Genomic DNA, 111,169 nt, shown 5'->3' on the forward strand with positions numbered 1-111,169 from the left:
CGGGGCTGCCGAGGGCGTGTCGGGTCACCGGCTGCTCTGCGGACTGTAGGGCTGCAGGAGTTGGTCCACGGGTGCGTGATCGTCGGTGAGGAGCTGGGCAGCGCCGATCCAGGAGGCGAGCTCCTCACCGGTGGTGATCTTCCAGCCGGTTCCCCGGGCGTCGAGCGCTCTTTGGATCGCCCGGACGTCGACGGGCTGGTCGGAGGCGAGCACCACCATATTGCCGCCCTCGGAGTCGGCGGTCGGGCCCAGGCCGACATCGGCGGGTTCGCCGAGGAGAGCGACGTGCTCGAAGGTCTCGCCGAGGGTGGCTACTTCGGCGCGTGCGAAGTCCATGCCACCGTGATCGATGAGATTGGCGACGTACAGGCCTTCCTCGTCGAGCACCCGCTGTACATCCGTCATCGCTTCCACGGTGGTGAGGTGCCACGGCACGCTGACGCCCCCGAAGGCGTCGCCGACGACGAGGTCACGACTGTCGGTGTCCAGTCGCCGCAGGCCCAGCCTGCCGTCCTCGACGCGTACGTCGATACCGGTCTGTGATCGCAGACCGAGTCGGTCCTCGTTGATGCGCACGACCCCGCCGTCGATCTCGGAGACGAGGCTCCGCGTTCCGGGTCGCGTAGCCGCGAGGTATCGCGGAAGGGTGAGTCCGCCGCCGCCGAGGTGGTGGGCGACAAGTGGTTCACCTTGCGGAAAGGCGGCGTCGACCACCGACGCGATGGCACGCACATACTCGAACTTCAGACGGGTCGGGTCGTCGATGTCGACGTACGAGTGCCGCAGACCGTCGAGAACGAGCGTGCGGCCGTGGCCACCGTCGGAGTCCGCGACGACGCGTGCGCAGTGGTACTTGGTCTCCACGTCGCAGCCCCCGGGCGCGACCGTGACAGCGAGACCACCGGCTGCGACCACGAGTGTCAGGGCAGGAGTGCCGCTCCACCCGCGCGTTCGCCACTCGACCCACGCCGAGCCGGCCACCAGCAGTGCTCCGAGGCCGAGCAGTATGCCGCTGACCGGCAACCGCGACACGAGGACGAAGCCGGTGAGCACGGTGCCCACGATGGCGCCGACGGTGCCGATGCCCGACAGCCGGCCGACCACCGTACCGGTCTCCGCCAGGCTGGTGAGACGCAACTTCGTCACGAACGGCGTCACCGCGGAGAGCAGCGCGCCCGGCACCAGGATGGTCAGCGACGCGATCACCAACAGCACCGGGGCTGCCCACTCCGCAGTGGTACGCAACACGGACGGGGTGAGCGCGACCACCGCTCCGGACACTCCCAGCGAAGGACCGATGAGCCGGCGTGGATCGACCTGGTCCGCTATGTGCCCGCCCAACCAGGAGCCGAAGGCGATCGCTGTGAGCGCGATACCGATCACCATGGTGCTGGTCTCGAGGGTCAGGCCGAGGTAGGGAGCGAGCAGCCGCAAGGCGACGATCTCGACCACCAAGACCGCTGCCGAGGACCCGAAGACCAGCATGGCGGCGGCACGGGGGCCCAGACCGACACGGCCGGGCGTGCTCTCAGCGACGGGCGACGAAGACGATCCGGTCACGGGCGTCATTCTCGCATGCGGCTCATCGACGGCACGGCACCGCGCGAATCCTCATACTTCCTGCGCGCAGCGCGACTTGCGAGGGATGCAACGGTCGGGCGGCGGGAGCTGATGTTGCACTGGCGGTAACGGGGCTTCCAGCAGCCGGTGATCGTGACGAGGTCCGGTGACGGGACGCCACCGGACCTGCAGAGCGTGACCTCAGCGTCGACGGGCCCAGCCGGCACCGACGCCGGCCACCTGCAGAGCCAGGCACATCAATCCCAGCAACATGACGTTCGTCGAAGAGAACACCTCGTTGGTGCTGATCTCAGCAATGTTGATCAAAAACGCCACGAAGAACAACACCGCCGCGACTATGCCGAGCATGGACGAGCTCCTCTCGAAGGGGATGAAGCCCGTATGCCCCGCAGACACCGGGACATCCGCGCGGGACCGGGTGCGGCTGCTTGATGCCACGGACCTGGACCCGCCCGCCAGTCTCTGTGCCCGTGTCATCACATCCGGGGAACCCGATACGTTCTTCGCCTCAGTCCCAGCACTCAACGCGGGCCTCGTTGCTGCCCCGTTGATCCCAACATCGCAGTCGTGAGGCCGGCGCCGAGCAAAAGGACAACACCCGACGGGAACAACCGGCTCCTGTTGTCCGTACCATCTCTCACCAAGGCATTTTGCGGCACACGCGATGTCCCCACCGGGGCGGCGCAACCTCGCCCCCAAGACAGGCATCACCCGCAGCATGCCTCCGACGCCGAGGAAAGGTCAGCGCCATGCCCGAGACAACAACTCCCGCCACCGAACTGGCATCGCAGTACATCGCCCAGGTGACCGGCGACCTCGATGCGAATATCAAGGAACAGGAACGGATCGCTGCGGACATCGCCTCCCTGCAGGAGCAGCTTGCCGCTCTGCAGCACGACCACAGCGTGCTGGTGAACATGCAGCAGGCACTCGGCATCACGACGACGCCGACCGGGTCTGCGGCCGAGTCCAAGAGTGGCGTGGTGCCTTCCCCACGACGGAAGAAGACCGGCTCGGCGGCTGACGGGAAGCAGAAGGCACGCAAGTCCACAGCCGCGCCGGCAAAGAAGGCGGCAGCCAAGAAGCCCATGGCCAAGAAGACGGACAGCGCCAAGGCAGCCGAGCCCACCCTGGTGGAGCTCATTCGCCGCCACCTCGTCGAGCAGAAGGAACCGCGCTCCGCCGGCGAGATCTCCACAGCGCTCGGCCAAGCCCACCCCGACCGCGACATCGCGGCCAAGGTCGTGCGCGTGACGCTTGAGGGACTCGTGGCCAAGAGCCAGGCCGAGCGCTCCAAGCAGGGCAGGTCCGTCTTCTACAGCGCGCCGGCGTCCCAGCCGGAGGCTGCTCCCGAGTCGAAGACGCAGCCTGAGGACGCTGACCGCTGACGCCCGATGAGGCGGTTCAAGGATCAGGGAGCCGCAGTCCCGCCATGCTTCACAGGTGTCACCGGCACCTCCGGAGGTGGGTGAGCGGGCCCCGCGAGACCGGAAGTGTGGCCTTGGACGATCTGGTCCGCAGCGGACGCCCCTCCTGAGTACCCACACCACTGCATTGCACCCACAAGGTGCAGTGGCAAGTCGACGCGCACGAGGCCGTGTTGGCCGGCCGCCAGATCGCCGAAGGGCTGACCGAGTCCATCGATCCCGACGTCGTGGAGGCTGCCCGCAAGCTCCTCGACGCCTTCGATGCGGAGGCAGAACGGTGACTCGTCGAACCCGGCCCTGCGTGGGGACGGACCGGCAGCTCACACGGTCGGGCCGCCCCCATGCTGTGCTCGCTGCTCAGGCGTGGACCGTGTGGTGCAGGATCTCGTCGGCCAGCCGGCCGTCCAGCGCTGCGGGCAAGGTGTGACCCATGCCCTCGATCATGGTCAGGCGGGCGCCGGGGATGGCCGCGGCGGTGGCTTCGGCGTGCGGGGGCGGGAACATGGGGTCCTCGGTGCCGTGCAGGACGAGCGTCGGCGCGGTGACGGAGGTCAGCTCCGTCGTAGCACCCGTGCCCATGGCCCCGGCGTACGTGTGGTTGAGCACCGCCTGCAGATCCCGCGCCCGCTCGTGGACCCGCTCTTCCATGGCGCGGTACTCGTCCTCGTGGAACGGCAGCGCCGAGCCGTGCAGAATGCGCCACAGCGGCAGTCGAGCGGTGAGGTATTCCTCCAGGCCCGCCTCGCGCTCGGGGAAAGCCGAGGCGAGCGCGGCCAGCAGTTCGGCCTTGGGCGGGGGTAGTTCACCGACCAGCGGAGGCGCCCCCTCCAAGGCGCGCTGCACTGACGCCATCGTGTCCGTGCCGAGCGGTTGCGACGACAGGCTCGTCAGGGTCAGTACCCGATGGGGATGTGTGACGGCCAGCCGTTGGGCGATGACGCCGCCCAGGGACGCGCCCACCAGGTGTGCTCGTGCAGCCCCGAACGCGTCCAGCACAGCAAGGGCGTCGGAGGCCATGTCGCCGACCGTGTAGGGCTGTGCGGTGAAGTCGACGGTGGATGAGCGTCCGGTGTCGCGGTGGTCGTATCGGATGACCCTGCGGCCACCGTCGACCAGGCGCCGGACGAGGCCGTCGTTCCACTGGACGCCCTGTGCCTGCGCCCCCATCACCAGCAGCACCGTCGGGTGGTCCTGGTCACCGAAGTCCTCGGCCCACAGCTCGAGGCCGTTCACAGGCACCATTCGCTCGCGCCCCGTCAGATACGCGCTTCTGCATCCATTTCCCTGCATGGTCATTCAAGATAATGACGCGGTGCGGGACCCGCACCTCCTTTTCCAGCACATCGAGTTGGACTCCCCACCTCCTGACAGGCACCCTGATCCCCATGGCTGGAGTCAAGGGACAGGTGCAGAGGCGGGGCGTGGAGCGCCGTCGCGCCATGGTCGACGCAGCGATCGAGTTGTTCGCGCAGCAGGGCGTGCGCGGCACCGGAGTGGCCGCGATCGCCGAACGCGCCGGCGTCACCCCCTCCGCCCTCATCCACCACTTCGGCAGCAAGGACGGACTCGTACAAGCCGTCCTGGAGGAGGCCGACCGGCGCGCCCTGGAACGGCTGTCCATCACGCGAGGTGCCGAGCCGACCCTGGAGCAGGCGTTCGACTGGTTCATACGGGACGCCGAGCACACCGCCACCACCGAACGGGAACTGGCCGCCCTGCACACGACCCTCATCGCGGAGAACCTGCAAGGCGATTCGGTGCTGCACACCTGGTTCCGCGATCGTGGCCGGGCGCTGCGCACCCACCTGGCCTCCCTCTTCACCCGTGCCATGGCCGACGGTTCAGCCCGTGCCGGACTGGACCCGGCGATCCTGGCGGCGGAGACGGCAGCGTTCATCGAGGGAGCGCACCTGCTGTGGCTGTTGGACCCCGTGCGGGTCGACCTGACGGCGGTACACCGCAGCTACTTCGAGGGACTGGCCCTTCGACTCCGGCCATGACCACGACCGGCTGCCTGGTCCCGCTCGTACCGGTTCGGCCGGTACGAGCAGTGCGGCGGCCAGGTCGCCTCACGCGACGGCGGTTCCTTCCAGTTCGACCATCTGGCCGGGGATCGCCAGCCGTGTCACCCCGAGCATCGTGGCGGTCGGTGCCACCCCGGCGGCGGCCAGCCGTGACGCCAGCACGCCGTAGTGCGGGAACAGCAGATCGACGTCGGTGGTGTAGACGTTGAGCCGGACGAGGTTCGCGAGGGACATGCCGGCCTCGGCGAGCACAGCCTCCAGGTTGTCGAGGCTCAGGGCCAACTGTGCGGCCATGTCGCCCTCATGCTCGGGCTTGCCGTCGCCGTTCATCGCGGTCTGTCCGGAGCAGTACAGCGTCCGGGTGTGCCCGGAGACGATCTCACCCTGGTTGAATCCCATGTCCACCGACCACGTCACCGGGTTGACTGCCGTGCGTTCCACTGCCACATCAGCTCCATTCGAATCGTCAGGAGTTCGTACGTCCATCGGTGCGGTCGCCGCGCCGTAGACGTCGGTGCTCATGAGCCTTCCAAGAAAGCACGACACCCTTCGTCATGTATTCGGATACGGTTCCCGCATGCGTGCCGATCGGCTGGTCTCGCTGGTGCTGCTGCTGCGTCAGCGCGGTCGGCTGACCGCGGACACCCTGGCCCGCGAGCTGGAGGTGTCCACCCGTACCGTGCTGCGCGACATCGAGGCGCTGTCCGCGGCCGGCGTGCCGGTCTACGCCGAACGCGGCCGACACGGCGGGTTCGCTCTGCTGCCCGGCTTCCGAACCGAACTCACCGGACTGAACCACGACGAGGCGCTTGCCTTGCTGACCGCCGGATCGCGGCGCGGCGAGCAGGTATTCGGTCTCGGCTCGGCGCTCGCTTCGGCCATGCGCAAGGTGGTTGACGCGCTGCCCGAAGGCCATCGGGCCACGACGAGCGACGCGGCCGAGCGCTTTCTCGTCGAGCCGGAGACCGACCTGCTCTCACGCCGGCCGGTCACCGAGACCGTGCCCGACACGGCAATGATCGAGATCCGGCGCGCGGTGCTGGCCGGACACAGACTGCGCATCCTCTACGCGGCCACAGACCAGACACCGCAGTGGCGCACGGTGGACCCGATCGGCCTCGTCACCGTACGCGACCGCGGATACTTGCTGGCCACGAGATCCGGCGCGGACCGCACCTACCGGCTGTCGCGGGTGTCAGCCGCCGAGGAACTCCCCGAACCGGCACAGCGACCAGACCGGGTTGATCTGGACCGGGCCTGGCAGGAACGCTGCGCGCGGTTTCTGTCCGGCGGCCACATCGCCGTGCTGATACGGGTGAACCCCGAGCGGCGGGAGGACCTGCTCAGCTCCGCGTTAGCCGTCCGCGCCGCAGAGCCTGACGCAGACGGGTGGCTGCGGCTGGAGGTCACGTTCCAAGATCTACGACACGCCGAGTGGGCGCTGTGGCAGCTCAGCACGGACGCGGAAGCCTTGGCCCCCGGGTCATTGCGCCTCTTGCTGCGCGACCGCGCCGCCGCGATGGCCACCCGCTATGAAGACTCACCCCGACAGTCGGTCGACTCCCCCTGAGTCTGGCGGACGAGCGAAGGGCGGTACCGAAATCACTGGTGCTGAGGCGGACCCCGAAACGGCGTTCCGCGTCCTCTCAGTGCCCGGCAGCCGCCTTCACCAAGGCGATCGCCACACCGATCGCCGCGTCCACGAGGCCCGCCACCACCGCCGCCAGAGCGCCGCCTCCCATGCGCAGCCCGCCCAGACAGCCCCACAGGAAGAGGGTGACGACGCCCACCCCCGCCGCCGCCAGCAACGCGGCGTCCAAGGACAGGACGCCCAGCGCGGCCAGGGCGATCAGCACGGCCGGTCCGACGGCGCAGGACAGCAGTGGGCTGCTCACATACAGCATGCGACGCAGCTCGTGGCCGGTGGCGACGCGGCGGTGGACTGTGCGGTGCGCCTGCTGGTCGGCGACGAACGCAGCGAGCCACAGCCCGAGCGCGGTCGTCAGGACCGTGGCGATAGCGCCGAGGGAACCCACATCGCCGAGAGACAGACCGACCACCAGGGCGATCATCGTGATGGTGGCGTAGAGGCGCTCCTTCAGGCGGTCCGCCAGTACACCGGCCTCCGCGCCAGGCGGCAGGTCCGCTCGCCCGTGGTCCGCCACCTGATGCCCCTCACCTGTTCCTGGACGCCGGTCGTGCGTCCCTGCTCGGTCGTCGCGGCACACGCGATGTGCGGTACCCCGGTCACGGCTACCAGCATGCCCCGGGCCGTCTGCCCACAGCGGCAACCCAGGCGCAGGGTCGGAGCCGTTTCGGGCCACCGCCGTCTCGAAGACGTCGTCTCGCGGCCTCGGGAAAGGAATGGCGGATCGGGCGGCTCTAGTGGCGGTGTCCACGGGGCGTGTCGGACGCGTCGTCTGAGAGTTCGATGCGGGCGGTGACGCGTTTGCCGAATCGTTCCCGCCGTGCTTCGAAGCCCTGGGCGACGGCCATCACGACCTCCAGGCCGTGCTGGCCCACCCGATCGGCGTCGGCGGCCCTGGCCACCGGCAGCACCGGGTCGGAGTCCCACACCGTCACCTCGACCACATGACCATCGATCCGCAGGTCCATCAGCGCCGGGCCCGGCGCGTACTTACAGACGTTGGTCACCAGTTCACTCACCACGAGCTGCGTGAGATCCATGCCCCGCTGCGAGACCTCCAGCCCCTGTTCGGCCTTCCCCCGGGCCAGGAAGTCCGCGGCCAGGTGGCGAGCCAGAGCGATGTCCGTACCGTTCCCGTCCAAAGCCACACTGGCCCGCAAGGGACGCCCGGTCGTGGCCGCGTCCTTGCCGCGCAACGGCTCTGGTTCCCTCATCGCTGCCTTCGCTCCCCGTACACACCCCCCGCGTACCCGAACGAGCGCGGACGACGCTCCGCCAAGCCTGCCATTCGCTCCCCACCCGTCGGTGTTACCCCTACGATGCAGGCAACGCCCGGGACGCCTTTCCGGTCTGCCAGTATCACCGACATGGCCGAGGGAGATATGACGAACCCCGAACCAGCTGAGCAGCCGGGCCAGCTGTCGGTCGTCTCCACGACCATGGAAGGCATCCGCGTCCTGATGCTCACCGGAGAAATCGATCACCACACCGGTAACCAGTTCCAGCGGGCTCTGTACTTCTCCGATGCCCCACGGCCCCGCATCGTGGTGGACCTGGGCGGCGTCACATTCATGGACTCCACCGGCATCAACATCCTCATCAGCGCCCACCGCGCCCTGAGTGAAGCCGGTGGCTGGCTACGCCTGACCGCACCCGGCGAAACCGTGAAGCGCACGATGAACATCGTCGGCATCGACACCATCATCGACTGCCGCGAAACCCTCCACCAGGCTCTCAGCTCCTGAGGACCGCCACAGGCGGCGCTCGCGCGCAGACGGAGGTATGGCATCGTCATGAAGCGAAGACCAGCGCTGGTGGGCGCAGTTGTCACCCTGGCCGGGGCGGCCGTCGGCCTCTTCGTGTCGGCGGCGGCGGGCGCGGCGCGCGACGAAGCCTCCTCCTCATCCGGCTACCCCACCCCGACGACGAAGGGCGCGCGCTGGGTGAACACATGGACGGCCATGCCCCAGTCGACCGAGCTCGCCGACATGCCGCCCCCTCCGTTCACCCGGAACAATCGCGTCTTCGCGGACGCCACGCTGCGCCAGACGCTGCGCGTGTCGGTCGGCGGCCGGTTCACGCGGATACGCCTCTCCAACGCCTTCGGGGGCACGGACCTGCCCATCACCGCCGTCTCTGTGGCACTCCCGGCGGACGGCAGGGCGGGCGCCGATGCCATCGTGCCCGGCAGCACGCGCCGGGTGACGTTCGGCGGGCGGGCGGGGATCGACATCGCGAAGGGCGCCCAGGCGGTCAGCGACCCGCTGGAGTTCGAGGTCCGACCGGGGAGCAACCTGACCGTCACGCTCTATCTGGCCGACGGCCAGGCCTCCGGTTCCATCACCTCGCATCCCGGCTCGAGAACGACCTCCTACATGCTGGCCGGTGACCACCTCGACGACAGCGACCTGCCCGGCGCCACCGCGGTCGATCACTGGTACTTCCTCAGCGGCGTGGAGACATGGTCCAAGGGCACCACCGCCGCGGCCGTGATGCTGGGTGACTCGCTCACCGACGGACGCGGATCCACCACCAACATGAACGACCGGTGGCCCGACCGACTCCTGAACCGGCTCCAGTCCCGTCCCGCCACCTCCGACATCGCGATCCTCAACCAAGCGGCCGGCGGCAACCGGGTCCTCCACGACGGCCCGGGCCCCAACGCCCTGGCCCGTCTGGACCGTGACGTCCTCGCCCAGAGCGGCGTCAGATGGCTCCTCGTCTTCCAGGGGATCAACGACATCCCCGACGGAACCTCGGAGTCCTCCGCGCAGCAGGTCACGGCCGACCTCATCGCTGCCTACCAGCAGATCATCACGCGAGCGCACGCCCAGGGCATCCGCGTCTACGGAGCCACACTCACCCCTTTCGGGGGGAACAGCTACGACGATGCCGCCGGCTTCCACGAGTCATCCCGCCGAGCGGTCAACGAGTGGATCCGCACCAGCAGCCGATTCGACGCCGTCATCGACTTCGACCAGGTGGTCCGCGACCCGCACAACCCCCGACGGCTCTCTCCCGCCTACGACGTCGGCGACCATCTTCACCTCAACCCCGCCGGTTACCAGGCCCTTGCGGACGCCGTTCCCGTCAAGCTCTTCCAACAGGCCCCGGCCCCGCCCGGTTTCACTCTGCCCAGCAATAATTGACCGATCGTTTCAATGTCTTCCAGGCTTCGAGCGTGGCCAGAACCAAGGAATTCGACCCGGACGCCGCACTGCAGTCAGCCCTCGAGCTGTTCTGGCGGCGCGGCTACGAGGCGACCTCGATGGCGGACCTCGTCGAGCACCTGGGCATCGGGCGCGCCAGCATCTACGCCACCTTCGGCAACAAGCACGAGCTCTACCTGAAGGCCCTGGACCGGTACAACGAGACCCGCGACCCCGGTCTCCTGCACGAACTGTCCCAGCCGGGCCCCGCACTGCCCGCGGTACGCACGGTGGTGCGACGTTTCGCGACCGAGGCGGGCTCCAGCGAACGTGTGAAAGGGTGCTTCGTCACCAACACGGCGGCCGAGTTGGGCGCACACGACCCGGCGGCGACCCGCCGGGTGGAGGCGAGCTGGAGCCACCTCGAGACCCTGCTGCACTCGGCGCTGATCCGGGCCCGCGCGCAGGGCGAACTGCCCGCGGACCGCGATCCACTCACGCTCGCACGGATGCTGCTGGTATTGATGCAGGGCCTGCGGGTGGTCGGCAAGGCGTCGGACGACCCGGGCCGGGTGCGGGACGCGGCCGAGCAGGCGCTGAGACTGCTGGACTGAGCGCTTCCTCCTGCCTCACCCCTCCCTGGGCCGACGGGGGCGCCGCCGCCTGACGACGGTTCCCGGTCGTCCGCCACTCCGGCCGGGTCGTGCCCCGGTCTTGCTCTCGAGCCAGGAGGAAGGCAGCGCTGCGGGCACTCACAAGCCCTCCCGGGCGGCGCTCGAAAACCAGTGGAGAGCGCCGCCCTGCGCCAGTAGCGTGCTGCCGGACCGAGTCGTCTAGTCAAGGACATGCCGTTGTACACCCTGTGAGACCTCCCGAGCGCTGATCTGTCGCGCGTCGCGCATGTGCGCCGCGCTGCTTTTTGCTGCGGACTTCTCACTGAAACCGGTGTACTTCTGTGCTCACTGTCTGGGTGGTCATGCCCACCTGCCTGCCGCTGGTTCTCCGCCGTTGCCACGCGTGCGCGTCGGAGCGATTCCGGGCGGACGGAAAATTTCGCGTCAACGCGAACCACAAGCTCATCGACGCCTGGCTCCTCGTGCTCTGCACCGTCTGCGGGGAAACCGCAAAGCTCACAGTCCTGGAGCGGATGAATGTGCGCTCCGTACGACCCGAGCTGCTGGACCGGTTGCACGGCAACGACCCTGGCCTGGCAGCCGAGCTGCTCCAGGATCCGGTCGTGCGGCGCCGTAACCGCATCGCTCTCGACTGGGACGACGCCTGGCGCCTCGACACCGGCGGATCGGATCACCTGGACCGCGAGGTGATCGACGTTTCGGTCCGCTTCGCGGCGCGGATCCCTGTCCGGCCGGTGCGACTCATCGCTGAAGGTTGCGGTCTTTCACGGGCCGAGGTCGAGAAGCTGATCACGGAGGGGAAGCTCGTTTCGGCGTTCCGGCTGAGCGGCAAGCGCTCCGGCGACTTCTCCTTCACGCTCAAGCGCTGAGCCCTCCTCGCCTGTCCGCAGGACGCGGGCTTCGACAACGACGTGTCGCACCTGTACTGGTCGCGGGGCGGGGACCAGCTCTACAACCAGTACGCGGACCATGCACGGTCGTCCCGACACACGTGGACGGCTCCCTCCCCTACGCCGGGGAGGGAGCCGTTTCACGTGTGTCCGGAGGCGTTTGCCTTCAGCGGGTCATGCGTGACGGTGCGAGTGCCGGTTGCCGGTGACGAGGCGGTAGATGCCGAGCAGGAGGAGGGAGCCGACGATCGCGGCGATCCAGGTGGAGAGTTCGAAGAACCCGTCGACGGAGTCGACGCCGAAGATGACCTTGCCGAGCCAACCGCCGAGCAGACCACCGGCGATGCCGATGAGCATGGTGATGATGATGCCGCCGGGGTCCTTGCCCGGCATCAGGGCCTTGGCGATCGCGCCGGCGAGCAACCCGATGATGATCCAAGCAATGATGCCCATGGTGCGTCTCCGCTTCGTCGTATAAAGGATGTGTTAACTCATCGGGTGCGCCGATCCGGCCCGAACAAACATCTCCTTCGGTATCAGCTCTGCCGGTTCCGACAGCCCGGTGCCGCTTCGCACAGATTGCGGTGGGACGAACTTGCGGCGCCGGGTGCCCTGTTGATCGCCCGTCCGCCGGGCATGCCGTCAGTTCCCTCCAAGGGCAGGGGCGGCGGCCCTTTGAGGCGTCCGCCGGCAGGACCTCGGCCGTGGTGTCGGCCCGGTCGGCGGCGATGAACCGGATGCGTCCGGCGGAGACGTCGAGGACGGCGGTGACGGGGGCGCTGGTGTCGAACTTCCGCTTTGCACGTTTCCTCGGTTCGTTTCAGACAACGGAAAGCTACGTTGCATCACAGATTCAGCAACGCATTGCAGGCCGAAAATATCTCGTTGAGGCAGACCAGAACCTGCTGACGGTTGCAACAGGTGGAGCAAGATGCAACGGCCTCAATCTCGCACGTTGCAATGAGCGCCGATTGCCCGGTGGCCGGTGCGCCCCGAGCGGCCGCGCAGCCGCATCGAAAGCTGCTGTTCCGTACCCTGACGGCATGCGGATGCGCCCCACCCTGAGCTGGACCCCTGCCGAGGATCTGCCGCCGGGGACCACGGATCTGGAGCCGGTCATCGATGCACTGAGCGCCGGTGGTGCACTGGTGCTCAGCGGAGCGGGTATCTCGACGGAGTCGGGCATCCCCGACTACCGGGGCGAGGGCGGGAGCCTGAGCCGGCACACTCCGATGACCTACCAGGACTTCACGGCCAGCGCCCAGGCCCGGCGTCGTTACTGGGCGCGTAGCCACCTCGGCTGGCGCAGCTTCGGCCGGGCCCGCCCCAACGCCGGGCACCGGGCCGTGGCCGCCTTCGCGCGCAGCGGCCTGCTCTCTGGTGTCATCACCCAGAACGTGGACGGCCTGCACCAGGCCGCCGGCAGCGAGGACGTGGTGGAACTGCACGGGACCCTGACCCGGGTCGTCTGCCTTTCCTGCGGTGCCTTCAGCCCGCGCCGCGAACTCGCCCGGCGGCTGGAGGAGGCCAATCCGGGGTTCGAGCCCGTGGCCGCCGGAATCAACCCGGACGGTGATGCCGACCTCACGGACGAACAGGTCGGAGGCTTCCGCGTGGTGCCTTGCACGGCCTGCGGCGGCACCCTCAAACCGGACGTCGTGTTCTTCGGCGAGAACGTTCCGCCGCAGCGAGTCGAGCAGTGCCGAGAGCTGGTCCGTGCGGCGACTTCGCTGCTGGTCCTGGGCTCCTCCCTGACGGTGATGTCCGGGCTCCGCTTCGTGCGCCAGGCGTCCGAGGCCGGTAAGCCGGTGCTGATCATCAACCGGGACCCCACCCGAGGTGACCGGCACTCCCTCACCAGGGTTGCGCTCCCGCTGGGAACAGCCCTCACCACCGTGGCAGACCGGCTGGGCATTCCGGTCGACGACCAGGCGGCGGTGAGACCCGTCTCGCCCACGTGACCGTGGGCAGTGCCTTGTCCCGCGCCTCTACTCCTGCGTCCTGGCCTGTCTACGGCGGGCTGTGCGGTTGGCGATCAGCAGCCAGGCCCATATCAGGACCAGGACGGCCGCCGGCAGGACGCGGCTCACGTCATCGCCGTCCATGATTCGCCAGGCCGTCAGACCGATGCTCAGGCACAGCATCGGCCAGTACAGCCGTGGGCCCCACCGGTTGCCCGGCCGTGCCCACGGCGGCGGGGTGTGGATTCTGGAGCGCTGCGTCATGGTGCATCCCCCGGTCACTCGCTGCCCATCGCGTACCCGTGCTGGTGCGTGCGGTCGCGTCGAGGTCCTTTGCGTCACATGAGTGCCGCATGCCCTGACATGCTTTCAGGAAACGGGGTGGCCTCACCGTCACGGGTGTGACCGTCTATCTCGGCAGTGAGGACGAGAACGGCGTCCCCCTGACCGCGGCGCCCTACGAGCTGGTCCGGCTCGCACTTCCCCGCAGGACGTACGGCCTCGGTCACCTGAACCATGTCGGCGAGGTCCTGGCAGCCACGGCCGAGGACGCGGAGCGGATCCCGGGCTACCGCTTGGTCGAACAGCCCCCGCTCCTGCGCCACTTTCGCTCCAGGCTGGAGCCTGTTCCGTCCTGAGAAGCGGGTACGACGGGCCGGGCGGCGTGTGCCGTGTCACACCGTGAAGACCCGCCTAAGTTGTCTGCATCACAGCGGAAATGTCCATTTAGCGGCCATGCTCGAATCGGATACCGGTTCCCCAAAGGGGGCTCATCGGCATCCTCTTGGGCGCGTAGCTGCAAAGTGACCCATGGCACATCACTCGCGACATTCCCCTGTCTCCCTCGGAAGGTGCCCCATCATGGCCGCTTACCTCTGCCCCCCTGCCGTGATACACGGCAAGCACACCGTGAAGACCAGCCAGATCGTGGCGGAGGTGAGGGACCGGCATCCGCAGGCGGCGTGGGCGCCGCGGATCGACGGCATCGCGGCCGCCACGGGCATCGAGACCCGCGGCTGGATGCTGCCGCTGGAGGCCGCCGTCGCGCCCGGCAAGGGCAGCGGTCTGCAGGCCGTCGGCGCCGAGCCGGCCCAAGAGGCTCTGGCACGCGAGGGGTTCACCCGGCAGGACGTGGACCGCGTGATAGCCGCCCTCGAGACCGTACCCGCGCCGCAGACCGTCCAGGAGCGCACGGCGCCGGCCTGGGAGGCCGTGCAGTCCTACGGGGAGCACGCGGCGCGCGGGGCCCTGCAGACAGCCGGGCTGGACCCCGCGGACATCGACTGCCTGATCACCAGTCACTCCACCACCCCGGCGCTGCCGGGCCTGGACATGGCCCTGGCCAACAGGCTTCCGCTCCGCAACGACGTGATGCTGCTGCCGGCCACGCAGTGGGCCTGCATCGCGGGGACCCGCTCCCTGGCGCTGGCGGCGGATCTGGTGGCCGCGGACCCCGACCGGGTGGTCCTCGTCGTCATAGCGGAGGCGCTCAGCACGACCTACCAGCCCGCGGACGACACCCTCGAGTCCCTGATCGTCCGGTTGCTGTTCGCGGACACCGCTGTCGCCGCGGTGGTCACCGGGCGCCCCAGGCCGGAGTCGGTGCTGCGGCTGGACGCCGCCTGGCACCACACCCTGCCCGGCACCCAGGACCTGCACCGCCTGGAGACGCGGGCGGACGGCACTCACTTCGTGATGGACCGGCGCGGGCCGCGCGCCGTACAGGAGACGGTCACCGCGATGTGGGAGTGGCTGCGGCTCCGGTACCAGGACGACCCCGACTCCTGGCATCCCGACGTGCTGCTCGCGCACCCCGGGGGGACCCGGGTGCTGGAGTACATGGAGCAGACGATGCCCGACACGTGGCCGTCGGGGCTGCTGGACTACAGCCGGGACAGCTACACGAGCGGCAACCGCGGAGGCGCCGCCGTGTTCGACATCCTGCGGCGGGCGTATGACGCCGGGCAGCAGAAGCCCGGCCATCGCGCCGTTCTGTACGCGGCGGCCCCGGGTCTCACCGCCACCGCCCTGGAAGGCGTGTGGCTGTAGCGCGATGCCGCTGCCCGGGCCGGCGCAGAGGACGTCCGTGCCCTCACCGCGTACCCTCCGGGCGTAGCCGGGTCACCCGGCGACCTCCGCCCAGACCACCTTCCCGGTGTCGGTCCACCGCACCCCCCACCGGGTGGTGAGCCGGTGCACGATGCTCAGACCACGGCCGCCGTCGGCGAGCAGGTCCACCCGCCTCACTCGCGGCCTGCCGTTGCCGGTGTCGCCGACCTCGCACAGCAGGCCGTGACCGGACCTGATCAGCCGAACGGTGACGGGACCGGTGGCGAAGCGCACCGCGTTCGTGACCAGCTCGCTGACCAGCAGCATCACGCGATACCGGGTGTCGTCCCTGGTGTGCCACTGCCTCAGCTGAGCGGAGACCTGTGCGCGGGCACAGGCGGGGGCGTCGTTGCGGGCGGGCAGCCGCCAGGTCGCCGTGTCCTCCTTGCGGTAGCCGATCATCCGTGCGAGGAGCAGGGTGACGTCGTCACGCTGGTGCGCGGGAGCCAGCGCGGAGGCGACGTGCCGTGCGGCCCGCTGCAGGGCGTCCCAGGGGTGCACCGTGGACACGGCGTCCGCCAGCCTGCTGATGCCCTCGTCGATCGACAGGGCGGGATCCTCCACCAGGCCGTCGGTGTAGAGGGCGAGAAGGGAGCCCTGGGGCGCGGCGAACGTGTACACGTCGAAGGGCTCCCGCAGAGCGAACTCGGCGCCCAGGCCGGGGTGAGGGCGGACCGGGAGCGGGCCCGCGTGCCCGTCCGGGGTGGCGAGGACCGGGGGGAGGTGGCCGGCGCTGGACAGGGCCACGTCGTGCCTGACCGGGTCGTAGAGGGCGATGCAGCAGGTCGACCCGAGGGCGCTGTAGCCGGCCGCCAGCCCTGCCTCCGCGTCGTCCAGCAACGACACGGTCTCGTCCAGGTGCTCCAGCACCTCGTCGGGCGCGAGCCCCGCGGACAGCAGCGCGCGGGCCTCCATGCTCAGCTGGCCCATGGTCGCCGCGGCTCCCAGGCCATGCCCGACGACGTCACCGACCACCAGCGCGGTACGTCCGTCAGGCAGCGGAAAGCTGTTCACCCAGTCGCCGCCGACGCCCGCACTGTCGGGGGTGGCGGGCTGGTAGACGCTGGCGATCTCGATCGTGGCGCCGCCGGTCCGCGGCAGGAGCCGGCGCTGCAACGCCAGCACCTGCGTGTGCTCGCGCTGGTGCTGGCGAGCCAGGTCGACGTGGTGGGCGGTCCTGGCCACCAGTTCCTGGAGGTCGAACAGCTCGCTGTCGCGGAAGGGGCAGTCCGCCCGCCGCCAGACCTCCGCCACACCCAGTACGACGGGCGGCGCGCCGTCCAGGACCAGGGGTATGCACGCCACACCCGCCGACCGGTCACCGGGCACCAGGGCACGCACGACCCGTGGGCTGCCGAGAACGCGCTCGACCGCCTCCCGGTCGGGTATGACGATGGTCTGCGGGGCGTCGTCCCGCAGCACCGCCTGCGCCAGCAGACGACTCGCCTCGCCGGGCAGGTCGTTGCCCGGAGTCACATATCCCTCGGGCCATGCCCGGCCCGGCACCAGCGCCGCCCGCCGCAGTCTGATGCGCCCCTGCGCCTTCCCGGGGACCCCCTCGCCCGTCCACACGGCGAAGTCGAGATCGACGGCGGCAACGTCTCCCCACGCAAGCAAGGACTCCGCCAGCGACTGCGCGGTCTCGCCGATGTCCAGTGAGGTGCCGATCGCGGTTTCGGCGGCGTAGAGGTGCAGCCGCCTGGCCATGGCGATCACGGAGACGGTCAGCCCCTCCTCGGGCGCCGCGGCGGGCAGGACGCTCATCGAGACCACGAGCTCCGACCCGTCGCCACGCCGCAGACGCTGGATACGGGCGACGTGCGCCTCTCCCGTCTCCACGACCTGCCGCAACCGCCGTGTGACCGTCGGTACGTCCCCGGGAGGCAGGAGATCGACGAATGGTTTCCCGGCCGCTGCGTCCAGACCAGCGAACACGGGGGCGTCCAGATTGCAGCGGGTGATGGTCAGGTCCTTGTCGAGGTTGACCGCTCCGAGGATCTGCTCCTGGCGGCCGGCTGCCGGGTTCTCGGAGGCCTGTGTGCGGGTGCCTGCCGCTCCGCCGCGCGGGATGTAACGCCCCAGGGCGCGACTGACCAGGTCGAACGCCGAGGAGGACGAGGGCGAGGGTGTGGAGTCCATGCGGCTCTCTCAGCAGTCCCCGGCGCGGTGCCGGGGCAGTGTGCGGACCCGTGCGGCGGGGCCCCGAGATCCCTGACCGCACACCTCATTGAATAACACGGGGGGCTGGTTCGCCCACACCTGCGCACTGCGCGGGCAGCGGTGCCACTTGCCGGCAAGCGGGTGCCCGGGACCCCTCCCCAGCTATGGCACTCAGTGCCATAGTGGAGAGGTGGACCCCTCGATCTCCGCAGGTACGTCGCAAGCCTGGTCGGCACTGGGTGCCGATGCCTCCCTGCTCGACCGGATCGTGTACGGCGGGCCGTCCGGTGGTCTGCCGGCCCAGCTGCCCGTCATGGAGCTGGCGCGGGCCACCGTCGCGGTGTGCTCGCTCGCGGCCGCCGAGCTCACTTCCGTACGCACGGGGCGACCTGTGCCGCTGGTGAGAGTCGACGACGAGTCGGTCGCGACGGCCTTCCTCAGCGACCGGCTGGTGCGGGTCGACGGGCGAGCCTGGTCGACCTTCGCGCCGTTGTCGCGGTTCTGGCGGGCGGCCGATGGATGGGTCCGCACGCACGCCAACTATCCGCACCACCGGGCCCGGCTGCTCTCCGCTCTCGGGGTGCCGGGGGACGCCGGCGACGAGGCGGTGAAAGCGGTGGCCGGGGAGATCGCCGGGCGTACCGCGCTGGAGGTGGAGGACACCGTGTACGCGGCGGGCGGTCTGGCCGTCGCGGCACACGGCCCGCAGGAGTGGGCCGAGAGCGAGCAGGGAGTCCTGGTCGCGGGGCAGCCGTTGCTCACGACGGCGCGCGTCGGCGACGCCCCGGACCGGGTGCTCGGTGACGCCGCACTGCCGTGTACGGGGCTGCGCGTCCTGGATCTGACCCGGGTGCTCGCCGGGCCGGTCGCCACCCGAACGCTCGCGCTGCTCGGCGCGGACGTGCTGCGGATCGACGCTCCACAGCTGCCGGAGATCGAGGAGGCCCACCATGACACGGGGATGGGGAAGCGCTCGGCCACGGTGGACCTGGGCGACCGCACCGGGCGCCGCGTCTTCGAGGAGCTGCTCGACGAGGCGGACGTGGTGGTCACCGGTTACCGGCCGGGCGCGCTGGACCGCTTCGGGCTCGCGCCCGAGGCGCTCGCCGGGCGCCGACCGGGCCTTGTGATCGCCCAGCTGTCGGCGTGGGGCTCCTACGGGCCGTGGCACGGGCGGCGCGGCTTCGACAGCCTGGTCCAGGCGGCCACCGGCATCGCGCAGCTGGAGGGCTCGCCGGATTCGCCCGGCGCGTTGCCCGCCCAGGCTCTCGACCACGGCACGGGGTATCTGCTGGCGGCCGGGGTACTGCGCGCGCTCACCGAGCAGCACCGCACAGGTGGCACCCGTCTGGTCCGCCTGGCCCTCGCGCAGACTGCGCACTGGCTGATCCACGACCTGGCCCCCGCTCCGGGCGAGGAAGACGGCTTCGACGCGGAGCGTCGGCTGACCGAGACCGACAGCCCCATGGGCCGGCTGCGGCACGCGCTGCCACCGGTGTCGTACGAGGGAGGACCGGTGAACTGGGCACGCCCCTCGGGTCGGTGGGGCACGGACGCCCCGGTCTGGAGCGGCACCTGACGGCGGCGCGCCTGGCCTTGTACGGCGAGGAGCAGCGGATGGTGTTCGCAGCCAACACGTTGCGGGCCTTCGCGCGGATGCCGGCCTCGAGCACTCAGGAGTCCGAGTGGTGTGCTCGGCACGCTGCCGCTGGTGCCGTTGGGCACAGGGCGAGCGCTGCTCGACATCGCGGTGGCGGTGCTGCTCCTGGTGGTTGCGGGCATGATCGCACCGTTGCGGCCGGTCCCGGCGGAGCACGGCACCTGACGGCTCTCCCCTCGTGCTCGGCGGACGCCGCGTCGGCGATGAGGACAACGGCGACCGCGCCGGCCGCCTGGTCGCGGGGCCGCAGTTCGCGCTCCCGGAGCCGCGTCGGCAAGGATGGGCCCATGACCGAAATCCGCACACCGCGCCTTGTCCTGCGCCGATGGCTCGATGACGACCTCGTCCCCCTGTCGGAGATCCACGCCGACCCCGTGGTGATGCAGGGCATCGGCGACGGCAGGCCGCGCTCCCTGGAGCAGACCGCCGAGGACATCGAGGCGTGGGAGGAGGAGTGGGACGAGGAGGGGTTCGGGATGTTCGCGGTCGAGCTCCTGGGCTCCGGTGAGTTGGCGGGTGCCGTCGGCCTGTCGGTGGCCGACGCTCCGGCCGAGATCGCCGGCCGGGTGGCGATCGGCTGGCGGCTCGGGCGGGTGTTCTGGGGGCAGGGATACGCCTCCGAAGCGGCGCACGCCACGCTGGAGTTCGCCCTTCAGGACCGCGGCCTCGATCACGTGGCCGCCGTGTGCCGAGCAGGCGACAGGGCCTCCAGGAACGTGCTCGACAAACTCGGCATGGAGGCGGAAGGCACCGCACAACACCCGCTCCACGGCCACGACCTGGCGGTGTACGGCATCGACCTCACGCAGTACCAGGAGTAGCGCCGCCGGGGCGCCGCCCAGAGGGCTTCGAGCACCGCACGGCCGCGTCGAGGACGGGCCCGAGTTCCCGCGCCACGGTCGTCAGGGCCCGGACGTCCCGTTCGGCCCGGGCCAGAAGGATCGCCCCCTCCAGAGTGCTGATCATGAGCGTGGCGAGTGCGCCGGCCCGTTCCTCGGGCACGCCCATGCCGGTCAGGGCCTGGGCGACCGCACCGGTCCAGGTGGCGAAGGCGGCGGATGCGGCCTCCCGCGTGGAGGAGACCGACTCCGCGCAGTCCACCGTGGCGGCCGCCACCGGGCAGCCGCCCGCGAAGCCGGCAGCCTCGTACTCGTCCGTCCACTGACGCACCATCGCGGCGAACAGCCTGCTGGGCGTCGGCTCGGGCAGCGCGGCCAGGAAACGGGCGACCCGGTCTGCCGCGTATCCGCCCGCCCAGCCCACTGCCTCGTCGACCAGCTGCGTCTTGCCGCCGGGAAAGTAGTGCTGGAGCGAGCCGCGTGGCGCTTCGGCGTCGACGGCCACCTCGCGCATGCCGGTGGAGGCGACTCCCTCGCGCCGGATGAGCTGGGCCGCGCTGAAGACCATCCGCTCGCGCGGTCCCCGCTCGGCCTTCGCCATCGTCGACCTCCAGCACCCATGTCGCTCGACTGTCCCGTGCTCCACCCTATGACCGCCGTCATAACCGCGGCTACTATGACGGCTGTCATAGTCGAGGGGGACGGCGGCGGCTCGGCCTCCGCACGAGCCGGAGAAGGCGGTGCGTCATGTACGTCGGTTTCATCGGTCTGGGAGTCATGGGGCAGCCCATGGCGCTGAACCTCGCTCGTGCCGGGACACAACTCGTGGTCTGGAACCGCACCCCCGAGCGCTGCGCACCGCCGCACGCCGCCGGCGCCGAGGTGGCGGCGGGCCCGGCCGACGTCTTTCGTCGGGCGGCCACCGTGTTCCTCATGCTGTCCGACGAGACGGCCGTGGACGCGGTGCTGAGGCGCGGCACCCCGGACTTCGCCCGGCGGGTCGCCGGCCGTACCGTCGTCCACATGGGCACGACCTCGGCCGAGTACTCCAGCAGCCTCCAGGACGACATCCGTGCCGCGGGCGGGCGTTACGTCGAGGCCCCGGTCTCCGGAAGCCGCGTCCCCGCCGAGCGGGGGGAACTGGTGGGGATGCTGGCGGGCGACGACGACGCCATGGCGGCCGTACGGCCCCTGCTGGCCCCGGTGTGCCGGGAGACGTTCGTGTGCGGGGCCGTCCCGGGCGCGCTGCTGCTGAAGTTCTCGGTGAACCTGTTCCTGATCACCGTGGTCACGGGACTCGCCGAGGCGTTCCACTTCGCCGAGCGCCACGGGCTCGATCAGCGCCTTCTCCGGGACGTCCTGGACGCGGGTCCCATGGCCAGCGCCGTCTCCCGGGTCAAGGCGCCGAAACTGCTGGAGCGCGACTTCTCGGTCCAGGCAGCCGCCGCGGACGTGCTGAAGAACAACCGCCTGATCGCCGAGGCCGCCCGCGGGGCCGACCTGGCGTCCCCGCTCCTCGACGTGTGCCACGCCCTCTACGACGAGGCCGTTCAGCAGGGGCACGGCGGCGAGGACATGGTGGCCGTCCTGCACGCCCTGGAGGCCCGGACCGCCGGCGCACCCGTCTCCGCGGACCGCATCGCCGACATGTCCCGGTAGACGTGGTCGAACGGGGTCGGTGGGCGCCTCGTCGTCCCAGCAGGCGTGCCCGTTCCGTCTTCAGGGCAGCTACGGCCGGCATCTCTCGGTGGTTCCGTTTCCCAGCACCAATGAGCTCATGAAGGGCGCTGCTACCGAGGTGCCCGCACGGGTGAGCGATGAGTTCGGGCGGCGGACCGAGTCTGCCCTGGTATGACGCGCATCATCGCTGACATCTCCATCTCCCTCGACGGCTTCGTCACCGGGCCCGGCCCCGGCCCGGACAACGGTCTGGGCACGGGCGGCGAGGCCCTGCACACCTGGGCGTTCTCCGACGACCCCGACGACCGCCGGATCCTGCGCGAGGCGACGGCCCGCTCGGGCGCCGTCGTCCTCGGCCGCCGTCTCTTCGACCTGGTCGACGGGCCGAAAGGCTGGGACGACACGACCGGCTACGGCGCCGGCGAGGTCGGCAAGCCCGCGTTCGTCGTCGTGACGAGCGCGCCGCCGGATTCGGTGCGGCTCACCGACCTCGACTGGACGTTCGTCACCACCGGTCTGCCCGACGCCGTCGCCGCCGCGCGCGAGCGAGCCGAGGCGGCGTCGTCGGCCTGCGGCGAGGACCTCGACGTGGTCCTCATGGGCGGCGGCGCCACGATCGGCTCGGCGCTCGACGCAGGGCTGGTCGACGTGCTGTCGTTGCACCTCGCGCCGGTCGTGCTGGGCGCCGGGACCCCACTGTTCACCGGCGGAGCACCGCGCACGCTGGTGCGGCGGAGTGTGACCGCGACATCGACCGCGACGCACCTGACCTACGACGTCCTCGGGTGATCCGACGAGCACCGTCGACGCCATGCCGCGCCACTCATCCTGCTCGCGGGTTCTCGACGCGAGGCGATGTTCGCGGCCGGATGATCACGCTCGCATCCCGAACAAGAAGCGCGTCACACGCGTCCGGCGCACCAGCAGTTCGTACGCGGTCAGTGTCAGGACGAGGGAGATCGTCACCAGCACCACGTACTCGACCGGGATCGGCAGCGACCACCCCACCACGAAGTAGGCGACGGCGACGACGATCGGCTGGTGGAGGACGTACAACGGCAGTACGGCGGCGGCGACATAGCCGTAGGCACGCTGACGCTGCGATCGGGTCGGTGTCGTCACAGGTCGCTGAGGCAGCTGTCGGCGGGGACGGTCGAGGAGGCCGGGGATGGCGACCACCAGACACCAGCCGGCCGCCCCGAAGAGGGCACGCGAAACGACGGCCAGGGGGGTCGTCTGCGTGAAGGGGTCCTCGGCCGTGGTGAAGCCGGGGGCCGCTGCCATGAACAGCAGCACGCCGAGCCAGGCCGCCGCACGTGCCTCGCGACGCATGCCGGTGCGAAAGCGAGCGTCGGCGGCGAGGGCGAAGCCGGCGGCGAAGAAGAGCAGGTACGCCCAGCGGTGCCAGCCCGCATACCCCTCCTCCATGCCGACGAAGGCACAGATCGCGGCGAAGACGAGGCCCGGGAGGAGCAGGACGCCTCGCCGGTGCAGGGCCACAGCCGCCACGCGATGTACGGCACGTCGGACAGGCGCACCCGGCAGCCGGCGGCGGAGGAAGGCCAGCAGGAGAGAGAACGTCAGGAGGAGCACGACGAACCACAGGTGGCCGGTCTCGAAGTGCTCCCCCTGGATCAAGAAGGGGAACTCGTCGAGCTCCACGTGGACATCGAAGAAGTGAGGCAGGAAGTGCAGGTACGACTCGTCGTAGCCGGGGTCGGACGAGCGTTGCCGGATCCACTGCGGCAACGGGTTCAGGAGGAGCGTCCCGAGGAGCAAGGGGACTCCCAGCCGTAGCAGACGCTCTTCGACGAAGGCGCTCTCGCCGCGCCGCTCAAGCGAATGCCACGCCCCCAGGCCGGAGATCAGGAACAGGAGCGGCATCGCCCAGACCACTCCGAACCCGGCGATGACGGTGACGACTTCGGTGGTCTCGGAGTTCGTGACGTAGAAGTCGCCCTCCGTCGCGAACACCAGGGCCGAGTGGAAGAAGATCAGTCCGACGACCACCAGCACGCGTATCGCGTCCAGTTCGGGCCGCCGGTCCGACACTTCCGGCTGTGGTGGTTCCGTAGGCGCCGCCATGCCGCGTCCTCCCCCGACTCGCCCGCGTGGCACCCATGGTGGCGGGGTCGGCTGTCGAGGACCATACCCAGGCGCTCCCCCTCGCGCCTGGCGCCGCCGTTCCGGGAGATCAGGCGTGGGACAGGGCGAACGAGACCAGGAAGCCGCTGACCGTGACCAGGCCGATCGCCAAGTGAGCTTCCTGGAACGCCTCGGGGATCATCGTGTCGGCGATCATGGCCAGGATCGCGCCGGCGGCCACGGCCGTCACTCCCGCGATCACGGTGGGCGAGAAACTCCCGAGGACCGCGTATCCGAGGACCGCCGATACCGTGCTCGCGACCGCGATGGCGCCCCATACCGCGAAGACGTACCCCTTGCCGCGCCCGGACTTCTTCATCCCTGCCGAGCTGGACAGGCCCTCCGGGATGTTGCTGATGAACACCGCCGCTACCGTCACGAGGCTGACCGTCCCTCCGTCGAGCAGGCTCACGCCGATCACCGCCGACTCGGGTACTCCGTCCAGCAGCGCACCCAGCGCCAGAGCCAGGCCCGAACCGCTCTGCTCCGCCTCCGACGGCTGTGCCTGCCCGGTGTCATGGCCCGATCGCTTGCGATGGCGAGCGCCACGCCGAGCCAGCCACAGGTTGCCCGCCGTGTAGGCCACCGCTCCGGCCAGTGTCCCCACAGCCGCCGGGCCCAGCCCACCCTGCTCGTAGGCTTCGCCGACCAGCTCGAAGGAGACGGCCGACAGAAGCACACCGGCACCGAAGGCCATCACCAGCGCGATGACCTTCTGCGGCACGCGCACCCCATAGCCGAACGCCGCTCCCAGCAGGAGAGCACTTCCTGCCAGCAACCCCCAACCACCTGCTTGAATCACCTCGGACATGCCGCGCCGTGTACCCACGCGAGCGTGATCGGCACCTTCGACGTCCGGTGGCTCTGCACACGTACTCGACGTCTGATTGGCTGTCAGCCGTCTGTTCATGGGTGGTGAACGACATTAAGGTGAGCGACCTTCACGTTCTGGGGAGGTCTCGTGAACGGGCTCCGCGCGGTCATCGTCTGCCTTGTGATCGCGTGTGCCGCGGTGGTGTCGCCGGCCGCGGCCGTGACGCGGGGCTGGTCGGCGCTGCCGGTGCCGGCGGCGGCCCCGCCGGTGGCCGTGTCCGACCTCGCCGCCCGTGGGCCGGGCGAGGCGTGGGCGACCGGGTACGAGCACACTCCCGATGAACTGCGGCCGGTGTTGTACCGGTGGGACGGCACGGTGTGGAGCCGGGACACGACCTTCCCCGGCGCCGGTGAGCCGGGACGGCTCGGCAAGGTCCGGTTCGTCGGCGAGGAGATGTGGGTCTTCCGCAACAGCGCGGGGACAGGTGAGATCCTGCGCCGGTCGGCGGGAGGGTGGAGCACCGTCCCGCTGCCGCAGACCCTGTGGACGTACCAGGACTTCGCCGCGGTCCCGGGTGCCGCCTGGGTGGTGGGTGAGGACGACACCGGGCTGAAGGTGCTGCACCACGACGGTTCCGGCTGGACCACGCAGTCCACACCGGACGGTGTGCTGTACGTGATGGGGATCTCCGCGCGTACCGCCGACGACGCCTGGGCCTGGGCGGACACCAGTGCCGGGACCGCCGTCCTGCGCTGGAACGGCACGGCGTGGCGGGACGCGAAGGTGCCGCTGCCGCCGAACGGCAACGTGCACACGATCCTGCTCGAACCGTCCGGCCGGGTCACGATCGGCGGCAGCCGGTACACCGACGGCGTGACCCGCACCTACCTGATGACGTGGAACGGGGCGGCCTGGCGCACGACGTACCCGCCGCTGGGCGACACCTACACCGAGGCCATGGTGCGCGGCCCGGACGGCGCGCTGTGGCTGCCGGTGCGCAGCGACCGGGCGTTCCGGTCGAAGTACGCGCGGGTGGCCCTGGACGGCCTCCGCACCACCTTCTCCTACGGCCCGGAACGCACGAACGCGATCGACGTCAAGCCGCGTGCGCTGGCGAGGGCCGGGTCCTCACTGCTGTCCTTCGGGACCGTCGAGATCTACGGCTCGAAACCGAACCTGATGAGCGAGCGGCTGGGAGGCTGACCATGGCACGCCGACTTCTCGTCGCGGTCCTCGCCGTCGCCATGACCGTCATGGCGAACTTGAGCTCGGCCGTGGCGGACACGCGGTCCTGGCAGCACGTTCCGGTCCCGGCGCAGGTACGACCACAGGCCGGGCTGAACGAGACCGTGGCGTTCGGGCCGGACCGGGCCTGGGCGGTGGGCGCCGACGCCGTCGGCCGGGAGGCGCCGGGCTTCCCGCTGGTGCTGCGCTGGGACGGAACCGCGTGGCATCGCCAGAGTCTGCCCGGGATCGGCTGGCAGGGAGAGCTGCTGTCCGTCGCCGCGACCTCACCGACCGCGGTCTGGGCGGTCGGCCGCGACTCGGCGGGCGGCACCCGCCTGCTCCGCTTCGACGGCTCCTGGCACGAGAGCCGTGCGCCGCGTGGTGTCGTGCTGACCCAGGTCGTCGCCGGTGGCGGGGAGACCTGGCTGATCGGTTCGCGGGACGGCGTGCAGGTTCTCCTGCGCCGGGACGGGCACGGCTGGCGGGACGTACCGGTGCCGCCGGGCTCCGTGTACGGCCTGCACATCCGGGCGGCCGACGACGTCTGGGCCGCGGGCGGCACCGACGCGGGCGCGGCCGTGTCGCATTGGGACGGGCAGGCGTGGCAGCAGACGATCGTGCACGGGTTCCCGCGGGCGGCCGTGGGCAGTGTGCTCGCGGTCTCGCCGACGGAGGTGTGGGCGGGTGGCACCAGCGGGTTCATCGGCGGCCCGGCGGGCAAGCCGATCCCGCCCCTGCTCGTCCGTTTCGACGGGCAGACGTGGAGCCGGGTGACCATGCCCACCGCCTTCGGCTCGGTCACCTCGCTCGCGCCCGGCACGTCCGGCGGGTTGGCCTGGGTGTCGGTGGCCCGCTCGCAGAAGTGGGGTCCGCCGGGAAGTTCTCCGCCGCTTGTCCCGGGGCCGGATTTCCTTGCCTGGGACGGTCAGTCGTTCACCGAGTACAGCGAACCGGCGGTGGCCGGGGAGGGTGACTCCTCGGTGCTGCGGCTCGCGCCGGTGCCGGGCACGGAGACGGTGTGGTCGGTCGGCCGCGCGGGCGGCCCCGAGGGCACCTTCGCCCCGCGCATCCTGAAGTTCGGCTGAGGATGTGCGGGCGCGGAGCCTCAGCGCCGCCGAGCGGACGATCGACAGGCTGGACCGGTTCGGAACGAGTCCGCTTCTCAGTGGCGGACCCGACAGGCCCCCGGGCAGTCGGGCTCACCGCCCGGTATCCCGACCCGGTCGACGCATGTCGTGACCGCCCGTACCGCGTTGCGCTTCAAGCTCCGCTCGACGTACCGGATACGCAGCCCGAACGGCAGAAGGAGCAGCCCGATACCGATCAGTCCCGTCATTCCCCCACCGGTGAGGTCGGGCTGTGCGTGCTGAGACCCGGATTCACGAGGTCCGTGAGGTGAGGTACTCCTTGACGCCTGGTGCGGTGTGGGCGTCTTCCACGTTCACCGCGGCTCCCACCGCCTTGGCGTCCGGCTTGTGCACATAGGTCGAGGTGCTCGCCGGCTGTGCCTTGTCGGAGAAGTTCTGTGCGGTGCCGAGGCCGACGTCGACGCTGGACTGGGAGCGGTGGGCCTTGACCACGTCCTCGCGGGTGAGGCTGCCGCTCTCGCAGGCCTTCTTCAGGCCGGTGCCCATCAGCTGAGCGGCGTTGTAGCCGGAGAGCACGCCGGAGTCGACCAGGGAGTCCGGGTACTTGTTCTTGTAGGAGGCGACCATCTTGCGCACCCCGGCCAGGTCGGAGCTGACCGCGGGCGCGGCGCTGACCACGTTGAGCATGGCGGTGAGGGCGGGTGCGGCCGGTGTCTTCATCAGCTGTGGGGCGTAGCCGGGGGCGCTGCTGACGACGGGCACCTTCAGGCCGCGGGAGGCCGCGACCCCGACCAGCGAGGCGGTCTGGGCCGGTCCCGCGCTGATCAGGATCGCCTTGACGCCCTCCTTGCGCAGGGCCGAGACCTGTGCGGACAGGTCGGTGTCCGTCGCCTTGATCTTCTGACCGGCAATCTTGAGCCCCGCCTTCTTCGCGGCCCATTGCGAGCCCTCCAGCGCGTTCGCGCCGTAGTCGCCCTCGAAGTAGACGTGGCCGATCGTGTCTCCCTCGGCCAGACCCTTGGTGCGGGTGAGGAAGTCGACCGCGGCGATCATGTCGATGTCGTAGGTGGTGCCCAGGACCTGAACGGAGTCCCGGTCGAGCAGGGAGGCGGCCCAGGCCTGCGGGAAGGTGAGCACCTTGTCCCGCTCGATGTCGTCGAGCAGCGCGGCCATCACGGGCGAGCCGATGACCTGGGGCAGCGCCACCACGTCCGCGGAGAGGTCGGCGTAGGCGGTGACGGCCTTCTGGACGTCGTAGCCGTGGTCCTTGACGACGATCTCGATGCGCCGGTCGCAGATGCCGCCGCGGGCGTTGACCTCGTCCGCCCACATCTGCTGGGCCTGCACGATGCTCTTGCCGAGGGTGGCGTAGGGGCCGGTGAGGTCGGTCAGGGCGCCGAGTCTGATGGTCTTCTCGGTCACTCCGGGCCCGGTCTTGACGCCGTCGGAGCCGTTGCCGGTGCTTTTGGAGGAGTTCGCCTTGGAGCTGCATCCGGTGGCGGTGAGCAGCAGGGCCGCGAGGGCGGTGGCCAGGAGCGTCCTGGGGAGTGCGCGGTGCGTGTGGTGCGTGGGCTTCACGGGGTGGGCTCCTTGGCTCGTGCGGCTGACGCGGGTGAGGGTGTGGGCGAGGTGCTGGGTGGGGGCGATGAGGCGGTTCGACTCCGGCGCAGGCGGGCGCGCAGGCGGCGGACCAGGCCGTGCAGGCCGTCGGGGGCGAAGAGCAGGATCAGGACGATCGCCGCTCCGTAGAGGTAGCGGGCGGCCTCGGTGGGGCCGACCGTGCCGTCGGTGGTGCCGGGGGCGGCCACGAGGGGCAGTTGGTCGGCGTAGCGGGTCATCAGCAGGGGCAGCGCCGTGACGAAAACGGCGCCTGCGGTGGCTCCGGCCACCGAACCGAGTCCGCCGATGACGATCATGGCGAGGTAGTCGACCGAGAGCACGAGGCCGAAGTAGTCGGGTACCACGCGGCGGAAGGAGAGGGCGATCATCACCCCTGCGAGGCCGGCGTACATCGACGAGACGACGAAGGCCGCCGAGCGGTAGCGGGAGACGTCCACGCCCATCACCGCGGCCGCGGTCTCGCTGTCGCGCAGCGCCACCAGGGCGCGCCCGGGACGGCCCCGGAGCAGTCCGCGGGCGGTGAACCAGGTGACGGCGAACAGTGCGAGTCCCAGGTACCACAGCCGTTCCTCGGCGCCGAACGGCACGCCCAGCAGGGTCAGTTCGGAGTCCGCGGAGAAGGAGAAGCCGCCCAGCTCAAGCGGCGGCACCGAGCGGCCGTTGAATCCGCCGGTGACGGAATCCGCGGTGAGCAGGACGTGATGCCCGAGGAAGACCAGGGCCAGGGTGGCCACGCCCAGGTAGATGCCGCGTACCCGTCCGGCGACGGGGCTGAAGAGTCCGCCGGCCGCCCCGGCGAGCAGGACCGCGAGTACGGCGGCCACGGCGGTCGGCAGACCGGGCCCGGGCTCACCGGCCAGCCAGACGTAGCCGTAGGCGCCCACGGCCAGGAAGAAGGCGTGGCCGAGGGAGAGTTGGCCGGCTGTGCCGGACAGCAGGCCGAGGCCCACCGCGCCGACGGCCGCCGCCATCGAGAACAGGCCGATGCGCAGCCAGAACGCGTCGAGGTAGAAGGGCAGCGCGCACAGGAGGGTGACGACCGCGAGGGTCCGGCCCAGGCGGACGGCGCGGGTGCGGGAGAGTCGCTCAGACACGGACCGCCGCCTTCGCGCCGAACAGCCCGGTGGGCCTGACCAGCAGCACCAGCACCATCACCGCGTAGGGGGCGACGTCGCCGAACCCCTCGCCGAGGACGTGCAGATCGGACTGGTAGCCCGCGACGAGCGCCTCGGTCATGCCGATGAGCAGGCTGCCCGCGAGGGCGCCGGGCGGTGAGGCCATCCCGCCGAGGATCGCCGCCGGGAACGCCTTCAGGGCGATCTGCCCCGTGGTGCGTTCCAGGCCGGGTGCGGGGAACGCGGCGAGGAAGACCGCCGCCAGGGCGGCCAGCGCACCGGCCAGGCACCAGGCGAGCATGCGGATCCGCGCCAGTGGTACGCCCATCAGGGAGGCCGCCTCGACGTCCTCGGCGGCGGCACGCAGCGACAGGCCCCAGGAGGTGTACCGGAACAGGGCGAAGACACCGGCGATGACGACGCCGGAGACCACGATCGCGGCGATCCGGCTGTCCGCGACGGTCACCGGCCCGAGCCCGCTGACCGAGTCGCCCCAGGGATCGCCGAGCGAGAGCAGGTCGCCGCCGATACGCCGCGACAGGTCGGTGAGGATGAGGATGTCGACGCCGATGGTGACGATGGTCTGCACATGGGCGCCGTGCGGGTCCGCGCCGCCGGCTTGGAGCAGGAAGCGGTCCATGGCACCGGCAGCGGCCGCGGTCGCCAGTACGGCCACGGCGAGGGCCCCGGCGAAGCCGAGGTCGTCGTGGAGTACGGCGGTGAGGTAGCCGCCGAGCAGGAGCAGGGAGCCGTGGGCGAAGTTCATGACGCCGGAGGCCTTGAAGATGATGACGAAGCCGAGGGCGACCAGGGCGTAGACCGCGCCGAGGGCGAGGCCGTTGAAGACGTTGTCCAGGAGGGTGGTCATGCTGCCGCGTCCTCCGCTTCGGAGCCGGTGCCGAGGTAGGCGCGCAGCACTTCGGGGTCGCGACGGACCTCGTCCGGGGTGCCGTGGGCTATGGCGCGGCCGAAGTCGAGGACCGTGACCTCGTCGGCGAGCCGCATCACCAGCCCCATGTCGTGTTCCACCAGCACGACGGTCAGGCCGAGTTCGGCTCGTACGGCGTGCACGACCTCCACCGTGCGGGCGCGTTCGGCCGCGTTCATCCCGGCGACCGGCTCGTCCAGCAGCAGGACGCTCGGCTCCAGGCACAGGGCGCGGGCGAACTCCACGCGCTTGCGGTCCCCGTAGGAGAGCAGGGCGACGGGACTGTCGAAGTGCGCTGCCAGGCCGGTCAGTTCGGCGATCTCGCGGGCCCGGCCGAGGTGTTCGCGTTGTTCGCGCCGGGCGTGCGGCAGACGCAGCGCGGCGGCGGCGAACCCGGCCCGGGTCAGTGCGTGGCGGCCGAGCATCAGGTTGTCGGCGACCGTGCCCTGGGTGGTGACGATGTTCTGGAAGGTGCGGGCGACGCCGAGTGCGGCGATGCGGTGCGGGGCGAGCCGGGTCAGGTCGGCGTCGCCGAGCCGTACGGTGCCCGTGGCCGGGCGGCACAGGCCCGACAGCACGTTGAAGCAGGTGGACTTGCCCGCGCCGTTGGGTCCGATGAGTGCGTGGACGGAGCCCGCGGCGACGGTGAAGGACACCGCGTCGAGGGCGGTGAGCCCGGCGAACCGGACGGTCACGTCCGTCACGGCCAGTTCGGGTGGTGCGGTGGTGCGGACGCTCACGCGGCTCCCTGCCCCTCGGTGGTTCCGGCTCTCTGCGCGGACTCGGTGCCTTCTTCGGTGGTCTCGCCCAGGTAGAGCCGCTTCACGGCGTCGGTGCGGGCGAGTTCGTCGGCGGGCCCGGAGAGCCGGACCTCACCGACCTCGAGAACGTGGGCGGTGTCGGCGAGGGACAGCGCCATGCCCGCGTTCTGCTCGACGAGCAGGACGGCGGTGCCCTGGGCGTTGATCTCGCGGACGACCTCGGCGATCCGGTAGACCATCTGCGGGGCGAGGCCCAGCGAAGGCTCGTCGAGCAGGAGCAGGCGTGGCGCGGCCATGAGGGCCCGTCCGATGGCGAGCATCTGCTGTTCGCCGCCGGAGAGCAGTCCCGCTGCCTGCCGGGTGCGTTCGGCGAGGCGCGGGAAGAGCGTGAAGACGCGGTCCCGGGCCTCGGCGACCTGGTCCGGGCGGCGCCGTCCGAGGCCGAGGCCGCCGGAGCGCAGGTTCTCGTCGACGGTGAGTCCGGCGAAGACCCGGCGTCCCTCGGGTACCTGGACGACTCCGGCGCGTACCGCGGCCACCGGGTCGCGCCCGTCGAGTTCCGTGACGCCGTAGCGGATACGGCCGGCCGTGACCGCGCCGCGGTGCAGGCGCAGGGTGCCCGACACCGCCCGCAGCAGGGTCGTCTTGCCGGCGCCGTTGGCGCCGAGCAGGGCGACGACCGTGCCGTGCGGGACGGTCAGGGACACGGAGCGAAGGGCGGACAGGGCGCGGCCGTAGGTCACGTCGAGGCCCTCGACGTACAGGGCGGCCTCTTCGTCCGGTGGTGCTTCGGGCATCACGGCTCCTCGGATCCGTGCCGTCGGGCACGGGTGCTTCGGGGGAAGGGCAGCTCACGACAGCACGGGCGCGGGTGTGCGGTACAGGTGTTCGGGCCGGGTGGCTGCGCGGTCCCAACGCGGGTCGGCGGCGATTGTGCGGCTGCCCAGGGAAGGGCCGGTCGGTGGCGGCGCCGCCCGGTTGCGGGCGCGCCGGAAGCCGCGGAGGCACGGGGACGTACGAGGGCGTGCGCCGGGTGGGCGGATGCGGGATGTCCGGTCAGCCGCGGAGGCACGGGAACGTACGAGGGCGTGCGCCGGGTCGGCGGATGCGGGATGTCCGGTCAGCCGCGCAGCAGCCGGCGTGCCGTCAGGGCGAGGCTGATCTCCACCACGTCGTGCGGGCGCGCCAGGGAGCGGCCGATGAGCTGCTCGCAGCGGCGCAGCCGGTTCAGGACGGTGTTGCGGTGGCAGTACAGCCGTTCACCCGCCCGCTGGGCGGACCCCTCGCAGGCCAACCAGGCGACGAGGGTGTCCAGCAGAACGTCCCGGTCGGCCGGCTCCAGCCGCAGCAGGGGGCCGAGCACCCGCTCGGTGAGGGTCGCGCCCAGGTCCGGACAGGAGACGACCAGCGCCTCGGGCAGGTGCTCGGTGAGCCGGATCGTGCCGCCCTCGGGCGGGCAGATGCTCAGGGCCAGGTCGGCCAGGCGCCGTGCGTCGCCGACGGCGGCCAGCCCCGCCACGGCGCCGCCGACGCCGATCCGGCACCCGGCCGGGCCGTCCGTGGGCAGGGCCGACGCCACCACGGAGTCGCGGTCGGCCTCCCCGTCCCCCTCGTCGCCGACCAGGACGATGCCGTAGTCGACCTCCACTCCTGTGTGCCAGTAGGCGCTGCCGCCGGGCGGGGGGTCCTGCGGCCGGCCGCCGGCGACCGCGACGACGACGTACCGGCCGTGCTCCGGCAGGCGCAGTCGCTCGGCGGTCTCCGGAAGGTCGGCGATCCGGCTCGTGCCGTCGAGGAGGGCCGCCGCCAGCAGCCGCACCCGGTTCTCCCGACGCCAGGCCAGCTGCCGCTCGGCCTGCCGGTAGGCGTCCGCCACGAGGGTGCAGTGCTCGTCGACGAAGTTCCACACGTCGGTGGCCACGTGCACGAGGAGCCGGATGTCCTCGGGTTCCGAGCGGGTGGTCTCCTCGACCAGCCGCTGCCACACCAGGGACCCGCCCAGCCGGAACGCGTGCAGCAGCGCGTCCAGCGGCAGCCCCTGCTCGGCCCGGGCGACGCCGATCCGCCAGGTGCAGCGGTGGGCGGCCTCACGGGTGCCGCGCGGGTCGAGCAGCGAGGTCACGCTGTGCCGCAGCGAGCGGTACACCTCCTGCCAGGTGGCGGCATGGTCGTTCTCCAGCGCGGTGCGGTACGCCGGTTCCTGCTCGCGCAGGACCGCCAGCAGCCGGTCGGTCAGGTCCGGCAGGTCGTCGAGCAGGACCCGGGCCGCACGGTGCAGCACGCGCAGCGCGTCGGCGTCGATCAGCGACCGGATCCTTCGTGTCCGCGGCCGCGGAACGGGGGTCGGCCCGGCGCGGAACGTCGTGCGTGTGCGTGCGGCAGGATGCATCGCGGTCCTCCCCCAACTTCGGCCTTCCGGCAGCGCCCGGCGCGGGCCGGGCTCGGCGGCGTCCGGCGGGTGCGCTGCGCGTACGGCCGTCGTCACCCGGTATTCCTGCCTCGAAGAATGACATACCGTCCGGTCGGTCCCCAGAGTCCTGCGGCATTCTTCTCGCTGTGCGGTGGGGTCGCAGCGAGCGGGCCGGGGGCTCAGCGGCTCTCCTGGTCGACCAGGCGGGCCAGCTCGATGCGGGAGCGCACGCCGAGCGCGGCGAAGACATTGCGCAGGTGGTAGTCGACCGTGCGAGTGCTGACGGCCAGCCGCTGGGCCACCTCCCGGTTGGTGGCGCCCTCGGCCACATGGCGTGCGATCCGTAGCTGCTGCGGGGTCAGCCGCGACAGTCCGGCGGTCGGCTCCGTGCCGGGCGCGGCCCCGTTGGCGCGCAGCTCGCCCCGCGTCTGGTCGGCCCAGGCGCCGGCGCCGCAGCGTTCGAAGGCGACCAGGGCGGCTCCGAGCCTGCCACGGGCCTCCCGCAGCCGACGGCGCCGCCGCAGCCACCGGCCGTACAGGAGCTCCGTGCGGGCACGTTCGAAGTCGCCGCCCGACTCGTCGTGCAGGGCGAGCGCCCGCAGGTAGAGGTCGTTCGCTTCGCTGTCCTCAGCGGCCAGCAGGGCACGGCAGCGCGCGAGTTGGGCGGGCGCGTGTGGATCGGTGCCGAAGGCCGCCCACTGGACGAGATCCGCGACGACCCGCCGCGCGTCCTCCGGCTGCCCGGCGAGCACCGCGGCCTCCACGAAGCAGGGCACGGCGAGCATCCACACGGCGAAGTGACCGCGCCGGGGGCCGGGCCCGACGAGCGGGCCGAGCCGGTCGGCGGCGTCCAGGGGGCGGCCGCGGGCCAGGTCGGCGCGGGCGGTGGCCCACTCGGCCAGGGCCGCCGCCTGGGCCAGGCCGTGGCGACGGGCGGTGCCCAGGGCGGCCGAGGCGTGACCGGCGACCGCGGCGGTGTCCCCCTCGATCGAGGCGGCCAGGGCGAGCATCGCGTGGTGGCTCGCCGCGGTGTTGCGGTGGCCGGCGAGCAGCGCCGCGCGCACGCCCTCCTCCGCGTGGGCGCGGGCCTGCGCATGGCGGCCGGCGCGCAGTTCGCCGTAGGCCAGGTACTCCAGGGCCCGCGCTTCGGACGCGGAGCACCCCATGTTGCGGGCGGCGGCGAGGGCGCGCGCCCCGGCGGCGCGGGCGGCGCGGACGTCCCCGAGCAGCAGGGCCGCCGCCGCGGCGCGCAGCAGCCGCTCCGGCCGGCCGTCGGTGTGCGCCTGGTCCACCACGCGCCGCAGCGGCCCGGCGGCCTGCTCGGGCCTCCGGGCCAGCAGAGCCCGCATACCGTCGCGGTAGTCGCGGAGGAAGGGGTCGCGGGCCCACCCCGGCTCCGGCTCGCAGCCGTACGGCTCCGGCCGCCCGCCCTCCGCGGGCGGAGCGGTCGGGTTCGCCGGGACGGTATGCGGTGCGGCGTGCCCGCCTGCTCCCGTACGCGGTCCTGGGGTTTCCGTGCCGTCGAGGACGGCCAGACAGGCCAGGACGTCGCCCGAGGCCCAGGCGGCGTCCGCCGCGGAGAGGCGCGCGGCCTCGGCCCTGTCGGGGGCTTCGGCGGCCAGCAGGGACGCGGCCAGCAGCAGGGACTCGCGCGCGTCGCCCACCGGCCCGTCGAACAACTGCCGTGTGCCGCGCACGAGTTCGGCTCGGCCGCGGTCCTCGGCGGCCGACCGGGCGGAGTCCCGTCCGTTCCGGCTCCCGGTGCGGGGAGCCGTCCGCGCCCTGCTGCTGTCTCCGGTCATCCAACGGAGGCTACGTGCGCGTGACGGAGACCGGAAGGCTGACGTCCGTGCGTTCCGGCGCACCAACCCGCAGCTCCGCCCGCGTGTCGACCGGGCACGGCCGGTGGACGGATTGTGCCGTCGCCCAACGGCCGGCCGCCCCGGCCGTGTCCCGGCACGCCACCGGCGGCGGACGCGTCGCACGCGTCCGCCGCCGGTCACCCTCGCTGCCGCGGCTCCGCAGCCCGGGGTGCGGAAGGTCAGGAGTTGTGCGGGCAGTTGCCCCGGTACTCCTCGATGGTCAGGCTCGGCCGGGGCAGCGGGCACAGGAACTGCTCGTAGCGGGTGTCGTTGTCGATGAACCGCTTGAGCCAGGAAACGCTGTACTTCGCGATCGTCGTGTTCGACGAGTTGGGCGTGAAGTGCGTCGCCGAGTTCAGCTCCAGGTAGCCCCGGTCCAGCGACGAGGACAAGCCCGAGTAGAAAGGTTCGGCGTGCGAGGCGACCGGGGCGATGGTGTCCCCGTCGGCTCCGAAGATCAGCGTCGGTGTGGTGACCTCGGGCCAGGTCTTGTCGAGGTTCCACGGGGTCAGCGGGATCGCCGCCTGGAGGGCCGGACGCGACTTGGCGGCCTCCAGGCTGCCGCCGCCGCCCATCGAGTGACCCATCACGCCGAGGCGAGAGGCATCGACCCGGCTCCGCACCGAACTGCGCTCGGTGAGGTGGTCCAGGGCGGCCAGGAGCTGACGTCCGCGGGAGTCGGGCTGGTCGAGCGTGGTGAGTGTGTCGATGGTGAACACCACGAAGCCCTGCGAGGCCAGGCGCGGTCCGAGCCAGGCGATGGACGACTCGTAGGCGGTGTAGCCGGGCGAGATGGCCACCGCGCCGAAGGTGCCGTCGCTGGTGCTCGTCGGGTAGTAGATGGTGCCGCCGCCGAATCCGGTGACGGACAGCGAGGAGACGGACGTCTGCGACACGGCGTACGGGCCGCGCAGCGCCTCGATGCTGGAGTTGGTGGGGGCCGGGCCGCGCTCGTAGGGGTTCTCCGCTGCGTGGGCGCCCGGGCCGGCCAGGGGGCCCAGGCCGATGACGACGGCGAGCGCCGCGACGGCACCGGCCAGTCGCCCCGCCCGGCGCCCGCGTGGGCCACGGGCGCGCGTGGGTGAATCGGTGTGGGGGTGGAGTCGCACGACGAGTCGTCCTCTCTGTCGTGGCGGTCGGCCCGTTCGCGGGCACGCGGGACCTGGGGCGTCTGCCGCGTGCCCGCGACGGGCACCGCCGTCGGGCTGGCCGTGCCACTGTCAGGGACCGGCCACCGCGCGCGGACCGGCAATGTCACCGGTCTTGGGGGCGGCAGGCGGGCCGGACACTGCCGCACGGGGGCCGCAGACCAGCCGGCGGTGCCGGCGTCCGCGAGGCCGATGCATGCATGGCCGGTATGCGTGCCCGGTGTGCGTGGCCGGTGCAGAACCGGCCCGGCCTGGGACAGCAGGGGCACGTAGCTGCCCAGCAAGGCGAGGGTGAGGGCGGCGGAGTGGAGGAGGACGAGGAGCGTCACGGCCGGGCGGCGGGCAGCCGGGGCGGGCCGGCTCGGGCAGCCGCCCGGTGCAGAAGACGGCGATCTTCGGGTTGAGGACGTCGCTGATCAGGCCCGTCCGTTTCCGGCAGTGGACCGGACGCCGTCGGATCAGGACGATCACTGACCCGGCGCGGACATGGCTGCGGCCGTGCGCGCGCTCTGGTACCGCGTGCACGGCCGCGACGGCCTTGCGCGGGATGCCCGGGGTTCGCCGGGCATCCTTCTCACGTGTGGCGCGGCGTGCGTCAGTCCACGATCACCTCGGCGCGTACCGCCGGGGCCCGGCCGACGAGTACGCCGCCGAAGTTCCCCTCGACCTCCGCCTTCTCCGCCGCGTTCGGATACGGGTTCCTGCACGAAGTTCCCGCGCTGGAACCGGACATCAGGCTCGAACACGGTCCGGGCTTGCGATCCGGCAGACCCAGGATGTGCCCGAGCTCGTGTGCGGAGATGCGGATCGTGTCGTAGCCCTGATCGACGGCCTGGCGCCCGATGTACACGGTCCCGTTGCCCAGGGTGGTGGGCAGGGCGCGAGGCCAGCCGTTGTCCGCGAGGACCCGGATGTTGGCGCGTTGCCCGGTTGCGACCGGCCGCAGTTCGACGGCGTCGACACTCTCGTTCCAGATCGCCGCACCCCGGTCGACGGCACTCCTGAACTCCGCGGAGCCACCGGCGTCATAGGTCAGGACACGGGCGGCCGGAGGGGCATCCGGCGCGTGGGGGGCAGCGGCCGCGGCCTGGCCACCCGTCAGGGACAAGGACACCAGACAGGCAGCGGCGAGGCCGCCGGTCAGTATGCGGACGTGCATGATCGACCTCCTTGTGGGGGAAGGGCAGTCGTGCTCATGACATTCCCTGGTTCACTGCCCACCAGGGTCACCACCGAATCCGTCGAACCAGACGGCCGTCAGGCGGCGGCCGCGACCGAGACGCCGAGCGCGATGAACAACCAGCCGGTGGTCAGTTCCCAGCGGTGGCGGACCTTCGGCCTGGCGAGCAGGGCTCGCAGTCGCGCGGCGACGACGACGAGGGCGAACCAGTAGGCGACACCGATCACGACGTCCAGCATGCCCAGGAAGAAGATCTGCCGCGCCGGCGGTCCGTCACCGTCGACGAACTGCGGAAGGACGCTGAGGAAGAACAGAGCGGCTTTGGGATTGAGCACGTTGGTGAGGAACCCCTGGGTGAAAGCGGACCGGAAACCCCCCTGGGCCGGCCCGGCCTCCTGAGTGGCGTGCGGTGCGGGCTCGTTCGTGCTCCGCCTTTCCCGGGCGGCCCGGCGGGCGGCGAGTACGGCCCGTACACCGAGATACACGAGGTAGGCCGCCCCCATCAGTTTGATCGCGTCGTACACCATGGGTGAGCGGGTGGCGATCACCGAGAGACCGGCCGCGGCGGCCAGCATGTGCACGCACAGCCCGGTCTGCGCGCCGAGTGCGGCGGCTCTGCCCTTCGAGGGGTCCTCGGCCGCCGATCTGACCACCACGAGGAAGTCCGGGCCCGGCACCACGTACGCGACCAGCACAACGCCGAGAAAACCGACCAGATCGACCGTCATCCGCCCTCCACTCCTGCCCCTGCCGAACCGCCCGCGGCCAGGACCAGTTGGCACCTCCGCGCACCGGCCACCGAGCCGACGGCCTCGCCGAGTACCCCCATGCGGGCGGCCCGGACAGCCCGTTGACGGAACAAGGGGTGAACCGGCGCCTGGTCGAGCGTGATCACCGCCGTTGACCTCGCACACACGACACGAGCACAATCCGCGGACCTGCGTCATTCGCCGGCGAACCGGGGGGAACCATGTGCGACAGGTGTGCCCACCGCGAGACGGTCGACGCCGTCGCGCGGAATCCAGCGGCACCGGTCGAGGTACTGACCAGGCTGCTGGCCGAGGAGGCCATCGCGGCCTGGGACGCGCTGGCCTGGCGTGCCCTGCCGGACGAGGTGGTCGACGCGATCGTCGCGCATCCCGACCACAGGCTGCGGTCGGCGTTCACCGCGAACCCCTCCGTGACGCCGGAACAACGCGCCCGGCTCGTCGACGATGCCGACGCACGGGTGCGCCATGCTCTGGCCGACGGGCCCAACTGGTTCCGCGTCCCCGTGGAGCCCCTCCCCCGGTCCGCCCAGCGGCGTCTGCTGGCCGACCAGGAAGCACGGGTCCGCCGCAGCGCGGCAAGCTGCCGGCTCACGGCTCCGGACCTGGTCGCCCAACTCGCCGACCACCGTGACGCCAACTGCCGGCAGGCAGCGTGCCGCGAGTGGGCGCTGCTCTTCGAAGACACCCGGCACCGCCTGCTCCACGACCCCGACGAGGACGTACGCCGGGCAGCCATGATGAAGGCCTGCCGCGACGACGCGGAGTACACCGACCTCCTGCTCGACGCGGGCCTCGGTCCTTTCGAACGGCAGGAGGTGATCCGCTCCGGCGCGATGAGCACGGCGACCGCCGAACGGCTGGCGGCGAGCAGCGAAGAGGCGGACCGGCGGGAGTTGGCGGCCAACCTCGACGTGGCCGTCGGCATCGTCCGTGGGCTGGCCGACGACGAAGCGCACAGCGTCCGGCTGGCCGTGTCGGTACGCCCCGAGCTGACGGAGACCGAGCGTGCCGCCGTCGACGTCACCATCGGCCCGGCCGACCGGCTGCATCCGGTCGAGTGGGTGCGCCGCTGCGATGATCCGGACGTCCTGCGCCGATGCGCCCGGTCGGCCCACATCCTCCTGCGTCGCAGCGCCGCGTGCAGTCCACACCTGCCCGCCGACGCCGTCGAACTGCTGTCACAGGACGACGACTACCCCGTGAGGCTCCTCCTGTGCGAGAACCAGCCCACCGTCGACGGCGAGGTCGTGCTGCAGACCTACCTGGACTGCGAGGTCATCACCAAGGGCGGTCTGCTCGCCCACCCGAACTTTCCCCGCGCGGGCGCCGGCCGGCGCTTCGCCGACGACACGGATCCTGGGAAGAGGTGGCTGGTCGGACTCGACCCGCAGGCTCCCGTGGACCTGGTGGTCCGGCTGCTCGCCGACCCCGACGCACGCGTACGTGCCATGGCGGCCGCGCACCCCGCACTGCCGGTCGACCTCATCATCCGGAGCTGCCGGAACCCGGAAACGTCCTCTGTGGCTCTGCGCAACCCCTGCCTCCCCGTGCGCGTCATGCACCAGTACCTGGACGCCTCGGGCATCCCCCGCTGACCTCGGCAGCCTCCGGAGGCCGGTCGGGTCACGCGGTGACCCTGGCGATGAACGCCGTGAGGTGGGTGACGGTCCGCTGGATCTTCTCCTCCAGGGTGAGCGACTCGGGGAGGCGCGCGCCGACGCCCGCGTCCTTCTTGCCCCGCACGTACAGCGGGCAGGCGAGGTCGCTGCACATGTAGGCACCCACGGAGTTGCCCTGCTGTCCGGCCTTGCCGGCCTTCGCGGCGACCATGAGGGAGACGCCGCCGGTGTGGGTGGTCAGGCACATCGAGCACATACTGCGCCGCGTCTGCCAGGACGTGGCGCCGGAGCAGCGCAGGGCGAGCGCTGTCGGGCGGCCGTCCAGCTCGGTGACGAGGTAGGCCCGGTCGGGCGCCTGGGGGTCTCGCCAGCCGAGGAAGTCCAGGTCGTCCCAGGGCCGTTCGGCCAGGTCGTGCGGGATGGACAGGCGCTTGGCCGCGCCCTTGCTGCAGTTCACGAAGGCGGTGCGGATCTCCCGCTCGGTCAGGGGTCTCATGAACCGGATGCTAATTTGCCTAAAACCTTTAGGCAAATGCATAATTGATTTCGCTGACAGGAGGAAGGTCATGGCCAGAGTGGGCTTGACCCCGGAACGGCTGACCCGGGCGGGGGCGGAACTGGCCGACGAGGTCGGTTTTGATCAGGTGACCGTGTCGGCGCTCGCCCGGCGGTTCGACGTCAAGGTCGCGAGCCTGTACTCGCACCTGAGGAACTCCCAGGAGCTCAGGACGAGGATCGCCCTGTTCGCCTTGGAGGAACTCGCCGACCGGGTCGCCGATGCCCTGGCAGGGCGCGCCGGCAAGGACGCCCTGGCCGCTTTCGCGGATGCCTACCGTGACTACGCCCGGGAGCACCCCGGCCGCTACGCCGCGGCACGGCTCCGGCTCGATCCCGAAACGGCAGCCGCGAGCGCCGGGGTGCGGCACGCGCAGATGACGCGGGCGATCCTGCGCGGCTACGACCTGGCGGAGCCGGACCAGACGCACGCGGTCCGGATGCTGGGCAGCGTCTTCCACGGCTACGTCAGCCTGGAGCTGGCCGGAGGCTTCGACCACAGTGCACCCGACGCGCGGGAATCCTGGGCCTGGATCGTGGATTCCCTCGACGCCCTGCTACGGAATGGGACCACCCCCTGACCAGCCGTCCGCACGGTGCGGCCCTCGCGCCGGACGCCGGCACATCCGGGCATCACGACATCTTGATCAACAGGCTGAGGCCATGAGCACCGAGCACGCACGATCACCACACCTGTCACCTCGGACCTCCTGCGCGGCCATCTCGACGTGGAAGCGACCGCGCACGGCCTGCTGCCGCATCGGCTGCCCGCCGGGGCGCGCAGGCAGATCCCCGACAACCGACCGGCCGTGGCCGAGGCCCAGCCCTCGGGCGTACGGCTGGCGTTCCGCACACGCGCCACCACATCGAACTGGACACGCTGCCCACCAAGCGCGTCTACCGGGGTTCCCGGCCCCATGAGGACACCCCGGCCCGCTCGCACCCGACTTCGACGGCGGCACCCTGCGGTTCAAGGCCACGGGCGATCCGGCCGAACGCGCCGCCGGGGCGCCTCACGAGAACTTCCGGCGCCTCGCATGCGGCGAAGGCGGCCCGTTCGCGACCGGGCCCGTCAGCTCATCACCGTGAGCGGCCACCCCCGCCTTCGACGGTCCTAGCCCGCCGCCCGCCTCTCGGCCCCCGGCAGCGGCGGCAGTGTCGTCCCCTGCACCCACGCGTGCAGCAGCTCGTCCACCGGCTCGGTCGCGAAGCGGGCCACGTGCGAGGTGAAGGCCGCGGTGGTGACCGTGCCGCCCCGGTGCTGCTGCGCCCAGCCGCGCAGCATGCGGAAGAAGGCGATGTCGCCCAGCGCGCAGCGCACCGCGTGCAGCACGAGCCCGCCGCGTTCGTACAGCCGGTCGTCGAACATCGACTTGCGGCCCGGGTCCGCCAGCCGCAGATCCTGCGGCAGCGACGACAGCAACCGGTGTGCGGCAGCCGCGAGTTGCTCCGCCGTACGCCCGCCCGAGCGCTCCGACCACAGCCACTCCGCGTACTTCGCGAATCCCTCGTTCAACCAGATGTGCCGCCAGTCGGCGATGGACACGCTGTTGCCGAACCACTGGTGCGCCAGCTCGTGCGCCACCAGCCGCTCCGAACCCCGTGCCCCGTCCACGTGGTTGGCGCCGAACAGGGACAGCCCCTGTGCCTCGACGGGCACGTCGAGCTCCTCCTCGGTCACCACGACCGCGTACTCGTCGAACGGGTAGGGCCCGAACAGCTCCTGGAACACCTCCATCATCTGCGGCTGACGCGCGAAGTCCCGCGAGAAGTCCCCCAGCAGCTGCGCCGGGATGTGCCCGTGCTGCGGGACTCCGCCCGGCCCCGGATCGCCCAGCAGCACCGTCTGGTACTTGCCGATCGCCAGGCCGACCAGATAGCTGGACGTCGGCGCCGACTGCTCGTACACCCAGGTGGTCGTGCTCGCCTTCGTCGTCCTGGTCAGCAGCCGGCCGCCCGCCACCACCGCGTACGCCGACGGCGTGGTGATCGAGAGCTGGTACGACGCCTTGTCGGCGGGCCGGTCGTTGCACGGGTACCACGACGGCGCCCCGATCGGCTGGCTGGCCACCAGCGCCCCGTCCTCCAGCTCCTCCCAGCCGAGCCCGCCCCAGGGGCTGTTCACCGGCTCGGGGTTGCCCGACCAGTGCACCTCGACCGTGAACGGCGCCCCCGCGCGGACCGGCTTGGCGGGACGGACGCGCAGTCTGCCGCCGCGGTGCGTGTAGTGGGGCTGCCGTCCGTCGACCCGCACCCGCCCGATCTTGTAGTCGGCGAGGTTCAGCACGAACTCGGTGAGCGGCGCCCGTCCCGCTATGGCGTTGACGCGGGCCGTCCCGGACAGCCGGTTCGGGCCCGGGCGGTAGTCCAGTGCGAGCTCGTACCGGTGCACCCGGTAGCGGGGGTCGCCGTGCTCCGGGAAGTACGGGTCCGCGCCCGCCGCCTGCTGGACTGCCACTGCCGTCTGATCTCCCTGCGCTGCGCTGCTGCCACTGTCTGCCGGTCCGTCGCCCTCCGGCTCCGGGTGGCCCGCGCTCAGGGGCGCCATGCCTCGATCGGGTTGCCGAGCCAGCGGGTGTCGTCGGGGACGGACTCCGCGGCCATGACGAGCGACGCGGGACCCAGCGTCGTACGGGCCCCGATCGTGCTGCCGGGCAGGACGATCCCGCCAGGGCCCAGCGTCGCGCCCTCACGGAGGACCACAGTATCCGTCCGCAAGATCCGGTCGTGGAAGAGGTGCGTCTGAAGGACGCAGCCCCGGTTCACGGTGGCCGCGTCCTGGAGGGTCACCAGGTCGGTCTCCGGCAGCCAGTAGCTCTCCACCCACACCCCCCTGCCGATCCGTGCGCCCAGACCCCGCAGCCACGCCGTCATCACCGGCGTGCCCGGCACCGCGCCCGCGAGCCACGGCACGGCGAGCACCTCGACGAAGGTGTCCGCCAGCTCGTTGCGCCACACGAAGGACGACCACAGCGGATGCTCCCCGCTGCGGTGCCGCCCCACGAGCGCCCACTTGGCGACGATCGAGACGAGGGCCGCGCCCCCTCCCGCCGCGAGCAGCACCAGCCCCGACAGCAGCGGCGCCCAGGGCCCCAGCGCACACAGCAGGGCGATGGTGAGCACCGCCAGCCCCGCCGAGCAGAACACCGGCACGATCCGGCACAGCTCCACCAGGCCCCGCGCCCACAGCAGCCGGGCCGGCGGTTCGTACGTACGGCTGTGGTCGCCGTCCGCGGCGGCGCGCGGCAGCTTGACCGGCGGCAGCCCCAGATAGGAGGTGCCCTTCTTGGCCTTCTTCGGCGTCGCCGACAGTACGCCGACCAGCCCGCCGTCCGGCACGCTCCGCCCCGGCGCCGTCATCCCCGAGTTCCCGAGGAAGGCCCGCCGCCCGATCTCGGCCCGGCCGATCCGCATCCAGCCACCGCCGAGCTCGTACGGCGCGGTCAGGGTGTCGTCGGCCAGGAACGCCCCCTCACCGACCGTAGTGAGGCTGGGCAGTGCCAGCACGGTCGACACCTCGGCGCCGCGCCCGATGCGCATCCCGAGCAGCCGCAGCCACACCGGGGTGACCAGCCCGGCGTACAGCGGGAACAGCGTCTCCCGCGACCGGTCCATCAACTGCGTGACCGTCCAGGCCTGCCACCCGACCCGGCTGTGCGTCGGATGCGTTCCCTCGCGCAGGCCGAGGCTCAGCAGCCGTACGGCGATCAGGATCAGCACGGCGTACGCCAGACCGAAGGAGAGCGTCGCCGGGACGAGCGCCAGGGCGGCGCCCGTCAGGGGCGCGTCCGGTGTGAAGAACACCCGGGCGACGGCGAACGCGGCCGCGCCCGCCAGTACGGGCAAGGCGGTCAGCGCGAAGCCGGTGAGGCCGTACATCATGCTCCAGTACGTCGCGCGCCGCGGCCGTTCCCTGGGCCAGTTGCGCTTGGCCTTGCCCAGCTTGACCGCGGGCGCACCCGCCCACCGCTGACCGGTGGGAACCTGCCCGGTGACGGCCGATCCGGGCGCCACCTCGGCCCGCTTGCCGACCCGGGCACCGGGGAAGAGCACGCTGCGCGTGCCGACGACGGCGTGTGCGCCCACCTTGAGCGTGCCGATCTCCAGCCGGTCCCCGTCCAGCCAGTAGCCGGACAGATCCACCTCGGACTCCACGGCCGCGCCCCGCCCCAGCTTCAGCATCCCGGTGACCGGGGGCAGCGAGTGCAGATCGACGTCCGGTCCGACCCTGGCGCCCAGCGCCCGCGCGTACCGCTCCAGCCAGGACCCCGTCAGCGACGTCGCGCCGCTGAACTCGGCCAGCCGCTCGGCGGTCCACAGCCGCAGATGTACGCCGCCCCCACGTGCGTACCGGCCGGGCTTCACGCCGCGGAGCAACAACCGCGCGCCACCGGCGGCCAGGGCGAGCCGCCCCGGCGGGCTGAAGAGGGCGACGGCTGCGAGGGCGAGGAGCCACCAAGGGGCCGTGGGAAGCCACGCGCAGGCGGGCAGCAGATTGCCGAGCGCGGCCAGTGCCACGGTCCAGCGCAGACCGAGCAGGGTGAACAGCGGCACGAGGAGCAGCAGTTGGATGACCTGCGCACGCCTCGGCACCGGAGTGATCGTGCGCCGGGCCTCCTCGTCCCGCGCCGACTTCTCCAGCCGCCGGGCCAGCTTGCGCAGCACCGGCTGCTGGTAGATGTCCAGGACGGCAGCGCTCGGGTAGCGGGTGCGCAGCCGGGTGGTCAGCTGGGCGGCGGACAGACTGCCGCCGCCGATCGCGAAGAAATCGTCGGAGGCGCCGGTGACCGGGATGCCGAGCACCTCGGTCCACTGCTCGGCGAGCCACGCTTCGGTGCCGTAGAGCTGCTCCGCCGGGCCGCCCGTCTCCAGGTCCTGCAGCGGCCAGGGCAGCGCGTTCCGGTCGACCTTGCCCGACGTGCGGGTCGGCAGCTCCTCGACCGGCGCGAGCAACGGCACGAGTGCGGCGGGCAGTTCGGCGCGGAGCTTCTCGACGGCGGCGGCGTGGCCCCAGCCGTCCTGGGTGACGACGTACCCGACGAGAAGCTGATTGCCGCCGCGAGCCGTCCGTACGGCGGCCGCCGCACCGGCGACCCCGGGCAGGCGCTGGAGCGCGGCGTCGACCTCACCGAGCTCGATCCGCCGCCCGCCGAGCTTGACCTGCTCGTCGGCGCGACCGAGGAAGACCAGCCCCTCGGGTTCCGCCTTGACGAGGTCGCCGCTGCGGTAGGCGCGCTCCCAGCCCAGGGACTCCAGGGGGGCATACTTCTCCGCGTCCTTCTCGGCGTCGAGATACCGGGCCAGCCCGACCCCGCCGATCACCAGCTGACCGCTGCCGCCCATCGGCACGGGCTCGCCGGCCTCGTCGACGACGGCCAGTTCCCAGCCGTCCAGCGGCAGCCCGATCCGGATGGGCTCCTGACCGCTCATCAGCGAGGCACAGGCCACCACCGTCGCCTCGGTGGGCCCGTAGGTGTTCCAGACCTCGCGCCCCTCGGTCACCAGCCGCTGGGCCAGCTCGGGAGGGCAGGCCTCACCGCCGAAGATCAGCAGCCGTACGTCGTTGAGCGTCTCCGGCTCCCACAGCGCGGCGAGCGTGGGCACCGTCGACACCACGGTGATCTCCTGCTCGACCAGCCAGGGCCCGAGATCGGCACCGCTTCTGACCTGCGCACGCGGCACCGTCACCAGACAGGCGCCGTACCGCCACGCCAGCCACATCTCCTCGCAGGAGGCGTCGAACGCCACGGACAGCCCCGCCATGACCCGGTCCCCGGGGCCGATCGGCTCCTCGGTGAGGAACAGCGCGGCCTCGGCGTCCACGAACGCGGCGGCGCTGCGGTGGCTGACGGCGACGCCCTTGGGCTTCCCGGTGGAGCCGGAGGTGAAGATGATCCACGCGTCGTGCTCGATACCGGGGCGCGTGGCGGGGGCCTCTCCGGCACCGTGCACGGCGATGTCGTGCCCGGCCCCGATGACGGCGCGTACGCCCGCTTCCCCGAACACCAACTCGGCCCGCTCGTCCGGGTCCTCGGCGTCGACGGGGACGTACGCGGCACCGGCCGCGAGTACGGCGAGGATCGCGATGTAGAGCGCGTTGGTGCCGGACGGGACCCGGACCCCCACCCGGTCCCCGAGCCCGACCCCGGCGGAGCCGAGCCGCCGTCGCAGCCGTTCCACCTCCACGGCCAGCGCGCGGTAGGTGAGACTGCTCGTGCCGTCGTCCAGGGCCGGCTCGTCCGGATGCGACCGCACGGACGCGTCGAAGATGTCGACGAGCGTGCGCGGCGACGCCGCCGGACGCCCCGAAAAGCGGGCGGCGTCCCCGAACTCCTGCTGGATCTCCGCGCCGATCTCTTCGCCGAGCAGGCCGAGAGCGTCGCCCTCCTGTATGGCTGCCATCCGGTCCTCGCGTCTGGATCCCGGATGCCTCCGGGGCGCTGGCGGGCCCGCAGGTGTGCCTGGGGTTGTCCGGCTCCAGCTCGGTAACAAGCCGGAAATCTTAGTACGACGCTGGATTTGGGCGCTTCGACACGCCACCCGGCGCGGCCGTCCGGGTGTGCTCCGGGGCCGGCAATACTGACGCTGACCTGGAGATCTCCAGACGAAGGAGACTTCCCCCACACTGATGATCAGGTTGTCGCGGAGCCGTAGGATCGCGTCCCACGCCGGGTGAGGGGACGGTTTGCGGTGCATGTTGACCCGCGCCCTGGAGTTGACCGCGGCGCGGATGTCGGGGCGCCAGGTCGGTCGTTCCAGGGCCGGCCACCGCTCCCCTCCTTGTAGTGCCGTCCCTGAGGACGCTCACGCAACTTTGTGGCACGTCGACGACCGTGCCGTTGCCGCCCAGCCAGACGCGGGTGCGGGCGCTGCCCAGGTCCAGGGCGATACCGCAGCAGTGCCGGCAGAGGGGCCCCAACGGCCGGTGACGCCCGGTGGCGCCGGGCAGGTCTCGGGTGCCGGTCATCAGTGCGCCTCCTTGACCCGCTGGCAGCGGGCGCAGTAGCGCGCCTGCGGCACGATCATGAGCCGTTCCCGTTCGACGGGGCGCCGGCACAGGTGGCAGGTGCCGTACGAGCCCTCGTTCATACGGGTGAGGGCTGCTTCGACGTCGGTGAGGACCATGCGGGCGGAGGCGGCGAGTTTGACGCGGACCTCGATCTGCGCGGCGGCCCGCCGCCGGAGCCGGTCCTCCGCCCGGGAGGTGACCGGTCCGGCGAGCAGGCGCAGTTGTTCCCGGCGGAACAGGCGCTGCTCGTGGAGGTTTTCGCGCAGCGCGGCGAGGTCCTCGGCCGACAGGTGTGTCGCACTCTCTTCGATGGTCTGGTGGTTCACCACGTCACCCCTTTGCGGCAGGGCGTAGGAGGTCGGTACGGGCGGGGTCAGGCGGTGCGGCGCCGGCAGGCGACGCAGTAGCGGGTGTAGGGGAGGATCTCGAGCCGTTCCGCGGGGACGGGCTTCGCGCAGCCCACGCAGGTTCCGTAGGTGCCCTCCTCGATGCGGGTGAAGGCCTCATCGATCTCTTTGAGGACCCGCTGCATCGCGGCCTTCTGTGCGGACAGCAGGTGATCGTCCGAGCTGCGCTCGGTCTCGTCGAGGGCCCGCAACTGGGCCAGCCGGGAGGTGCGGGCGTGCTCCAGGCGCTGACGGGCCTCGTGCGGGTGGGGTTCGGCCCGGGTGACGTCGAGCGACATGGTCGGTCTCCTTCTCGGCGCGGGCGGCCGGGGGCGTCGCCGGGGTGCCCGCCGGCTGTCGGGGGGTCGTGTGTTCTCCACCTTCGTCCGGTCCGCGGCGGATACCTATCGGGCGCGGGGCCCATGTGCACCGGGGCGAGGGACCCATGCGGCCGCGTCATGGGTGGTGCGTGCCCGGGGAAATGGGGGTCAGGTCCCATGGACGGGACTCGGGGGAACGAGGCAGCCTGGCCGCAGGCTTGCTCGAGCGCCCGGCCGCGAACGCGGTGGGCCGCGCGATGCCCGACAGTGGAGGTGAGACCGAGGTTTCGGAAGGGGAGGCGCAGGACGGTGTCCTTGTTCTGGCGGATCTTCGCCCTCAACGCCGTGGTGCTGGGCACGGCCACGGCCCTGCTGCTGTGGGCTCCGGTGACCGTCTCCGTGCCGGTGCTGCTCACCGAGGCGATCATCCTCGTCGGCGGTCTGGCCGTCATGCTGGTCGCGAACGGCGCGCTGCTGCGGCTCGGTCTGGCCCCGCTGGAGCGGCTCACCAAGCTGATGACCACCGTGGACCTTTTGCGCCCCGGCCAGCGCCTGCCCGCCTCGGGCGGGGGCGGGGTCGCCGAGCTGATCCGTACGTTCAACGCCATGCTGGAGCGGCTGGAGCAGGAGAGGGTCGCCAGCAGCGCCCGGGCCCTGCTGGCCCAGGAGGCGGAACGCCGCCGCATCGCCCAGGAACTGCACGACGAGGTCGGCCAGAGCATGACCGCGATCCTGCTGGGGCTCAAGCGCTCCGCGGACGACGCACCGGAGCCGCTGCGCAAGGACTTGCAGGAATTGCAGGAGATCACCCGGGAGAGCCTGGACGAGGTCCGTCGCCTGGTGCGCCGGCTGCGGCCGGGTGTGCTGGACGATCTGGGTCTGGTGAGCGCGCTGACCTCGCTCAGCGAGGACTTCGCGACCCATACCAGGCTGCTGGTGACGCGCCGCTTCGATGCCGACCTGCCCGCTCTGGCGCCGGAGACGGAGCTGGTGCTCTACCGCGTCGCCCAGGAGTCGCTGACCAACGTCGCCCGTCACGCGGATGCCGGGCGGGTCACCGTCGCCCTGGGTCGCACCGACGACAGCGTGGTGCTCACGGTGACCGACGACGGCAGCGGCATCGAGGCCCCCCGCGAAGGCGCGGGCATCCGCGGAATGCGCGAGCGGGCCCTGCTCGCCGGGGGCAGCCTCGAGATCATCCCGGCGCCCCGCGCCGGCACCCGAGTCCAGCTCACCGCGCCCGTCGCGAGGAAGCAGCCCTGACCATGCCCGACACGGCCACAGCCTCCCCCACGCGATCGAGCACGATCCGCATCCTGCTCGCCGACGACCACGCGCTGGTCCGTCGCGGTGTGCGGCTCATCCTCGACCAGCAACCGGACCTCGAAGTGGTCGCCGAGGCCGGTGACGGGGCGGAGGCCATCGAGCTGGCCCGCACCCGCGAGGTCGACCTGGCCGTGCTCGACATCGCCATGCCGCGCATGACCGGCCTCCAGGCAGCACGCGAACTGGCCGTCCTGGCACCGGGAGTGCGGATCCTGATGCTCACCATGCACGACAACGAGCAGTACTTCTTCCAGGCTTTGAAGGCCGGCGCGAGCGGGTATGTGCTGAAGTCCGTCGCCGACCGGGACCTGGTCGCCGCCTGCCGGGCCGCGATGCGGGACGAGCCCTTCCTGTATCCCGGCGCGGTCACCGCCCTGATCCGCAACTACCTGGACCGGGCCCGCCACGGCGAGGAGACTCCTGGCCAAATCCTCACCCCCCGCGAGGAAGAAGTCCTTAAGCTGGTCGCCGAGGGCCACTCGTCCAAGGAGATCGCGGACCTGTTGTTCATCAGCATCAAGACCGTCCAGCGCCACCGCGCCAACCTCTTGCAGAAGCTGGGCCTGCGCGACCGCCTCGACCTGACCCGTTACGCCATCCGCGCCGGACTGATCGAGCCCTGACCCACCGGCTGCCCACGTCCCGGCCGGGAGCCGGGCCCGGCCCGCACGCCACGACGAGAGGGGGGACGGTGCACCGCAGCGCGCGCACAGTCACCAGCGGCGCCCGAACCCGCTCCCCCGTCGCCGCGGTGCTGGCAGCCGTCGTCCTGGCCGTGCTGGCCACCTTCGGCATCGCGGGCCCGCCGCCCGGCACCTCAGGGGCGATGGCCGGTGCACCTGCGGCGGCAGACCATCACAGGTACGACGGGACCCGCGCCGACGACGGGTGCGATGCCGCCTGCGTCGTCCGGGCGGCCACCCGCCTCGAGCCGCACGGCGAGCACCCGGCCCCGCGCGGGCACCTCGGCATCTGCGGCGACAGCGCGGATGCCGGCGCGTGCCGGGTTCCGGGCCCGTACAGGGATCCGATCCGGCTCGTGCCCTCGGCACAGCCACACACGGCCCAGGACCAGGGGCGGGCGCCCCCGGTGTTCTCCGGCACCTGACGCCCCTTTCCCTTCCACTCGACCCGCCCCGCAGCGGCCCACGACGGCCGCCGCCGTGGTGTGCCTGCCGGAGGCTCCCGTTGAACCGTTCCCTGCGCGTGAGGGCACTGCTCGCCCTCGCCGTGCTCGCCCTGTCGCTGTACGTCGCCGTCACCGTGCCTGTCCGGCTCGGACTGGACCTGCGCGGCGGTACGCACATCGTGCTCGAGACCCGCTCCACCCCCACGGCCGACGCCGACCGCGCGGCCACCGACCGCACCCTGGAGGTGCTGCGCGGACGCATCGACGCGCTCGGCGTCGCCGAACCCACCCTGGTGCGCTCCGGCGACCACCGGATCATCGTCGAACTGCCCGGTGCCCAGGACCCGAAGAAGGCCGCCGACGTCCTGGGCCGTACCGCGCAGCTCACCTTCCACCCCGTGCTCGGTCCCGCGGACGGAGCCGACGACACCTCACGGCCGCTGCCGAAGCGGCCCCGGGAACGCGTGCTGCCCGACGAGTCCGGCACTCCGCTGCGCCTCGGGCCCACGTCCCTGACCGGCGAGGACGTCAAGGAGGCCGCCGCCCGGTTCGACCAGCAGGGCGGCGCCGGATGGCACGTCACCGTCGGCTTCGAGGGCGCCGGCCGCAGCGGCTGGGCCCGTCTGACCGGCGAGGCCGCCTGCCACGCGGCGGGCGATCCGGCACGGCGGGTCGCCATCGTCCTGGACGACAAGGTCATCTCGTCCCCGCAGGTCGACCCGTCTCTCGCCTGCGGGACCGGCATCCGTGACGGCGCCACCCGGATCACGGGCTCCTTCAGCCCCGAGGAGGCCCGCGAACTCTCCCTGCTCATCAACGGCGGCGCCCTGCCCGTACCCGTGGAGACCGTCGAGCAGCGCACCGTCGGCCCCACCCTGGGCGCGCAGGCCATCACCGCCAGTGCCTGGGCGGCGGCCCTCGGCACAGCACTGACCTCGCTGTTCATCATCGGCGTCTACCGGCTGATGGGTGCTCTGGCCGCCCTCGCCCTGGCCTGCTACGGCCTGGTCTCCTACGCCGCTCTGGCCGCCGTCGGGGCCACCCTGACCCTGCCGGGCCTGGCCGGTTTCGTCCTGGCCATCGGCATGGCCGTGGACGCCAACGTGCTGGTCTTCGAGCGGGCCCGCGAGGAGTACGGGGTACGGCGACGGCCCAGCATCCGCTCGGCGCTGGCAGCCGGCTTCCGCAACGCCTTCAGCGCGATCGCCGACTCCAACATCACCACCTTGATCGCGGCCGCCCTGCTGTTCTTCCTCGCCTCCGGGCCGGTGCGCGGCTTCGGCGTCACCCTCGGCATCGGTGTGCTCGCCTCCATGTTCAGCGCCCTGGTCATCAGCCGGGTGCTCGCCGAGTTCGCCGTGAGCCGCCCTGCCGTACGCCGCCGCCCACGTCTCACCGGCATCGCCACCACCGGCGCGGTGCGCGACCGTCTCACCCGCCGCAACCCGCTGTTGATGCGCCGTCCGCGCCGCTGGCTGGCGACCTCCGCCGCCGTGCTCGTGCTGGCCGGTTCGGGCATCGCGGTGCGCGGCGTCGACCTCGGTGTGGAGTTCACCGGAGGCCGCCTCATCGAATACACCACCAGCGGCACCGTCGATCCCGGCCGGGTGCGTGCCGCCCTCGCCGACGCCGGGTTCCCCCGCGCGGTCGTGCAGACCTCCGGCGACACGGGGCTGACGGTGCGTACCGACCCGCTGACCGATGCCGAAGAGGCGAAGGTCACCGGCACACTGCGCGATGTCGCCGACCGGGCGGACAAGGTCCGCGACGAACTGATCGGTCCGAGCCTCGGCGAGGAGTTGCGCCGGGGTGCGCTGATCGCGCTCGCCATTGCCCTCGCGGCACAGTTCGCCTACCTCGCGGCACGCTTCCGCTGGGTCCTGGGCTCCGCGGCGGTCGTCGCCCTCGTCCACGACGTGATCGTCCTCCTCGGGGTCTTCGCCTGGCTCGGCAAGCCCGTGGACGGGGTGTTCCTGGCGGCCGTGCTCACCGTCATCGGCTACTCCGTCAACGACTCCGTCGTCCTCTTCGACCGCGTCAGGGAACTGGTGCGGCGCAGCCCCGGAACGCCGTTCTCCGGCATCGCGAACCAGGCGATCCTGCAGACCCTGCCCCGCACCGTGAACACCGGCATGGGCGCCGCGTTCATGCTCACGGCCCTCGCCGTACTGGGCGGCTCCTCGCTCACGGACTTCGCCCTCGCGCTGCTCATCGGCCTCACCGTCGGGACGTACTCCTCGGTGTTCATCGCCGCTCCCGCGGCGATCCGGTTGCACCACCGCTTTCCCCGCCGGAAGTCGTCCGCCGAGGGCAGAGCCGTCATGACGTGAGCCGGTCCAGCGCGGCCAGGACCGGGGCCACGCCGGCCTCTTCGGCCAGGCCCCGGGCCAACTCCTGTGCGCGGCTTCGGTGGTGAGGGTCGTCCGTGGCGCGGCGCAGGGCGGGGGCGAGTGTGCCGGCGGTGAGGCGGCGCAGGGGGACGGCGCACGGGGCCGCGCCCACGGCGACCAGGCGCGCCGCCCAGAAGCCGCCGTCGAACTGCACCGGCACAGGAATCGTGGGGACGCCCGCCCGCAGGACGGCGGCGGTGGTGCCGGCGCCGGCATGGTGGATCACGGCGGCCGTACGGGGAAACAGCAGGGCGTGCGGCACGTCGCCCACGGTGATCATGTCGTCGCCGGTGGGGGCGGCGAGGCCCGCCCAGCCCTGCTGGATGATGCCGCGCAGCCCTGCCGAGCGCAGCGCCCGCACGATCTCCCCGCTGAGGCGGCCGGGGTCCGGCACCGTCGCGCTGCCCAGCCCGATGAACACCGGCGGGGGTCCGGCGGCCAGGAAACCCTCCAGTTCAGCGGGCAGCGTGCGGGTGTCGTGCGGCCACCAGTACCCGGAGATCTCCAGCCCGGGGCGCCAGTCCTTCGGACGGGGCACCACTCGTTCGCTGAATCCGTGCAACACGGGCCAGTGGGCTCGCTCGTGGGCCCGGCGGCTCGCGGAGGGGCCGCTCAAGGTCATGCCGTGCCGGGTGCGCAGCCGGTGCATGGCGTGCGTGAAGACCCGGTCGACGGCGGAGAGGACGGCCCGTCCGCCCAAGTGGTTGCCCACCGGGCCGAGCGAGCGTCCGCCGAGCATGGGGGCGCCGAACTCGCGTGTCGGATGCTGGGGTTGGAGGAACAGGCCCATGCTGGGCAGGTTCAGCCCCTCGGCGATGGCGCGGCCCAGCGGTGCCACGGCTCCGGCGGCCAGGACGATGTCCGCGCCGCGGGCCGCCCGGACCAGGGCGTCGGTCATCTCCTCGGCCGCGGACCGGGCCATCGACGCCGCGCGCAGCAGTTTGCCGAGGCCTGTGGTGCTGGCGTGCAGGTCGCGTCCGCGGTCGGAGTGGGACACGGCGTGCGGGTCGACCGGGGTCGGGTGGAAGCGCACCTCCGAGCCGGCGGTCAAGGGTTCGAACAAGGCATGGGTGGCGAGCGTGACCTCGTGCCCGCTGCGCGCCAGCCCCGCGCCCAGCCCGGTGTACGGGGCGACGTCGCCGCGCGAACCCGCCGTCATGATCACCACGCGCATGGGTTCCAGTGTGGACCGGTTCGGCGGGCGGCTCACGGTGCCCGACCGCATGTGGACGAAATTCGCCGGTGCGGCTGCTTTCCGACCGCGTCTGCTACCGCGGGCCGCTGTCCAGGGTGTCGAGGAGGCGGGTGGCGGCCTGGCGCAGTCGTGGGGAGGCGTCCTCGGTGAGTGCGGTCAGCCGGGTGCGGGCATTCGCGCTGTCCGGCGGGAGTGAGCCGGTGGCGCCCGCCCAGCGTTCGAGCCCGAGGACGGCTTCGTAGCGGACCGGTTCGTGCGGGTCGTCGAGACTCCGCAGGAAGCGCCGTACGTCGTGGTGGGTGTGCTCGTCGGTCGGGTCGTCGCCGTCGAGGAGGGACAGCGCGGCGGCCAGGACCTCGCCGGACGGAGCGTTGTCCGCGAGGCGCCGTACGTCGGGCAGGGCCTGGGCGAGGCCGTCGAGGGCGTTGCGAGTGCGCCAGATGTGCCTTTCGTCGGAGGCCAGGTGGGCGGCCAGGGCCCAGGCCACGGGGTGGCGCTCCCAGGGGCGGAGGCCGTTTTCGACGAGTGTCTCCAAGCCGTCGAGTACGCCCGCACGCAGGTCGTCGTCGGGGTCGTCCAGGAGGGACAGCAGGAGCCACACCGCGTCCCAGCGGCCCGCGCTCCCGATGGCTGCGGCGGTGGCGGCCCGGGTGCGGGAGGAGAGCGTCTTGTCGGTCAGGGCCGTGCGGAGGTGCGCGGCGGCCGTGCCCGCATCCACGGCGCCCAAAGCACGGGCGGCCGACGGTCCGGCGACGGGATCGCGCAGCCATCGCACGGCCGGTTCTGTCACGTGGTCGTCGCCCCGTCCGGCAAGACCGCGCAGCAGTCCCGCGGCGACCTCGGGATGCTCCTCGGTGTGCAGCGCCGCGGCCAATGTGTCCTGTACCTGCCGTTGTTCCACGTGGAACAAGCGGCGGGCTGCCTCGATCCGCACTGCGGGGGACGGATCGCGCAGACCTGTGAGCAGTGAGTCGAGGAGTTGCCCGGTGCAGCGTTCCGGCAGCTCTTCCAGGGCCCGCGCGCGAGCGGCGCCCTTGCCCTCTCGGGCGGTGCGGAGCAGCTCCGCCCGCACGGCCGGGTCCTGCCTGCAGGTGTACAGCAGGGTCCGGGCCCGTCCCCACACGGCGTGGTCCGGATCACCGAGCAGGGCGGCCAGGGCGGTGACATCACCGGGCACGCCCAGTGCGGCCAGTCCGTCCAGGGCGTTGATCCGCACGTGGTGGTCCGGGTCGGACAGCAACCGGGCGAAGGCCCGGGTGACCGCGAGGCCGTCGAGTCGCAGTCGGACGGCGGCGACCGACGCCCTGCGTCGTACGTCCGGATCCGCGTCCCCCATCAGCAAGGGGAGCACCTCTGTGCCGGCCTCCGGGATGCCGAGCCTGCCCAGGGCCGCGGCGGCGGCCGCGCGCACCGAGGCGGCGGGGTCGTCGGCCGCGTCGACGAGTACGCGAGCGTGCTCGGCCCGGCCGATCCTCCCCAGCCCCTTCAGCGCCGCAGCCCGCCGCTCCGGCTCCGGCTGCGCCGACTCCCGCAGGAAGAACGCGATCTGATGGTCCGACCCCATGGCCACCCCCCTGAGAGACAGACCGTCGAGGGACCCGAAGGTTGCCCTCGTCCAGGGGGCTGCAACGATCGGCTGCGGGACGAACACGCCGGGGTCGTGCTGGTGCAGGTAAGGGCTCCAGACCACGTCGGCGCCCTCGGGAACGAGATGCCCGCCGAGGTCGAGGTCGCGGGTGGCGGTCCGGGTCACCAGCCAGGCCGGGCCGTACTTACGGACGGCCTCCTGCAACACCCGGCGGGCGTAGGGAAGATGCTCGAGGTCGCCGTAGGCCAAGGGCGGTCCGCGCACACCGCGGCGAGTTCCTCGCGCAGCCGCTGCTCGACCCGCGGATGCCGGGTGATCTCGTAGAGGGTCCAGGCCAGGGTGGTGCCGGTGGTCTCGATGGCGCCGGTCAGCAGGGTGATGGCCTCGTCCTGGAGTTGCCGGCCGGTCAACGGGTCCTCGGCGGTCAGCAGGGTGTCGAAGAGGCCGGTCCGCTGCTCCCGAGCGGCCGCCGCGTGCGGGCATCCCGCGTCGGCCCCGACCGCGGCGTCGGAGGAGGGGCCGGCCGGCCGGCGCGCACGGTGGTCGATGGCCTGATCGATGAGCGGGGTCGGTGACGACGTAGGCGGGAGTGGGCCCGATGCGTATGCGGCCGACGGGGCCGTGGTCGCGCAGGGAGCTGATGAACGGCAGGGGGCTGCGGGCGAGTTGGAGGCCGTGGCCGATCAGGGGGCCCTCCGTGCATGCCCCATGCAGCCCCGCGGGATTCCGATCGTCCGTGCTCTCTGCGTCACACCCGACCGGCACCCGGCTTCCGACCAGGGACGCGTCGCCGACACACCCGGAGCCGGGCCCTCCGTCGCGGCTCGGCGGAGGACCCGGCTCCCGGTGAAGGTGGATCAGGACGACTGGGCGCTCTGGTAGAGGTTCTGGGCGTCCGCGCCGAAGTACGGGCCGTACATGGCGTTCGGGAAGAAGTTGTACTTGAAGCTGTTCACCGAGGACTGCAGGCCGGTTCCGGTGGACTCGTTGAACTGGGTGAACCACGGGCCGCCGCTGGAGCCGCCGGTCATGTTGCAGGTCAGACCGTGGTCCTTGGACAGCAGGAAGTCGCGGGAGGTCGTGCCGCTGCAGTAGATGAACTTCTCGCCGTCGTACGGCGCCGCGGCCGGGTAGCCGAAGGAGTACATCGCCTTGTTGTAGCCGGTGTTGAAGGCCAGGCCCTGGCCGCCGACGACGTCGGTCAGGTTCTTCCCGTCCAGCGGGGCGACCACGGCGGCGCCGATGTCGTAGTTGATGTCCTCACTGGCCGTCCACTGCGGCGTGGACAGGGTCTTGGCCGCGGCCCAGGTGCCGTACGGGCGCTGCCCGTCGTGGTACCCGGGTACGAACACCCAGTTGGTGTGCCAGGCGCCCTCCATCTTCACGCAGTGGCCCGCGGTCAGCACGGTGCTCTTGTTGGCGCTGGTGACGGCGTTGCCGGAGCAGGACGCCGTGCGGCCCTGGTAGGTGAAGAACACCCGACCGGCGGTCTTGGTCACCGCTCCCCCGCCGGACCAGGGTCCGCCGGAGTGCGGGAAGGCCAGCGGGCCCACGGCGGAGGCGGGAGCACTGGGGGCCACGATCGTTGCCTTGCCCTGGCGGGGTGCCGGTGACCGCACGTCGGAGCGGTCGACGGTCAGGACGTCGAGCGGGGTGGCCGCACGCATTCGCTGCGGCGTCCAGAAGGCCAGGGCGCGTTCCTGTGCCGAGGGGGTCGCCACGCCGGGGTCCGGTGCGGCGCTCGCCGGTGCGGCGGTGACGCCGGTCGCCAGCAGTGCCGTGACGCCGGCGAGCGCGCCGAGGACGGAGCGGCGAACGCGGGTGCTGCCGACGGGTGAGCGAGGGCTGCGGGGTCTGCCTATCACGCGGTCTCCTTCTGCTGTGGGGGCCGGGCGACGGGAAGCCCGTCCACCCGGTCAGGCAGGGGTGTCACTGCGGACAGTCAGGGGGCAGCGTGCCACCTGGAGACCGATATGGACAGGTGCATGTCATAACGATGGCCGAAACTCCACACTCTCCCCGCAAGGAGTGGGACCCGCGGGCACAGAAGAACCCGGCCTCACCGTGGAGGCCGGGTTCCGGGAGTACGCGGCTGGTGTCAGAGGATCGGGCCGGAGCCGCTGGGGCCGCCCGGCTCGACGCGGCCGCGCCACGCGCCGGATTCGATCCCGCGCTCCTCGATGAACTGCTTGAAGCGCTTCATGTCACCCTTGACCCGGCGGTCGATCATGCCCATCATGTCCGCGGCCTTCTCCGCGGCTCCGCTGGGCTCGACATCCAACACGAGCTCCACCCTGGTGTGGGTGTCGTCGAGGCGCTCGAAGCGGACGGAGCCCCTCTGGTGCGTGTCTCCGCTGGTCGTACGCCACGTGACCCGCTCGTCGGCCAACTGGTCGACGATCTCGGTGTCGAACTCGCGCCGTACCCCGCCGATCTTGGTGGTCCAGTGGTTGTGGCGGTCGTCCAGTTGCCTGACCTCCTCGACGCCCTCCATGAAGTTCGGGAACTCCTCGAACTGCGTCCACTGGTTGTAGGCGGTGTGGACGGGGACATCGACTTCCACGGTTTCCTTGATGGTGCTCATCTGTATGCCTCCGTTTTCACTGATCGACTGCAGGAGGCCCGTCGGCCCACACAGGTCCGGGCCCGCGGAGGCCGAGTACCCGGGATGCCGCGGTTGCCACATCGGACACGATCAGTACCCCGGCTGGGCGCCCGGCGTCAGCGAGCGGGCCCGGGCCTCCAGTTGCAGGGCGCACTCGGCGACTCGCGGCGGCGCTCGTGCCGGTACACGGGCCGTTTGGCCTCCGGCACCGGGCTGGCCCCGTGAGCGGTGCGAGGCGTTCCATGTGTTCCCACAGCTCCGGTGAGGCGACGTCGACCACGAGTTGCGGCCGTTGCGCGAGGGTGCGCACGGTCTGGCTCTCGCTGTCCAGGCCCAGGACGAGGTGCTGCCCAAGGGCCCACCCGGAGGAGACGGGGGCGAGGTTGGAGCCGCAGTCGGGGTTCTCGGGGGCCAGCAGGACCACGGGCGTGCCGAAGTAGAGGATGCCCCGGCGGATCACGAGGTGGGAGTCGGTCGCCATGGCTCAGGACGCTACGGGCGGGACACTTCGACGCCCGCCGAAATGCCGGCCGGTGAGCACGGGCCGGTGACCGGCCTCGGGGCGCATGCCGAAGCCGTCCGGCCCGGGATCAGTACCGGTCGTGCTGCTGCGGCTGCCCGTGCGCCTGGCCGCTCGGGCCGTTCGTGCTCTGGTTCTGCAACTGCTCCGCCTGTTCCTTGGTCACCTTCTGTTCCGCGCCGCAGAAGGTGCACTGCGTCAGGTACTTCGTGGAGATCGGGAACAGCGGGACGAAGAACAGGGTGAACTTCGTGACGCGCTTCCTGAGCGTGTGGGCGGCGGGGTTTCCGCACTGGCCGCACACCAGCGTCAGTATCGCCAGCTGGTACAGGTATCCCTTGGTGCCGAAGATGATCACGTGTCGGTCCTTCCCGGGTCGGATCTTCACCCAGTGTCCTGTATCGCGGGCACGTCGGGTGCGTGAGCCCCTCGTTCGTGTGACCCGGGTTCCCCTCTTCGCCCGGTCCTGCCGGGGCACGGCCTCCGACGTCCCCTGCCTCCCGGCGCGCGCTCCCCGAGAGGGTGCGAACGGTCCGGAGGGAACGTCGAAGGTCACCGAGCACCTGGTGTGCGCGTGGTCAGCCGGTCAGGGCCGACAGCACCACGGACTTGGCCTCCTCCTGGATCCGGCCGAGGTGGTCGGGGCCGAGGAACGACTCGGCGTAGATCTTGTAGACGTCCTCGGTGCCCGAGGGGCGGGCCGCGAACCAGGCGTTGTCCGTCGTCACCTTGATGCCGCCGATGGGCGCGCCGTTCCCGGGCGCCTCGGTGAGCACCGCGGTGACGGCGTCCCCGGCCAGGGTGTCGGCGCTGACCTGGGCCGGGGAGAGCTTGGCGAGCAGGGCCTTCTCCTCACGGGTCGCCGGGGCGTCGATGCGCGCGTAGGCCGGTTCACCGAAGCGGGCGGTCAGCGCCGCGTAGTGCTCGGAGGGGGTCTTCCCGGTGACCGCCGTGATCTCGGAGGCGAGCAGCGCGAGAAGGATGCCGTCCTTGTCCGTGGTCCACACCGAGCCGTCCCGGCGCAGGAAGGACGCCCCGGCGGACTCCTCCCCGCCGAAGCCGATGGTGCCGCCGGCCAGTCCGTCCACGAACCACTTGAATCCGACGGGCACCTCGACCAGCTCGCGGCCCAGGTCGGCGGCGACCCGGTCGATCATGGCGGAGGAGACCAGGGTCTTGCCGATGCCGGTGGTGGCCGGCCAGCGGTCGCGGTGGGCGTAGAGGTAGGAGATGGCGACGGCCAGGTAGTGGTTGGGGTTCATCAGGCCCGCGTCCGGGGTGACGATGCCGTGCCGGTCGGCGTCGGCGTCGTTGCCGGTGGAGATCTGGAAGCGGTCGCGCTGCTCGATGAGCGAGGCCATCGCGTACGGCGACGAGCAGTCCATGCGGATCTTGCCGTCCCAGTCCAGCGTCATGAACCGCCAGGTGGGGTCGGTGTGCGGGTTGACGACCGTCAGGTCGAGGTGGTGCTGTTCGGCGATGCGGCCCCAGTAGGCGACCGACGCCCCGCCGAGCGGGTCGGCTCCGATACGGACGCCGGCCGTGCGGATCGCGTCCAGGTCGAGCACGCCGGGCAGGTCGGCGACGTAGGTGCCGAGGAAGTCGTAGCGGCCGGTGGTGGGGGCCGCGAGGGCGCGGGCGTAGGGGACGCGCCGTACGTCCTTCAGGCCGCCCCGGATGATCTCGTTCGCCCGGTCCTGGATCCAGGAGGTCGCGTCGGAGGCCGCGGGGCCTCCGCTGGGCGGGTTGTACTTGAACCCGCCGTCGACGGGCGGGTTGTGGGACGGCGTGACGACGACACCGTCCGCGAGGCCGGCCGTGCGGCCCCGGTTGTGGGTGAGGATGGCGTGCGAGACGGCCGGGGTCGGCGTGTAGCCGTCGGCGGCGTCGATCAGCACGGTCACCTCGTTGGCGGCGAACACCTCCAGGGCGGTCACGCGCGCGGGCTCCGAGAGGGCGTGGGTGTCGGCGCCCAGGAAGAGGGGGCCGTCGATGCCCTGGCCGGCGCGGTACTCGCAGATGGCCTGGCTGGTCGCGGCGATGTGGTCGTCGTTGAACGCGGCTGCCAGTGACGAGCCGCGGTGTCCGGAGGTCCCGAACGTGACGCGCTGCCCCGGATCGTCGAGGTCGGGGCGGAGCGCGTAGTACGCGGTGACCAGCCGAGCGACATCGACGAGATCTTCGGGTCCGGCCGGACGTCCCGCTCGCTCGTGCTGCATGGGCCCGCTCCTCCGCATGGGTTGATCCTTCGCTTGCGGTCTCATCCTTCCTCGTCACCGTGGTGCCGCGCGAGGGGGGCACCCCGATGAGGGCCGGATGTGCGCCAGACCACGCGGGAGGAGGGCGTACGGAGCACGAGGAGGCGGCGCTACGGATCACCGGGACACCCGGTGCTGCGTCGCGCCGCCTGCTCCCTCAGGGGGTGTCCGCAAAGCCCCGCCCGCCCCGCGACGCCCGGCACGCCGAGAGCACACACCGGACGCCGCAGGGCCCGCCCTCCGGGCGGACGGCGCGACTTCGTGGACACCCCCTGGTGCCGGCACGTCCGTCGCGCCGGCCGTGCTCAGATCCGTCCGCCGGTGAGCCGGGTGAGGGGGCCGTGCGCGCCGCGTTCCGCGCGGCGTCCTACGGCGTAGGACGCGGCGCTCAGGGCGGTCAGGCCTGCTCCGACGCCCGCGGCCACGAGCTTGCGGTGGGCGATGACCGTCCAGGCCGTCTTCGCCGTGGTGGCGACGTGGCCCGAGGCCGTGACGACCGCCTGGCGGCCCGCCTCGACGCCCTTGGCCGCGGTCTGCGCGGCCGTCTTCGCCGTCTCGGCGGAGCGCTCCGCGCCGGACTTGGCCGCTGACGCCGCCTCACCGGCCTTGCCCGCCGCGCCCTTGGCCGCCTGGGAGGCCGGCGCGGTCGCCTTGTCCGCCGTGCGGCGGGCCTTGGACTCGGCGGTGCGAACGGTGGCCGGCTTCTGATTCGTGCGCTTGTTCTCTTCAGTCATGGACACCGACTTGCCTCTGACTCCGGCGGCAAACACGTTCGGGCGCGGACCGTCCGGGCAGGAGGGTGCCTGAGCCCCTCACTCGAGGGGTAGACGAGCTACAGGCAAGTGACGTCGGATCAGGAAGGAAGGTGCGTCATGGCCGGAATGCTGGATCGCATCAAGCAGTTCGCCAAGAGCCCGCAGGGACGGCGGGCCGCGGAGCAGGCACGGAGGGCAGCCGCCGACCCCCGCAAGCGGGCCCAGGCCCAGCGCCTGCTCGGCAAGCTCAGGGGCCGCGGCCACTGACCGGGACGCCCGTTCCTCCCGGTATCCAACTCCTGGGACACACAGGTGTGTTCATGCCCGACTTGGGCACTTGGGTCGCACCACACACCTGAGAGGGGCTGGTTCGATGGGCAGGGCAGGTAACGGCAGGCGGGTCTGCGCCTTAGGCGTCGCCGGAGTCCTGGCGGGGACGGTGCTGGTCGGCTGCGGCGACGACGGCGACTCGGGCGACGGTGCACAGGGTTCGCCGGCGAAGACGAGCGCGGGCGCCCAGGAGCAGGGCACACAGGCGGTGCGTTCGGCCTACGACAGGACGGCCGAGGAGGACACCGCCAAGGTGAAGCTGCGGGTGCGGACCTCGGCCCAGGGCGCCACGCAGACCGCGAACGGGCAGGGCGCGGTGGACCTGGACGACGGCGACAGCGTCATGACGCTCACGGTGCAGGGCCAGCAGATCGAGCAACGGGTGATCGATCAGGTCCTCTACCAGAAGATGCCCAAGGGGCAGGCTCCGGGCGGCAAGCCCTGGATCCGGATCGACCTGCGGAAGGTCGCCGCCCAGCAGGGCACGGGCGACCGGTCCATGAGTGATCCGGCGCAGTCCGCCGCGTACGCCAAAGCGATCACCGACAAGGACGTGACCAAGAAGGGGACGGCCACGATCGACGGGGTGAGGACCACGCAGTACCGCGTCTCCGTCGACGTCGCCGAGCTGCCCAACGGCGGCACGCTGCGCAAGCAGGTCGGCCCGACCCTGCCGATGGACGTATGGCTGGACGACGAGGGCCGGATGCGCCGTCAGCAGATCGACATGACCATCAAGGCCCCGGCGGCGACGCGGCAGTCCTCCGCCGACGCCTCGTCCGCGCCCGAGCAGGTCACGGTGCGCACGGTCATGGACTTCACCGACTTCGGCACCGAGGTGGAGGCCGACGAGCCGCCGGCCGGGCAGGTCACCGACATGACCGGCAAGGCCCTGGAGCAGGGCAAGGGGCAGAGCTGACCCGAGGTCACCTCGCCGCTCGGTCGCGGAGGCGTCGTACGAGGTCCTCCGCGGCCGCCGGCCATTCGGGGTGATCGAAGGCGAAGCCCGCTTCGAGCAGGCGGCCCGGGACGACGCGGCGGCTCTTCAGCAGCAGTTCGGTGTCCGAGCGCAGGACGAACGCGCCGATCTCCGCCATCCAGCGCGTCGCGGGCAGGCCCACCGGGACGCCCCGGGCGGCACGCAGGGCGCGCATGAAGGCGCGTTGCGGCAGGGGCCCGGGAGCGGCGAGGTTGACCGGGCCCTCGACGTCGTCCCGGGCGACGAGGAACTCGATCGCCCGGACGAAGTCCCGGTCGTGGATCCAGGACACGTACTGGCCGCCGCCGGCGACGGGGCCGCCGAGACCGAGCCGGGCCAGCCGCAGCAGGACGTCGAAGACGCCGCCGCGGTCCGGGCTCATCACCATGGCGGCGCGCAGGGCCACCTTGCGGGTGTGCGGCGTCTCGGCGCTTACCTGTTCCCGCTCCCAGGCCTTGGCGATGTCGACGCTGTATCCCCAGTAACCGGGGGCATCGGGCTCGGTACCGCCGATCACGCCGGTCGCCTCGTCGTTGGGTGCGTCGAAGCGGTGGGCGTAGACGGTCGCGGTGCTCATCTGCAACCAGACCCCGGGCGGCCGGGCGGCTGCGGCGATCGCCTCACCCACGGCGCGGGCGGAGTGGACCCGTGAGTCCATCATCTGCTGGAGGTTGGCGGGCGTGTAGCGGCAGTTCACGCTCCGGCCGGCCAGATTGACCACGACATCGCTGCCGTCGATCTCCGCCGCCCAGGGCCCCGGGGTCGCGCCGTCCCAGTGCACTTCGCCCGGCCCCGCGGGGTGCCTGCTGAGCACCACGACGTCATGCCCTGCCGCACTCAGCGCCCGCTTCAGGACCGTGCCGACCTGTCCGGTCCCGCCGGGTATCACGAACTTCATGAAGGTCTCCCCCTCGACGTGTCGCAACGACCCTAGCTCACATTTGAACGCGTTCAAAACGTCGTGATGGCGTAGCCCTCAACCCGCGCGGATGCGCCGTCGGGCAAGATGGGGCCCATGAGCGTAGTCAAGATCAACGTGCTGACCGTGCCCGCCGAGCAGCGGGAGACGCTGGAGAAGCGGTTCGCCTCCCGTGCGCACGCCGTGGAGAACTCCGACGGGTTCGAGTGGTTCGAGCTGCTCCGCCCGGTCGAGGGCACCGACACCTACCTCGTCTACACGCGGTGGCGTGACGAGGAGTCCTTCCAGGCCTGGATGGAAGGGCCGATGAAGACCGCGCACCAGGGCGGCGGCGAGGGCGGCGAGCGGCCGAAGCCCGCGGCGAGCGGCTCGACGCTGTGGTCCTTCGAGGTGGTGCAGCAGGCCGGCCCGAAGGAGGCGTGACCGACGGCGTACGGACGAGGTCCCCCCTGCGGCAGCGCATGGGGGACCTCGCACGTGGTGCTCGTACCGGCGCTCAGGGATGCGACGACCGCGTGGGTGCGGCGGTGCGTCCGACCGCGGCCGCCAGCTTGCGCAGCCGGCGCCAGTCGAGACGCGGGGGCGCCTCCGGGACTCCTGGGCGGTTGCGGGGCACCCGCACGCGCAGGGCGCGGCGTGCGATGCGGCAGTGGACGGGGGCGGGCATGGTGAGCGCCTCACCGTCGAGGCCGACCTCCAGCTGCGGTTCGTCGGCGTCGACGACGACACGCTGGGCGGTGAGCACGGTGAGCCCCTCCGGGCGCGGTGACAGCAGGAGTTCCGCCGCTTCCACGGCACTGTCCACGCGGACGGCGAGCACGCCCAGCCGCCCGGAGTTGAGCCTCTCACGCCGGCCGAAGCCGAACGGGTCGTCCATGCGGTACGCGTTGTTGCTCACCAGGATCGCCTGCGGGTCGGCGACGACGATGCCGTCGGCGGTGGCCGTCAGACGCGGGCCGCTCTGCCGGGTCAGCAGCTCGGGCAGACGCTCCAGCGCCGCGCCCACCTTGTCCTCGCGATAGCCGGGGCTCTGGACGACGGCCCCGTACACGCCGAACGACGCGTTGTTGACGAACGGGCGGTCGTCGGCGAACCCGAGGTCGACCCGGAGTTCGACGCCGTCGGTGAGGGCGTCGAGGCAGGTGGCGGGGTCGTCCCGGTCCAGGCCCAGGTCCATGGCGAAGTGGTTGCGTGTGCCGGCGGCGATGACGAGGAACGGCAGGCCGTGTTCCGCGGCGACGGCGGCGACCAGGGCCTGGGTGCCGTCACCGCCCGCGACGCCCAGGAGGTCGGCGCCGTCGGCCACGGCGGCCTTGGCCAGGGCGGTGACGTCCTGCTGCTGGTCCGGGTCGAGCAGGACGACCTGGGCGCCCAGCGACTCGGCCTTCTCCCGCAGGTTGAACTTCTCGACCTTGCCGCCGCCGGAACGCGGGTTGAGCAGCAGGAAGGGGCGCAGCGGCGGCGGTGTGCGGTACTCCTTGACCCGTACGGATCGCAGGCCCGTGCTGCGCAGGGCGTAGCGGCCGCTCCAGACCGCCCCGCACCACAGGAGCAGGGAGAGGAAGACCACCCAGAGCAGATTCGCGGTGGCGAAGAGGGTGATGAGGCCGACGGGCGCGACGACGACCAGCGCGGCCGCCGCGATGCGGGCCGCTCCCCGCCGGGACAGCACCCACCACAGCGCGGCCGCGGTCAGGGCGAGTCCCGCGAGGGCCGTCACGAGCAGCAGCAACCCTCGCAGACCGCCGGAGACGAGCGGCAGCAGGGCCGCCAGAGCGGCCGCGGCCAGGGCGCCCCTGGCCGCCCATCTCTGCCGGCGGTGAAACCGCTCGTTCATCGCCGATCCCATCTCGTCCCTCCGCTCGAAGGCCGGCGCGGGCGGAGTGTCGAGACCGCGCCCCGCCGTGACCATGGTGCCCGCCAACGCGTCGGCTCTGCCACTGCCGTCCTGGATGACTCCCCCGCTGCCGGGCGCGTCAGACGCGAAGATCCCCGGGGGCGGAGCCATCGGTAGCGTACGCGGCTCGTCGAGCGCGGTTCTGCGCACCGGGGCACATCGGCATGCGCACTCACCTTGCAGTTCGGTGGGTGAGACGCCACCTCCACGGTCGTCGCTGTGCGGTCCGGAGCAGGTGCTCGCCCGGCGGTCGGGGATCCGGACGAGCCCGGTCCCGTCCGGGCGGCCGGTCTCCTCACCGGCGAGCTGTTGCCGGCCACCACGCTCATCGGCACGGAGGAGATGGTGCGGCGGCGCACGCGTCCGGGGCGACGCCGGGGTGGACAGCGTCCGTCTCCACCCGGCCGGAGGAGACCCTCGACGACCGGCTCAACACCCTCGGCGAAGCCATCCAGTCGGTGGACGAGCCCGGCACTGACGCGGGCGGGTAAGCTCCCCTGCCGACCATCGGCCGACACGAACAGCAGGGGGGCTCCGTGCGGGCCATGGCCGCCGTGACGACAACCGTGCTCTGTCTGCTTTCGAGCGCGGTCCTGGCCGGGTGCGGAGCCGGTGGTACCGGCGAGGAGTCCGCGGGCGACATCCTCGACGAGGCCAACGCGAGGATGCGGAAGCTGGACTCCGTCACCGTCGACATCACCAACCGCACCACGAGCGGCGGCACGGTCATCAGCCACCTCGTGACCGACCTGGACCGCCGGTGCAGGTCCCGGACCACCTGGTCGGGCGGCAGCGCCCTGGAGCAGATCCGTCTGGGCACGACCGACTACGTCCGCCCCAACCGGGCGTACGTGCGGAAGTGGAAGAACAACCCGGGCGTCACCAGCGAGCAGAAGCTGTGGGTGAAGACGCCCGTGGACCCGGCCTCGTCGGGCGGCGACGGACTCACCTCCTGCGAACGGCCCTTCGACTCCTTCGGCACGGCGAAGAAGGGCGGAACCAAGCACGTCGGAGACAAGAAGGCCGTCGCGCTGATCGTCACCGACGAGGCGGACAAGGAAGGGACGTACACCTTCTACGTCGCCGACGAAGGCGAGCCGTACCTCCTGAAGACGGTGTGCAGGAGCGGCGCGCAGCACACCACCACGTCGTTCAGCGGCTTCGACGAGCCGCTCGATGTGCGGGCGCCGAAGCCGGGCGAGGTGCTGAGCGTGGGCGGTGCCGGCCGACCTGCCCGGGATACTCCCCGGTAGCGCTTTCCGTTGGAATTCCGGCGGCAACCGGCCGAGTGGGGCGAATCGGCTCACCGGGGCTTGACGGGGCGGGACGGGCTCGGCCTACTGGAAGGCGCAGCCGGTCGGGGCGGGGGTCCGGCCCGGTGCCGGCCCTGGGGGTCGAGGCTTCCGTGCTCCCCTCGCAGGACGCAGGTCAGGGGTCTGATGGTGCGGCGACGATGGGCAGCGGCGGTGGGTCTGGTGGCCTGCCTGCTGTTGCTGCATCTCATCGTTCCGGGGCTCGCGGGCCAGGGGCGCGCGACCGTCGCGGTCACGACGGACGCGGTGGAGTCGGGCGCGGCTTCGAGCGGCGGGGCCGAAGGGGCCGAAGAGCCGTGTCCGGGTGAGGAGGAGCCGTCCGGGCGGCGGCTCGCGGCGCGTACGCCGCGGGCCGCGGGGGCGGCCGGGGTGAGCCCGGTGGTGGCCGGGGCGGCCGTGGTGGACCGGGGCGGTACGGACGTCCATGCGGCGGGAACGGGCCCGGGTCCGGGGGCGGTCGGAACCGTCCCGAGCGCCGCGCGGTTGCAGACGTTTCGCTGCTGAGTGACAGCAGTACCGACCAGGGCCTGCGCCGTGCGGCCCGAGTACTGTCCGGTGCCGGTACGCGGTGATGTGCAGGCCTTCGTGTGTCCCATGCCGATGACACAGGAGGCAGAGGTGTCCGGAAAGCGCGTTCTCGTTCTGCGGCCCGACGAACTGAGCCCGAACGACCGGAAGATGTGGCGGGAGATCCGGAGGGAGTCCGGTGCCCCGGCCAATCCCTTTCTCGACCCCGCGTTCACCGTGGCGGTGGGACGGGTCAGGCCCGGAGCCAGAGTGGCGGTGTTGCAGGACGACGGTTCCCCGGTGGGCTTCTTCCCTTACGAGGCGGGGGCCTTGGGGCGGGGCCGGGCCATCGGGCTGGGGGTGTCCGACAGTCAGGGGGCCGTGCTGCGTCCCGGGATCCGGCTGGACGCTCGCCGGTTGTTACGGGTGTGCGGGCTGGCGTCCTGGGAGTTCGACAATCTCGAAGCGGGTCAGGGGGTGTTCGTACCGCACGCGGTCGAGGAGCTCGCCTCCCCGGTCGTCGACATCGGCAAAGGGTTCGAGGCGTACGCGGAACAGCTGCGGGTGAAGTCGCCGGGCTTCCTGAGACAGACACGGGCGAAGGAGCGCAAGCTGGCACGGCAGGTCGGAGCGGTGCGGTTCGCGTACGACACCCCGGACCCCCGGGCGCTGCGGGCGCTGATGGAGTGGAAGTCGGCCCAGTACCGGCGGACCGGCCGCCGGGACCGCTTCGCGCAGGAGTGGATCACCCGGCTGGTGGGGCTGCTCGGGGAGAGCGAGGACCCGGAGTGCCGTGGGGTGCTGTCCGTGCTGTACGCCGCCGACCAACCCGTGGCCGCGCACTTCGGCCTGCGTTCGCGCTCGGTGCTGTCCTGGTGGTTCCCGGCGTACGACCGCGCGTACGCCAAGTACTCCCCCGGCCTCGTGCTGCAGTTGCGGATGCTGGAGGCCGCGGCGGCCGACGGGATCGAGACGGTCGACCTGGGGAGCGGCCCGGCCCGCTACAAGGAGTCGCTCAAGACCCGAGACCTGCGGGTGTACGAAGGAGCGGTGCTGCGGCCGGTGCCGGGCGGAGCCGCCCACTGGCTGGGCCGGGAGCCCGCACGGGCCGCCCGCCGCTTCGTGCGCAACCGGCCCCGCCTGGCCGGCGCGGCGGCACGGACCCTCGAGGAACTGGGCCGCCTGCGCGGCGGCTGAGGCGGGCGCGCCCGGCTCCGGAGAGCCGGGCGCGGTGCGGTCACCTCGTGGCGGTCCAGCTGTGGGCGACGTCCACGACCACGCGGCCGTCCAGCTGCTGCACCCGGAAGGGCAGACGGGCGCGGACGCCGAGGCCGATCTGGGTCTCCCCCTCGAAGCTGCCGGCGTACCGGGCGTCGCGGAAGGTGCGATAGCCGGTGAGGTCGACGCCCGGCAACGGACGCGCCGGACGGCCGGGGTAGGTGGCCGCGCCGGTCTCCGGGTCGTACGCGGGTGCTGTCACCCGCACCTCGAGGACGGCGCCGCCGGCCACGGGGATGGAGCGGCCCGAGCCGTCCTGGTAGAGCCGGTCGACGTAGTGGACGGTGTAGCCGACGCCGCTGCCCCCGCCGGGCACGTCGATGACCATCCGGTCGAAGCAGGTGTGACGGCCGGTCCTGATGTCGGTCACCGAGGCCAGCGTGGCGCCGGCGTCGGTCTTGGGGAGGCTTCCCCAGCCGGTCGGACATGTCGTGGCCTGTGTGGCGGTCCGCTGGGCGGCGGCCGGTGCGGCGCCGGCCGGAACCGACGCCACGCCCACCGTGGCGCCCACGATCGCGAGAGTCGCGCATGCTGTTCTGATTCGTACCATTGCTGCCCCCGAGGCTCGCTTGTTGCTGGTATGGGGTGAGACGGCCGGGCTGACCGAAAGGTTGCACTTGCCGTGCCGGACTGCCGACCATGGCACATCCTGGTGGGAAGCGATTGGTGTCCGGTGCGTCCGTACCGGGAGGACGCGACATGGATGAGGCAGCCGCCGTACCGGACCGGCCACGGTCAGCCGGTGGCGGGAGCCGGGACGGGGCTGACGGCCGGGTCCCGAGCGGGGACACGGCCCGGATCGAGGATGCCCTGACGGCCCCGCTGGTGGAGGCCGTCCGGGACCTCGACGGCTACGGCGGACTGGTCTACCTGCGCTCCCGCGACCGGCGCTCACTGGTCCTGGCGATGGTCAGCGGGGTGCCCCGGTCGCTGCTCAAGAGCTGGTGGCGGGTGCCGGTGGGCGGTGCACTGCCGATGGCGGAGGCCTACCGGCGCGACGAGACGCTGTGGTTGCCGGACGAGCGTGCCAGCATGGTGCGCTTCCCGCATTTCACCGCCGGGCTGCCCTACTCCTTCGGCTCCGCCTACCAGCCCGTACGGGCCGGCGGCGAGGCCGTGGGCGTCCTGGTCGTGCTGCGCTCGGCGGCACGGGCGCCGATGGACGCGGCGGCGGTGGATCTCGCGCTGCGTCCCGCAGAGCGGGCCATGGAGGAGCGCCTCGACCGCCTCGCCACGGGCCCGCCCGGCTCGGGCTCCGCCGCGTACCGGGTCGAGTACGACGAGGAGCCGGTCAGCGTGCGGCTGCCCGCCTCGGCCGCCCGCCCGGTCCGGGTCGGGCTCATCGACTGGGACCTGGACAGCGACCACTGCACGGCGGACGACGACGCCCTCGCACTCCTGGGCATCGACCGGGCGGACTACGGCGGCACCATCGCGGACATCGAGGCCCGGGTCAGCCCCGACGATCTGCACGAACTGCGGGAGAGCCGGCACGACGCGCTGGCCCGCGGCCGGGTCAGGTCCCGGCACTTCCGGGTGCGGGACGAGTCCCGGGGCGAGGAGAAGACCGGCTATCGGCCGGTCGAACTGTGGGGCCATCTCGTGCACGGCGGCGCCGGTTCCGCACGGATCCTGGTGGGCGCCCTCGTCGACGCGGGCGGCGGACTCACCGCTGCCGAAGCGGCCGAGCGGCTGCCCGACGGGCTCTTCTCCCTGGACCAGGACGGCCGCCTGACGTACGCCAACCGCCGCTGCGAGGAACTGCTGGGCAGCGGCCGGGAAGAGCTCTTCGGGCGCTACCCGTGGGAGGTGGTCACCTGGCTCCGGGATCCCGCGTACGAGGACCGCTACCGGGCGGCGATGCTGTCGCAGGAGCAGGTGTCCTTCCTCGTACGGCATCCCGAGGGGAACTGGCTGAGCTTCGTTCTCTACCCGGACGTGCACGGGCTGACCGGCCGGGTCTTCCCCACCGGCCCGCCCACGGGGGCCGAGCCCGAGCTCGAGGCCGGGTCCGCCGCGGGTCCCGGTGTCGACGCCGTCGCGCCGCCGCCCGGGCCGGTCGCCGCCGCGCGTGCCGGGGCGCTGTACCACGTGGTGCAGATGGCGAGCGTGCTCACCGAGGCGGTCACCGTGCAGGACGTGTGCCGGGCCGTGTCGGAGCAGCTGCTGCCCGCCTTCGGCGCCCGGGAGCTGGCCCTGTACACCGTCCGCGAGGGCCGGATGTACCTGCTGTGGGAGTCGGGTTACCCGGAGGGCTTCCTCACCCCGTTCGAAGGAGTCACCCTCGACACGCAGCTGCCCGGCGTCCACGCGCTGACCACGCGGCTCCCCTTGTTCTTCGAGTCGCCCGAGGACCTCTCCCTCGCCTACCCCGGCATCACCCTGGACCGCATGAACGCCTGGTCGTTCCTGCCGCTGATCGCCTCGGGTCATTCCGTCGGCTCCTGCATTCTCGGCTGGGACACCCCGCGCCGGTTCACCCCCGACGAGCGTTCCGCCCTCACCGCGCTGAGCGGCCTGGCCGCCCAGGCGATGGAGCGTGCGCGGCTCTACGACGCGGAGTCCGCCGTCGCCCGCGGCCTCCAGGAGGGACTGCTGCCGCACCGGCTGCCCGCCGTCGAGGGCCTGCGCACCACCGGCCGCTATCTGCCCGGCACCCAAGGCATGGCGATCGGCGGCGACTGGTACGACGTGATCACCACCGGACGTGGTGTGGCGCTGGTCATCGGGGACGTGGAGGGCCACAGTGTCGGCGCCGCCGCGGTGATGGGGCAGTTGCGCAGCGCCGTGCACGCCTTCGCCGCGAGCGAGCGCCCGCCCCAGGAGGTCATCACGCACACCAACCGGCTGCTGACCGAGCTGGAGTCGGACGCCTTCGCCACCTGCTGCTACGTCGAACTCGATCCGGCTTCCGGACGGGCCCTCGCTGTGCGGGCCGGCCATCCCCCGCCGCTGCTGCGCCACCCCGACGGGCGGGCCGAGACGCTGGATCTCGTGGGCGGCGTCATGCTGGGCGTGCAGCCCGACTCCGTCTACCCCGTCACCGCGCTCACGCTGGCGCCGGGCAGCGTTCTCGCCTTGTACACCGACGGGCTGGTGGAGCGGCCCGGCAGCGACATCGAGGAGGGTATCGACGCGGTCCGCCGCCGTCTGTCCGAGACTCCGGCGGACTCGGTGGAGCATCTCGCCGACCGGCTGGTGGGGACCGCCCGGCGGGCGCGGGAGCGGCCGGACGACGTGGCGCTGCTGCTGACGGCGTACCGGTGATTCCGGCGCTCGGCGAAGGGCATGCCGACCGGCTGGGCAGAGGGGCAGCAGCCGTACGATGCGTCGCGGAGTAGCGTGGGCGGGACCGGGGAGCAAGGCGGTGGTGGCGGTGGACTGGCAGCGGTACGCCGAGCAGATGGCGCTGCTCGCCCGGGATCTGGTCGCGCAGGATTCGGTTCAGGCGACGCTGGACGCGATCGCGGCGGCGGCGGTGGAGCGGGTCGAGGGCTGCGACGCGGCGGGGATCCTGACGGTCTCGAAGGGCCGGGCCGTGACGCTGGCCGTGTGCGGCGACATCGTCGAGGAGTCGGACCGGCTGCAGGGCGAGCTCGGCGAGGGGCCGTGCTTCGACGCCGCGCGCCGTGTGAACGGTGAGCGGCTGTTCCGGATCGCCGACATGACCCGGCCGCAGCCGTCCTGGCCGCGGTACAGCCAGGCGGCTCGCGACCTCGGGATCGGCAGCATGACCGGCGTACTGCTCTACACCGACCAGGAGGACTTCGGCGCGCTGAACCTCTACTCCCGCAGCCCCGGAGCGTTCGGCGAGGAGATCGAGGCCGCGGGGTGGCTGCTCGCCTCGCATGCCGCGGTGGCGCTGGCCACGGCCCGTACCGTCGACCAGCTGGAGCACGCGATGGAGACCCGGCACGCCATAGGTGAGGCCATGGGGATCCTGATGGAACGCCACCAGCTGGGCGAGGACGAGGCCTTCGGCGTGCTGCGGCGCATCTCCCAGGACCACAACCTCAAGCTGCGCGACGTGGCGCGGCGGGTCCGGGCCGCCTCCGCAGACCCGGCCTGACGGGCGGCTCGGACGGCGGTCTCACGCCGGTGCGTCGCGGAGGCGGGAGGCGCGCAGGAGCAGCACCGCGATGTCGTCGGTGTGCCGGCCGGTGGCCGTGGTGTGGCGGAGGAGACGGTCGAGGAGCCGTTCCAGGTCGTGGCCGTCGGCGGCGTCCAGGTGCCCGGCGAGGTCGGACGTGGTCCGTGTGGCGTCGGTGCCGGGCAGTTCGACCAGGCCGTCGGTGTAGAGGGCCAGGGTGGTGCCGGGGAGCAGGGGGACGGTCGTGACCGGGTAGTGGGCGCCGCTGTCGATGCCCAGGAGTGGGCCGGGTTCGACGTCGAGGACGCCGGCGGGGTGCCGGGCGTGGCGCAGCAGCGGCGGCACGTGCCCGGCGCTGGCGAAGGACGCCTGCCGGCCGGCCAGGTCGAGGTGGGCGTAGAGGCAGGAGACGAGCAGTTCGGAGTCGAGGTCGGACAGGAGCCGGTTGGTGCGGGCGAGGACCTGGCCGGGGGCAGCACCGGCGGTGGCGTGGGCGTGGATGGCGGTGCGGACCTGGCCCATGAGGGCGGCGGCGGCGACGCTGTGGCCTTCCACGTCGCCGATGACGGCGGCCGCGGTCGTGTCGTTCAGGCGCAGGACGTCGAAGAAGTCTCCGCCGACCTCGGTGCCGTGGCCGGCGGGCAGGTAGCGGGCGGCGACGTCGAGGCCGGGCAGGCGCGGCAGGGCCCGGGGCAGCAGGGCGCGCTGCAGTTCGTGCACGAGCCGGTGTTTGGTGTCGTACAGCCTGGCGCGGTCGAGGGCCTGGGCGATCAGGCCGGACAGCGAGGTGAGGACGGCGCGTTCGTCGGCGGTGAAGGTGTGCGGCCGGGCGTAGGACAGGATGCAGCATCCGACCGGCCGACCGGAGATGATCAGCGGGAGGAACGCCCAGGCCTGCTTGCCGCTGATCTGGGGTGCTCTGGGGTAGTCGGCGGCCAGCTCGGCGGGATGGGCGAAGAAGGCCGGGGTGCCGCCGGCGAGAACCTGGCCGGCGGGGGTGAGGTCGGTGTCGAGGGCCAGCGCGTCGAGTCGCTCCATGACGTCGGCCGGGTAGCCGTGGTAGCCGGTGATCTTCAGCCGGCCGGCCTCGACGCCGGACAGGACGAGGCCCTGGGCACCGAAGGCGGGCAGGATCTGGTGGGCGATCAGCGCGACGAGGTCCCGTACGGTCACCGTCTCGGTGAGCGCGGCGGCCAGGTGCACGAGTTGGTAGAGGCGTCCCGTCGGCGCCGCGGCGGCCGGGCGCGCGGAGGCGGGCGGCGGGTCGTCGGTCTGCGGCCCGCTCGGGAGGAGGCGGACGCTGATGCCGCTGGTGTCGGGGTAGAGCTGGAAGGTCAGCGGCTGGTCCGGCGGCCGGAGCGCGGTGAAGGACACGGGGGCGCGGCTGACCAGCGCCGTGCGGTAGTGGTCCTCGTAGACCGGGTCGTCCAGCCAGGGCAGGGAGTGCCAGGGCCGGGTGCCGAGCAGCCGGTCGGCGTTGCGGCCGAGGAGCCGGGCCGCGGTGGCGGTGGCGAAGGTGATGCGGCCTTCCAGGTCGAGGGCCAGGGCGCCCTCGGGGAGGCGTTCGAGGTAGTCGGCCGCTGCCAGGCCGGTCTGCGCGGGGTGGCGTTTCGCGTCGACGGGGATGACGCGCGGCATGTCGGGCAGGTGCGGCGGTTGGGTGGCGTCGTCCAGGAGGCGGGCGATGCGGCGGGCGCTGGAGGTGATGTGGCCGCGTTCGCGGGGTGTGACCCGGCGCGGCCGGCCGGCGGGCCACATCAGCACGATGCCGCCCCAGGAGCGCCGTACGCCGGTCAGCGGGACGGCGGCCAGGGCGAACGGGTAGGGCAGGACGGCGGCGGCCCTGGGGTAGCGGCGGGCCATCTCGTCCTGGTCGGCGACGCTGACCAGTGTGTCGTCGTGGATCGCGTCGGCGACCGGGACCGGTGCGCTCAGGGGCAGCCGCTGCCACGGGGCGGCGAAGGCCGCCGGCAGACCGCACAGCGCCACCAGGCGCAGCACCGGCTCCGCCTCCTCGATCAGATACAGGCCGCCGATCGAGGCGCCGGTACCGCGCACGGTGTCGGCCAGGGCCACTCCCAGGGCGTCGTCCAGCGATCCAGCGCCTCCGGGTTGCTCATTGCTCCCGGGCATGGTGTCCTCCCGCTCCTACCCGGACGCTACGCCTGCCGCGACGCGCGGGCATGTTGTCCGCACGGGTGCCCGCTTCGGGGCTATGCGCAGGCCCGGGCGTGGCCCTACGGCTGCCGGGGGCGGCGGTCCGGCCGATTTCGTGCGGGCGCCTGCGCACGCGGGTGCCCGCCGGCAGAATCGGGAGCCCTGGACGGCTTCGGGAGGCCGGCTTGCTGACGCTGACATCGCAGGACCCGCCGGCCGTGGCCGTCACGGAGGCGATCCGGGCCGGGGATCTGCCTGCGCTGAGGCAGTTGCTCGCCGACCACCCCGGTCTCGCCACCGCGCGCATCACCGAGCAGGGTGAGGACGGCAAGGGCACGCGCACCCTGCTGCACATCGCGACCGACTGGCCCGGCCACTTCCCCCACGGCCCGGAGGTGATCGCGACCCTGGTCGCCGCCGGGGCCGATCCCGACGCCCGCTTCGGCGGCGCGCACGAGGAGACGCCGCTGCACTGGGCCGCCAGCAGCAACGACGTGCCCGTCCTGGACGCGCTCATCGCGGCCGGGGCCGACATCGAAGCACCCGGGGCGGTGATCGGCGGTGGCACCCCGCTCGCCGACGCCCGGGGATTCGGACAGTGGCGCGCCGCGCACCGGCTCGTCGAGCACGGCGCCCGCGTCACCCTCCAGGACGCCGCCACGCTCGGCCTGTTCGACCGGGTCCGGGCGTACGTCGAGGCGGACGAGCCGCCGTCACCGCAGGAGATCACCAGCGCCTTCTGGGGCGCCTGCCACGGCGGGCACCTGCCCACCGCGCAGTACCTCCACCAGCGCGGCGCCGACCCCCGCTGGTGCGGCTACGACGGCATGACCCCGCTCGAGATCGCCCGCGCCCAGGACGCCGACGACGTCGTGCGGTGGTTGCGCGGGCTGGGCGCGAAGGGCACCCCCTAGCGCCCCGCCCCGGCCGGGCGGCTCACAGGCAGTAGCGCACGAGCCATTCGTCCTGGTTGTAGGCGGTGCGCGCCGGGTCGGGCGCGCCGGCCGGCCGCTCCTCGACCATGTCCTCCACGCGCACCGGCTCCGGGAGTGTCCCGAAGCGGGCCCGGCGGGCGGCGGTCTCCGCCTCGCTCCCCTGCTGCGATGTCGCCTCGTCCATGGCGATTCCCCTCTCCGGCTGGCCGGATCGACCGTTCGGCCCTTGCTGGGCAAAGAGTTGACGTGCGAGAGGGGCTCATGGTTCCCGTGGCGTCACCCAGCCGTGGACGTCGCGCTGTCACCGGTGCCCGGCGAGGGTGGTCGGCCGGTCGTCCGTGACGGCGTACCTCCATGCCTCGGTGGCTCGGCTTGTTCGACCCTACGAACTTTCAACTCCACTGTTTCCCCGACGCCTTCACAATGATAGGAAACCTTCCTATCAGTTCAGCACGGCCAGCTCTTCCAACCCCCCACCCTGCTTGGAGGCACCGTGAGACACCCCTCCACCCCGGCTGCGCGCCGCACCGTTCTGGCGCTGTTCGGCGCGGCCCTGGTGGCCACCCCGCTCCTCGAGCCGCCGCACGCCGCGGCATCCGTGCGTGCGATCGGGCTCGACGACCCGGCGAAGAAGGAGATCGCCATGCAGCTCGTGTCGAGCGCGGAGAACTCCTCGCTCGACTGGAAGGCGCAGTACCAGTACATCGAGGACATCCGCGACGGCCGTGGCTACACCGCCGGAATCATCGGCTTCTGCTCCGGCACCGGCGACATGCTGGACCTCGTCGAGCTCTACACCGCGCGCAAGCCCGGCAACGTCCTCGCGAAGTACCTGCCGGCCCTGCGCGAGGTCGACGGCTCCGACTCGCACGACGGACTGGACCCCGGCTTCCCCGGCGACTGGCGCCGGGCGGCGCGTGACGCCGAGTTCCGGCGCGCCCAGGACGACGAGCGTGACCGGGTGTACTTCAACCCGGCGGTCCGGCAGGGCAAGGCGGACGGGCTGCGGGTGCTGGGCCAGTTCGCGTACTACGACGCCATCGTCATGCACGGCGACGGCACCGACCCCCTGAGCTTCCGCAACATCCGCAGGCGGGCGCTGCGCACGGCGAAGCCGCCGGCGCAGGGCGGTGACCAGGTGACGTACCTCGACGCCTTCCTTGACGCGCGGGTGTGGGCCATGAAGCAGGAGGAGGCGCACAGCGACACGAGCCGGGTCGACACGGCGCAGCGCGTGTTCCTGCGCCGGCGCAACCTCGACCTGAACCCGCCGCTGGACTGGAAGGTCTACGGCGACAGCTACCACATCGGCTGACCACCGCGGCCCGGGCGGGAATTGGTCCACCAAGCAGGCACGGAAGTGGACTCCTTCCCGGGCCGCCCGGCTGCCTAGCGTCACCCGTATGAACGCCACGACCACGCGCGGCGCCCTGCTCGCCGCGCTCGCCTGCGTCCTCGTCGGAGGGTCCTTCACCGCCAACAGCGTGCTGGGCGACTACCCGTACGCGGGCGGCCAGTTCCTGCGCTACGGGCTGGCCTGCCTGTTGCTGGTCCCGGCGGCCGGGAAGGACGCTGCCGACCGGCTGCGAGCCCTGACACTTCGCCAGTGGGGCCGTCTCACCCTGCTCGCGGCGGTCGGCATGGTCGGTTTCAACCTGGCCGTCATCGCCGCTGAGCGCACGGCGGAACCGGCGGTTCCCGGCGTGTTCGTGGGCTGCGCGCCGGTGGCCGTCGCCGTGCTCCTGCCCCTCCTGGACGGGCGCAGGCCCAGGCGGACGGTGCTGTACGGGGCGTCGCTCGTGGCCGTCGGCGCCTTCACGGTCCAGGGATGGGGGCGCACGGACGGCGAGGGCATCGCCTTCTCCGTGTGCGCCTTGGCGGGAGAGGTCGGGTTCGCCGTGCTCGCCGTACCCGTGCTGCGGCCGCTCGGGCCGCGGCTGCTGTCCGCCACGGTGTGCGCGATCGCCGCGGTGGAGTCGGCGGCGGTGGGTCTGCTGGTCGACGGAGGCGCGTGGCTGCGGCGGCCGGACGCCGTCGAGACGGCCGCGCTGCTGTGGCAGGCGGTGGTGGTCACCGTGGTGGGCTTCGTCTGCTGGTACATGGGCGTGCAGCGGATCGGCGCGGAACGCGCCACCCTGTTCTCCGGCCTCATCCCGGTAGCGGCGGCCTGCACCGCACCGCTCGTCGGCACCGGCTCCTACGGTCTCGCCCAGGCGGCGGGCAGCGCGCTGGTGGGGCTCGGGGTGGCGCTCGGGTCGGGAGCGCTGAGACGGGCGGGGCGCCGGCCACGGACTCGGGCCCTTTCGGAGGAACGGCCGCCCGGAGTACCGCAGGGCCCGCGTGCCTGAAATGCCGGAGTGATCCCGCGCGCATCTCATGGACGGCACCGAACGTCCCGGCCGACCAGGAGACGACGTCCATGGCGCACACCCGTACCGGCGAAGGGGACCAGGAGGCCACCCATGGGGGTGTGCTGCGGCGGCTGGGCGAGTGGTGCGCGCGTCACATCGACGGCATGGACCCGGTGCGGGCCGCCGGGCAGGCCGCGAGCACCAGCGGCCATGCCGTCCTCGTCTCCGGCTGCACGGTGATCATCGCGCTCGTGGGCCTGTCCGCGTCCGGGGTCTCCTTCGTCGCCCTGCTCGGGCTCGCCGCCGCCGTCACCGTCGTTCTCGGCCGTCGTCGGCGCACTCACCCTCGTGCCCGCGCTGCTCGGTCTCCTCGGGCGGCAATCGATCGCTACACGGTGCGCCGTCCCGTCGCCGAGACCGGCACCGAGGAGGGCGAGACGCCACAAGGCACCTGGCACCGGTACGCACAGCGGGTGGAGCGCAGACCGCTGTGGTTCCTGACGGCGGGTGTCGCCGTGGTCGTGGTGCTCGCGATCCCCGTCCTCTCCATCCAGCTGGGCCACATCGGCGACGGCGCCGATCCGGCGTCCTTCACCGACCGGCGGGCCTACGACCTGATGACCGACGCGTTCGGGCCCGGCTCCAACGGTCCGCTCACCGTCGTCATCGACCAGACGAACGTGCCTGACTCGCAGCGTTCCGGTCTGGCCTCGAAGGCCCAGCAGACGCTCGGCTCGGTCCAGGGGGCCGCCGTCGTCACCCCTCTGACGCCCACGCAGGACGGCGATGTCCTGATCGGCACCGTCTGCTCGACCCGGTCGCCGCAGAGCGCCACCACCACCGACCTGACCAACCGTCTGGTCGACGACACACTGCCGGACGCGGTCCGGGGCACGGACGCCAAGGGCTGTGTCACCGGTACGACGGCGGCCCAGGTCGACTTCCGCGACATCGTCGCCTCCCGGCTGCCCGTGATCATCCTCGTCGTGGTCGGCCTGGCCTTCCTGATCATCCTGGCCGTGTTCCGGGGGCTGCTCGTCGCCGTCAAGGCGGCCGTCCTGAACGTCCTGTCGATCGCCGCCTCGTACGGCGTGGTCGTCGCGGTGTTCCAATGGGGCTGGGGCGGTCCGGCGCTCGGCGTCAACGGCAGGGTGCCCATCGAGAGCTATGTGCCGATGATGATGTTCGCCATCATCATCGGCCTCAGCATGGACTACGAGATCTTCCTGCTCTCCCGCGTCCACGAGGCGTGGCAGCGCACCGGGGACGCCAAGGCGTCCGTGGCCCACGCCCTGGAGATCACGGCCCGCGTCATCACCTGTGCCGCGCTGATCATGGTGAGCGTGTTCGCGGCGTTCATCGTGAGCGACAACATCGTGGTCAAGATGCTCGGGCTGGGCCTGGCCGTCAGCGTGCTCATCGACGCTACCGTCGTACGGCTGCTCATGGTGCCGGCCGTGATGACGCTGCTCGGGCGGCACGCCTGGTGGACTCCGCGGTGGCTGGACCGGGTGCTGCCGCACATCGACGCCGAAGGGGCACAGGCCCAGGCCCGTCCGGCGCCTCAGGGTGGCCGGGAGTCAGCGGAGCACCAGGTGGACGAGGGCGAGGGTGCCGACCGACACGATCAGGGTGCGCAGGACGGCGGGGCTGAAGCGGCGGCCCGTTCTGGCTCCGACCAGGCCGCCCAGCGCCGAGCCGGCGGCGATGAGCACGACGGCCGTCCAGTCGAAGTCGGCGAAGAAGACGAAGAGCAGGGCGGCGACGGTGTTGACGACGGCCGCCAGCACGTTCTTGACGGCGTTGAGCCGCTGGAGCGTCTCATCGAGCAGCATGCCCATCAGGGAGACGTAGATGATGCCCTGCGCGGCGGAGAAGTAGCCGCCGTAGACGCTGGCCAGCGTCAGTCCGCCGAACAGCAGCGGGCCGCCGTCAGGGCGGACGGAACCGCCGCACTCGCGTCGGCGGCGCACTCGCTTCGCGATCCAGGGCTGGCAGGCGACCAGGACGAGGGCGAGTCCCACCAGGACCGGCACGATCCGCTCGAACGCCGAGGCGGGCAGGGTCAGCAGCAGCACGGCGCCCGCGAGGCCGCCCAGTACGGCGCCGGTGCCCAGCAGGAGGACGCGCCGGCCCTGGCCGCGCAGTTCCTCGCGGTAGCCGATGACCGCGCTGATGGAACCGGGGACCAGGCCCAGCCCGTTCGACACCGTCGCGGTGACCGGGGGCAGTCCGGCGGCCAGCAGCACCGGAAAGGTGATCAGCGTCCCCGAGCCGACGACGGCGTTGACGGCCCCGGCACCCGTGCCGGCGGCGAGCACGGCGGCCATCTCCCACGGCGTCACGTAGCCGCTCCCCCGCGGGTGCCGTTCCAGGTGAGGTTCATGAGGTCACGCTAGAGGGTGGGTCCTTCGGCATCCGTCGAAGGGTGCCGGGCGCGACCGCGGCCGGAGACACGGAACGGCGGTGGGATCCAGTGGGATCCCACCGCCGTCCGTGGGTCGTGCCCGGGCGTGGCCCCTAGCCGCGCCTCACCCGGCGCAGGACGACGAAGCCCGCGATGACCAGGACTGCGCCCGCCGCGGCCGGCCACAGCTGGGCGCCGGTGTCGGCCAGGCCGCCCTCGCCGACCGCCTGCGGCTCGGTCCGGGACGGGGCCGACGGGGTCGGCGCGGCACTGGTCGCCGTGCCGACGGCCTGGGACTGGCCGAGACCGTCCGCGTCCTCGTCGTTGCCCTCCTTCGCACCGCCGCCCTGCTCAGCGGCGTTGCCGCCGGCCGTGGAGGTCGCCTTCACCTCGGGCTCGGCCTTGCCGGGGGCCGTGGACGCGTCGCCGGGCTCCGGTTCGGGGGCCGGCTTGTCGGCCGGAGGCTTCGAAGCCTCGCCCTTGCCGTCGTCACCGCCGTCACCGTTGTCACCGCCGTCGCCCTTGTCACCGGGCTTCCCCGCGTCGTTCCCGCCCTGCGGGGCGTCGGGCGTGCGGGTGGGCTGCTCCTGCGGGGCCTGCGGCGTCTTCGTCGGCTGCTCCTGCGGAGTCTCGGGGGCCTTCGTCGGCTCCTCCTGCGGGGCCTCCGGCGTCTTCGTCGGCTCCTCCTGGGGCTCCTCGGTCGGCCCCGGGTTCTGCCCGCCGTCCGCTCCGGCTCCGCACCTACGGCCGTCGTTGATGCAGTCGACCATCTCCCCCATCAGATCCTCGTCGAAGATGTTGATGAAGTCGCCGTGGTCCGTTACCGGCTTGTGCAGCTGCTCCGGGAAGGAGTCGACCGCGAACAGCGGTGTCGTACGGCCGCCGTCGTTCAGGCTCGGCGCGTCGATGTCGTAGACGATGCGCTGGACCAGCTGCGGGATGGGGCGGAAACCGGACGGGCAGTTCCCGGCGGCGTCCGCGAACGCCACGTGGGTGCGGTGGTTGGCGCTGTCGATGTTGCGCCCGTCCCAGCAGCTCTGGAACTTGAAGGTGCGTACGACGTCGCTGCCCTGCGGGCACAGCGGGTACTTGTCCTTCAGCTGCCGGTCCTCGAAGCCGGTGCAGCTCCAGGAGGCGTTGGCGTTGGCGGGGCCGTTGACGAACGACTTGGCGTCGCCGGTGATGATGCGCAGCAGCCGCGGCATGGCCGTGACCTTCTCGCGCGGGTTGCCGACGAACGTCAGCGTGACCTGCTTCGGCGTGACGATCTCGCCGGCGTTGCCCTCGATGCCGCCACCGGGCTTGTCGGCGTCCTGCTCCTGGGCGCCGTTCTGCAGCCGCACGACGGGCCAGTAGTAGGAGGACTTGTCGCCCTGGTCGTCGCAGCTGGTCTCGGCGTCGGCCAGGTCCTGGTCGCTGGCGAAGGCGTTGTTGGCCTGGTTGCCGACGTAGTCGTGGAAGTGGTGTGCGCCGTTGGTCACGCCCGGGGCGGCGATGATGTTGTCGGAGTTGAACAGGCCGTTCTCGTTCACGCCGCAGCTGGTGGCGAAGGAACCGCGGGACGCGTCGCCCTGCGGGCGGGGGTTGTTCACGTTGGGCTGGACGCTCTTGATGTCCGCGAAGTCGGCGGCGACGGGTCCGTTGCCCGCCTGCCCGCCATTGGCGCCCTGGCCCTGGCCGTTCCCCTGCTCCTGACCGGCCTGGCCCTGCTCCTGGCCGGGCTGCCCGGTTGCGCCCTCCGGGCCTTCGCCCTGTGCGGGAGCCTGGTTGCCGTCCTCCACGCTGCAGGCGGCGAGGGCGTCCAGCCCCTCGGGGCGGTCCCCCACGCGGTCGATGGCGATCGCGATGCGCTCCAGGGTCGCGGCGCGCTTCTCCTTCAACGGGTTCACGACCGCGTTGTCGGCGAAGCCGGGGTCCTGCTGCACCTGCTGCGCCGATTCGCTCAGCCGCTGATAAGCCTGCGCGATCTGCTCGTCCAGCAGGGCGAGTTCCTTGTCGACCTCCCCCCGCGCCTGCTCGGGGACCGAGGTCAGCTTGCTGCCGACGTCCGGGCAGTCGATCGTGGCGCCCGCGGTCCGAACCCCCGTGCCGGACCGCGTCTGGGCGGAGTCACCGCCCGAACCGCCGTCCGTGGCGGAGGCGTAGACGTTCGCGGCCATCAGGCCGCCTCCGCCCAGGATCAGTGCGAATGCGGCGAAGGTCGCGCGTCGTGGGCCGGTAGGGCGTCTTCGCGTGTTGCGTCCCAAGGGTGCTCTCCTGCGCTTGATGGCTGCGGGCATCAAAATCCCCTCGCCCCATACGTACGGGAGCACCGGCGTGTTCACTCGCCTCGAAAATTTTCGAGAACTCTCATGAAGCACGGGCCGGCCCGAGCCCCGCCGGACACCGCGTCCGGCGGGGGAGGCGCAGGTCAGCGGAAGTTCACGTCACTGCACAGGAAGTAGGTCTGGTCCATGTGCGACGCCTGCCAGATCGTGTACACGATGTGCCGGCCGCTCAGTCCCGAAGTACTCACGGGAATCTCGTAGTTCTGGCTGGGCGCGTACCTGCCGGTGCGCTTGACGAGCTGGAGGTCGTTCCAGGTCAGCGGTCGGGTGGTGGGGTCGAAGCCCTGCCGCGTGACGTACACCAGGAAGTAGTCGGCACCATGACTGGCCTGGTCGTGGAGCTTCACCGTGAAGTTGCCGGTGATGTCCGTCGTCTTCCAGGCGCCGACCGCGTCGAGGGAGTTGTACCGGCCGCCCTCGGTCCGGCCGCCACTGCACAACTGGCCGTTGGGGACGACGGCCTGGAAGTTCCCGCCGGAGCCGTTGCGGTACAGGCCGTTCCAGTTCCACATGGCGTTGGGGTTGTCCTGCCACGCCTGCCAGCACATGGGGTCGAGACGGGCCATCTCGGGGTTCTGGAAGTCGCTTCCCCAGCGCAGCCAGCAGCCGTAGTTGCGGGACGCCGGGTCGACGACCGAGCCGTGGGCGACGGCGGTGCCGCTCCAGGGGATCAGGCTGAGCAGTGCGGCGACCAGCACGCTCAGGGCGAGCGTCAGACGGGACCTGAGCCCGGGGGGTGGTACATCATGACCATGACAAACCATGATCTTTCCCTTTCGGGTGTGGGGGGTGGTCGTGCTTTCAGGTGTGCTTTCAGTCGCGCTTCCCGTTGCGCTTTCCGTTACGTTTCGATCATGTTTCGGAGTGGGAGCGCTCCCATAATGCACAGGCTGCACCCGGTGACGCGGGTCGGCAATGTGCGATTGCGCCACTTCCCTGTCGGTCAGAGCCGGTCGAGTTCCTTCGTGGTACGTCCGAGGTAGGTGACCTCGCCCGGCTCGGGGACGTCGATCTCCTCGAAGCCCATCCGGTCGTAGAAGGCCCGGGCCCGGGTGTTGGCGGTCGCCATGGCCAGGTGGACGGCCGGCACTCCCCGGTCCTGGAGTGCCCGCAGGAGCGTCCGCATCAGGCGGCGTCCGTGGCCGCGGCCCTGCCATGCGGGCAGCAGGTCGATGTGCAGGTGCGCGGGGTGGGCGGCCAGTTCGGGCAGGACCATCCGTTCGGGGTGGTGCAGCAGGCCCGCCATCGCCTCGTCCGGGGTGCGCGGCGGCCGGGGCGGTTCCGGGTAGCGGTCGGCGACCAGGGGCAGCCACGTGGTGCGGAAGGCCTCGGCGAAGCGCGGGGTGTCGGCCGCGCCGAGGATGTAGCCGACCGCCTGCCCCCGCCCGTCGTCCAGCACGAAGGCCAGGTCCGGCTCCAGATGGACGTACGGCGCCGCGAAGGTCGCCGGGAAGATGCCCGGGTCCGTGTAGTGGGGGCGGCTGTCCTCGCCGTGGTACGCGGTGCGGATGCAGATGTCGTCGAGGGCGGAGCGGTCCTCGGGGCGGTACGGGCGGATGACGGGCGATGTGGTCATGGCGGAATCGTGCACGCGGTGGGAGCGCTCCCTCAACCCCTTTCGAGGCGGCGGAGGGGACACATCCGGTCCGCCAGGGGCGCGCCTCAGCCGGCCCTTGAGCCCTGCTTGAACGAGCGCGGCTTAAGGGCTCCGCCCGGGGTTACCCGGCTCACATGGTGAAGCTGCATATTCCAGGACGAAAAGAACACAACGAGACCCAGGCGCCGCCTCCGGAGCACCCACGCCGGAACCCCGAGGCGGAACGCCGGCGGACTCCGGACGAGGAACGCCGGGACGCTCCGGCCCCCGCTTCCGAAGAGCCCGGGCCGAGCCCCGAGGTGGAGCGTGCGGCGCCGGACACGCCGGGCGACATGCCCCGGAAGTCGTGGGGCGCGGTGCTGAAGGGGAGTCTGCGGGAGTTCAAGGACGACGAGCTGACCGACCGGGCGGCCGCGCTGACCTACTACGGGGTGCTGGCGTTGTTCCCCGCGCTGCTGGTGCTGGTTTCGATACTGGGCCTCACCGGTAAGTCGACCACGGACAAGGTGCTCGAGAACGTCCAGCAGCTGGCCCCCGGCTCGGCCCGCGACATCATCACCCGGGCCGTCGAGCAGTTGCAGGGCAACGCCGGCGTCGGCTCGGTGATGGCGATCGTCGGCCTGGTGCTGGCGGTGTGGTCGGCGTCCGGCTACGTGGCCGCGTTCATCCGCTCGGCCAACGCCGTCTACGACATGCCCGAGGGCCGGCCGGTGTGGAAGCTGCTGCCGGTCCGGGTGGCCGTGACGGTCGTGCTGATGGTGATGGCCGTGTTCAGCGCGCTGATCGTGGTCTTCACGGGCGGGCTGGCCCAGCAGGCCGGGACGGCCCTGGGCGTCGGTGACACGGCGCTGACGGTGTGGTCGATCGCGAAGTGGCCCGTTCTGGTGCTGCTGGTGACGACCATGATCGCGATCCTGTACTGGGCGACTCCGAACGCCAAGGTGAAGGGGTTCCGCTGGATCACGCCGGGCAGTCTGCTGGCCCTGCTGATCTGGCTGGTGGCGTCCGCCGGTTTCGCGTTCTACGTGGCCAACTTCGCCTCGTACAACAAGACCTACGGCACGATGGCCGGTGTCATCGTGTTCCTGGTGTGGCTGTGGATCACCAATCTGGCGATCCTGCTCGGCCTGGAGTTCGACGCGGAGACGGTGCGGCAGCGGGCCATCGCCGGTGGTCATCCGCCGGAGGCCGAGCCGTACACCCAGCCGCGTGACACCCGGAAGTGGGACGAACAGGACCGGCGCCGGCTCGAAGAGACCTGACGGGCCGGACGGTTCAACGGTTCACCCCATGAGTCCGGCGGCGACCGTCGCACCCAGCTCCCAGCACCGCTCGAGGTCGCTCTTGTCCGGCTCGCCGGTCACGGTCACGGCCTCGGCGGTGCGGCGCCAGCCGAGGCCCGTCGTGACCGACTCGATCCCGCGCACCGCTCCGGTGACGTCGTTGCCGCCGTGCACCCAGTAGCCGAAGGGGCGGCCGCGGGTGGCGTCCAGGCACGGGTAGTAGACCTGGTCGAAGAAGTGCTTGAGGGCCCCGGACATGTAGCCGAGGTTCGCGGGGGTGCCCAGGAGGAAGCCGTCGGCGGCGAGGACGTCGGAGGCGGTGGCGGACAGCGCGGGTACCCGGACGACGCGGACGTCCTCGATGTCGGGGTCCGTCGCCCCGGAGACGACGGCTTCGAACATCGCCTGACAGTGGGGTGAGGGCGTGTGATGGACGATCAGCAAGGTGGACACGGCACCTGACCTTGCCGCCTGGCCCCCGCCACCGCAAGCGGTGGCGGGGGCCAGGTGTCGCTGTCGCTCAGCGGTTGCCGCGACGCCGGATCAGCAGGCAGGCCACGAGTACGGCACCGGCGCCCGCCAGCAGGGCGGCCCGGTGGTCACGAAGCTGCTGCGGAGCCTTCTCCTGCCAGACCTGCTCGGCCTGCGCGGCCTTCTCCTTCGCGCCCTGAGCGGCGGCGGCGCCCTTCTGCTTCACCGGCTCGGGCAGCTTCTCCTCCACGGTGTGGGCGACCTCCGCGGCCTTGGCCCTGGCCTGCCCGCTCCATTCCTGCGCCTTGGCCCCGGCCTGCTCCTTGACCGCGACGGCCTTCTCGCGGGCACGGGTCTTGACGTCGGCACGGTCCGCCAGTGCCTGGACGGTGTCGCCGAGCTCGTGGCGGGTGTGCTCGACCTGCTCGCGCAGCTCCTCCTGGCTGCGGGCGGTCGGCTCGTCGTGCGCGGGCTGGGTCATCGCTGTGCACTCTCCTTGATCTCGGCCACGTCGGCCTTCACGCTGTCGATGGTCCGCTGCGGGGTGGGCGGGGCTGCGCTGCGCACCTGTTTGCGTCCGGCCAGCGCCGTCAGGCCCGTGGCGAGGGCGAGGGCGCCCGTGACGATCAGCGCCGCGGCCCACACCGGCAGCGGTACGGCCAAGGCGGCGATCACCGTGGCGACGAGGGCCTGCAGGGTGACGAAGCCGAGCACGCCGGCTCCGCCGAACAAGCCGCCGCCCTTGCCGTAGCGTTTGCCCTTCTCGGTCATCTCCGCCTGTGCGAGGCGCATTTCGCCGCGCACGAGCTCGGTCAGTTGCTCGGTGGCACGTTGCACCAGCTCGCCCACCGGCTCTTCCCCGGCCGCCGGCGCGCTCCCCGTGCGGGGAGCGGCCGGGGCCGTGCGGTGCGTGTCCGTCATGGCGATCACCTCCCGGTCCGTAGTTCCGGGCCGGGTACCAGCGAGGGCGGAAAGAACACCTGGTAGGGCGACTTTTGTTGACGATGAGTGAGCGGCGGGAAATCCGGTACCCGTCCGTCGCTCACGTACGAGAAAGGGAGGTATCGCCTTGTCGCAGGTAGAGGAATCCATCGAGGTCCGCGTGCCGGTGAACACCGCGTACAACCAGTGGACGCAGTTCGAGTCCTTCCCCGAGTTCATGGACGGTGTCGAGCGCATCGAGCAGCGCACCGACACCCTCACGCACTGGGTGACGAAGGTGGGCGGTCAGGCGCGGGAGTTCGACGCGGAGATCACCGAGCAGGTCCCGGACGAGCGCGTCGCCTGGACCACCGTGGGCGGCGAGGCGCGGCAGGCCGGTGTGGTGACCTTCCACCGCATCCAGGACGACACGACCAAGGTCATGTTGCAGATGGACTTCGACCCCAGTGGTGTGGCCGAGACCGTGGGCGACAAGCTCGGGTTCGTGAAGCGGCAGGTCTCCGGTGATCTGAAGCGGTTCAAGGAGTTCATGGAGGCCCGCGGGGCGGAGACGGGCGCCTGGCGCGGCCAGGTGTGACCCGGCACGAGGAGGCCGCCACCACTGCACGTGGTGGCGGCCTTCCGCTGTCCGTGCTCTCCCGTCACGCCGCCACCGGCCCGGCGATGCCGCCCCGGAAGAGCTGCCGGGCCTGCCGGCTCAGGTCGCCCAGGCGCAGGGCGAGCTGTGCCGCCGCGTCGTAGAGGGTGTGCACGGCCTGGAGACGTTCCAGGCGGGGGGCCAGGGCCGACAGGGCGATGGCCAGGGCGACGCCGGCCCAGGCGACGGGGCCGAGCGGGGTGCAGCCGAAGAAGTGGCTGACGCCGGGGGTCTGGACGAGGGCGGCGAGGACGGCGGCCGAGCCGAGGGCGGTGACCCACACCAGGGTGCTGTGGCGTCGCCCGGAGAGGGTCTGCACGAGCTGGGCGCCGACCACGCCGCACAGGGCCATGGTGGTGGACCGGCGTTCGGTGCCGGGGGTGAGGCGGCCGATGAGGTATGCCGTGACCGCGCCGAGGCAGGTGGTGATGCCGCGGCGGCGGATGGAGCGCAGCAGGGGCGCGCCGAGGACGTCGAGGCCCATCGGGCCGGTCGCGGCGTGTTCCGCGGTCGAGGGGTCGTCGCTGGGGGTGACCGCGACGGCCATGGCCGGGAACATGTCGGTGAGGAGGTTGACCAGCAGCAGCTGACGGGTCGACAGGGGTGAGGCGCCGGCGAGCAGGGTGCCGAGGACGCTGAAGCCGACCTCGCCGGCGTTGCCGCCGATGAGGATGCTCACCGCGTCGGCGACGCTGCGCCACAGAGCGCGGCCCTCGGCGACCGCGTCCACGAGGACGGACAGGTCGCCGGTGGTGAGCACGAGGTCGGCGGCGTTGCGCGCGGCCGCGGAGCCGCGGGACTCGACGCCGACACCGACGTCGGCGGCGCGGATGGCGGCGGCGTCGTTGGCGCCGTCGCCGGCCATCGCCACGACCCGTCCGGCCTGTTGCAGGGCCTCCACGACGTGCAGCTTCTGCTCGGGTGCGACCCGGGCGATGACGCCCGCGCCGCGCAGGACCCGGACGCGTTCGCGGCGTTCCATGGCGACGAGTTCGTCGCCGGTCACCGCCTCGGTCTCCTCCGGCCAGCCCAGTTGCAGAGCGATGGCGCGGGCGGTCTCCGGGTGGTCTCCGGTGAGCATGACCGGCAGGATGCCGGAGCGGCGCAGTTCGGCGAGCAGGGAGTGCGAGGTGTCGCGCGGGACGTCGGCGAGGGCGACGAAACCGCTGAACTCCAGGTCCGCGAGCGGCGCGTCGAGTTCGGACTCGGCGTCGTCGGCACGGCAGGGGCGGCGGGCGACGGCGAGGACGCGCAGTCCTTGTCCGGCCAGTTCGTGTGCGGTGTCCCAGGCGTGGCCGGGGAGGTCCCGGCAGGCGGGCAGGATCGTCTCAGGGGCGCCCTTGACGACGAGCAGTTCACCCATGTCCGGGTCCCCGTCCCGACCGGCCGCGGCGGCGTAGCCGCGGCGGGTCTCGAAGGGCAGTTCGCCGGTGGGTGCCCAGCCTTCGTCGGGCGGGGCGACGTCGAGGACGGCCTCGTCGGTGGCGTGCGCGACGCGGCGGCCCTGGCCCGTCTCCTCCTGCGGGCAGGCGCGGGCGGCCAGGCGCACGATGGGTGCGGCCTCTTCGGTGTCGGTGGCGAGGACGGTGCCGTCGGCTGTGGCGACGCGGACCAGGCGCAGTTTGTTCTCGGTGAGGGTGCCGGTCTTGTCGAAGCAGACGGTGTCGACCCGGCCGAGCGCCTCCAGGGTGCGCGGGGTGCGGACCAGGACACCGCGGCGGGACAGCCGGCGGGCCGCCGCCATCTGCGCGACGGTGGCAACGAGCGGAAGGCCTTCGGGGACGGCGGCCACGGCGACCGCGACACCGCCGCTGACAGCGCGCCGGACGGGGCTGCCGCGCAGCAGGGACAGTCCGGTCACGGCAGCGCCGCCGGTGAAGGTGACCGGCAGGGCCTTGCGGGTCAGTTCCTGGAGCCGGGCCTGGACTCCGGCGGGCGGCGGGGTGCGGGCGGCGAGCGTGACGGCCCGGCCGGCCTCGGTCTGGTCGCCGGTGTCCACGACGAGGGCGGCGGCCCGTCCGGCCACGACGGTGGTGCCCTCGAAAACCATGCAGGTGCGCTGGCCCACCGGCATGCCGGGCGTGGCCTCGACGGACTTGGCCACCGGCAGGGATTCGCCGGTGAGCGCCGACTCGTCGACCTCCAGGCCGTCGACGTCCAGCAGCCGGGCGTCGGCGGGTACGACGTCGCCGGCGCCGAGGCTGATCTCGTCGCCTGGCCGCAGCCGGGCGGCGTCGACGGTGACCGTGCGGTCGCGGCTGTCCTGCTTGCGGGCCTTCGGCTGCTGCCGGGCGGCGAGCCGGGCCAAGGCCTGCTCGGCGCGCAGCCGCTGGAGGCCCCCGGTCACGGCGTTGAGGTCCATGGCGCCGACGACGAGCAGCGCGTCGACGACCGAGCCCAGCAGCGCCGAGGCGACGGCCCCGGTGGCGAGGACGGGGGTGAGCGGGTCGTCGAGTTCGCGGCGGACGGCCCCGGCCGCCTGCCACGTCCAGCGGGCGGGGGCGGCGGCGGGGTGGCGGGTCAGCCGTGCGGCCTGCCGGCGTGAGCGGTCGGCGAGCAGGCCGAGTCCGCGGGGTTCGCCGTCGCGGTCGGCGCGCCCCAGCCGGTCGCGGGCCTCGTGGGGTTCCAGGGCGTGCCAGGGGATGTGCAGCCGCGGCGGGGGCGGGGTGGCCCGGGCGACGCGGGTTGCTTCGAACCAGCCGGTGATCAGGGCGTTGACGGCGGCGATGTTGACGGGGGCGTGCCGGGTGAGGGGCCACAGGAGGTGCCCGCCCGGAGGCTGCCCGCCGCGGGCCACCAGGAGCCCGGAGAGGGCCGCGCCCGCACGGGCCAGGGTCTGCGAGCGGCGCCCGACGCGCCGGGCCGCCGGGATGGCGGTCAGCAGCCGCCACACGTCCGCGAGACCACCCGGGGCCAGCACGTCGACGCCCCAGGAGACGGCCGCCCGCCCGTCGATGAGGGCGATGGCCACGTCGCCGGCGGGCAGCCCGGCCGCGACGTGCCCGTCGCCGGACTCGTCCAGGCGGGCGACGGTCACGACCACGCGCCCCTCGTCCTGAAGGGCCCGTACGACGTCTCCGAACGGCTTGGCGCTCGGTGCGACCTCGTCGGCGAGCCGGGTGATGTCCTTCAGGTCGGAGCCGCCCGCGATCACGACGTGCAGCCCTGCCCGACGGGCGGCGTCCAGGACGGCCTCGGCGAAGGGGTGCACCGGGTCGTCGGGCAGGCCGTCGCCGGTGTCGTCCTGCCGCAGGCTGCGCAGGGCGTCGGCGTGCAGGACGAGGGCGTCGGCGATCTCCAGCTGCCGCAGGCGCTCCCCGTTGCGCAGGAGGATTCCGGCGTGGGCGAGGAAGGCGCCGAGGGTCGCGGCGAACGCGGCCGGTCCGTACCGGGCCGCCTTCGGAGATCCGGCGAGGACCGCTTCGGCCGCGTCCGTGGCGCTGTGCGTGACGAGGAGGGTGGCGGCGGCGCCGGCGAGGCTGCCGGTGCTGGCGTGGGAGGCGTACTCCGCGGCGGGGGTCACCTTGAGCGGTGGCCGGGTGTCCGTGGGGCTGGACAGGCTGGTGCGCCGGTGGTGGCAGACGTCGTCGTGCAGCGCCTCGAAGGCCGCGGCCCTGGCCACGGCTTCGGTCAGCTGGTTGCTGCGCAGGATGCCGTCGAGCACGAGTGCCAGCGGGGTCTGGCCGACGCCGTGGGCGGCGGCGTTGGCGGCGGCCAGGACGAGTTCCATGCCGGACGCGCCGAACCGCTGCCGGAGCAGGGCGCGGAAGCGGGGGTTCTCGCGCAGCAGCGTGATGGTGGCGGTGATGATGCGCGAGCCGGGGGGCAGCCGCAGGGACCGGCCGGCCAGGGCACCGGCCGCGCCGGCGGCGTCCAGCAGGATCGCCGCCGTCGTGACGCGGACCTCGGCGGGATCTCCGGGATGGCTGGTGTCCCGGAGGTTCGGGTCGGCGCCCTCGTCCAGGCCGAAGCGGGCGGCGAGTGCGGTGGCCCGCTCGGTGACGCGGTCGGTGGCGGCGTCCTCGGCCATGGTGACCACCAGCCGGGCCAGTCCCCCGTCCCAGTACGCCGCGAGCACGTCCGGGTGCTCGACCAGTTCCTCGGCGACCTGGTGGGCGAGCGCCTCGGCGTGGCCGTCGGTGTCCCGCAGTGCGAGGTGGAGGCGCTGCCCGGCCTGCCAGTGCTGGCCGCCGGTGAGGGCGTTGCGCGCGACGTTGCGGACGCGGCGCGTGGTGTCGTAGACGGACGTCACCGACTGGGCGGTGCTGCGGGCGGCGCCTGCGGCCGCGCCGGCCACGGCCCCGACAAGGGGGGCGACGTCGAAGCGTGTGAGCATGTGCTGCTGTCCCGACTCAGCCGGTGGGGCGGCTGTCGTGTCCGGGCCGGGGGGCCTGGTCCGGCTCCTCGCCGTGCGGGTGGTGGGTGGCCTCGGCGACCTGCTTCAGGGCGGAGGCGGTGGCGGTGTCGCCGACCTTGGCGGGCTGTTCGTGGACGTGCTGTTCTTGCCGTTCGTGCCGGTAATGGGACGCGGCGAGTCTGCCGCCGGGGCCGTACGAGGAGGTGTCCCGCTCCTCCGGCCCGTCCTGGGTGGAGCGGTGTTCACCGGCCTTGTCGGTCCGTGTTGTGCCGTTCGTCGACGCGTCGTCGGACTGTCCGGGACGTGGCTGGGTCAGCCAGGCGACGGCCGCGCCGGTCACCGCCACCGGCCACTCCACGATTCCGGCCACACCGAGGACGCCGGCACCGGTGTAGACCGCCATCCGGCGGCCTCGCGGCGAGACCGCTCCGATCCGGTCCAGCGCGTCGGTGGCCACCTTGCCCACCTGCTCCGCACCCGGCAGGTGCCTGAGGCCCGAGGCCACGGCCCGCAACGGCTGCGGAAGATCGGACGAACGTGGTGTCTCCTGGTTCATGTCGACCTCCACAAGCGCGTTGTCCAGCGACTTCATCCGGTTCCCCCACTCTTTGCCCTATATTCCGCCTTTGATGGGGTATGCGCTTGTCTTGTTCGGCCGGGTCCGGTGCGGCCGGGGCGTCACACGACGGTCTCGCCGTCGTGTACTCCGCCCACGCAGCGCTTGGTGTACGCCTGCCAGCCGTCGCCCACGGCGGAGATGACGATCGAGCCGCCGCCGGCGATGCACTGGCTCGCGGTGACGTCCGCCGGCAGGGCTGCGGCGCGGCAGGGCACGGCGAGCACGGACACGGCCAGGGCGGTGACCAGGGCGTACGGCAATGTGCGCATGGGGGGCTCCTTCTCCGGGTGGGCGGCCGGGCGGTCCGCCGTACCAGGCTCGCGAGGGTGCGCGGGCGCCGCCACCCGGAGAGGGGGGCCGGGCCGCCCGGGGGACCCGCCGGTGCCGGAAGCCGTCCGTGTCGGGGCGCAAGCGCCGGGTACTCAGTGCAGGCACACAGGCCGTCTCGGGTCCGGACACCGCACGGGAGCGACGTGTCCGGTTCGGCGAAGGAGTAGTCATGACGCAGAACGGTGATGACGCGATGCTCGTCCGGCGACCGGGGATCCCCGATCTCCGGACGCCACCGGACGGGGCCGAGCCCGCGCCACCACAGGACCCACAAGCGGACCAGCCGGCACAGGAACTCCCCCAGGACCGCAACCAGGCGCTCCTGGAGGCGGCCAAGCAGGTCGGTGCCCTGCTGAAGCGCAAGGGACACCTGTTCGCACTGGCCGGCAGTGTGGCCGCTTACGCCCACGGCGGCGAGAAGAACCTGCAGCACGACGTCGACTTCGCGATCCGCCCCGAGGACGCGGAAGCGGTGGCGGCCACGCTCCATGAAGCCGGGCTGACGGTCTACACCCCGCCGGAGGACTGGCTGATCAAGGCCACGTGCTTCGGCCAGCCGGTCGACATCATCTTCGAACTGGCGCACCGGCCGGTCGGCGCGGACATGCTGGAGCGGGCGGAGGAACTGTCGGTCGACTCGGTGCGCATGCCCGTGCTGGCCCCGACCGATCTGCTGTGGAGCCTGACCGCCGCGTTCTCCGAGCACCACTGCGACTTCGGGGCGGCCCTGCCCATCGCACGTGCCCTGCGGGAGAAGGTCGACTGGGAGCGGGTCCGGCGCGAGTGCGGGGACGAACCCATGCCCGCGGCCTTCTTCTTCCTCTTGGAGCGCCTGAACGTCATCTGAAGGAGCACTCATGAGCACCCACGGTTCCCAGGACGCGGGCGGCGGGCCGCCGGCCGAGAACCTGGACTACCGCATCGCCCACCTCCAGGACCGCCTCGCCTCCGGCGAGCTCGGTGAACTGGGCGTACGGGTCGAGGCCCACGGCCGGACGGTCCTGCTCACCGGCACCGTGCCCTCGGCGCCCTGCCGCGACGAGATCGTGCGCACCGTCCACGAGGAGCTCGCCGGTTTCCCCGTGCACAGCGACCTCGTGGTGACCGAGGCGTCCTCCCCCGACCACGCGGAGGAACTCTCATGATCCGCGTCGCAGCCGTCGGAGACATCCACATGGGGCCCGACAGCCAGGGCGTGCTCCGCCCCGCTTTCGAGACCCTGCCCGAGTGCGCCGACCTCCTGCTGCTGGCCGGGGACCTGACCCGGCACGGCACGCCCCGGGAGATGCGGGTGGTGGCCCGGGAGATCCAGGACCTCGCCGTTCCGGTCGTCGCCGTCCTGGGCAACCACGACCACCACGACGACCGCCCGGACGAGGTCACGGCCATCCTCCGGGACGCGGGCGCCCACGTCCTGGAAGGGCAGGCCACGGTCGTGGAGAGCGGCGGGGCGCGGATCGGCGTCGCCGGGACCAAGGGGTTCGGCGGCGGATTCGTGGGCCGTTGCGCCGGGGAGTTCGGCGAGCCGGTCATGAAGGAGTTCGTCCACCACTCGCGCCGGTGCGCCGACGGGCTGCGGGCCGCGCTGGAGCAGCTGGGCGAGGAGGACTGCGACGCCCGGATCGCCCTGACCCACTACTCCCCCGTCGCGGACACGCTGGCGGGCGAGCCGCTGGAGATCTACCCGTTCCTGGGCAGCTATCTGCTGGCCGAGGCGATCGACACCGCCGGTGCCGACCTCGCGGTGCACGGGCACGCGCACGCCGGCACGGAACACGGCATGACGAGCGGCGGTGTTCGGGTGCGCAACGTCGCCCAGCCGGTCATCGGGCGGGCTTTCCACGTCTACCACCTGCCGGTGCGGGAGACCGCCGCGACCGGTGCCGCCGCACAACAGGCGGGCTGAGCCAACCCCCTTCCCCCTCCGCCGCCGGCGTTCGCCGGCGGCGGTCGCGTGTGCGCCGCCCGGGCGCGCCCGATCGGACGCCGTACCGCCTGTGGTGTGAACACCCCGCACGTCATGCCCGTTTCGGGCATTTTGTCTGCTTAGCATGCGAGCTCCGCGCTCCGCACGCCGGCGATGTCCCCAAGCGTCCATACGGAGCGCAACTGCCCCGTACGAGAGGACACCAGATGGCGCTGACGGGCCGTCGAAGAGCACCGTCCGAGCATGCATTCTTCCCGCACGACGACGTCCTGCGCACCGCGGCCCCGCACGTCGCCCGCCGCCGGTTCCTGACGGTCACCGCGGCGGCGGCGATGCTCGCCTTCGCCACCAACCGGCCGGCCCGCGGTGCCGGCGCCGCTCCCGAACTCGACGCCGCCCGGGTCTCCGACGACCCGTTCACCCTGGGTGTGGCCTCCGGCGACCCGCTGCCCGACTCGGTGCTGATCTGGACCCGGCTGGCCCCCGAGCCGTTCGCGGAGGACGGCGGCCTGGGCCAGCAGCGGGTCGTCGTCTCCTGGGAAGTGGCCCTGGACGAGTGGTTCGCGATCGTCGAGCAGCAGGGCACCGCCACGGCCCATCCCGAGTACGCCCACAGCGTGCACGTCGACGTCAAGGGCCTGATGCCGGGCAGCCACTACTACTACCGGTTCCGCGTGGGCAGCTGGATCAGCCCCGTCGGCCGGACCCGTACGGCGCCGGCGGCGGGCACGGACGCCGCCGGCATGCGGCTGGCCGCCGTGGCCTGCCAGGCCTACCAGGACGGCTACTACACGGCCCTGAAGCACGTGGCGCAGGAGGACGTCGACGTGGTGTTCCACCTCGGCGACTACCTGTACGAGTACCCGGTGGACTCCGCCGGCGGGGCCCGCCGTTACACCGACCGCAAGCTGCCCGACGTGTTCAACCGCGAGACGACCACCCTGGCGGACTACCGGCTGCGCTACGCGCTCTACAAGAGCGACCCGGACCTGCTCGCCGCGCACGCCCGGCACCCGTTCCTCGTCACCTGGGACGACCACGAGACGGAGAACAACTACGCAGGCGCCCTCGACGAGAACGGCAGCCCCCAGGAGCAGTTCCTGGTGCGGCGCGCCGCGGCCTACCGGGCCTACTGGGAGAACCAGCCGCTGCGCGCCGAGCAGCTGCCGCAGGGCCCCGACGCCCGGTTGTACCGCCGGCTGACCTGGGGGTCACTCGCCCAGTTCGACATCCTCGACACCCGCCAGTACCGCTCCGACCAGGCCTACGGCGACCGGCCGCACGCGCCGGGCAGCGAGTCGGACGACCCGGCCCGGACCCTCACCGGCGCCGCGCAGGAGCGCTGGCTGCTGGACGGCTGGCGGAACTCCGGCGCGCTGTGGCACGTGATGCCCCAGCAGGTGTGCTTCTCACAGCGCAAGTTCGACCTGACCTCGCCGGCCCGGGTCTCCATGGACGCCTGGGACGGCTACCGCGCCTCCCGTGACCGGGTCATGGCGGGCGCGAAGGCCGCCGGCATCGACAACTGGATGGTCCTCACCGGCGACGTCCACGTCGGCTACGCCTTCGACATCAAGGACGACTTCGACGACCCGCAGTCCAAGACGGTGGGCACGGAGTTCACCTGCACCTCCGTCGCCAGCGGCGGGAACGGAACCAGGAAGCCGGACAACTGGGACACGTACATGAAGGCCAACCCCCACATGAAGCACTACGACGGCCGACGCGGCTACGTCCGGGTCGAGCTGGGCCGCGAGAACGCCCGGGTCGACTTCCGGACCGTCTCGGCCGTCAACACGCCCGGGGGCACCATCTCGACGACCGCGTCCTTCGTCACGGAGGTGGGATCGCCCGGCCTGAAGTCCCCGTGACACGCCGGGCGTCCGCAGTACTGCACATGGCGTCCTTCCCCGCGCCCAAGCGCGAACCGGGGCGACCCGGGACATCACTCCGGGCCGCTCCGGCAAGGCCTATGGCCTCGACGGCAGTTTCACCGTGATCGAAGGAGACACATCGAGATGGTCCACAGACATGCCGTGACCGGTAGCCGGGCGGCCCTGACCGCGCTCGGGGCGCTCGTCGCCACCGGGATCCCCTCCGCCGTGGCGGCCGAGCCGGCACCCCCCGCGGGTCCGTTGCCCTCGACCGCCCAGACCCTCGGCGCCGACCGGCCGTCACCCCCGATGCTGCGCGCCCTGGAGCGTGACCTCGGGCTGACCCGGGCCCAGGCATCCCGGCGGCTCATCAACGAGGCGGAGGCGGGCACCCGGGCGGGGCTGCTGCGCAACGCGCTGGGGAACCGCTTCGCGGGAGCCTGGCTGCGCGGCGCCACCTCGCAGGAGCTCGTGGTGGCGACCACCAGAGCCGCGGACGTGCCCACCATCAAGGCCCAGGGCGCCAAGGCCGCCGTCGTGAAGAAGGCGCTGCGCGACCTGATCGCCGCGAAGAGGAAGCTGGACCGGGCGGCGGCCCGCGTCAGCACCCGCGACACACCCCTGTGGTACGTGGACGTCCCGGCGAACCGGGTCGCCGTGGAGGCCCGGTCCAAGGCCGCGGCCGCCGCGTTCGTCAAGGCCGCGGGCCTCGACGGCAAGAGCGTGGGCGTCAAGGTGACCGCGCACCGGCCACGCCTCCTGGCGGACATCACCGGCGGCGACGCCTACTACATCAACGACGCCGCCCGCTGTTCGGTCGGGTTCTCCGTCACCAAGGGCGAACAGCGGGGCTTCGCCTCGGCGGGCCACTGCGGCAAGACGGGCGACAGGACGACCGGCTTCGACAAGACGGAGCAGGGCACCTTCCAGGCCTCCACGTTCCCGGGCAAGGACATGTCGTGGGTCGCCGTCAACGACCAGTGGACCCCGACCGCGAACGTGAAGGTCGAGGGCGACCAGAAGGTACAGATCACCGGCTCGGTCCAGGCGCTCGTCGGGGCCGCCGTATGCCGCTCCGGCTCCACCACCGGGTGGCACTGCGGCAAGATCGAGCAGCACGACACCAGCGTCAGTTACCCCGAGGGCAGGGTGGACGGGCTGACCCGGACGACGGTGTGTGCCGAGCCGGGCGACTCCGGCGGGCCCTTCGTCGCGGGCGTCCAGGCGCAGGGTGTGACCTCCGGCGGCACGGGCGACTGCAAGAGCGGCGGCACGACGTTCTACCAGCCGATCAATGCGCTGCTCAGCGACTTCGGCCTCACCCTGAAGACCGCCGCCGTCGAATCCTCGGCGCCGCAGGGCAACGTCGCGCAGGCGTGGGCCGCGGGCCGTGTCTACGAGGCCGGTGCCACCGTGGTCCACGCCGGTGTGCGCTACCGGTGCCTGCAGACCCACCAGGCCCAGGGCGCGTGGGCGCCCACCGGCACTCCGGCCCTGTGGCAGCGAGTGTGACGAGGTGCCAGGGCAGCCCGGCGCGAGCGGCAGTGCCGTCGGCGCCGGGGGCCCGCTACTCCTGTGCCAGCAGCGCGTAGGCGGTGGCCAGGAACGGGTCGTGGGCGCGGAAGCGGCGGGTGCACACCGCGGCCAGGGCCGTGCCGGTGTCGGCGCGAAAGCCCAGGAACGCCTGCTGGCCGAGGGTCGCGCCGCTGTGGAAGTACATCGGTCCGCCGTCCGTCGGGTGACGGAACCAGGCGATGGTGTGGACGTGCCGGTGCCCGATGCCCCTGCGGAGCACGGGACGGCGCACCGCCCGCAGGGCGGGGGCGAGGTGCGGTGACACGCCGGTCGGGTCCAGGTGGGCCTCGAGGAAGGTGAGCAGGTCCTGCGGCGTGGCCCGTACGGCGCCCGCCGCCTGGAAGCCTCCGGCGTCGAAGGCGGGCACGGGTGACACGCCGTCCCTTTTGCGCCCCAGGGCGTCGAACCCGGAGTCGTCCGCGCACAGGGTCGTGCCGTTCAGGCCGAGGGGGCGCAGGATCTGGTCGGTGAGGAGGGCTTCCCAGGGCGTGCCGGTCGCGGCGGCGAGTGCGTGTCCGAGTACGGCGACGCCGTAGTTGGAGTACCGCCACCGGGTACCGGGGCGGTGGCGCGGCCGGTGGCGCAGGAAGGCGTCGACGACCCGGGCCTCCGGGAAACGGCCGTACGGGTTGGTGGTCCAGGCGGGCAGTCCCCGCAGGAGGAACCCGGCCGGCAGTGCGGGCAGACCGGAGGTGTGGGTGATCAGGTGGGCGAGCGTCACCGGGTTCGCACCCGTCGGCCGGCCCCCGTCCAGGAAGGCGGTGGCCGGTTCACCGCCGGACAGCCGGCCGCTGCCGATCAGCCGGGCCAGCAGCAGCCCGGTGAACGTCTTCGTCGCCGAGCCGATCTCGTAGCGCAGGGTCTCGCGAGCAAACGGCGGGGGCGGGGCGGTGCCGCCGCTCACGACGCTGCGGCGGCCGTGCCGGGAGAGGGCGAACACCGCGTCCGGGGCGTCGGATGCGGTGACGGCGTCGGCGAGCCGCTCAAGGAGCGTCCCGTCGCCCGGGGGCGTCTCCGGCGACGGGACGCGCGGGGCAGGCCCCGCGGCCGTGGGCTCGGCGCGGAGGTACCCGGACTCGTCCGACGACATGTCATGCGGGGTACGGGTCCGGCCCGCCGATGTGCCGCGCGAGGCCGCCGGGCCCTCGTCCGTCGGCGTGTGGCGTACGGCCGAGTACGCGTCCGCCCGCATGGCACGCGGGGTCGGGGTCTCGGCGTCGTCGAGCGGTTCACCCGGCCAGGGCGCGTGCCGACGGGGCGTCATGAGGCGGGTGTCAACAGGGACAAGGACCGGGAGGTGGCCAGTACGGAGGCGTAGGCGGCGACCAGAGTGGGGTGGTAGACGATGTCGAACACCTCGTCGGGAGTGCCCTCGGGCATCGTCCGCAGGGCGGGCATGGCGCCGTCGGGCTGCTGTGCCGCGGCGAAGCCCCTCCAGGCCCGTTCGTCCAGCGTCGGGCGGGGCAGGCAGGCGTCGACCACCAGCAGTTCGCCGAGCAGGTCCCAGCGTTCCAGGTCCAGCCAGTCGTCGATCCAGACCGGCAGCCAGGTCGCGAGGTAGTCGGCGGTGGCGGGCGGCAGACCGTCCGGCCTCTCCCCCCAGTCGGTCAGGTGGAACACGTTGTGGGTGACGTCGTAGGCGATGTGCCCTTCCACCGTCCAGGGCTCGGGGGTGCGGGCCAGCCAGGTCGTGCCCCTCAGTTCGGACTCCGGCGGCCGGGGCGGGAGGCCGAACCGGCGCTGGAAGGCGGACAGGCCGAGCCGCCGGGTGGGGGTCGCCTCGAACGCCGCCCAGCTGTCCAGCCGGTGGTTCAGGGCGGCTGCCCGCTCCACCTCCGGCTGGCTGTAGCCGAGTTCCTTGAAGGGCAGGTACACCTCGAACGGGATGGGGGAGATGGGCTCCGTGAGCTGCCCCCGCACCAGCATGCGGCCGCCGTCCAGTGTTTCGCGCCAGGCGTGGTCGAGGAGTTGCCGGGCCAGCTGCGCCTGGCGCGACCCGGCCACACCCTCGCGGAACAGCACCTTGCAGATCATGGCCAGTTCGCCGATGGGTTTGAAGCGCTCCAGGAAGCCGATCTCGGGGTCGACGTCGGGTTCCAGCTCGAATCCGTCACGGTGGGCCCACAGCCATTCCAGGGCGCCGACTCCGACGTTGTGGATCAGGCGGGTGTCGGTCATCCCAGCACTCCTTGTCCGCCGGGCCGGTGGTGCGCGGCTGCCCGGGCTCCGTCGTCGAGCCGCCCGGTGGTGAGGGTCGCGGCGAAGGCGGCCATGAGGGTGGGGTGGTAGTGGGAGAGGAAGTCCGGGCCGCTGTCGTGGTCCGCTCCGCTCCCCTGCTCCGGGATCGCGCCGGAGGGGTGCTGTACCGCCGCGATCCGCGCCCAGGCGTCACGGAGGACGGCGGGTTCGGGCGGCAGGGGCAGGCTCGCCGCCACGGCCAGCAGCTCGCAGCCGAGATCCCACATCTCGGCGTCCAGACAGGTGTCGAGCCAGGGCGGCAGCCAGTCGGCCAGGTAGCCGGCGAGGTCGGGCGGCAGCCCCTCGGGCCCGGCGCGTCCCCAGTCGGTGAGGTGGAAGACCACGTGGGTGAGGGAGTAGCCGGAGGATTGCTCGAAGGTCCAGGGCTCGGGCAGCCCGGCCAGCCAGGTGCGCCGCAGTGCCTGCGGCATCGCGTCGGACTGCCGGATGCCGCTGCGGGTCTCGGCGTTCACGACACCGAGCCGCCGGGTGGGCTCCTGCTCGGTGAGTTGCCAGCTGCGGGTGCGGGCCACCGTGGCGGTGGCCGCCTCGTAGCCGGGGTGCCGCAGGCCCGCCGCGGCCATGGCGGCGTACACCTCCAAGGGGTATGTGGCGAAGGGTTCCAGCCGTTGCAGGCGCATGAACAGCTCTCCCCGGCCGGTCTCCTGCCACGCGAAGGTCATCAGGTCGGCCGCGCAGGCGTGGAGCGGATCCGGGGGCGTGGTGTGCCGGCACACGGTGGCGCACACCTGGGCCAGTTCCCCGAGCGGCTTCCAGCTGCGGTTCACCTGTCCGTCGGCGGCCAGCGCGTCCTCGCCCAGCGCGAACTGCCCGCGATGCGCCGACACCCATGCCAGCGCGTCCTCGGCGACCTGCCGTGTCCCCCACGTCCCCCGTGTGTCGCTCACACGAACACTCCCGTCCGCGTCAGACGCGCCGCACTCACTTGTAGCGCCACGAGCGGGTCCTGGCCGCCCATCAGCTCCACGAAGTCCAGGCCGTTGTCGAGTCCCAGCGTCTGCGGGACGCCCTCCAGCAGGGTCAGCCAGCGTCCGGCGCCGGCTGCCTGTCGCCAGTCCCTGCGGCGTACCGCGCGCACGAAGCCCCGGGCGACGTCGACCGGACGGTGCTGTGCCGCGCGGGCCACCGCGCAGTCCTCCCCCGGCACGGCGAGGGCGGCCAGCACCGCCAGCTGGTGTGTCAGGAGTTGCCAGGGCGCGTCCTCGAGCCAGGCGGCGTCGGGTTCCCGGTGCGGGCCGTCGGCGTGGCCCGGGTCGAGACGCCGCAGCGTGTGCCGCATGGCCCAGTGGCTCCACAGGACGGTGGGGGCGGCGTCGGCGCCGGGCGGGTAGGCCTCAACGGCCTTGCGGAATACGGCGAGTTCGTCGGGCAGCGGCGGGGTGTGCAGCAGGGTGCTCGGCAGCAAGGCGTCGGCTCCCAGCACACGGACGGCCGCGAGGGCGAGGCCCTCCGCTTCCGCGTCGGCCGCCCGCTCCGGGGCGGCCGCACGAGCGTGGTCTCCGCTCCGAAGAGCGGAGACCACACCGGAAGCGAGGTCCTGCACCGCGCCCTGCAAGAGGGACGAAGTGCCAGACTGCTCCATCGTCTACTCCTGTCGGTCCACTAGCCCTTCTTGGGGCGCGGGGTGGGCGGCGACAGGAGCAGACCGTAACCGCCCTTGAACAGCGCGAGTGCGGCGCACTCGCGGCTGTCGCGGTAGATGCCGTCGGCTTCTGCCGGGTCGAGTGCGGCCTCGATGTCGGCACTCTGGATGCCCGTCAGGTCCTTGGTGACCTTCTCGGTGGCAGTCATTGCACCATCTCCTTGACTGAAGTGGATGCTTTCTCCTCTAGTGCACCTGATGGGGACAAATCATGCCAACTTACCCAACAGTTTATTTGCGTCACTTCTTCAACAACTCACCCATGAGTGACCGGGCTGCGCGGCACGGCGGGGATGCCTACGGCGTCCACCACGCGGCCACGACGGCGGCGCCGAAGGACCTGACGGAGCGGCCGCGGGTGTGCGCCGAAGGGGTGACCCGGGCCACCGGCACCGGCGGTGTGAGTGGTTCGGCTCCGGCTGGGGAACCCGGCGAGCGCTGTACCCACCAACTCTCTGGAGAGGGCCATGAGTCTGTTGCGTGTGCTCGGCCGCCCCATGCTGGCCTCGATGTTCCTCGCGGGCGGCATGAACTCCGTCCGCGACCCGAAGCAGGTCGCCGACGCCGCCGAGCCTGTCGTCCAACCGGTCACCGAGCGCATCTCGGCGTTGCCGGACCGCACCGAGCAGGTCGTGCGTCTGAGCGGCGCCGTACAGGTCGTCGCGGGGCTGATGCTGGCCACCGGGCGCATGCCGCGGCCGGCCGCGCTGGCCATCGCGGCCACACTCGTGCCCACCACGCTGGCGGGGCACCGATTCTGGGAGGCGGAGGATCCCGAGGAGCGGGCACAGCAGCGCATCCACTTCTTCAAGAACATGTCCATGCTCGGCGGGCTGCTGATCGCCGCCGACGACACCGGCGCCCGCCCCTCCGTCGTGTGGCGCGGCGCGCACGCCGCCCGCGGTCTGCGGCGCGACGCCGGTCTGGTGCGCCGCTCCGTCCGCGCCACCGCCCGCCCCGCCGCGGCGGCCGGCCGCGCCCGGGCCAAGCTCCCCGCCTGAGCCGCCGGCACGGCACCGGCGAACCGCACGTTAACCCCGTGAGGCGCGGGGGACCCGAGCGCTGGAGGTGAAGGACATGGGACACGGAGGAAACGTCATCGACGAGCTGGTGACCGATCACCGCGAGGTCGAGGAGATGTTCGGCAGGATCGAGGCCCTGCCGTCCGGTCACCAGGACCGCAAGGTGTACGCCGATCAGGTCACGATGGAGCTCGTACGGCACTCGGTGGCCGAGGAGGCCTACCTCTACCCGGCCGTACGCGAGCATGTGGCGGGCGGGGACGCCCTCGCCGACCAGGAACTGAAGGACCACGCCACGGCCGAGCAGATCATGAAGGATCTGGAGCGCTGTGACGCGGGCGACGCAGACTTCGACCGGCTGATGGGCATGCTGATGAGCGAGATCCGCTCGCACATCGCCGACGAGGAGGGCAACCTCTTCCCGCGCCTGCGGCAGGCCTGTCCGATGGACACGCTCAACGAGCTGGGCGACAAGGTGCGCAAGGCGAAGAAGACCGCCCCGACCCGGCCGCACCCGGCCGCCCCCGACAAGCCTCCGGCGAACAAGCTCCTGGCTCCGGGAACCGGGATGGTGGACCGGCTGCGGGACGCCCTGAGCGGCCGGGGCAAGTCCGAGTAGGGCAGTCACACGCTGTGCGGGGTCCGTCACCGAAGGGGACGGGCCCCGCCTTCGTGTGCGTGTGATCAACCACACTGTGGGCTCAAGACCCTTGCGCGACAGGGGGTTTGGGAGGCGCGGGACGTCGGATCAAGGGGAGGTGGAACCGCTTCTCCGGTCCCCTCTGCCACGATGGTCGGCGCCGTACCCGTCGAGGGAAACCACCGCGCAGCGCCGCCGGTGCGACCCGCTCCCTCGTCCCCTTCTGCTGAGTCCTCCGACTCGTCTTCGAGTACCGCACTGTGTCTTCCTTCCCCTCCCCCTCCCCCGTCCTGCCCGCCTCCCGCTCACCGTGGCGATCGCTGCGGTACCGCAGCATGCGCTGGTGGTCCGTCGCGAACTTCGTGTCGAACGCCGGTACGTGGATGCAGCTCACGGTGCAGAATCTGCTGGTCCTCCAGATCACCGGGTCCGCCGCCGCGACGGGGCTGTCCATGTCCGTGCAGGCCGCCCCGGCGCTGCTGATCAGTGTGCTGGGCGGGGCTGCCGTCGACCGGTGGCCCCGCAAGCTCACGGCTGCCGTGAGCCAGGCGGTGCTCGGCGCGATCGCCTTCACCACGGCCGTCCTCGTGGCGCTGGACCGGATCGACATGACCTCGCTGATGGTGCTGGCCGCCGTCACGGGTGTCGTCGCGACCGTCGACAACCCGGCGTGCGCGCTGCTGGGCAACGACCTCGTGCCGGCGGAGGACGTGCCCTCGGCCATCGGGGTCGGGGCGCTGGTGCACCAGGCGGGCCGGCTGGTGGGAGCGGCCCTGGCCGGTGTGGCGGTCGGGTTCCTCGGCACGTCCGCCGCGTACTTCGGCAACGGGCTGTCGTTCCTGTTCGTGGCCTCGGTCATCCCGTTCCTGCGCCCGGCTGCCGGTGCGGTGCGGCAGGACGCCCGGGATCCGAAGGACACCGGTCCCGACATGACCGTGCGGGAGGGGCTGGCCTACTTCGTGCGGCGGCCGCGCCTCGTGGCGCTGGCGGGCGTGACCGGGATCAGCTCCGTGTTCGGCCGCAACTACGGGCTCACCCTGGCCGTGCTCGTCACGGGGCCGCTCGCGGGAGGTGCCGGTTCGTTCGGCACGGTGTCGACCGTGCTCGCCGTCGGCGGCATCCTCGGCGCGGTGCTCGGCGCGCGGCTGCGCCGGCCGTCGGTGCGGCTCGTGGGTGCCCTGGCGGCCGCGGGAGCGCTGCTTCAGGTGGTGGCGGGGTTGTCGCCGTCGCTGGCGGTGCTGATCGCGCTGGTCCTGCCGATGGCCGTGGTGGAGTCCGTCTCCGACACCGCCGGCACAGCCGTCCTGCAGACCGACCCGCCCCCGCATCTGCGGGGACGGGTGCTGGGTGTGTGGGGCAGCATCGGCACGGTGTGGGGTCTGGGCGGCCCGCCCGCGCTGGGCCTCCTCATGGAACTGGCCGGACCCCGCGGCGCCCTCGTCACCGGCGGGCTGCTCATCGCCGGCGCGATCGGCGCGGGCTCTCTGCTGCGGCAGCGCCGGGCCGCGACGCCGGTGGTGCTCCGCACGGAGGAGCACGAGATGCCGGGCCGGCCGGCGCTGAGCCCGGCGGCCTGACTGGACTCCGTCCGGGCCCCTGTACGCCGCTGCCCAGGCCGCCCGACCGGACGGCCGGTCGCGGGCAGCCCCGGAACCGCGGCAGCGGCAGGCCCCGGCCCTGCTCTGCACGCCGGCAGCCCTCGACACAGCAGGCCGGTGTCTACCGCGTGCCGCGCAGCCCTCCAGGCGCCGCACGGCTCCGCCTCGTTGCGCCCCTACGGCCGCAGCGCCTCCTCCGCCGCCTTCGCCGCCCGGCGGGCCAGCAGGGTCGTGGAGCGGCCGTCCAGGTACGGCAGGACCACGGCCTGGCCGCCCCAGGTGCGGAGCACCTCCGCCTCGGGCAGGTCCTGGACGGAGTAGTCACCGCCCTTGACCCAGACGTCCGGCCGCAGCCGGGCCAGTACCGCCTCGGGAGTGTCCTCCTCGAAGACCACGACGGCGTCGACGCTGCCGAGCGCGGCGAGGACGCGGGCGCGGTCCACCGCCGGGTTGAGCGGGCGCCCCGGGCCCTTGCGGCGGGCCACGGACGCGTCGGAGTTCAGGCACACGATGAGGCAGTCGCCGATGCGCCGGGCGCTCTCCAGCAGGCCGACGTGGCCGGCGTGCACCAGGTCGAAGCAGCCGCCCGTGGCGACGACGGTGCCACCGCTTGCCCGGACCCTCTCCGCGAGGCCGAACGCGTCGGTCGCGGCGTCGTCCTCGGGGCCGGGCGCCGGCTCGGTCCGCCACAGGTCGGGATTGCCCGCGCCGCCCGCCGCGACGAACGCGGCCGCCTCGGCGACCGCCCGCTGCAGCGCCTCCTCGGGGAGCAGGCCGTCGGCGAGGGCCGCCGTCGTCGTGGCGGCGAAGCAGTCGCCCGCGCCGCAGGGGTCCCCGGCTGCCAGGTAGGGCACGGGGACGAGCATCGGGGTGCCGGAGCCCGGCCGGGCCAGCAGCACCCCGCGCTCGCCGAGGGTGACGGCGACACCGGCGGCCCGCCAGCGCTCGGCGAGACGAGCCCCGCGCTCGGCGTACGCGCCCAGGGTGGTCCCTCCGGACCCGGGGTGCAGGGCCTGTGCCTCCGCCGCGTTGGGGGTGACGAGCCGGGCTCCGGGCACGGGCGGGTCCCCCTGGGGGTGGGGGTCCCACACCAGCGGGGTGCGGCGGGCGGCGTCCTCGAGGAGCGGCCGCAGTGCGCCGGCGGTGTGCCGGCCGTAGTCGGCCACGAGGACGGCGTGCGCCTCGGCCAGCGCTTCTCGGACCGCGTCGCCGGGCTCGCCCGGGGTTCCGCCGCCCCGGTCGATGCGGACGACGGGCCGCCCGCCCGCGAGGACACGGGTCTTGACCGGCAGGGTGCCGTTCAGCGGGATCTCCAGCAGCCGGACCCGGCCGCGCAGATCGCGTCGTACCGCCTCACTGGCGTCGTCGTCTCCGAGCGCGGTCACCAGGACCACCTCCCGGCCGCCGCGGGCGGCGAGGGCGGCGGCCAGACCGGCTCCGCCGGGGTGGCGGCGGTCGCCGGTGACGTCGACGACGGGGGCGGGGGCGTCCGGGGAGAGCCGGGTGGAGACGCCTTCGATGTCCTCGTCGAGGAGGACGTCCCCCACGACGGCGAGCGGGTGCGGCCCGGTCATGACGTGCTCCCGTGGGTGAGGACCGCGCGCCGTGCGAGGGGCGTGGACACGGCCGTGTCGAAGCACTCGCACAGCAGGTGGACGGCGACGAGATGGGTCTCCTGGACGGTGGCGGTGCTGCCGGCGTCGACGCACAGGGCTTCGTGGGCGGCTTCGGCGAGTGGGTTCGGGCCGCGTCCGGTCAGCGCCCACACGCGCAGTCCGGCCTCCCGGGCGGTCACGGCGGCGGCGATGAGGTTGGGGCTGCGGCCGGAGGTGGAGAGCAGCATCAGGATGTCGCCCGGGCGGCCGTGGGCGGTGACCTGGCGGGCGTAGACGTGGTCGAAGCCGTAGTCGTTGCCGATGGCGGTCATGCTGGACGTCTCGGCGTGCAGGGCGAGCGCGGAGTAGGCGCGCCGCTCCTGGCGGTAGCGGCCCACCAGTTCGGCGGTGAGGTGCTGGGCCTGGGCGGCGCTGCCGCCGTTGCCCGCGGCGAGCAGCCGGCCGCCGCCGGTGAGGACCTCGGCGAGTCGGCCGCCCCAGTGCGCGACCCGGTCGAGACCGTCTTCGCGGAACCGTTCGAGGGCTTCCTCCAGTGACAGGCAGTGCAGCCGCGCGGCTTCCAGGGCGGGGTGTGCGAGGGGTTCGCTCATGTCGGTCGGGCGTGCCGCCGTGGGTGACGGCGGCGAACCCACACCTCCTTCGAACGTAGGACGTCGGCGGCTGTCGGCTGTCGGCTGTCGTCGGGGGCGGCGGCCGGGCGGGGCGGTCAGCCGGCGCCGGTCGCGGCGGTCTCGGTGTCGAGGACCTCGCAGTAGACGGCCTCGGTGGCCGCGGCGACCTGGCCCCAGCCGTACCGGCTCAGGACCCGGCGCCGGCCTGCCGCCCCGCAGGCCGCGCGGGCCGCCGGGTCGGCGAGCAGGCCGGCGACGGCGCGGGCCAGGGCCTCGGGGTCGCGGGGCGGCACCAGCCGTCCGGTGCCCGGGTCGGCGACGGTGTCGAGCTGCCCGCCGACCGCGCTGGCCACGACGGGCACGCCGCAGGCCATGGCCTCCAGCGGGACGATGCCGAAGGGTTCGTAGTCGGCGGGGCAGATCACCACGTCGGCGGAGCGCAGCAGCGCCGGCACCTCCTCGCTGGGCAGGGCACCGGCGAAGCGCACCCGGTCGGCGACGCCCGCGTCCCGGGCGATGCCGCGCAGCCGGCGCACCTCCGGGTCGTCGTCGAGCCGGTCCGCGGGCGGCCCGCCGATCACGACCAGCTCGGTCTCGGGCAGCCGGGCCAGCGCGGCGATGGTCACCGCGGCGCCCTTGCGCGGCACGAGGCGCCCCAGCTGGAGCAGCCGGTGCGGGTACGGTCCGCGCGGCGCCGCGGGGCCCTTGGGGGTGAACCGGTCGGTGTCGACGCCGCACGGCACGATGCCCACCCGGTGCGGGGGTATGCCCATGCGGGCGAGTTCGTGGGCCTCGTCCCGGCAGGTGGCGATGATGCGGTCGCAGCCCAGTCCGATCTCGATCTCGCCGGGGATCCGCTCCGGCGGGCTGGTGTCGGCGAGCCGCTGGTGCCGTCGCTTCACCGTGCCGAGGGCGTGATACGTGTGCAGCAGCGGCAGCCCCGTTTCGCGGGTCGCGTGCAGGGCTGCCAGACCCGACATCCAGTAGTGGGAGTGCACGAGGTCGGGCGCCCGAGTGCGCCAGCTGCGGGCCAGGTAGCGGCCGAACTCGTCCATGTGCGGCAGGAGCGCGTCCTTCGGGAGCGGCTCTGCCGGTCCGGCGGGCACGTGGTGCACCTCGACGCCGTCACGCAGCGCCACCCGGCCGGGCAGGTCGGGCGCGTCACGGCGGGTGTAGACGGTGACGCGGTGGCCCCGGTCGGCCAGTGCGCCCGCGAGGCAGGCGACGTGGACGTTCTGCCCCCCGGCGTCGACCCCGCCGAGCGCGGCGAGGGGGCTCGCGTGCTCGGAGACGAGGGCGACGGCGAGGACGCCCGGGTCGAGGGGGTCGCCGCCGAGCGGTCCGGCGGGGAAGGGGCTGAGGGACGGGGTCATGAGCACACCTCCGTGATCAGGCGCTCCCAGTCGGCCAGGAAGCGCTTGAGCCCGTAGCGTTCGAGGGCTGCCTGGCGGGCGCGGGCTCCGTCCGCGGCCGCGGCCTCGGGTTCGTGGAGGTAGCGGCGGGCGACGCGGGCCAGGGCGTCGGGGCGGGTGGTCAGGGTGCCGGCACCGGGCGGGACCGCCTCGACCGTCCCGGTGGTGGCGAGCGCCAGCACGGGCAGGCCGAGGTGCATCGCCTCCAGCAGGGACAGGCCGAGGGAGGTCCAGCGCACCGGGTGCAGGTACATCCGGCGTTCGGCCAGGGCCGTGTGCAGGTCGCTCTGGGGGAGGTCGGCGGTGCGGCACCGGTCCGGTGGCAGGCCGAGGTGCCCGGCCAGGCCCTCGGTGCCCATTCCGAACACGTCGAGCGGAACGGCCTCGGCGAGGGCGGGCAGCAGGTCCGTGCCGGTGTACCGGGCGCGCCGCACGGGTTCGTTGACGACGACGGCGGCTCGGGCGAGCCGGCCGCTGTAGCGGTGGCCCGGGTCGACGATGCCGTGTTCGATCACGGCGGTCCGGGTGGTTCCGCAGTCCCAGAACAGCCGGTTGAAGTGCGTGACGTGCACGAGTGTCAGGTCGTCGCGGTCGGCGCACGGGTGCCGGGTGTCCGGTACGTCGCCGTCGGGCGCGTTGTGCTCCAGGTACACCGCGGGCACGTCCCGGCCGGGGCGGCGTCCGCCGAGCCAGCGTTCGGCCAGCGCCGACTCGTGGGGCCGTTGGAGCAGGACCAGGTCGACGGGCGTGTCGCGGAGTTCTTCGGGGGTGACCTCGCGGA

102 protein-coding genes and 4 pseudogenes (1 of these 106 cut by a window edge) are annotated in these 111,169 nt (G+C 72.3%); 47 read left to right on the top strand and 59 right to left on the bottom strand.

Annotation, left to right across the window (positions count from 1 at the left end; genetic code table 11):
• Nucleotides 1–24: 24 nt before the first annotated feature.
• Both ACIRDU_RS28420 and ACIRDU_RS28425 read right to left on the bottom strand, forming a co-directional pair.
• A complete protein-coding gene (locus ACIRDU_RS28420) occupies nt 25–1,560 on the bottom strand; it encodes a fused MFS/spermidine synthase (protein ID WP_403584357.1) in 1,536 nt (511 codons plus the stop codon).
• A gap of 201 nt (nt 1,561–1,761) precedes the next feature.
• The gene (locus ACIRDU_RS28425) at nt 1,762–1,929 is read right to left on the bottom strand and encodes a hypothetical protein (RefSeq protein ID WP_403584360.1); all 168 of its coding nucleotides are present in this window, start codon (nt 1,927–1,929) and stop codon (nt 1,762–1,764) included.
• Nucleotides 1,930–2,330: 401 nt separating this feature from the next.
• On the opposite strand from ACIRDU_RS28425, the gene ACIRDU_RS28430 reads away from it, so the two are divergent.
• Entirely contained in the window at nt 2,331–2,969 is a 639-nt protein-coding gene (locus tag ACIRDU_RS28430) for a hypothetical protein (protein WP_403584362.1), read from the top strand.
• Between the two features lie 179 nt (nt 2,970–3,148).
• Nucleotides 3,149–3,289: a hypothetical protein gene (locus ACIRDU_RS28435; protein ID WP_403584365.1), complete on the top strand. Its 141-nt coding sequence runs from the start codon at nt 3,149–3,151 to the stop codon at nt 3,287–3,289.
• Between the two features lie 76 nt (nt 3,290–3,365).
• Here the strand turns inward: ACIRDU_RS28435 and ACIRDU_RS28440 are convergent, their stop codons facing one another.
• Nucleotides 3,366–4,250 carry an alpha/beta fold hydrolase gene (locus tag ACIRDU_RS28440; RefSeq protein ID WP_403584368.1) on the bottom strand — a complete coding sequence of 295 codons (885 nt, stop codon included), beginning with the start codon at nt 4,248–4,250 and terminating at the stop codon, nt 3,366–3,368.
• 143 nt (nt 4,251–4,393) lie between these two features.
• Here ACIRDU_RS28440 and ACIRDU_RS28445 point away from each other — a divergent pair, with 143 nt between their 5' ends.
• Nucleotides 4,394–5,008, top strand: a complete 615-nt coding sequence (locus ACIRDU_RS28445) for a TetR/AcrR family transcriptional regulator (protein ID WP_403584371.1) — start codon at nt 4,394–4,396, stop codon at nt 5,006–5,008.
• A gap of 69 nt (nt 5,009–5,077) precedes the next feature.
• On the opposite strand, the gene ACIRDU_RS28450 is transcribed toward ACIRDU_RS28445, so the two are convergent.
• Complete coding sequence (locus ACIRDU_RS28450; protein ID WP_403584374.1) at nt 5,078–5,473, bottom strand: RidA family protein; 396 nt, start codon at nt 5,471–5,473, stop codon at nt 5,078–5,080.
• 136 nt (nt 5,474–5,609) lie between these two features.
• Between ACIRDU_RS28450 and ACIRDU_RS28455 the strand changes: the two genes are divergently transcribed.
• Entirely contained in the window at nt 5,610–6,602 is a 993-nt protein-coding gene (locus ACIRDU_RS28455; RefSeq protein WP_403584377.1) for a helix-turn-helix transcriptional regulator, read from the top strand.
• Nucleotides 6,603–6,678: 76 nt separating this feature from the next.
• On the opposite strand, the gene ACIRDU_RS28460 is transcribed toward ACIRDU_RS28455, so the two are convergent.
• Together ACIRDU_RS28460 and ACIRDU_RS28465 are read right to left on the bottom strand one after the other, a co-directional pair.
• Complete coding sequence (locus tag ACIRDU_RS28460; protein WP_403584379.1) at nt 6,679–7,197, bottom strand: hypothetical protein; 519 nt, start codon at nt 7,195–7,197, stop codon at nt 6,679–6,681.
• A 217-nt stretch (nt 7,198–7,414) separates the two neighbouring features.
• Nucleotides 7,415–7,894, bottom strand: a complete 480-nt coding sequence (locus ACIRDU_RS28465; RefSeq protein ID WP_403584381.1) for an ATP-binding protein — start codon at nt 7,892–7,894, stop codon at nt 7,415–7,417.
• 153 nt (nt 7,895–8,047) lie between these two features.
• On the opposite strand from ACIRDU_RS28465, the gene ACIRDU_RS28470 reads away from it, so the two are divergent.
• The 4 genes from ACIRDU_RS28470 to ACIRDU_RS28485 all read left to right on the top strand — a co-directional run bounded on the left by ACIRDU_RS28470 (nt 8,048) and on the right by ACIRDU_RS28485 (nt 11,333).
• Nucleotides 8,048–8,425 carry an STAS domain-containing protein gene (locus tag ACIRDU_RS28470; RefSeq protein WP_403584384.1) on the top strand — a complete coding sequence of 126 codons (378 nt, stop codon included), beginning with the start codon at nt 8,048–8,050 and terminating at the stop codon, nt 8,423–8,425.
• A 48-nt stretch (nt 8,426–8,473) separates the two neighbouring features.
• A complete protein-coding gene (locus ACIRDU_RS28475) occupies nt 8,474–9,829 on the top strand; it encodes an SGNH/GDSL hydrolase family protein (protein WP_403584387.1) in 1,356 nt (451 codons plus the stop codon).
• 32 nt (nt 9,830–9,861) lie between these two features.
• A complete protein-coding gene (locus tag ACIRDU_RS28480; RefSeq protein ID WP_403584390.1) occupies nt 9,862–10,443 on the top strand; it encodes a TetR/AcrR family transcriptional regulator in 582 nt (193 codons plus the stop codon).
• A 341-nt stretch (nt 10,444–10,784) separates the two neighbouring features.
• A complete protein-coding gene (locus ACIRDU_RS28485) occupies nt 10,785–11,333 on the top strand; it encodes a DUF1062 domain-containing protein (protein ID WP_403584393.1) in 549 nt (182 codons plus the stop codon).
• Between the two features lie 195 nt (nt 11,334–11,528).
• Here ACIRDU_RS28485 and ACIRDU_RS28490 read toward each other — a convergent pair whose 3' ends face one another.
• Nucleotides 11,529–11,807 carry a GlsB/YeaQ/YmgE family stress response membrane protein gene (locus tag ACIRDU_RS28490; protein WP_403584395.1) on the bottom strand — a complete coding sequence of 93 codons (279 nt, stop codon included), beginning with the start codon at nt 11,805–11,807 and terminating at the stop codon, nt 11,529–11,531.
• A gap of 590 nt (nt 11,808–12,397) precedes the next feature.
• On the opposite strand from ACIRDU_RS28490, the gene ACIRDU_RS28495 reads away from it, so the two are divergent.
• Nucleotides 12,398–13,315 (top strand): NAD-dependent protein deacetylase, encoded by a 918-nt coding sequence (locus ACIRDU_RS28495; protein ID WP_403584398.1) that lies wholly within the window; start codon nt 12,398–12,400, stop codon nt 13,313–13,315.
• Between the two features lie 27 nt (nt 13,316–13,342).
• Here the strand turns inward: ACIRDU_RS28495 and ACIRDU_RS28500 are convergent, their stop codons facing one another.
• Entirely contained in the window at nt 13,343–13,579 is a 237-nt protein-coding gene (locus ACIRDU_RS28500; RefSeq protein WP_403584400.1) for a hypothetical protein, read from the bottom strand.
• A gap of 137 nt (nt 13,580–13,716) precedes the next feature.
• On the opposite strand from ACIRDU_RS28500, the gene ACIRDU_RS28505 reads away from it, so the two are divergent.
• Together ACIRDU_RS28505 and ACIRDU_RS28510 are read left to right on the top strand one after the other, a co-directional pair.
• Nucleotides 13,717–13,953 (top strand): hypothetical protein, encoded by a 237-nt coding sequence (locus ACIRDU_RS28505; protein ID WP_403584402.1) that lies wholly within the window; start codon nt 13,717–13,719, stop codon nt 13,951–13,953.
• A 223-nt stretch (nt 13,954–14,176) separates the two neighbouring features.
• Nucleotides 14,177–15,364, top strand: coding sequence for a type III polyketide synthase (locus ACIRDU_RS28510; RefSeq protein WP_403584405.1), 1,188 nt, complete (start codon nt 14,177–14,179; stop codon nt 15,362–15,364).
• Between the two features lie 72 nt (nt 15,365–15,436).
• Here the strand turns inward: ACIRDU_RS28510 and ACIRDU_RS28515 are convergent, their stop codons facing one another.
• Nucleotides 15,437–17,563 (bottom strand): SpoIIE family protein phosphatase, encoded by a 2,127-nt coding sequence (locus ACIRDU_RS28515; RefSeq protein ID WP_403584408.1) that lies wholly within the window; start codon nt 17,561–17,563, stop codon nt 15,437–15,439.
• Nucleotides 17,564–17,774: 211 nt separating this feature from the next.
• Between ACIRDU_RS28515 and ACIRDU_RS28520 the strand changes: the two genes are divergently transcribed.
• The 3 genes from ACIRDU_RS28520 (at nt 17,775) to ACIRDU_RS28530 (ending at nt 20,065) form a co-directional block, all read left to right on the top strand.
• The gene (locus ACIRDU_RS28520; RefSeq protein WP_403584411.1) at nt 17,775–19,163 is read left to right on the top strand and encodes a CoA transferase; all 1,389 of its coding nucleotides are present in this window, start codon (nt 17,775–17,777) and stop codon (nt 19,161–19,163) included.
• Nucleotides 19,164–19,274: 111 nt separating this feature from the next.
• Complete coding sequence (locus tag ACIRDU_RS28525) at nt 19,275–19,409, top strand: hypothetical protein (RefSeq protein WP_403584413.1); 135 nt, start codon at nt 19,275–19,277, stop codon at nt 19,407–19,409.
• Nucleotides 19,410–19,531: 122 nt separating this feature from the next.
• Nucleotides 19,532–20,065 (top strand): GNAT family N-acetyltransferase, encoded by a 534-nt coding sequence (locus tag ACIRDU_RS28530; protein ID WP_403584415.1) that lies wholly within the window; start codon nt 19,532–19,534, stop codon nt 20,063–20,065.
• On the opposite strand, the gene ACIRDU_RS28535 is transcribed toward ACIRDU_RS28530, so the two are convergent.
• Nucleotides 20,046–20,684: a TetR/AcrR family transcriptional regulator gene (locus tag ACIRDU_RS28535; RefSeq protein ID WP_403584418.1), complete on the bottom strand. Its 639-nt coding sequence runs from the start codon at nt 20,682–20,684 to the stop codon at nt 20,046–20,048. The genes ACIRDU_RS28530 and ACIRDU_RS28535 overlap by 20 nt on opposite strands.
• A 146-nt stretch (nt 20,685–20,830) precedes the next feature.
• Here ACIRDU_RS28535 and ACIRDU_RS28540 point away from each other — a divergent pair, with 146 nt between their 5' ends.
• Entirely contained in the window at nt 20,831–21,742 is a 912-nt protein-coding gene (locus ACIRDU_RS28540; RefSeq protein ID WP_403584420.1) for an NAD(P)-dependent oxidoreductase, read from the top strand.
• Between the two features lie 192 nt (nt 21,743–21,934).
• The gene (locus tag ACIRDU_RS28545) at nt 21,935–22,552 is read left to right on the top strand and encodes a dihydrofolate reductase family protein (RefSeq protein ID WP_403584423.1); all 618 of its coding nucleotides are present in this window, start codon (nt 21,935–21,937) and stop codon (nt 22,550–22,552) included.
• Between the two features lie 84 nt (nt 22,553–22,636).
• On the opposite strand, the gene ACIRDU_RS28550 is transcribed toward ACIRDU_RS28545, so the two are convergent.
• Both ACIRDU_RS28550 and ACIRDU_RS28555 read right to left on the bottom strand, forming a co-directional pair.
• The gene (locus ACIRDU_RS28550) at nt 22,637–23,848 is read right to left on the bottom strand and encodes an acyltransferase family protein (protein ID WP_403584426.1); all 1,212 of its coding nucleotides are present in this window, start codon (nt 23,846–23,848) and stop codon (nt 22,637–22,639) included.
• Between the two features lie 109 nt (nt 23,849–23,957).
• A complete protein-coding gene (locus tag ACIRDU_RS28555; RefSeq protein WP_403584429.1) occupies nt 23,958–24,719 on the bottom strand; it encodes a ZIP family metal transporter in 762 nt (253 codons plus the stop codon).
• 150 nt (nt 24,720–24,869) lie between these two features.
• On the opposite strand from ACIRDU_RS28555, the gene ACIRDU_RS28560 reads away from it, so the two are divergent.
• Together ACIRDU_RS28560 and ACIRDU_RS28565 are read left to right on the top strand one after the other, a co-directional pair.
• The gene (locus ACIRDU_RS28560) at nt 24,870–25,925 is read left to right on the top strand and encodes a hypothetical protein (RefSeq protein ID WP_403584432.1); all 1,056 of its coding nucleotides are present in this window, start codon (nt 24,870–24,872) and stop codon (nt 25,923–25,925) included.
• A 2-nt stretch (nt 25,926–25,927) separates the two neighbouring features.
• Nucleotides 25,928–27,034: a hypothetical protein gene (locus ACIRDU_RS28565; protein WP_403584434.1), complete on the top strand. Its 1,107-nt coding sequence runs from the start codon at nt 25,928–25,930 to the stop codon at nt 27,032–27,034.
• 294 nt (nt 27,035–27,328) lie between these two features.
• Here the strand turns inward: ACIRDU_RS28565 and ACIRDU_RS28570 are convergent, their stop codons facing one another.
• The 10 genes and pseudogenes from ACIRDU_RS28570 to ACIRDU_RS28615 form a co-directional block, all read right to left on the bottom strand.
• Entirely contained in the window at nt 27,329–28,615 is a 1,287-nt protein-coding gene (locus ACIRDU_RS28570) for an ABC transporter substrate-binding protein (RefSeq protein WP_403584436.1), read from the bottom strand.
• A complete protein-coding gene (locus tag ACIRDU_RS28575; protein WP_403584439.1) occupies nt 28,612–29,751 on the bottom strand; it encodes a branched-chain amino acid ABC transporter permease in 1,140 nt (379 codons plus the stop codon). Before ACIRDU_RS28575 ends, ACIRDU_RS28570 begins: the two co-directional genes overlap by 4 nt.
• Nucleotides 29,744–30,640, bottom strand: coding sequence for a branched-chain amino acid ABC transporter permease (locus ACIRDU_RS28580; protein ID WP_403584441.1), 897 nt, complete (start codon nt 30,638–30,640; stop codon nt 29,744–29,746). Before ACIRDU_RS28580 ends, ACIRDU_RS28575 begins: the two co-directional genes overlap by 8 nt.
• On the bottom strand, nt 30,637–31,440 hold the full coding sequence (locus tag ACIRDU_RS28585) for an ABC transporter ATP-binding protein (RefSeq protein WP_403584443.1): 804 nt from the start codon (nt 31,438–31,440) through the stop codon (nt 30,637–30,639). The genes ACIRDU_RS28580 and ACIRDU_RS28585 overlap by 4 nt, the downstream gene beginning before the upstream one ends.
• Entirely contained in the window at nt 31,437–32,258 is an 822-nt protein-coding gene (locus ACIRDU_RS28590) for an ABC transporter ATP-binding protein (protein ID WP_403584446.1), read from the bottom strand. Before ACIRDU_RS28590 ends, ACIRDU_RS28585 begins: the two co-directional genes overlap by 4 nt.
• A gap of 323 nt (nt 32,259–32,581) precedes the next feature.
• Nucleotides 32,582–33,850, bottom strand: a complete 1,269-nt coding sequence (locus ACIRDU_RS28595) for a PucR family transcriptional regulator (protein WP_403584448.1) — start codon at nt 33,848–33,850, stop codon at nt 32,582–32,584.
• A gap of 200 nt (nt 33,851–34,050) precedes the next feature.
• A pseudogene (locus tag ACIRDU_RS28600) lies at nt 34,051–35,697 on the bottom strand (LuxR C-terminal-related transcriptional regulator); the annotation flags it as partial.
• A gap of 215 nt (nt 35,698–35,912) precedes the next feature.
• Nucleotides 35,913–36,842, bottom strand: a complete 930-nt coding sequence (locus tag ACIRDU_RS28605) for an alpha/beta hydrolase (RefSeq protein WP_403584450.1) — start codon at nt 36,840–36,842, stop codon at nt 35,913–35,915.
• Between the two features lie 634 nt (nt 36,843–37,476).
• Entirely contained in the window at nt 37,477–38,040 is a 564-nt protein-coding gene (locus ACIRDU_RS28610) for a snapalysin family zinc-dependent metalloprotease (RefSeq protein WP_403584452.1), read from the bottom strand.
• 98 nt (nt 38,041–38,138) lie between these two features.
• The gene (locus tag ACIRDU_RS28615; RefSeq protein WP_403584455.1) at nt 38,139–38,789 is read right to left on the bottom strand and encodes a LysE family translocator; all 651 of its coding nucleotides are present in this window, start codon (nt 38,787–38,789) and stop codon (nt 38,139–38,141) included.
• Between the two features lie 242 nt (nt 38,790–39,031).
• Between ACIRDU_RS28615 and ACIRDU_RS28620 the strand changes: the two genes are divergently transcribed.
• Nucleotides 39,032–40,426, top strand: a complete 1,395-nt coding sequence (locus ACIRDU_RS28620; protein ID WP_403584457.1) for a hypothetical protein — start codon at nt 39,032–39,034, stop codon at nt 40,424–40,426.
• Between the two features lie 28 nt (nt 40,427–40,454).
• Here the strand turns inward: ACIRDU_RS28620 and ACIRDU_RS28625 are convergent, their stop codons facing one another.
• Complete coding sequence (locus ACIRDU_RS28625; RefSeq protein WP_403584459.1) at nt 40,455–40,946, bottom strand: FBP domain-containing protein; 492 nt, start codon at nt 40,944–40,946, stop codon at nt 40,455–40,457.
• 70 nt (nt 40,947–41,016) lie between these two features.
• Here ACIRDU_RS28625 and ACIRDU_RS28630 point away from each other — a divergent pair, with 70 nt between their 5' ends.
• On the top strand, nt 41,017–41,586 hold the full coding sequence (locus ACIRDU_RS28630) for a TetR/AcrR family transcriptional regulator (RefSeq protein ID WP_403584462.1): 570 nt from the start codon (nt 41,017–41,019) through the stop codon (nt 41,584–41,586).
• A gap of 102 nt (nt 41,587–41,688) precedes the next feature.
• Nucleotides 41,689–41,930: pseudogene (locus ACIRDU_RS28635) on the top strand (lipase); the annotation flags it as partial.
• Nucleotides 41,931–42,119: 189 nt separating this feature from the next.
• On the opposite strand, the gene ACIRDU_RS28640 reads toward ACIRDU_RS28635, so the two are convergent.
• From ACIRDU_RS28640 to ACIRDU_RS28655, 4 genes are all read right to left on the bottom strand, one after another.
• Entirely contained in the window at nt 42,120–43,463 is a 1,344-nt protein-coding gene (locus ACIRDU_RS28640; RefSeq protein WP_403584465.1) for a M1 family metallopeptidase, read from the bottom strand.
• A gap of 77 nt (nt 43,464–43,540) precedes the next feature.
• A complete protein-coding gene (locus ACIRDU_RS28645; protein ID WP_403584467.1) occupies nt 43,541–47,407 on the bottom strand; it encodes a Pls/PosA family non-ribosomal peptide synthetase in 3,867 nt (1,288 codons plus the stop codon).
• A gap of 564 nt (nt 47,408–47,971) precedes the next feature.
• Nucleotides 47,972–48,343 (bottom strand): TraR/DksA family transcriptional regulator, encoded by a 372-nt coding sequence (locus tag ACIRDU_RS28650; RefSeq protein WP_403584470.1) that lies wholly within the window; start codon nt 48,341–48,343, stop codon nt 47,972–47,974.
• 44 nt (nt 48,344–48,387) lie between these two features.
• Entirely contained in the window at nt 48,388–48,699 is a 312-nt protein-coding gene (locus ACIRDU_RS28655) for a TraR/DksA family transcriptional regulator (protein ID WP_403584472.1), read from the bottom strand.
• A 330-nt stretch (nt 48,700–49,029) separates the two neighbouring features.
• Here ACIRDU_RS28655 and ACIRDU_RS28660 point away from each other — a divergent pair, with 330 nt between their 5' ends.
• The 4 genes from ACIRDU_RS28660 (at nt 49,030) to secD (ending at nt 53,505) form a co-directional block, all read left to right on the top strand.
• Nucleotides 49,030–49,983: a HAMP domain-containing sensor histidine kinase gene (locus tag ACIRDU_RS28660; protein ID WP_403584475.1), complete on the top strand. Its 954-nt coding sequence runs from the start codon at nt 49,030–49,032 to the stop codon at nt 49,981–49,983.
• A 2-nt stretch (nt 49,984–49,985) separates the two neighbouring features.
• Nucleotides 49,986–50,669, top strand: a complete 684-nt coding sequence (locus ACIRDU_RS28665; RefSeq protein WP_403584478.1) for a response regulator — start codon at nt 49,986–49,988, stop codon at nt 50,667–50,669.
• Nucleotides 50,670–50,737: 68 nt separating this feature from the next.
• Complete coding sequence (locus ACIRDU_RS28670; protein WP_403584481.1) at nt 50,738–51,154, top strand: hypothetical protein; 417 nt, start codon at nt 50,738–50,740, stop codon at nt 51,152–51,154.
• 80 nt (nt 51,155–51,234) lie between these two features.
• The gene (gene secD, locus ACIRDU_RS28675; RefSeq protein ID WP_403584483.1) at nt 51,235–53,505 is read left to right on the top strand and encodes a protein translocase subunit SecD; all 2,271 of its coding nucleotides are present in this window, start codon (nt 51,235–51,237) and stop codon (nt 53,503–53,505) included.
• Here the strand turns inward: secD and ACIRDU_RS28680 are convergent.
• The 8 genes and pseudogenes from ACIRDU_RS28680 to ACIRDU_RS28715 form a co-directional block, all read right to left on the bottom strand.
• Nucleotides 53,495–54,739 carry a glycosyltransferase gene (locus ACIRDU_RS28680; protein ID WP_403584486.1) on the bottom strand — a complete coding sequence of 415 codons (1,245 nt, stop codon included), beginning with the start codon at nt 54,737–54,739 and terminating at the stop codon, nt 53,495–53,497. The genes secD and ACIRDU_RS28680 overlap by 11 nt on opposite strands.
• Nucleotides 54,740–54,833: 94 nt before the next feature.
• Nucleotides 54,834–56,324: a HEAT repeat domain-containing protein gene (locus tag ACIRDU_RS28685; protein WP_403584740.1), complete on the bottom strand. Its 1,491-nt coding sequence runs from the start codon at nt 56,322–56,324 to the stop codon at nt 54,834–54,836.
• 129 nt (nt 56,325–56,453) lie between these two features.
• Nucleotides 56,454–56,758 (bottom strand): annotated as a pseudogene (locus ACIRDU_RS28690) (cytochrome P450); the annotation flags it as partial.
• Between the two features lie 447 nt (nt 56,759–57,205).
• Entirely contained in the window at nt 57,206–58,213 is a 1,008-nt protein-coding gene (locus ACIRDU_RS28695) for a trypsin-like serine peptidase (protein WP_403584489.1), read from the bottom strand.
• A gap of 233 nt (nt 58,214–58,446) precedes the next feature.
• Complete coding sequence (locus tag ACIRDU_RS28700) at nt 58,447–58,932, bottom strand: SRPBCC family protein (RefSeq protein ID WP_403584491.1); 486 nt, start codon at nt 58,930–58,932, stop codon at nt 58,447–58,449.
• Nucleotides 58,933–59,543: 611 nt separating this feature from the next.
• The gene (locus tag ACIRDU_RS28705) at nt 59,544–59,831 is read right to left on the bottom strand and encodes a zinc-ribbon domain-containing protein (RefSeq protein WP_403584493.1); all 288 of its coding nucleotides are present in this window, start codon (nt 59,829–59,831) and stop codon (nt 59,544–59,546) included.
• 220 nt (nt 59,832–60,051) lie between these two features.
• Nucleotides 60,052–61,692, bottom strand: a complete 1,641-nt coding sequence (gene pgm, locus ACIRDU_RS28710; protein WP_403584495.1) for a phosphoglucomutase (alpha-D-glucose-1,6-bisphosphate-dependent) — start codon at nt 61,690–61,692, stop codon at nt 60,052–60,054.
• A 344-nt stretch (nt 61,693–62,036) separates the two neighbouring features.
• Nucleotides 62,037–62,465, bottom strand: a complete 429-nt coding sequence (locus ACIRDU_RS28715) for a hypothetical protein (protein WP_403584498.1) — start codon at nt 62,463–62,465, stop codon at nt 62,037–62,039.
• A gap of 138 nt (nt 62,466–62,603) precedes the next feature.
• On the opposite strand from ACIRDU_RS28715, the gene ACIRDU_RS28720 reads away from it, so the two are divergent.
• The gene (locus ACIRDU_RS28720; protein WP_403584501.1) at nt 62,604–62,753 is read left to right on the top strand and encodes a hypothetical protein; all 150 of its coding nucleotides are present in this window, start codon (nt 62,604–62,606) and stop codon (nt 62,751–62,753) included.
• Nucleotides 62,754–62,859: 106 nt separating this feature from the next.
• Nucleotides 62,860–63,735, top strand: coding sequence for a hypothetical protein (locus ACIRDU_RS28725; RefSeq protein ID WP_403584504.1), 876 nt, complete (start codon nt 62,860–62,862; stop codon nt 63,733–63,735).
• Nucleotides 63,736–63,742: 7 nt separating this feature from the next.
• Here ACIRDU_RS28725 and ACIRDU_RS28730 read toward each other — a convergent pair whose 3' ends face one another.
• Nucleotides 63,743–64,693, bottom strand: a complete 951-nt coding sequence (locus ACIRDU_RS28730) for a TIGR01777 family oxidoreductase (RefSeq protein ID WP_403584506.1) — start codon at nt 64,691–64,693, stop codon at nt 63,743–63,745.
• Nucleotides 64,694–64,810: 117 nt separating this feature from the next.
• On the opposite strand from ACIRDU_RS28730, the gene ACIRDU_RS28735 reads away from it, so the two are divergent.
• Complete coding sequence (locus ACIRDU_RS28735) at nt 64,811–65,137, top strand: antibiotic biosynthesis monooxygenase (RefSeq protein WP_033311730.1); 327 nt, start codon at nt 64,811–64,813, stop codon at nt 65,135–65,137.
• Between the two features lie 73 nt (nt 65,138–65,210).
• Here the strand turns inward: ACIRDU_RS28735 and ACIRDU_RS28740 are convergent, their stop codons facing one another.
• The gene (locus ACIRDU_RS28740) at nt 65,211–66,563 is read right to left on the bottom strand and encodes a diacylglycerol/lipid kinase family protein (RefSeq protein WP_403584742.1); all 1,353 of its coding nucleotides are present in this window, start codon (nt 66,561–66,563) and stop codon (nt 65,211–65,213) included.
• Between the two features lie 593 nt (nt 66,564–67,156).
• On the opposite strand from ACIRDU_RS28740, the gene ACIRDU_RS28745 reads away from it, so the two are divergent.
• The 3 genes from ACIRDU_RS28745 to ACIRDU_RS28755 all read left to right on the top strand — a co-directional run bounded on the left by ACIRDU_RS28745 (nt 67,157) and on the right by ACIRDU_RS28755 (nt 69,628).
• On the top strand, nt 67,157–67,864 hold the full coding sequence (locus ACIRDU_RS28745; RefSeq protein WP_403584508.1) for a hypothetical protein: 708 nt from the start codon (nt 67,157–67,159) through the stop codon (nt 67,862–67,864).
• 186 nt (nt 67,865–68,050) lie between these two features.
• Nucleotides 68,051–68,428 (top strand): hypothetical protein, encoded by a 378-nt coding sequence (locus ACIRDU_RS28750; RefSeq protein ID WP_403584510.1) that lies wholly within the window; start codon nt 68,051–68,053, stop codon nt 68,426–68,428.
• 96 nt (nt 68,429–68,524) lie between these two features.
• On the top strand, nt 68,525–69,628 hold the full coding sequence (locus ACIRDU_RS28755; RefSeq protein ID WP_403584745.1) for a GNAT family N-acetyltransferase: 1,104 nt from the start codon (nt 68,525–68,527) through the stop codon (nt 69,626–69,628).
• Between the two features lie 40 nt (nt 69,629–69,668).
• Here the strand turns inward: ACIRDU_RS28755 and ACIRDU_RS28760 are convergent, their stop codons facing one another.
• On the bottom strand, nt 69,669–70,259 hold the full coding sequence (locus ACIRDU_RS28760) for a hypothetical protein (protein WP_403584512.1): 591 nt from the start codon (nt 70,257–70,259) through the stop codon (nt 69,669–69,671).
• 149 nt (nt 70,260–70,408) lie between these two features.
• Between ACIRDU_RS28760 and ACIRDU_RS28765 the strand changes: the two genes are divergently transcribed.
• Together ACIRDU_RS28765 and ACIRDU_RS28770 are read left to right on the top strand one after the other, a co-directional pair.
• Nucleotides 70,409–72,976, top strand: coding sequence for a SpoIIE family protein phosphatase (locus ACIRDU_RS28765; RefSeq protein WP_403584515.1), 2,568 nt, complete (start codon nt 70,409–70,411; stop codon nt 72,974–72,976).
• 58 nt (nt 72,977–73,034) lie between these two features.
• Complete coding sequence (locus tag ACIRDU_RS28770) at nt 73,035–73,778, top strand: GAF and ANTAR domain-containing protein (RefSeq protein ID WP_403584517.1); 744 nt, start codon at nt 73,035–73,037, stop codon at nt 73,776–73,778.
• A 21-nt stretch (nt 73,779–73,799) separates the two neighbouring features.
• On the opposite strand, the gene ACIRDU_RS28775 is transcribed toward ACIRDU_RS28770, so the two are convergent.
• The gene (locus ACIRDU_RS28775; protein WP_403584520.1) at nt 73,800–75,932 is read right to left on the bottom strand and encodes a SpoIIE family protein phosphatase; all 2,133 of its coding nucleotides are present in this window, start codon (nt 75,930–75,932) and stop codon (nt 73,800–73,802) included.
• Nucleotides 75,933–76,141: 209 nt separating this feature from the next.
• Here ACIRDU_RS28775 and ACIRDU_RS28780 point away from each other — a divergent pair, with 209 nt between their 5' ends.
• Nucleotides 76,142–76,870, top strand: a complete 729-nt coding sequence (locus ACIRDU_RS28780; RefSeq protein WP_403584523.1) for an ankyrin repeat domain-containing protein — start codon at nt 76,142–76,144, stop codon at nt 76,868–76,870.
• 22 nt (nt 76,871–76,892) lie between these two features.
• Here ACIRDU_RS28780 and ACIRDU_RS28785 read toward each other — a convergent pair whose 3' ends face one another.
• Nucleotides 76,893–77,075 (bottom strand): hypothetical protein, encoded by a 183-nt coding sequence (locus tag ACIRDU_RS28785; protein WP_403584525.1) that lies wholly within the window; start codon nt 77,073–77,075, stop codon nt 76,893–76,895.
• 309 nt (nt 77,076–77,384) lie between these two features.
• Here ACIRDU_RS28785 and ACIRDU_RS28790 point away from each other — a divergent pair, with 309 nt between their 5' ends.
• From ACIRDU_RS28790 to ACIRDU_RS28800, 3 genes and pseudogenes are all read left to right on the top strand, one after another.
• Complete coding sequence (locus ACIRDU_RS28790; RefSeq protein WP_403584528.1) at nt 77,385–78,206, top strand: chitosanase; 822 nt, start codon at nt 77,385–77,387, stop codon at nt 78,204–78,206.
• An 88-nt stretch (nt 78,207–78,294) separates the two neighbouring features.
• The gene (locus ACIRDU_RS28795; RefSeq protein WP_403584530.1) at nt 78,295–79,239 is read left to right on the top strand and encodes a DMT family transporter; all 945 of its coding nucleotides are present in this window, start codon (nt 78,295–78,297) and stop codon (nt 79,237–79,239) included.
• A gap of 158 nt (nt 79,240–79,397) precedes the next feature.
• Nucleotides 79,398–80,792 (top strand): annotated as a pseudogene (locus tag ACIRDU_RS28800) (MMPL family transporter); the annotation flags it as partial.
• Between the two features lie 30 nt (nt 80,793–80,822).
• Here the strand turns inward: ACIRDU_RS28800 and ACIRDU_RS28805 are convergent.
• The 4 genes from ACIRDU_RS28805 to ACIRDU_RS28820 all read right to left on the bottom strand — a co-directional run bounded on the left by ACIRDU_RS28805 (nt 80,823) and on the right by ACIRDU_RS28820 (nt 85,552).
• Complete coding sequence (locus ACIRDU_RS28805) at nt 80,823–81,587, bottom strand: sulfite exporter TauE/SafE family protein (protein WP_403584747.1); 765 nt, start codon at nt 81,585–81,587, stop codon at nt 80,823–80,825.
• 175 nt (nt 81,588–81,762) lie between these two features.
• Nucleotides 81,763–83,808: a DUF1996 domain-containing protein gene (locus ACIRDU_RS28810; RefSeq protein ID WP_403584533.1), complete on the bottom strand. Its 2,046-nt coding sequence runs from the start codon at nt 83,806–83,808 to the stop codon at nt 81,763–81,765.
• Between the two features lie 251 nt (nt 83,809–84,059).
• Nucleotides 84,060–84,740 carry a lytic polysaccharide monooxygenase gene (locus ACIRDU_RS28815; protein WP_403584536.1) on the bottom strand — a complete coding sequence of 227 codons (681 nt, stop codon included), beginning with the start codon at nt 84,738–84,740 and terminating at the stop codon, nt 84,060–84,062.
• Nucleotides 84,741–84,919: 179 nt separating this feature from the next.
• Nucleotides 84,920–85,552: a GNAT family N-acetyltransferase gene (locus tag ACIRDU_RS28820; protein ID WP_403584539.1), complete on the bottom strand. Its 633-nt coding sequence runs from the start codon at nt 85,550–85,552 to the stop codon at nt 84,920–84,922.
• Nucleotides 85,553–85,710: 158 nt separating this feature from the next.
• On the opposite strand from ACIRDU_RS28820, the gene ACIRDU_RS28825 reads away from it, so the two are divergent.
• A complete protein-coding gene (locus tag ACIRDU_RS28825; protein WP_403584750.1) occupies nt 85,711–86,835 on the top strand; it encodes a YhjD/YihY/BrkB family envelope integrity protein in 1,125 nt (374 codons plus the stop codon).
• A gap of 21 nt (nt 86,836–86,856) precedes the next feature.
• Here ACIRDU_RS28825 and ACIRDU_RS28830 read toward each other — a convergent pair whose 3' ends face one another.
• The 3 genes from ACIRDU_RS28830 to ACIRDU_RS28840 form a co-directional block, all read right to left on the bottom strand.
• Entirely contained in the window at nt 86,857–87,309 is a 453-nt protein-coding gene (locus ACIRDU_RS28830) for a flavodoxin family protein (protein WP_403584542.1), read from the bottom strand.
• Nucleotides 87,310–87,376: 67 nt separating this feature from the next.
• Complete coding sequence (locus ACIRDU_RS28835) at nt 87,377–87,808, bottom strand: DUF3618 domain-containing protein (protein ID WP_403584545.1); 432 nt, start codon at nt 87,806–87,808, stop codon at nt 87,377–87,379.
• Nucleotides 87,805–88,248 carry a phage holin family protein gene (locus ACIRDU_RS28840; protein ID WP_403584548.1) on the bottom strand — a complete coding sequence of 148 codons (444 nt, stop codon included), beginning with the start codon at nt 88,246–88,248 and terminating at the stop codon, nt 87,805–87,807. Before ACIRDU_RS28840 ends, ACIRDU_RS28835 begins: the two co-directional genes overlap by 4 nt.
• A gap of 148 nt (nt 88,249–88,396) precedes the next feature.
• Between ACIRDU_RS28840 and ACIRDU_RS28845 the strand changes: the two genes are divergently transcribed.
• Nucleotides 88,397–88,846, top strand: a complete 450-nt coding sequence (locus tag ACIRDU_RS28845; protein ID WP_403584550.1) for an SRPBCC family protein — start codon at nt 88,397–88,399, stop codon at nt 88,844–88,846.
• 64 nt (nt 88,847–88,910) lie between these two features.
• On the opposite strand, the gene ACIRDU_RS28850 is transcribed toward ACIRDU_RS28845, so the two are convergent.
• From ACIRDU_RS28850 to ACIRDU_RS28860, 3 genes are all read right to left on the bottom strand, one after another.
• Entirely contained in the window at nt 88,911–93,242 is a 4,332-nt protein-coding gene (locus ACIRDU_RS28850) for a cation-translocating P-type ATPase (protein WP_403584553.1), read from the bottom strand.
• Between the two features lie 16 nt (nt 93,243–93,258).
• Nucleotides 93,259–93,855: a hypothetical protein gene (locus ACIRDU_RS28855; RefSeq protein ID WP_403584555.1), complete on the bottom strand. Its 597-nt coding sequence runs from the start codon at nt 93,853–93,855 to the stop codon at nt 93,259–93,261.
• A gap of 86 nt (nt 93,856–93,941) precedes the next feature.
• Nucleotides 93,942–94,151: a hypothetical protein gene (locus tag ACIRDU_RS28860; protein ID WP_403584558.1), complete on the bottom strand. Its 210-nt coding sequence runs from the start codon at nt 94,149–94,151 to the stop codon at nt 93,942–93,944.
• 230 nt (nt 94,152–94,381) lie between these two features.
• Here ACIRDU_RS28860 and ACIRDU_RS28865 point away from each other — a divergent pair, with 230 nt between their 5' ends.
• The 5 genes from ACIRDU_RS28865 (at nt 94,382) to ACIRDU_RS28885 (ending at nt 99,525) form a co-directional block, all read left to right on the top strand.
• A complete protein-coding gene (locus tag ACIRDU_RS28865; protein ID WP_403584561.1) occupies nt 94,382–95,059 on the top strand; it encodes a nucleotidyltransferase family protein in 678 nt (225 codons plus the stop codon).
• A 10-nt stretch (nt 95,060–95,069) separates the two neighbouring features.
• Nucleotides 95,070–95,357 carry a BON domain-containing protein gene (locus ACIRDU_RS28870; protein WP_403584564.1) on the top strand — a complete coding sequence of 96 codons (288 nt, stop codon included), beginning with the start codon at nt 95,070–95,072 and terminating at the stop codon, nt 95,355–95,357.
• Nucleotides 95,354–96,118 (top strand): metallophosphoesterase, encoded by a 765-nt coding sequence (locus ACIRDU_RS28875; protein WP_403584566.1) that lies wholly within the window; start codon nt 95,354–95,356, stop codon nt 96,116–96,118. Before ACIRDU_RS28870 ends, ACIRDU_RS28875 begins: the two co-directional genes overlap by 4 nt.
• Before the next feature lie 227 nt (nt 96,119–96,345).
• On the top strand, nt 96,346–98,010 hold the full coding sequence (locus ACIRDU_RS28880; protein WP_403584569.1) for an alkaline phosphatase D family protein: 1,665 nt from the start codon (nt 96,346–96,348) through the stop codon (nt 98,008–98,010).
• Between the two features lie 147 nt (nt 98,011–98,157).
• Complete coding sequence (locus tag ACIRDU_RS28885) at nt 98,158–99,525, top strand: alpha-lytic protease prodomain-containing protein (RefSeq protein WP_403584572.1); 1,368 nt, start codon at nt 98,158–98,160, stop codon at nt 99,523–99,525.
• 55 nt (nt 99,526–99,580) lie between these two features.
• On the opposite strand, the gene ACIRDU_RS28890 is transcribed toward ACIRDU_RS28885, so the two are convergent.
• From ACIRDU_RS28890 to ACIRDU_RS28910, 5 genes are all read right to left on the bottom strand, one after another.
• Entirely contained in the window at nt 99,581–100,678 is a 1,098-nt protein-coding gene (locus tag ACIRDU_RS28890; protein ID WP_403584753.1) for a serine hydrolase domain-containing protein, read from the bottom strand.
• 170 nt (nt 100,679–100,848) lie between these two features.
• Entirely contained in the window at nt 100,849–101,766 is a 918-nt protein-coding gene (locus tag ACIRDU_RS28895; RefSeq protein ID WP_403584574.1) for a DUF6895 family protein, read from the bottom strand.
• Nucleotides 101,763–102,734 carry a DUF6895 family protein gene (locus ACIRDU_RS28900; protein WP_403584577.1) on the bottom strand — a complete coding sequence of 324 codons (972 nt, stop codon included), beginning with the start codon at nt 102,732–102,734 and terminating at the stop codon, nt 101,763–101,765. The genes ACIRDU_RS28895 and ACIRDU_RS28900 overlap by 4 nt, the downstream gene beginning before the upstream one ends.
• Nucleotides 102,731–103,429 carry a hypothetical protein gene (locus ACIRDU_RS28905; protein WP_403584580.1) on the bottom strand — a complete coding sequence of 233 codons (699 nt, stop codon included), beginning with the start codon at nt 103,427–103,429 and terminating at the stop codon, nt 102,731–102,733. Before ACIRDU_RS28905 ends, ACIRDU_RS28900 begins: the two co-directional genes overlap by 4 nt.
• 20 nt (nt 103,430–103,449) lie before the next feature.
• On the bottom strand, nt 103,450–103,638 hold the full coding sequence (locus tag ACIRDU_RS28910) for a hypothetical protein (RefSeq protein ID WP_033311759.1): 189 nt from the start codon (nt 103,636–103,638) through the stop codon (nt 103,450–103,452).
• 318 nt (nt 103,639–103,956) lie between these two features.
• On the opposite strand from ACIRDU_RS28910, the gene ACIRDU_RS28915 reads away from it, so the two are divergent.
• The 3 genes from ACIRDU_RS28915 (at nt 103,957) to ACIRDU_RS28925 (ending at nt 106,728) form a co-directional block, all read left to right on the top strand.
• Entirely contained in the window at nt 103,957–104,490 is a 534-nt protein-coding gene (locus ACIRDU_RS28915; RefSeq protein ID WP_403584583.1) for a DoxX family protein, read from the top strand.
• A gap of 76 nt (nt 104,491–104,566) precedes the next feature.
• Nucleotides 104,567–105,130: a hemerythrin domain-containing protein gene (locus tag ACIRDU_RS28920; protein WP_403584585.1), complete on the top strand. Its 564-nt coding sequence runs from the start codon at nt 104,567–104,569 to the stop codon at nt 105,128–105,130.
• Nucleotides 105,131–105,486: 356 nt separating this feature from the next.
• Nucleotides 105,487–106,728 (top strand): MFS transporter, encoded by a 1,242-nt coding sequence (locus tag ACIRDU_RS28925; protein ID WP_403584587.1) that lies wholly within the window; start codon nt 105,487–105,489, stop codon nt 106,726–106,728.
• Nucleotides 106,729–106,925: 197 nt separating this feature from the next.
• On the opposite strand, the gene rfaE2 is transcribed toward ACIRDU_RS28925, so the two are convergent.
• The 4 genes from rfaE2 to ACIRDU_RS28945 all read right to left on the bottom strand — a co-directional run.
• Nucleotides 106,926–108,323: a D-glycero-beta-D-manno-heptose 1-phosphate adenylyltransferase gene (gene rfaE2, locus ACIRDU_RS28930; RefSeq protein ID WP_403584590.1), complete on the bottom strand. Its 1,398-nt coding sequence runs from the start codon at nt 108,321–108,323 to the stop codon at nt 106,926–106,928.
• On the bottom strand, nt 108,320–108,955 hold the full coding sequence (locus ACIRDU_RS28935) for an SIS domain-containing protein (protein WP_403584593.1): 636 nt from the start codon (nt 108,953–108,955) through the stop codon (nt 108,320–108,322). The genes rfaE2 and ACIRDU_RS28935 overlap by 4 nt, the downstream gene beginning before the upstream one ends.
• A gap of 116 nt (nt 108,956–109,071) precedes the next feature.
• A complete protein-coding gene (locus tag ACIRDU_RS28940) occupies nt 109,072–110,349 on the bottom strand; it encodes a glycosyltransferase (protein ID WP_403584595.1) in 1,278 nt (425 codons plus the stop codon).
• A protein-coding gene (locus ACIRDU_RS28945; RefSeq protein WP_403584597.1) for a glycosyltransferase crosses the window boundary here: on the bottom strand, nt 110,346–111,169 show its 3' portion. 142 nt of this gene lie beyond the right edge of the window; the window shows 824 of its 966 coding nt (coding positions 143–966); the start codon falls outside the window, past its right edge; the stop codon is at nt 110,346–110,348. The genes ACIRDU_RS28940 and ACIRDU_RS28945 overlap by 4 nt, the downstream gene beginning before the upstream one ends.

The sequence above is a fragment of the Streptomyces sp. NPDC093598 genome (assembly GCF_044764825.1).
Taxonomy (GTDB): domain Bacteria; phylum Actinomycetota; class Actinomycetes; order Streptomycetales; family Streptomycetaceae; genus Streptomyces.

Excerpts from the sequence above, each read along its gene's own strand:
- ACIRDU_RS28425 (WP_403584360.1), bottom strand. The coding sequence starts at position 1,929 with ATGCTCGGCATAGTCGCGGCGGTGTTGTTCTTCGTGGCGTTTTTGATC.
- ACIRDU_RS28430 (WP_403584362.1), top strand. The coding sequence starts at position 2,331 with ATGCCCGAGACAACAACTCCCGCCACCGAACTGGCATCGCAGTACATC.
- ACIRDU_RS28440 (WP_403584368.1), bottom strand. The coding sequence starts at position 4,250 with ATGGTGCCTGTGAACGGCCTCGAGCTGTGGGCCGAGGACTTCGGTGAC.
- ACIRDU_RS28445 (WP_403584371.1), top strand. The coding sequence starts at position 4,394 with ATGGCTGGAGTCAAGGGACAGGTGCAGAGGCGGGGCGTGGAGCGCCGT.
- ACIRDU_RS28455 (WP_403584377.1), top strand. The coding sequence starts at position 5,610 with ATGCGTGCCGATCGGCTGGTCTCGCTGGTGCTGCTGCTGCGTCAGCGC.
- ACIRDU_RS28465 (WP_403584381.1), bottom strand. The coding sequence starts at position 7,894 with ATGAGGGAACCAGAGCCGTTGCGCGGCAAGGACGCGGCCACGACCGGG.
- ACIRDU_RS28470 (WP_403584384.1), top strand. The coding sequence starts at position 8,048 with ATGGCCGAGGGAGATATGACGAACCCCGAACCAGCTGAGCAGCCGGGC.
- ACIRDU_RS28475 (WP_403584387.1), top strand. The coding sequence starts at position 8,474 with ATGAAGCGAAGACCAGCGCTGGTGGGCGCAGTTGTCACCCTGGCCGGG.
- ACIRDU_RS28490 (WP_403584395.1), bottom strand. The coding sequence starts at position 11,807 with ATGGGCATCATTGCTTGGATCATCATCGGGTTGCTCGCCGGCGCGATC.
- ACIRDU_RS28495 (WP_403584398.1), top strand. The coding sequence starts at position 12,398 with ATGCGGATGCGCCCCACCCTGAGCTGGACCCCTGCCGAGGATCTGCCG.
- ACIRDU_RS28500 (WP_403584400.1), bottom strand. The coding sequence starts at position 13,579 with ATGACGCAGCGCTCCAGAATCCACACCCCGCCGCCGTGGGCACGGCCG.
- ACIRDU_RS28510 (WP_403584405.1), top strand. The coding sequence starts at position 14,177 with ATGGCCGCTTACCTCTGCCCCCCTGCCGTGATACACGGCAAGCACACC.
- ACIRDU_RS28515 (WP_403584408.1), bottom strand. The coding sequence starts at position 17,563 with ATGGACTCCACACCCTCGCCCTCGTCCTCCTCGGCGTTCGACCTGGTC.
- ACIRDU_RS28530 (WP_403584415.1), top strand. The coding sequence starts at position 19,532 with ATGACCGAAATCCGCACACCGCGCCTTGTCCTGCGCCGATGGCTCGAT.
- ACIRDU_RS28535 (WP_403584418.1), bottom strand. The coding sequence starts at position 20,684 with ATGGCGAAGGCCGAGCGGGGACCGCGCGAGCGGATGGTCTTCAGCGCG.
- ACIRDU_RS28540 (WP_403584420.1), top strand. The coding sequence starts at position 20,831 with ATGTACGTCGGTTTCATCGGTCTGGGAGTCATGGGGCAGCCCATGGCG.
- ACIRDU_RS28545 (WP_403584423.1), top strand. The coding sequence starts at position 21,935 with ATGACGCGCATCATCGCTGACATCTCCATCTCCCTCGACGGCTTCGTC.
- ACIRDU_RS28550 (WP_403584426.1), bottom strand. The coding sequence starts at position 23,848 with ATGGCGGCGCCTACGGAACCACCACAGCCGGAAGTGTCGGACCGGCGG.
- ACIRDU_RS28555 (WP_403584429.1), bottom strand. The coding sequence starts at position 24,719 with ATGTCCGAGGTGATTCAAGCAGGTGGTTGGGGGTTGCTGGCAGGAAGT.
- ACIRDU_RS28565 (WP_403584434.1), top strand. The coding sequence starts at position 25,928 with ATGGCACGCCGACTTCTCGTCGCGGTCCTCGCCGTCGCCATGACCGTC.
- ACIRDU_RS28580 (WP_403584441.1), bottom strand. The coding sequence starts at position 30,640 with ATGACCACCCTCCTGGACAACGTCTTCAACGGCCTCGCCCTCGGCGCG.
- ACIRDU_RS28590 (WP_403584446.1), bottom strand. The coding sequence starts at position 32,258 with ATGCCCGAAGCACCACCGGACGAAGAGGCCGCCCTGTACGTCGAGGGC.
- ACIRDU_RS28595 (WP_403584448.1), bottom strand. The coding sequence starts at position 33,850 with ATGCATCCTGCCGCACGCACACGCACGACGTTCCGCGCCGGGCCGACC.
- ACIRDU_RS28610 (WP_403584452.1), bottom strand. The coding sequence starts at position 38,040 with ATGCACGTCCGCATACTGACCGGCGGCCTCGCCGCTGCCTGTCTGGTG.
- ACIRDU_RS28615 (WP_403584455.1), bottom strand. The coding sequence starts at position 38,789 with ATGACGGTCGATCTGGTCGGTTTTCTCGGCGTTGTGCTGGTCGCGTAC.
- ACIRDU_RS28620 (WP_403584457.1), top strand. The coding sequence starts at position 39,032 with ATGTGCGACAGGTGTGCCCACCGCGAGACGGTCGACGCCGTCGCGCGG.
- ACIRDU_RS28625 (WP_403584459.1), bottom strand. The coding sequence starts at position 40,946 with ATGAGACCCCTGACCGAGCGGGAGATCCGCACCGCCTTCGTGAACTGC.
- ACIRDU_RS28630 (WP_403584462.1), top strand. The coding sequence starts at position 41,017 with ATGGCCAGAGTGGGCTTGACCCCGGAACGGCTGACCCGGGCGGGGGCG.
- ACIRDU_RS28645 (WP_403584467.1), bottom strand. The coding sequence starts at position 47,407 with ATGGCAGCCATACAGGAGGGCGACGCTCTCGGCCTGCTCGGCGAAGAG.
- ACIRDU_RS28655 (WP_403584472.1), bottom strand. The coding sequence starts at position 48,699 with ATGTCGCTCGACGTCACCCGGGCCGAACCCCACCCGCACGAGGCCCGT.
- ACIRDU_RS28665 (WP_403584478.1), top strand. The coding sequence starts at position 49,986 with ATGCCCGACACGGCCACAGCCTCCCCCACGCGATCGAGCACGATCCGC.
- ACIRDU_RS28680 (WP_403584486.1), bottom strand. The coding sequence starts at position 54,739 with ATGCGCGTGGTGATCATGACGGCGGGTTCGCGCGGCGACGTCGCCCCG.
- ACIRDU_RS28685 (WP_403584740.1), bottom strand. The coding sequence starts at position 56,324 with ATGGGGTCGGACCATCAGATCGCGTTCTTCCTGCGGGAGTCGGCGCAG.
- ACIRDU_RS28700 (WP_403584491.1), bottom strand. The coding sequence starts at position 58,932 with ATGAGCACCATCAAGGAAACCGTGGAAGTCGATGTCCCCGTCCACACC.
- pgm (WP_403584495.1), bottom strand. The coding sequence starts at position 61,692 with ATGCAGCACGAGCGAGCGGGACGTCCGGCCGGACCCGAAGATCTCGTC.
- ACIRDU_RS28715 (WP_403584498.1), bottom strand. The coding sequence starts at position 62,465 with ATGACTGAAGAGAACAAGCGCACGAATCAGAAGCCGGCCACCGTTCGC.
- ACIRDU_RS28720 (WP_403584501.1), top strand. The coding sequence starts at position 62,604 with ATGGCCGGAATGCTGGATCGCATCAAGCAGTTCGCCAAGAGCCCGCAG.
- ACIRDU_RS28725 (WP_403584504.1), top strand. The coding sequence starts at position 62,860 with ATGGGCAGGGCAGGTAACGGCAGGCGGGTCTGCGCCTTAGGCGTCGCC.
- ACIRDU_RS28730 (WP_403584506.1), bottom strand. The coding sequence starts at position 64,693 with ATGAAGTTCGTGATACCCGGCGGGACCGGACAGGTCGGCACGGTCCTG.
- ACIRDU_RS28735 (WP_033311730.1), top strand. The coding sequence starts at position 64,811 with ATGAGCGTAGTCAAGATCAACGTGCTGACCGTGCCCGCCGAGCAGCGG.
- ACIRDU_RS28740 (WP_403584742.1), bottom strand. The coding sequence starts at position 66,563 with ATGGGATCGGCGATGAACGAGCGGTTTCACCGCCGGCAGAGATGGGCG.
- ACIRDU_RS28745 (WP_403584508.1), top strand. The coding sequence starts at position 67,157 with ATGGCCGCCGTGACGACAACCGTGCTCTGTCTGCTTTCGAGCGCGGTC.
- ACIRDU_RS28750 (WP_403584510.1), top strand. The coding sequence starts at position 68,051 with ATGGTGCGGCGACGATGGGCAGCGGCGGTGGGTCTGGTGGCCTGCCTG.
- ACIRDU_RS28755 (WP_403584745.1), top strand. The coding sequence starts at position 68,525 with ATGACACAGGAGGCAGAGGTGTCCGGAAAGCGCGTTCTCGTTCTGCGG.
- ACIRDU_RS28760 (WP_403584512.1), bottom strand. The coding sequence starts at position 70,259 with ATGGTACGAATCAGAACAGCATGCGCGACTCTCGCGATCGTGGGCGCC.
- ACIRDU_RS28765 (WP_403584515.1), top strand. The coding sequence starts at position 70,409 with ATGGATGAGGCAGCCGCCGTACCGGACCGGCCACGGTCAGCCGGTGGC.
- ACIRDU_RS28770 (WP_403584517.1), top strand. The coding sequence starts at position 73,035 with ATGCGTCGCGGAGTAGCGTGGGCGGGACCGGGGAGCAAGGCGGTGGTG.
- ACIRDU_RS28775 (WP_403584520.1), bottom strand. The coding sequence starts at position 75,932 with ATGCCCGGGAGCAATGAGCAACCCGGAGGCGCTGGATCGCTGGACGAC.
- ACIRDU_RS28785 (WP_403584525.1), bottom strand. The coding sequence starts at position 77,075 with ATGGACGAGGCGACATCGCAGCAGGGGAGCGAGGCGGAGACCGCCGCC.
- ACIRDU_RS28795 (WP_403584530.1), top strand. The coding sequence starts at position 78,295 with ATGAACGCCACGACCACGCGCGGCGCCCTGCTCGCCGCGCTCGCCTGC.
- ACIRDU_RS28810 (WP_403584533.1), bottom strand. The coding sequence starts at position 83,808 with ATGGCCGCGAACGTCTACGCCTCCGCCACGGACGGCGGTTCGGGCGGT.
- ACIRDU_RS28815 (WP_403584536.1), bottom strand. The coding sequence starts at position 84,740 with ATGGTTTGTCATGGTCATGATGTACCACCCCCCGGGCTCAGGTCCCGT.
- ACIRDU_RS28820 (WP_403584539.1), bottom strand. The coding sequence starts at position 85,552 with ATGACCACATCGCCCGTCATCCGCCCGTACCGCCCCGAGGACCGCTCC.
- ACIRDU_RS28835 (WP_403584545.1), bottom strand. The coding sequence starts at position 87,808 with ATGACCCAGCCCGCGCACGACGAGCCGACCGCCCGCAGCCAGGAGGAG.
- ACIRDU_RS28840 (WP_403584548.1), bottom strand. The coding sequence starts at position 88,248 with ATGACGGACACGCACCGCACGGCCCCGGCCGCTCCCCGCACGGGGAGC.
- ACIRDU_RS28850 (WP_403584553.1), bottom strand. The coding sequence starts at position 93,242 with ATGCTCACACGCTTCGACGTCGCCCCCCTTGTCGGGGCCGTGGCCGGC.
- ACIRDU_RS28855 (WP_403584555.1), bottom strand. The coding sequence starts at position 93,855 with ATGAAGTCGCTGGACAACGCGCTTGTGGAGGTCGACATGAACCAGGAG.
- ACIRDU_RS28860 (WP_403584558.1), bottom strand. The coding sequence starts at position 94,151 with ATGCGCACATTGCCGTACGCCCTGGTCACCGCCCTGGCCGTGTCCGTG.
- ACIRDU_RS28865 (WP_403584561.1), top strand. The coding sequence starts at position 94,382 with ATGACGCAGAACGGTGATGACGCGATGCTCGTCCGGCGACCGGGGATC.
- ACIRDU_RS28870 (WP_403584564.1), top strand. The coding sequence starts at position 95,070 with ATGAGCACCCACGGTTCCCAGGACGCGGGCGGCGGGCCGCCGGCCGAG.
- ACIRDU_RS28875 (WP_403584566.1), top strand. The coding sequence starts at position 95,354 with ATGATCCGCGTCGCAGCCGTCGGAGACATCCACATGGGGCCCGACAGC.
- ACIRDU_RS28880 (WP_403584569.1), top strand. The coding sequence starts at position 96,346 with ATGGCGCTGACGGGCCGTCGAAGAGCACCGTCCGAGCATGCATTCTTC.
- ACIRDU_RS28885 (WP_403584572.1), top strand. The coding sequence starts at position 98,158 with ATGGTCCACAGACATGCCGTGACCGGTAGCCGGGCGGCCCTGACCGCG.
- ACIRDU_RS28890 (WP_403584753.1), bottom strand. The coding sequence starts at position 100,678 with ATGTCGTCGGACGAGTCCGGGTACCTCCGCGCCGAGCCCACGGCCGCG.
- ACIRDU_RS28895 (WP_403584574.1), bottom strand. The coding sequence starts at position 101,766 with ATGACCGACACCCGCCTGATCCACAACGTCGGAGTCGGCGCCCTGGAA.
- ACIRDU_RS28905 (WP_403584580.1), bottom strand. The coding sequence starts at position 103,429 with ATGGAGCAGTCTGGCACTTCGTCCCTCTTGCAGGGCGCGGTGCAGGAC.
- ACIRDU_RS28910 (WP_033311759.1), bottom strand. The coding sequence starts at position 103,638 with ATGACTGCCACCGAGAAGGTCACCAAGGACCTGACGGGCATCCAGAGT.
- ACIRDU_RS28915 (WP_403584583.1), top strand. The coding sequence starts at position 103,957 with ATGAGTCTGTTGCGTGTGCTCGGCCGCCCCATGCTGGCCTCGATGTTC.
- ACIRDU_RS28920 (WP_403584585.1), top strand. The coding sequence starts at position 104,567 with ATGGGACACGGAGGAAACGTCATCGACGAGCTGGTGACCGATCACCGC.
- ACIRDU_RS28925 (WP_403584587.1), top strand. The coding sequence starts at position 105,487 with ATGCGCTGGTGGTCCGTCGCGAACTTCGTGTCGAACGCCGGTACGTGG.
- rfaE2 (WP_403584590.1), bottom strand. The coding sequence starts at position 108,323 with ATGACCGGGCCGCACCCGCTCGCCGTCGTGGGGGACGTCCTCCTCGAC.
- ACIRDU_RS28935 (WP_403584593.1), bottom strand. The coding sequence starts at position 108,955 with ATGAGCGAACCCCTCGCACACCCCGCCCTGGAAGCCGCGCGGCTGCAC.
- ACIRDU_RS28940 (WP_403584595.1), bottom strand. The coding sequence starts at position 110,349 with ATGACCCCGTCCCTCAGCCCCTTCCCCGCCGGACCGCTCGGCGGCGAC.